Consider the following 115343-nt stretch of genomic DNA (forward strand, 5'->3'; position numbering starts at 1 on the left):
CGCGGATCTGGGCCGAGCTCCTTGGTGTCGAGCGCATCGGGCGCAACGACCACTTCTTCGAACTGGGCGGCCACTCGCTTCTGGCCGTGCAGATGCTCAGTCGAGCATTACATCTTGGGCTGAGTTTTAGCGCCACCGACCTCTTCCGAGCCCCTGTTCTGAAGGAGCTTGCATCGAAGATTCGTTTGCAGGTGCAGCCCAGTAACACGGCGGTGATTCCCGTTCGAGCGACCGGATCGCAGCCACCTCTCTTCTTTGTCCCCACAGGTTTTGGGGATTGTTCGTATGTCCTCGGTTTGGCAGCGGAAATGGATGCAGACTGCCCGGTCTACGCTCTGCCATGGCCCCCTTTCGATGACGTTCGTCCACCGACTCTTAAGGCGATGGCCGCGGAAGGGATTCTTGCGATTAAACAGATCCAGCCACGTGGCCCATACCGCTTTGCTGGATACTCATCAGGTGCAATCCTGGCTTATGCAATTGCCGAGCAATTACTGAGTATTGATGAAGTTGTGTCATTCATGGCGTTCATTGATGTTAGTCTACCTGCGGCTTCTTCAAACAGATCACTGAAGAATTTGGCGCGAGAATTTGTCTTGGATCGTTGTGGAATCTTGCGCGATGAGTATCACGAGGTTTTGGAACGCGACTCCGAACAATATTCCATCTCTGAGTTGCTTGAAAAGGCGCAGAAAATGGGAGCGTTATCTCCAGATCACGATCTTCACAATGACATTTCGATGTATCAAAGGGCCGCGACATTTCACTGCGCGCTACAATCGTATTGCGTTCCGTCGCTTGCGATTGAAATACATCAGTTCTATGCGAGTGAGCCTCTCGTCAGTCGTTGGGTGCCACCTGACAAACTACCCAGTAGCGACTTGCCAAACCAGGGCTGGGACCGGGTCGTGAATGCTGGGGCTATCCGTGCCGTACCGGTTCCAGGCAACCACGCGACAATGGTGAGCAATCCAAAAAACCGCCGAGTTCTAGCTCGAGCCATTTCAACGGCCTTGATCGGGGACTGTTGAATAGATCCAAAGACCTTTCTCAGAAGGGAGCGAACTCATGGCGCTCCTGGATGGCAACAAAATTGGTCGCGTACGCAATGACGCTGCAGCGCCCTGTGGCCGGGCCAGCAACAAGCCCTTCTTCATCAGCCGGTAGACGCGCTTGGCAGTGACGGGATCGTGGCCGGCGGATCAACTCGCTGAGGACGGCTACATGATCGGTGCCGACTGGGTCAGGAGCGCGCGTTTTATCGACGCGGAAGAGCATGATAACTCATATATCAACGGAGCATCGATCAAGCGCGCCGCCGACGAACACCGGCTAGACGTACTGTCCCTGAGCAAGGTTTGTATTCGGGACGACCCGCTTTATTCGACCGTGTTCGTCTGGCTCATGCGTGGAGAGTAATTCGTGAGGCCGCCCGGATTGGGCGCGAGTGACTAGCCCTCGCGCTGGTGCGGCTATTGCGGTGAAGATTTGATGATCCGCAACAAGTTGAGTTGTTTGACCCAGCGGCTACGACGACCTTCTTGAAGTGAAATGACCTGGAGAGGACCGGTCCCGCTCGGCAATGGGGAGCATCTGCCACCAGGAAGGTGCCGTTATCAAACTCGGGCAGAGAAATAATCGCGACGAAACCGTCAACGCCCTGAACGTGGAGATATTTTGCGACGTCGGCACCTTTCAGATCTTGCTCGAGCGGCACCCCTGCTTTGTTCAAAAGGGCAGCCAGATCAACTCCTGAATAGGTCGTATTTTCCCCGGCCGAATCCGTGACGGTGATCGATGTGTGAGGAAGTGCCTGAAAATCGGGTTCAGAGAAGGACAGCGGCGTCGTCACTTGTCCATCTACCCGTCAAATAAGCAGATGACGTTGCAGTCTGCGCCTGCGCGCTTTCCGCAAAGAGGAGAAGCACCGTACGTTTCGTACAGAACACGATCGTGATCCTCCCTTTAAAGGTCAGGCCTACGCCCAAGCTCGACCGAAAGCTTACCGGCGAATCAATTCGGGCTTGCAAAGGCAGGCACCCGCTGTAATTGTATCGAAATAAAATTGTGCGTCATTAGAGGAAAGAGGCTCATGCGCGTTATTCAACTTTTAGGAAGTCGTATATTTCGCAACGCCCTTTTTGCGACCACGATGACATGCCTTGCTCCGACACATGGACATGCCGCAAGCGGTTGTGCTCCCGGATCGACTTGCCTGTCGGTGACAGGGAAGGGCGCTCCGGCTCCTGAGCCGGCACCTTTCATTGCGCAATGCACCGGGGTCTTCCCAGACTTCGTCACGCCATCAGCGATGGTACCGAGCGCTGGTCCGTGGTTCAAACTGTCCCAATCGTACCCTACGGCTGTCCCGGCGAACGACGCACCGTGGTCGAATATCGACTTCAAGGACGGAGTGACGGGCGCCAATGCTTACCTCTATGCTCTGCGAGACTATGCATTTGATGGCATGATCGATGCCGACTTCAAGCCGGAAGCCAACAACGTTCGGCCCTGGTTTCACATGCCGCTGATGAATTTCGGACCCCGTGCACGAGAGCCGATGCGCGGCTTGACGTCAGAACGTTCTGTCACCGGACCGGAGCTCGGTCTCAAGCAAGGAGTGACCATTCACAATTATGCGGTCGGCTTCTACAATGCAGCGGGTGCCGTCACGATCGGACAGGTCTTGGGCGGCGCCTCGCCCGATCTGGCAAAGGCTCAATTCGCCCAAGGAGCAATGACCTTCAAGATCTTGTTCAGCGACGTTACCGCGAATGACTTCCAGGGTTCTGACGTCTTGTCGGGTGCTCCGCAGTGGACGATCCGAACAGCTGCCGGCCCCCAAACCATGCGCCTCATGCAGATGGACGTCGCCGCGGTGGATAGTCGCTCGCCAACCGGGTGGGTCTTCGGGACTTTTGCTTTTGACAGCAATGCAACTGATACGTCCCCGTGGCGGAGGCTCCGGCCCGTAGGCCTTTCATGGGGAAATGACTTCGGCTTCACACCCGCTGATCAGCAAGCAGGCAAGAAGCTGACCGAAACCACGATCTCGGACCAGGCGCCTGCTTACGCAGCCTCCCATTTGGGATGGGCGGGGCGCGCTAACGGGCCGGTCGACAATCCGATTTCGGGGTGCTTGAGCTGTCACAGCACCGCCCAATTGCCGTCGGCGCCCATTACATTTTCGAACGCCTGTACAACGGACGCTCAGAAGATGCTCTGGTTCAGAGACCTGAAGGGTAATCAGCCGTTTGGAGGCGTGGATGCAAGCTGCAATCCCATCACCAGCGCACCTCCGCCGAAGCCTCTCGACTTTTCACTCCAATTATCGGTCGCAGTCCAGAACGTGGTGCAGTTTGGCGATGCCAATCCGTGTTCGCCATCGGCCTCTATCATGAACCTTCGGGTCGACGACCATCCCGGAGAGCACCCGCGCATTGCTCGCTAGCGCCAATTATTCAAGGGATGGAAGAGGCGCTTCCGCAAGATGGTTCTTCTCAACGACGTGCTGCGACATCTTCGTCGCAGCACGGTTGGCATCAAGCTGTCAGGTCTTTGAGGAAGTCCTTCTCGGAATAGGTCTTGGCGTCGAGCCCGAGAAATTTCGAACTCAGTTCGGGATTTCTGGCGATCATCTGCAACTCTTCGATCTGCAGTGGGGTTGCAGGCAGAAATCCAGCAAGCCTATGTGCTCGCTCGACTTCACCCGTATATAATTCCGTGCGCTGAGCCCACTGGAGCTTGAGCTCCTGCTCGAAGCGGGCGTCCACGTGGGGACGTGCAATAATGAGCTCTGCCAGCAAATCGGCATCAAGAAGGGCATCCGTAATTCCCTGGGCGGTGACCGAGTCCTTGTGAGACCAAGCATCGCCAATGAGACACGCCCCGGTGTCTGGCATGGCGCGAATGAACGATGGCTGATTCAACGCCCTTCGGAAGCCCTCACAGAGCGTGGCCTGGGGCGGGAGCGTGACGAAGTTTGCTATTCGAGTTGCCGCTTCGCGCAGAAAACGTTGGGGACCAGCCTTGAAACTGTCGAAGAGGGCCGCCGGTCTCTGAATGACGTAGATCATGTCTCCGTCTGTGGTGGGAACACAGGCTTGGGCACCCCACTCGTCCACAAGGATGTAGCAATCACTCTGGACCGTATTTGGTACATACTTGTAGAGCGTGAAAGTGATCGAACGACGAAACATTGAGTATTGGACCTGGAGTCGCGATGCCACGCTCGACATCATGCCGTCGGCGGCTACAAGAAAACGGGCAGCCACCGTCCGAGTACCTGCCGGCGTGGATGCCGAAACAGTCCATCGGCCGCTCTCGAACTCCATGGCGCGCACGTCATGCTCATAGCGCACCTCGGCATTCGCTTCCATCGCCAGCTCTCCCAGTAAAGTGTCGAACGGACCTCGTTTCACGCATGTACTGGAAAGTTGGGCCGTCGCCGTCCAGGGCAGCCCAGAAATCGATACCCCATGAATGATCATGTGGATTTTCGTCAGAAGTGGAGCGCCGAGCCGCTTGACCTTCGGCAATACGCCCCATCGATCCAATAGCCGAACGCCGGCAAGCTGAATCGTATGGGTTGACCTCATCTCAAACTGAGATGCATGGCGTTCGAATACACAGGCCTTCACCCCCGCCCTAGCAAGGAGCATTGCGAGCGGCGCGCCCGCGCAACGTCCTCCAACGACAACGACATCGTAATCATTTGCCATCGCAGCCAAGCAATTTGCGGGCCTGCGTCCACTGGGATTCCATGTCGCCCTCCACGACGACATGCTGGACGTTCAAGGCCTTCAGCCAATAGAGAGTCTTTTCATGGACGAGGGAGACGTATCGTGGGTCCGTTTCACGTACGCTATCCTGCTTGTGCACATCGGCATGGATCAACACGAACACCTCCGAATATTTGGCGCCGTGACCGTTCGCGAGATAGTTGGCCATGCAATTGAGAGCCAGGTCTGGTCGGGGCGTGCCATTGTAAGCTGCGACAGCATCTACATGGATGATCGGATCATAGACAGTGCGGTCGGCCACGAAGTGGACGAGTTTGGACTCCACCGCGATCTGCGCCAGCATCATCAACAATTGCGTTTCTATGCTGCTGTCAGGGCCAAGAGCTCGGCCACGTGAATGGAAGTCCCGAGCAATTTCAGCAATGAGCGGCACTCCAAGAGCCTCGGACAGACGCACCGTGAGACTCGACTTTCCCATCCCCGGTGCCCCCAGTACGCTGAGCTTAATTGCCCCGCTCGGCGGGCCTGGTCGAAATCGGTCTAGAACATCGTTGAGACTCGTCATACTGGCATTTTTTCTACCACACGTTAGATTAGAAACATGGCATCCAAAAAGCAAATAGTCGCAAGCGCGCTAATCCCGGACTCGTTGGGACGGATCTTCGTGCAGAAGCGCACGATGACCCGTCGACTCTTTCCCGGTTGCTGGGACCTCGTCGGCGGTCATGTTGATGAAGGCGAAGACGTGCTCGCTGCGCTGAACCGAGAAATCGAGGAAGAGACCGGTTGGAAACTCAGAACGATCATAGAAGAGCTCACCGTCAAGCCTTGGTCCATCAACGGAACGGAGTACGAGGAGCGCCAGTTCATCGTGACCGTTGATGGCGAGCTTGAAAGACCGTCTCTTGAGACTGCCAAGGTCTCAGAGGTGCTCTGGGTCGACCGGACAAATATCGAGCGGCTCAAGGAAAATCGCGAGCCAGGCGATCAATTTATCTATGATTCTGTTCTGGAGGCCCTTGATCGTCTGGAAAAGGTCGCTCCTCGATAGGCTAGCCGAGCCCGGCCCCCAGAAGAGCTGGCTGCGCTCGCCCTTCTTTCGAAGTCGCGCCGTTTGCGAAACCGAAATATCGCTTCGGAAAAGTTGGCAGAAACCAGCGTCCGAAACGGACGCTTAGGTGTGCTGTAGCTTTTCAACTCGATATAGTTGTGTCAATATTATGCCGTTTTGAACTAAGGGAAATCTTTTCTTGAAGGTAGTTCTCCGACGATCATCTGAATCACGTGACCGCAACAATGGAGCTCTCAGGCCGGATCCGGCTGTCGATCCAGATATGGCGACGACGGCCGCTTCAGCGCGGCTCGGACGGGTTGCTGACGAGGCTTTCCGTGATGCGTGTCTGAAATTCAGTCAAGGCGCCTATCCGTGGCTTCTCATAGAGAACTTCTTTGATGCCGGCGGACTTCCCGATACCCCGCAAACGATAGCCCCGACGGGCGACGATTGCTGGTGGCCGGGCGCCTATGCCGCCTTGGCGGCGATCGATGCGATCAAGCATAAGCCGGTGGCCTATCGCTGCGAGAACGATGGTCACTTGTTCGTCAATCTGACCGGCTTGCCGGGCCAAGGAAAGCTTGCAGAGAAGTCACGCGCCAAGATGCGCGGCCATACGGATGCTTGCAGTTTCCCTTTCCCGAGTGAATTCAAAGCCGGCGATGTTATTTCGCCGTCACCCGACGTCGTTGTCCTTGTCGGATATCGAAATCCCGATAGTGTTCCTACCTTTCTTGCTCCCATGCATGCCATTACGGACAAAATGGACGCGGCCGACATCAGCGAGCTGCAGAAACCGCATTTTTCGATTGGCACCCAGAACACGTTCAAAATCAATCACACGCTCGTGGATGCGTCGATCACCAGCTTCGATCCTATGAGAGGCTGGTCGATCCGCTTCAGCCATAGCAAGATCGTCGCAGATCCGGACAATCCCGCCGCGGTCAAGGCTCTGGAATCCTTGCGGCAAGCTGCTGCCAATTCGTTCGAAAGCATAGTTGTTTCGCCTGGTAGTGTGCTCTTGGTCAACAATCGGACGGCCCTGCACGGCCGCGGGCTTGTCGGAGGTGAGATTGGCGGCCAAAGCAGGTGGCTGATGCGCACCTACGCCAACAAAGAAGACACGCCAGGTCATGCAATCGATCCAGGCCGACCATTCCTCCTCTCGCCCTGAGACGAGCTCAACTGAGCCGTGCCCGGGACACGCACCCCGTCAATGGTGACGCAGATTCAGGCCTTCTGGCCATCTGAATTCCTGAACTCCCCTGCGCGTATCGCGTCACATACCTTCTTAAGCGCATCAATGTATTTCAGAACCAAACCTTCATCTTCTGGAAAGGCCCATACCGGGAGTTTGATCGCACTCCCCCAATAGTTGCGTGAATTTGGATTGGTCCGGTTCGTTCGTCCTTCCACCGGGGCTAAGTGACGGAGCCGTGGCATTGCCTGTTCTGGAGCGGAGAAAAGCGGCAGATCCGACACAGGTCTCATCGAGTTCGGAATGTCTATTTCCCGAAGACCCTCTGCATAGAGCGCTTTAACAAACAACTCGCGCTCGATGCCCGCAGCTGCCGGATCAAAACGGAACGTATAAGCGTACCAGCTAGGTGAGGTGTTCACTGTCTTCGGGATCGAAATGAATTCGTACTCGCGAAGCGCATTGTCGAAACGCGCAGCGTAGATGGATTTCTGAGCGATCCATCGCTCCAAGTTGCCGAATTGCTCTGCAGCCATCGCAATCGCCAGCGGATGGGCGCGCAGCTTCAGACCGAAGCCCGTCAAAGCATAACCATAGAGCGGATGGTTCTTGTCGATCTCTTCGCGGCACCTTTTATTGTACTGACCCTGCAACTGCGCCCGCACGTAGATCTCGCGGTCATTTGTCGTCAGGATGCCGCCTTCACCTCCCGTAACAAGCTTCTGCGCCTGCAAACTCCAGGCCGACGCGATGCCAAAGGTGCCAACGAGGCGTCCCTTAAACCTTGCCCCATGCGCATGTGAGCAATCCTCAATCAGTGCAATTCCGTTGCGAGCGCAGATCTCACCGATTCTGTCCATCTGGCACGGAACGCCCCACATGTGCGTCGCGATGACGGCCTTGGTTCGAGGCGAGATCAGAAGGGCCAATTCGTCAGGATCAAGATTTCCATTGCCGTCCACATCACAAAAGACCGGCCGCACCCCCAAATAGATCAGGGGGCCAGATGTAGCGAAAAACGAGTAGTCGGCGCAAATGACTTCATCGTCTGGCCCAAGGCTAAGTCCCTCGTAAATCCCGAAGAGGGCAGATGTCCCGGAGTTTGTCACCAGCGCGTATTGCGCGCCTTGGTAATGCGCGAAGTCATCCTCGAATTCCTTGAAGATGCCGCTTCGATCATAGATCGACACAGTTCGATCGAGCTGGCGGTTGATCGCTCGGCGTGTTTGCTCGGTTACAACTGGCCACACGAAATGCGGGCCCGGTTGGTCTAGAACCGCTGAGCCACCGTGAAGCGCAAGCACTGCAACCCCTCGCGATAGAGAGTGATACCTGTTGATATGTGGTTAACGCCAGGCGAGTCAAGGCGTTGGCGCCCACTCAGTCCATGATTGAAAATTGACGTGCATTATCAATGCATTACTCCTTGGTCCGCAAAGAGCTTGCATTGTCGGGAACGAAAATATAAGCGCCGAGTTGGATGGTCTGTAATTGTTGATTGCCTCGTGATTCTCTGCTAGAAGTTGATATGTCTAGTTACGAAAGCGGGGCACCCTCATGTCGGAATTTGTCAGATGAAAGCACGGTTGCAAAAAGAGACGAAGGTTCACGAAACCCGGTTGCAACCACTCCCAACAAAGGTTCACGAAGCTCTACTGGAGTTGCTTTTAAAGCAAGTGAATTACTCGTTTGATCAAAAATCTGGTACGCACATTTTCTACTATTCGATTGCACCTGGTTGGGTCCCTAGAGGGATTGGTGAGTTTCCGGACGGGGCCTACGCTGACTTCCAATTCCACGCGCATGAGCTTGTGAAAGGGCTTTCGGCCCACAAGGCCAAGTCGTTCATCGCTTCGATAGGACAGCAAGGTGACGTTCCGATGGCCTTCGCCAAGGAGGAGCCGCCTCCGCCCGTCGTGCAGGTGGGCTTAAGTACGGCTTCCTCATTGCACCGTGAGGTCGCGAACCGATCCAAGGACAGCGCGCTTAGTCTCAACTCCTTCTGCGTTGAGTTGATCGAGCGAGAATTTCCGCGCCTGGACCAACGGGCGTTCGATATGCCCTCGGTCGAAGTTCGCAAGATGATCGTGGCTGCTAAACCTCCTGCGGCTTCGGAGAAGCATGATTGGGTAATCAGAATGCCGCGCGAATTGAGGGCTCGGTTACTTATATTCGCCAATGAATATAGGGTGACGCTGCCTCAGCTATGCATGTATTTGCTTGGGGAGCCTTCGGCCGTGAAGTCGCAACCGGCTCGCGGCGAGGTCGCTGAGCATTAGACGCTTTGAAGCGGACTCAGACGATCGCATGCCGGTCTCGACACGGGCATCTTCAGCAGATTGAGGCGGCCAAAGGGCCGCCTTTATCTTGCTTCTACACCGGCTTCATTCGGTCGATCGGCTTCAATTTGATTTTCGGCCACTCGCGACACAGTCTCCTTCGCGTGCTGAGTTTCAACAAGATCGAGCCATCTGGCGTTGGAAGTCCGGGTCGGCGTCGTACGGACACTCGAGCACATAGACGTCCAAAATGAATCTCAATGTTTATCCAGCAAAGCCTGGATCTTCGCTTCCCCCTCCCGCCGATCGCAGCGTTTGCCACCTTTTTGACGAGCACGCACAGTGAGCCGGACAAGGCCTCTGCTTCGACGCCTCTCATCTGATCACTTCTTCCCCAGTTGGACGCATCAGGAACGCGAACAGATTCGCGCGGATAAGTCGCTTTTGGGCTACGCGCGTTTGATTTTGTTCCGTTACGCTGTCGGCTGCTGATTCGAGGCTGAGCAATGCAGTAAGGCACAACAAACCAAATGGCGACATCCGCTGCCTATGCGTGGAATGTCGGCTAGGGGGCTTATGGGTCGGCCAACTCTGAAACTGATCTCTGGTGGTTCACGCTCAGCCAGTCGCTTGGATTTGGCCACCGTAGAGCAAGCTCTCCGCGACGGGCGAATTCGACGAGCCTCGAACCGTCAAATTCCAACGACTAGTCCTTAGCCGGCTGTTCGGAATTTCAATTCTCGAGGCGGACCAGTACATCACTGATGGCGGAGACGATTGCGGGATCGACTGTTTCGTACTCGACTACAACCACAACAAGAGTCATCTCGTCTTCGACAATTGATCGAAGGCGTGAAGCTCAATTCAGCACAGTCGCGGCAGCTCGGTTTTGGATTTTGAGGATGCAGGTACTCTCACGTTGCTTGTGAGCATCACCTCAGCCCATTGGCCCCGACTAGCTAAACAGACATCCTCAATACCCGTTCCTTTTGCCGCCTGACTGCGAACCGCGCTGTATCTCCGCCGAAGAACTACACTCTCTGTCGATAGCGGCACGCACAGTGCAGCGAGTCCGAATAATGCTCGAGGTGCGGACCGCTCAAAGCGGTGCAAGCAGGATGCTGCTGCTCTCAACCTTATGGCGCGCCGCAAGTGGAAGTGACTGACCTCCGGGAATTCGAAGAAGCGGTCAAAATCCTCGCAGTAAGACAACTCGAAAGTCTCCTCGTTCACCGCCAGGTCGCGAGTCTCGTCGTGGCGCCGGAGAATGCTTGTTTTCCTGAACGGTGGTTGGGCGCTTCTATGCGACGGACAGCAGAAAATCATCAGCTACCAAAAGTTCAACGGAAAGTCGGTCACCGCGTTGCGCAGTTTTGTACGTTTCGTGCAGAACTTCTTCTTCAAATGCAGCGTCGGTTGAATTACATGTGCTGCGAAGATGGCTCGTCCAGCTTTGATCTTTCGAGATCCGCCGATTTGTCGGCGGTACCTTGCGGTGGTCTCGCTACCGCTGCCCACATGGGCGTTTCCTCCCTTGACTTGGCTGCCGGTCTAAGACCGGCAGCCCTTTATTAGTCTGAGGCTCAAGTTCTCAGTCGTGCTGCGATTTGGTGGAGTGGGCAAGGCAGCCGGTGTGCACCGGCAATCCTCGGCGAGGCCTATGTGTGCTACTCGCCGCAACAAAGCCCGTAGGCAGTCGATGGGTGAATTATCGCACTTTTTCGCGAGAGATTATCCACACGTCATCAGCTCAAAATCGGTTGCGTGATATCAGGGGCTCGGAAATAGAATACTCGTGGAAATTGTACGACGGGAGCCGCTTTGAGCATCAGCATACATAATCCAGACCAATACATGGCCGCGTTGCGGACTATTGTCGCGCAGGGAAGAAAACGCATCGGCCTGTTAGTCGGCGCGGGCGCAGGGGCGGGCACCGCCAAGGATGACGGTAGCTACCCTCTCATTCCCGCCGTCGAAGGGCTCACGAAGCTCGTTCTTGATACGCTGACGCCGAAATATGGCAGCCAAATTAGCTCACTCAAGGCTGAGTTGGACAAGCAAGACATTGAGACGATTCTGTCGCGGATCCGCTCTCTTAGCAAAGTCATCGGAAAGTCAAAGATACATGGCCTCGATGGCGACGGCTTCAAAGCCTTTGGCGAGGACATCTGCGCCGAAATCGGAAAAATCGTGAATGTGCGGCTTCCGACGAACGGAAGCGCCTACAGTGACCTCGTCAACTGGATCACGGGGATTTCTCGTGATCATCCCGTTGAGATATTCACCACGAACTACGATCTGCTTTTCGAGGAGGCCTTTGAGGCTGTTCGTGCCCCTTATTTCGACGGGTTTACGGGTGGACGAGAGCCGTTTTTCGATCCCGTATCTGTCGCCGGGAATGACCTTCCGCCGCGGTGGACAAGACTTTGGAAGCTGCATGGTTCTCTCGGCTGGAAGGCGAGCGGCAAGGACGAAGTGATCCGAACCGGCAGTAACGCGGCGACCCATTTGGTCTTTCCAGAGCATCTCAAGTACGATCAGACTCAAAAAGCGCCTTATGCAGCGTTGTTTGATCGTTTGCGCGCTTTCTTGGCGACCCCCGACACCCTCCTCATTTCAATTGGGTTTTCCTACGCGGATGCGCATGTATCAGCTCGTATAGATGAAGGTCTGGCGGCCAATCCATCGGCAAGCGTCTTCGCCTTTCAGTATAAGTCCCTTGCCGATGAGGTTGCCGCTTGCGACCTAGCAAGGCGCCGTCCCAATCTGAGCGTCTATGCTCCCGACAAGGCGGTGGTAAACGGCATCGAGGGGCCTTGGCAGGTCTCGACCGAACTTCCCAGCAAAGACTGGGGACCGATTAGAGCAACCTATTGGTCGGCTCCGGCCTCGGGTGGGCCGGCTCGCTTTACGTTGGGCGCGATTGAGGCCTTCGGCCGGTTCTTCGCAGCATCACGTTCGATGCAAGCTCTCACTGCCACGCCCGCTGCAATCGTACCTGGCGGCGCTGCTGCTCCGGCAATAGCGAGCGGAGCGACCGCATGATTGCACCGACCCTACTTGGGCATGTTGGCGCGGTCTCGGGCGCGACCATCAGCGTCCGTCAGTTCGAGGGCGTGGCATCCGGCATAGCCATCATTGGTGGACGCAGCTATCGCGTTGGCCAAGTCGGTAGTTTCGTTCGGATCCCGCAAGGCTACCATGATCTCTACGGCATCATCGCAGAGGTCGGTGCGACAGCGACACCGGAGGCCGCGCAGAACTTGAACTCGCGCGGAGAACGATGGACGACGATCCAGCTCGTGGGCGAAATTGTCGATACGGCTTTCGAACGAGGTATCAGCCAGTACCCGGCGATCAACGATGAGGTGCATCTCGTCACCGAGGATGATCTCGCGAAGATCTATGGTGCGGCCGAAATGGGCCAAGTCGTCATCGGTAGGCTCGCAGGAGCTGAGAGCATCCCAGTTCGCATCGACTTAGATCGTCTTGTGACCCGACACAGCGCCGTGCTTGGGTCGACCGGCTCCGGAAAATCGACAACAATCGCGAGTCTTCTGCGTGCCATCGTCAATTCGCCGAGCGGCAAGAGCGGCTTTCCAAGCACGCGGATTCTGCTCCTCGATATTCATGGGGAGTATGCGACTGCGCTGAAAAACGTCGCGCATGTCTTTCGTGTCTCCCCATCCGACGACGAAAAACCGTTACTCATTCCGTACTGGGCCACGGACACGACTGAGTTGCTGGCCTTTATGATGGGAAAGCTCAGTGACCCTGCCTTTACCGCCATTACGGACAAAATTTTTGCGAAAAAACTGCAACTGGCCAAGGATGGAAAGTTTGACGGCATCGACGTCAACTCGCTTACGTTCGATACCCCGGTTCCGTTCAGTTTGAAGCAGCTGTGGTTTGATCTGATAGACCCGGAAATAAAGACGTGGAAGGAGAACACGCAAGTTAACTCTGCAATGCAGAAGGCGGGTGACGCAGAGAAGCTGACCGCTCCGATCTATCCCTTGCCGGGTCCAGGTAATACGACGCCCTTCGCCAACAAAACAGGTGTCCTTTCAATTCGGCGGCAGCTCGATCAAATGAAATCGAGATTGCTCGATCGTCAGTACGACTTCATGCTTCATCCCGGAGACTGGGAGCCCGCTCTTAGCGATCAAGCAAAGAAGGACCTACCAGAGCTACTAGAAAGCTGGCTTGGCGCGGAGAAGCCGATCAGCATTCTTGACCTCTCGGGCATACCAAGCGGTGTCCTTCATCACCTTGTCGGCGGAATTCTCAATATTCTGTATGAAGCGCTATTTTGGGGACGAGAAACCCCTGAAGGCGGCCGTCAGCGACCTTTACTCGTCGTCATGGAGGAGGCGCACCGATATCTCGGCAAGGATGCCGATGGTCCTGCGAAGGCGATGGTTCAGCGTATCGTCAAAGAGGGACGCAAGTTTGGTGTCGGCGCCATGATTGTCAGTCAACGGCCGTCAGAGATCGACGACACCATCCTTTCTCAATGTGGGACCTTTATTGCCCTGCGGCTCTCCAACACAGGCGATCGCAACAAAGTTCAATCCGCCCTGCCTGATAGCCTCAGCGGCCTTATGGATAGCTTGCCCGTTCTGCGAACCGGTGAAGCCATCATTGCCGGAGAGGCGGCGAAGCTACCAATCCGTTGCCGCATAACATTGCCGCCTGAAGATGCCAGGCCAAGCAGCGAAGATCCGCGAGTTGCGCAGGCCTGGGCCAAGCCGAGAGTAAAAGAAGACTACGTGAATCTCAGCGGCCCCTGGCGCGCGCAGAATCCAAAATGGAAGAATGGAAAAAAAGGAAAGTAGATAATGGAGCGCCAACCTGTAAATTCGACCAATCTGATTTCTGTGGGCTATGATGAAGATAGTTCGACCCTTGAGGTCGAGTTCAAGACCGGTGTGTATCGCTACTACAATGTCCCAGCATTTGAATACGAGCGGCTGATGGCGGCGAATTCTCATGGCGTCTACTTTAATGCCAACATTAGGGATAATTATCCGTCCGAGCGCGCATGACTCTCGATGCCACGATAACCTGTCCCAGCTGTCGTACTGAAATCAAGCTTACCGAATCGCTGGCCGCGCCTCTGATCGCAGCAACGAGACGTGAGTATGAGCAGAAAATTGCCGACAAGGACGCCGCGCTGTCTAAGCGCGAGGCGGAACTTCGCGCCGAACAGGCAGCGGTCAAGCAGGCGCAGGAAAGCGTCGACAGCTTGGTTGCAGAAAAGCTGCAGATCCAGCGCCAAGCGATTGTGCAGGACGAGGCGCGCAAGGCCAAACTGGCTTTGACAATGGATATTGAAGCTCAGGCAAAGGAAATAGCAGAGCTCAAAGATGTGCTCGCCCAACGAGATACAAGGTTAGCCGAGGCGCAGGCCGCTCAGGTCGAGTTGTTGCGCAAGCGGCGCGAGCTTGACGACGCCAAGCGCGAACTCGAGCTCTCTGTCGAGAAGCGAGTTCAGGAAGCACTTGGCGCTATTCGCGAGCAAGCCAAAAAAGACGCCGAAGACGGTCTTCGGTTGAAGGTGTCTGAGAAGGAAGAACAGATCCTGTCGATGCAGCGGCAGATTGAGGAGTTGAGGCGCAAAGCCGAGCAGGGGTCACAACAGTTGCAGGGCGAGGTCCTCGAATTGCAGCTAGAGGCTCTCTTAGGAGGGCGATTTCCGCTTGATGTGCTCGAGCCCGTCGCTAAAGGCGAGTTCGGGGGTGACTTGTTACAACGCGTGGTCGGCCCGATGGGGCAGGCCTGCGGCGCAATTTTATGGGAGACAAAACGAACCAAGAATTGGAGTGATTCCTGGCTGCCAAAGCTGCGCGGAGATCGGCGATCCGCGAAGGCGGAGCTGGCGCTACTCATATCTGAGGTCTTGCCGAAGGGAGTTGAGAGCTTCGAATTGATGGAGGGCATTTGGGTTGCGCATCCTCGGTTTGTGCTCCCCGTGGCCGCTGTACTACGTCAATCCTTGATCGAGCTCGCTGCCGCCCGATTGTCTCAGGATGGGCAGCAAACCAAAACGGAGCTCGTGTACCAGTATCTGACTGGCCCCCGGTTCCGCCATCGCGTCGAAGCCATCGTTGAGCGGTTCTCTGAAATGCAAGAGGACCTAAATCGCGAACGGAAGACGACCACGCGTCTTTGGGCTAAGCGTGAAGCGCAGATTCAAGGTGTCATCGACTCGACGGTCGGAATGTATGGCGACCTTCAAGGCATAGCAGGGCGCGCACTGCAGGAAATACCTGCTTTGGAAATGCCTTTGATCGAAAACAAAGACGACTGACACGTATTGCCGGCCATTTTGCTCTCTCTTCCGCTTGCCGGTGTGGCGATTGGCTGTCAGCAGTAGTCAGGCGATCGCCCAGCTGAACTGGAAAACACGCTCGGAAGCCGGTTGCGGCTGAAATGCACCTGTAGTTTCGCACCGGATAATTTGGCGGAATAGGCTGCGCGCGCGCAGGATCGAACCAACGCCCAGGATGATCGCGCGCGCCGCGCGAGTTGCCGAATAATCGGCTACTCGCGGTTAACGATGTGAGTCCCTTATCACCCTAAGCATGCGGGCGCATCATGTAGACTCAGGCTCGGTGAGAGGAGCATTGGAATTTTCGATGCGCTTCCTTCCAAGCGCGGGCGGATTGTTGCGAGCGGCTCGTTGCATTGCGACAAAGATCGCCCCCTTTCGTCCGATGTGAGCAAAGAGGCGTACCGTCTACCTCCACCCATTCAATATATTCGATCTTCGACAGACCAAACTGCTCGGCAGCAAAGCCGTCGGGATCGGTGCGGTACCGCTCTAGATCGGCCTCGTCCAGCGAGATGTTGTTTCCGCCGCCTGGCACACGCACATTCGCAACATAAAAAATCTGAGATGGATCATTCAGGCTCACGCAATCCTCCTTGACGGCATGGACAACTCTTTCCAGCGCTCCCGCTAAGTTCAGCTTGCTTTCCGCGCATGATATTCGGCTTTGCGGCGCGCTTCCTCACCACCGAAATGCTCATCCTCCTGAAGGAACCATCGGATCAGATGGAGGGCCTCGGATTTCTCGTCAATCTCTGCAACGAACATCAGCTCTTCGGCTGCCTCTTCAAGCCCGCGCGCCTCGCCGCCTTCCTTCGCGAAGACCCGGAAGATATGGCGAAGGCGGGACGTGAGGTATCGATGCTTCCAATAAGCATCCCAGGCTGATGCGATGGCTTGATTCGACTGTGCACGGCGCGCGACCTCTTCCCAATCCACTTCATGCGGTAGATGCGCCGTCGCGGTTTGAATGCACGATCGCAGGTCATCCAGCTTTAAGTAAATGTCGGTCAAATCACGACGCCGCGACTTGATCCGCGGGATGATGTCGGCGCAATCCGAGCAGATGTGCACCGATTGGGATCCTTTCATGATGAAGGCATGCGAGAACCCGGGCAGAGTTCGCCGCCGATGTTTTACCGCAATCGCGTCCGTTTCCTCAATGGGTTCGACCAGCTCCCGAATCCCGCCCGCCCATTTTCCACTACCCGATTTTCGAATGAGCGCCCGTTTTCCTCGACCGCAAACGGGGCATGCCCAATCTTCACTAGCCTCACGCCAGCGCCGGGGCGAGACGACATCGCAATAGGCTGCATACTCGTTGTCCGTCGGGGCCGCGCCTGCATGAGCCTCGCGCCGCGGTCGCGGGGGCAGGACGGGCGAGTGTTTTTGAACCGAGCGTGCAACGAATTCGGCCATCGTTCGCGTCAGCTCCCGACCGCGTTCATCACGATCGGCTTCCCGAAGAAAAGCCTTGTAAAGTTGGAATTGCGGTTCGAATTGACGTTGAGACATCCGGAAGGACGATGTGCCTCTTTCCCGGTAGAGCGCGCCGGAATGAATCATGTTCAACGTTTGATCGATCAAAGCGATACGTGCATTTAGCGAGGGCGCGCAGGCTTCCCAGGCCTTCTCAACGCGGTCCTCGAGGACCCGGTGGTCCGCGTTCGCAACCGGCTCGATAAACGTGCGAATTTCGGCGGGCGAAAAGCTGAAATACGCCGGAATGGCGCCCTTCATCATGAGCTTTGCCTTGCCGTCGGCGGCGTTACATTCCGAGCAGACGAGCTCGCGAGGGAAGCTGGATACCAAGTGTTCGACAGTATCGGCTATTTCTCCACATCCTGGCGGAAGATCTACGGTCCAGCGGTCCCCGAACAACGTGCGCCCTCGACGCCCCACGTAGTCCCGCAGGTTGATCGTGATGCTCTTCCAAATTGGCGAGCAGAATACCGCGACTGGAAAGGCGGAAGATATCGACTTTGCTGCGCCGGCAAACGGGACAGAACCAATTCTGTTCGACAAGAGCCCAATTCTGATTGAGGTCGAGACCCTTCGCACCATGTCTGAGAACGGCAGCCTTGGTTTGGCTGCTCCATCTTCCATCTCGGTCCGGAAAGCAGGATTCCATTTCATCGTCGGCCAGCGTTGAAGGGCGCCAGAAGGCGAGTTCGACAAGCCACATGCGGCTCGGTCCCGGTTCGAACTCAGGCTCAATTTCAAAGTCGCCGGATGTGTCTGCCATGAACGTTTTTCAATCGCTTGCGTTCATGCTATGTTCCCGAGGTCGATTCCGCAATCTGCCGCGCTTTTAGATGCGAAATCTCCTGTGGGAAGCTTGGACGAGGCGAGATCTGGGATTAAGGGCGTCCTCGCCAGCTCCTTGATAATTCCCAGTTTCTCTGAAGGACGGTCCATTAATGGACCATAAGGGCCGATCTGATCTTTTTATGCATCAGCCCAGTTGAAACTTTTGCGGCCTTGGTCTATATATGATCCACGAAGGGTGTGACGATCTATTTATGAACCATGGCTAAGATCCATCATCCCATTTCTGCCTATGCAGCCGATGCTGCGGTGCTGCTTGGGCAGCTCCTGCGCAAGGCCCGCATCGAACGGAAGATGAGCACCCTCAACGTCGCGGAGCGGGCAGGGATCTCGCGCGGGCTGCTGCGGCGCATAGAGGCAGGCGACCCGCGATCCACCATCGGCGCTGTCTTTGAGGTCGCTGCGATTGTCGGCGTCAGGCTGTTCGACGTCGAGCAGGCGACAATGTCTCAGGCGATCGAAAGCAATCGCGAAGTCATGACGCTTCTGCCTAAATCCATTCGTGCCCGGCGGGGTGAAGAGGTCAAGGATGACTTCTGATCCCAAATTCACTGAGGCCTATGTCTGGACTTGGCTACCGGGCCAGACGAAACCGGTTGTTGCAGGCCTTCTGTCGGCGCGTGGCGAACAGCTCCTGTTCAACTATGGACGGAGCTATATCGAGCGCAAGGACGCCATTGCGCTTTACCAGCCCGAATTGCCGCTGCGGAGCGGAATCCTTCCGCTTCTTGCGGGTCTGAACATGCCGAACTGTATTCGCGACGGCGCTCCCGACGCCTGGGGCCGGCGCGTGATCCTCAATCGGAAGTTCGGCGCCCGCGGAAAGGAAATTGACGCGGGCAGCCTTGATGAGCTGACCTTTCTCCTCGAGTCAGGGTCGGATCGCATCGGCGCGCTCGATTTTCAACCCTCGCCCTCAGCCTATGTCGCGCGTGAAGGCGAGGGCGCCTCTCTCGATGAGCTCTTCAATGCGGCGGCGCTCGTCGAACAAGGAACGCCGCTGACGCCCGAGCTCGACCGGGCTCTTTTCCACGGTAGCTCCATTGGCGGGGCGCGCCCGAAAGCGACGATTAACTCCGATGACAAGAAATTCATCGCGAAGTTTTCTTCGCAAACCGACCTCTATAGCGTGGTGAAGGCGGAATTCATCGCAATGCGCCTGGCCGCGGCGGCCGGGCTTCGCGTCGCGCCTGTGAGCCTTCAACGCGTGGCGGGCAAGGACATCCTCCTTATCGAGCGCTTCGATCGTGCGAAGGCTACCGGCGGATGGTACCGCAAGGCCATGGTATCCGCCCTAACATTGCTTGAGCTGGACGAAATGATGGCCCGTTACGCCAGCTACGAACAGCTCGCCACGACCATCCGCCACCGTTTTACGGAACCCAAGGAGACGCTACGGGAGTTGTTTTCGCGCATTGTCTTCAACGTGCTCTGCGGCAACACGGATGACCATGCCCGAAATCACGCAGCCTTCTGGGACGGCACGAATCTGACGCTCACACCTGCCTATGATATTTGTCCGCAAAGCCGCACGGGCGGCGAGGCGACGCAAGCGATGCTTATATTGGGCCACGATCGACACAGTCAGATTGCGCTCTGCCTGAAAGGCGCGCCATCGTTTCTTCTCAACGAGGCGGATGCCGTCGCGATTGTCGTGCATCAAATCAAGACCATCAAGGATCGCTGGTCGGCGGTTTGTGACGAAGCCGCGCTTGGACAAGTGGATCGAAACTTGTTTTGGCGCCGCCAGTTCCTCAATCCTTACGCCTTCATTGGCGCGCCGCAGGCCATAACGAGCCTGATCAGCTAGTTCGATCTTGATCTGATCGGAACTCCGGGCCAGAGCGGCATAGAGGTGCAGCATGAACGGATCGGCGTCGGCGCCCAGCTCTGCCACGATAGACGGGGTCTTTTGGGCCATTGTTGTAGCTCCGCCGGTTTAGATAATCTTTGGCGTCACGCCGGTCCTCGGCTCCAAGGGCGCGATTATGGTTTACGAATAATTAATCGTGACAATGCACTGTCCGGCACCCCAGCCATTGGATTGTTCTTGATTTGTTCCTTTTGTAGGTTTAGCTTTTTTACTCTGGCCGTTGTCGTCGTCCTGGCGGCCATGGTCGGATCAACCCTTGCTGAAAGTCCATCGCCGTGAACCCGGGTCTGTCGCTCCAATGGAAGGAGGCGCTGGCGCTTTCGCGCCGGCAGACGCCTGAATTCTACGAACCAGGCGCTGACATCGCGCCGGGTCCGCATGCCGAAGCGATCCGCTTCGCGCTGACCGATCTCAGCCTTGCAGGCGTGTTCTGTATCGAGGGCGTGCCAACCATCGGCTTCTTGCGAGAAGATACCCCAGCTCCGGAGCGGGTCGACCACGTTCACCGTATCCTGTGGAATCAGGGGTTGATGAGTCTTCTACTCGTCGTCCGCGAGGATGAGCTTCTTGCGTTTTCGCTCGTCCACCGTCCCTTCGCGCGCGACCCCAACCAAAAGAGCGATCCGCGCCTGATCGAGACACTGCGGCTAGTAGCCGACGCGCTTAAGCTGCGAGAGCTTGTTGACTCGGCGGAGTCCGGTCGGTTTTGGCTCGCACACGACTCCCATTTCGATCCGGCGCAGCGTGTCGACACGGTTCTACTGAAGAACCTGATTGCGGCGTTTAGCGCGCTCAAGGGCGATCTCGGAGCCGACGGCGCGCAGGCGCTTCTGATGCAGTCAATGTTCGTTGCGTACTTGGAAGACCGCAAAATCGTTCGCGCCGAGCGCTTCGAAGCTATCTCCGACAAGACCTGTTCCAATTTCGAGCAAGTTCTGACCTGCCGCTCCACCGCGCCGTTCGAGGCGCTCTTCGCTTGGTTGAAAGACGCGTTCAACGGCGATGTCTTTCTCGCGCCGTGTGCGTTCGAACTCGGTAAGACGAAGCCGCCGAAGGTGAAGCCCGCGCATCTTCGGGTGCTCGCCGACTTCCGCCATGGCAAGGTGGAGATGGCCACCGGTCAGATGCGTTTTCTTGGCTATGATTTCGAATTCATGCCGATCGCCTTGATCAGCGCGGTTTATGACCGTTTTCTCAACGAGGAGCGCGAACAGAAGAACGCCGATGGCGCCTACTATACGCCGATGTTTCTGGCCGACTTTGCCGTCAACCAAGTATGGGATGAGCTGACGGACCCACAACGGAAGAAAGGTGTATTGTTCGATCCGGCATGTGGTTCGGGAATTTTTCTCGTCCGACTGTTCCAGAGGCTGGTCGCTGCGCATTGTCGCGCGACCGATAAGCGTTTTGCGACATGGAAAGAACTGTCTGCCATCGCGCGGCGACTGCACGGCGCGGATATCAGCGCTGCCGCGGTGCGAGTCGCCACTTTCTCGCTCTATATCGCGCTGCTGGAACACTCCAATCCGCGTGATCTCGATGCGCTGATCGAAAAGGGGAAACTGCTACCGACGCTATTTGGCCACACACTGCGCTGCGAGGACTTTTTCAGCAGCTCGGACGACCGACGTTACGATGCGGTGGTTGGCAATCCTCCTTGGAAGGGGCGTGCAGGGCAGGAGACGACGGCGCAGGCTTGGGCCGACGCACAAAAGCTGCCACATCCAGCGAAAGACATTGCGTGGTGCTTCATTTGGAAGTCCCTGCGCGTGGTCAGGACCGACGGTCTGGTCGCACTGCTGCTGCCCGCCATGGGAACGCTGCACAATGTCGGTAGTCTGAAGGCGCTTGAACTATTTTTTCAGAAGGCCCGGGTGTACCGGATCGTCAACCTCTCCGATTTGTGCTTTCAGCTCTTCGACCGCGCCAACAGGCCGACGGCGCTTGCGCTTTATCGTCCGCAGGCGGAAGAGGAACACCCATACCGCTTCGAATACTGGGTCCCCAAAGCGGACCTCAATTTGCGGCTCAAGCGCACCATGACGCTGAGCCGCGCCGACCGAGCGCACTTACGTTCGGACCAAGTCAAAGGCGATCCTGCGGTGTTCAAGCGCAAGCTTTGGGCGCGGAGCCCGGACGAACGCCTGCTGCAATACGTCAAGACGCTGTCGCCGCTGTCGTCGTTCATCGTCGAAAGTAAGGCTGCCGGCAAGGATTTCAGCCGTACAAAATCCTGGGGCATTGGACAGGGATTTCAGCCCGCACACGATACAACAAAGGGTACCACCACCTCGTCGGCTGCTGTGCGCCAGTTTCCCTATTTTGCAGCAAAGGATTTTCAGCCGATCGCGCTTCCGCGTGTCGATGCGAAGCCGTGGCGGACCAGTACGGTGCGTCGTGCTGGTTTCACTGCGGGCTTTGGCGGCCCGCACATCCTCATTCCGCAAGGCCTTGAGCGATCATCGCCGCGCCTGCGCGCTGCCTACACAGAACAGGGCTTGTGCTTCGAGGACTCGCTCCAAGCGGTCGTCTTTCCGCTCGTCGAGCGCAAGACCGCAAAGCTTCTCACCGCCGTTTTGAACAGCAGTCTCGCAGCGTGGTTCTACTTTCATGAGACGGCGAATTTTGGCACCGATCGCGCGAAAATTCATCAGAACGAATTGCTGAAGCTGCCATTCGCAAAGCCCGAAGCGATGCCCGATCCAGCGCGCGCTACGCAAGCTGCTGAGCGGATCGTCGCATTGATGGACCGCGAAATAAAGGAAGCATCGCGGCTCTTACAAACTCAGAGTAACGCGCTCGACGAGATCGACCCGCTCGTCTGTGATTACTATGGCCTCGATGCCGCCGAAGCTGCTCTGATTCAGGATACAACCCGATATATCCTTCCAGCCATTCAGCCCCGTCGCAATGCTGGCCTTCAGGTCATTTGGGACACAAGCCGGGCAGAGCAGCGGAGCGCTTATGCTGCGACGCTCTGCGAAGCGCTTAAGCCGTGGTTCAATATGCGCCTGTCGGCCGCACTCGCTGCACGCTCCAATGACATCGCTATTCTTAAGCTGACGCTTGGGGCCGCGTCGGGATTATCCTCGGCCTATGCCGAGAGCAACGCCTCCGAGCTTGACCCCTTCCTGGTTAGCATCGCCAACCATTTACCAGTGCGTTTGCCCGGAAACGTGCAGCTTGTCCCTGATCTGCGGTTCGTGATCGGTAGCGACATGTATCTCGTCAAGCCAATGCAGGTCCGTCATTGGCTGCGCGCGACAGCCCTGGCCGACGCCGAACAGATCGCAGCGGAGCTTAGCGCTGCTGTGGCCCGTCAAGCCAGCAAGGTTACCAAGCATGCTCACGGGTGATCCGGAGGATTGGCTTCCTCATTTCATCAGTTTGGAAGATCGCGTGGCTGCGGCGGTGGAAACAGCATGGCCGACCTGCATTACTCCCTTGCAGGCCGCCAAAGGTGCGATGACGCACGAGGATTTCATCACTAACCATCTTGTCAACGCGCTGATCCGCACCAAAGCCTTTCCAGGGCGCATCGTACCGCAATATCCGCTGCTGGCGCAAAACGCCCAGCAATTGTTGCAGGTCGGCAGCAAGATCGACTTCGTGCTAACTATTGGCGATGACGAGGACGTCTATCTTGCCTGCGAGTGCAAACGTCTAAACGTACCATACAAAAAGAAGACACGTGCGCTCGCACATGAATACGTTCGCGATGGCCTGACCCGTTTCGTCACTGGCCAATATTCCAATGGCCTGCCGCTTGCAATGATGATTGGGTATGTAATGGATGCCCAAGTTATATTCGCGCATGAGCGGCTCAAGAAGGCACTTCAGCGCTCCAAGTTCATCAGCCTAAAATCAGCCGACCATCCTCCGGCAAAAGCCGGGAAGCCCATTCGGTTCTTCACAATACATCAGTGCGCGGCGGGGCACGATATCGAAGTGCGGCACACTCTCCTAGGTTGGCCTTGACCGGCCCGCATGTAAATCACGGAGAGTTACATTCCGAGCTAGCCGCTTTATTGTCGTCAGCGAGTATGAGGTTCATGCCGCAGTAATAAAAGGCGCTTGTCACGAGCTGCATGTCGTTCATGTCACGAATGCTTTGCTTGTGAACCTCACTCTCCGTGAGGGCAAGGTATGCTTCGCGTACGATATCGCTCTTTTCCTTTACTAGGGCCTCGTCGAGCGAGTGAACGAGCTCATTGCGAACTTTACAGCACTTCTCAAAGAGGTCCCAAATCTCTTTGCCAACGATAGGCGGTTCAATTTTCTTACATTCCTTGATCTTGTCGGAAGTGTAGTAATAGTGCTTTGGGTCTTTGCCTCGCGCGTCTAAAATCGAAATCATGCAACGCTCGACAGCTATTTGCGCTTTCAGGATTCTTTAGAATCGTGTCGTCGACACGAGCGATATGGTCATCAAATCGCTTGCTTGACTCGTTAACGAAAATATCGCGCTGCTTAGGTTCAGGCTCTTCAATGTTCAATTCCTTGATAGTCACGGCATCCCTCCCTGGTCCCGCACAAACCATGACATAATTCGGTGGGCAGTTCTATTTCCGGCCGGTGGTCCCGCAGAATCATTCCCGTCCGGGCGTGGAGACTATTTCCGGGTACAAGTGCCTTTAACACGTTCCTGCGGAAGACCATGGGCTAGTTGGTGGTCGGGGAATCGTGCTACCTGGGGTTATGGCCACAGACCCATTGGAGAAGTCCACCCGCGACGCCAAGCGCAATTTGCTGCTGGTGTCGGTCGCGATCATTACGATCAAGGCATTCAATGTAACCGTCGAGAAAATTCCCCTCGGCGGTCTGTCAATAAACTTCGATCCGGGCGCGCTGGGCTTTCTACTGGCTGGGGCGCTGTTGTATTTCTTCGTTACATTCCTACTTTATTTCTACATCGACGTTCGAAATCTCGAAGTAACGAAGCACCAGCAAGAACACGCGAAACAAAGTCGTGAGGCGCCTACACGCTATAACTCGAAGCTCAATCACATCGTTGCTGAACGGATTGAGGGCATTCTTGCGACAGGCCAAAGTCTAGCTACGGCGATGTCAGGGCCTCCAGAAGTTACGAAGTCGGTACGTCCGACACAAATTTTTGGAGGCCGACCAAGATTGGTTGTGGTTGAGATCTCTCAGACTAAAGGTAACTCTTACAGCACGCTCGTGCGAGCCGACGATCCGGCCTTATTTGAGAACATTGACGATCTTATTGCCCAGACTACGAGAACGTTTTGGTGGCGTATCAAGGCAAACGAGCTATGGCATCGGGTGTCCAGCCTCCGTGTTGCGTGGACCTATCGCTTTCGTATCTTTTTCGTCGATGGAGTGTTCCCGGCACTACTGGCACTCTATGCGCTCGCTGCGCTGTTCAATTTTGTGTCGCTCGACTGGATACGATCATATTCACCAACGCTGAAAACGACGTCTGTGATCGTCAAATGATGGCCTGATGGTAGCCAAGAAACAGTTTGCTCGCCCGGGAATACCTCAATCGCATCAAAGGACCTTCATCGTCTCGGTTTGCAGGTATTCCATTGATAAAGCCGCTGATTTCTAGGAGGGGTTCGAGCCCGGTACGCCCACGATTTCGGAGCGCCGCGGAACGGGACCGGGAGAGTAGGGAGCGAGATACCCACCGTTGGCAGCGAGCTGCCGGAAATGCTACAGAAACCGGCCTGCGGGTCGAGACTTCTGAGGAATCGCAATGGAATAGACACGAATTCCGGATACAATCAGTTGTCAAAACGTTAAGGTGGACAACGCTGGCAAACGCAACCAGACCGGCGTTGATTGGATTAGACTGAAGACCATGTCGACCGCTCGCCATATTGTCAGTTTGCTGAAGAGCCACATTGCCGGCGATGGTGAGCGTTTCCTCGCCACCGCAATGCAGCTTGCCGCGCATGAGGCACGGCAGGGACATGGCAAGCTGGCGCAGGAACTCAAAGAGCTGATTGACCAGGCCAAGATAGCCGACACTGCAATGACCAAGACGGCACGGCCGGTTCCACTGGTTCAGCCGAAAGGCGAATTGGCCGGGTTGCTGCACGCCGGTTATCCGGACCTGCGTCTGACCGACATGGTTCTCCCGGACGAATTGCGCCAACGACTTGAACGTGTGCTGAGCGAGCAGCGGCAGCAGCAAAGTCTGCGTGAGCACGGTCTGAAACCACGTCGCAAACTGCTGCTGGTGGGGCCGCCTGGCTCGGGCAAGACGATGACGGCGGCCGCCTTGGCCGGCGAGCTCCATCTCCCATTGTTCACCGTCGTCCTGGATGGCCTAATCACGAAATTCATGGGCGAGACGGCTGGAAAGCTACGGCTCGTCTTCGACGCTATGCAGGCAACACGCGGGGTCTACTTTTTCGACGAATTCGACGCCATCGGCGCCCGGCGTGGCGAGCGCCAGGACGTCGGCGAAATTCGCCGTGTCTTGAACTCCTTCCTGCAATTCCTGGAGCAGGATGAAAGCTACGGCCTCGTCGTCGCTGCAACCAACCATCCCGAGCTGTTGGATAGGGCGCTCTTCCGTCGCTTTGACGATGTCATTGAATACGCGTTGCCCGATTCGGTCCTGACTGAAGCCTTGCTGCAGGCGCGCCTCGACCGTTTTGACACGCGCGGCATCGCCTGGAGGCAGCCCGTCGAGCAGGCGCATAATTTATCTCAGGCGGAAATTGTGAGAGCTGCGGACGACGCGGCTAAAGCGATACTCTTGCGGGGCGGGAAACGGATAACATCAGAGGCGCTCATTCAAGCGCTGATGGAACGCCGGCGGGCCTCGCTGTCTGATTAACGACAGTACAGGTTGTAATGGCAGACGATTTTCCTCGGGATAGACCCCACATTCATCTTCGCGCAATGGTGTTAGAGAGCCGTATCGGAGGCCCAAACAGAAGATCGAACCGCCCGCGGTACCTGAACGCGATCGCGCAGGCCATGCCGCGGCGTTGGTCCAGGCTATCGGACATGCCATTCACGCGGCTCGAGTACAGATCGCCGCTCGCGATCTCAACCTAGCCGTAGGGCTTCCAGGGTCTTACCTCGATATCGAACTGCCGGCGCGCGAGCGCATCGCCCTGGATCAATTGGCCGATCGACGGCAAAAGATGGAGGTTGTCGCGGTCCATGAACCGGTAAGAGAAGGTGAGCCGCTACGCGCTTCGGTGTTCGTGCCGCAACAGGCCGAGAACTACTATCTGCGAAAGGTCGAGGCCTATCGCGACTCTGATACCAAGAAGGGAAGGCCGCGGAATGAGCCGTTGGTGTCGCGGATTGACACAATACGGCTGGCTACGGCACGTTCGCTATACACCGACGATGATGGGCTTTTTCCGCAGCAGCCGAATGAACAGGTCTGGTGGGAGATTTGGCTGCGCAAAGGTCGTCGGGAGAATTTCGAGCGCATCGCCCAAGCGCTGAATCTTACGTTGCGCGCACATGCGGTTAAATTTCCCGAGCGAGAGGTCATGCTTGCGCTCGCGACCGTAGCAACGCTGGACCGGCTCGTGGCTCACAGCGACGTTGTGGCCGAGTTGCGGCGCGCGAAGGATACACCATCTTTCTTCATGGGCCTTGGGGGAGCAGAGCAGCGCGATTGGAGTGATGAACTGCTCGACCGCGTGACGCCGCCGGGCAATGATGTCGCTGTCTGTTTTCTCGACAGCGGTGTGCGTCAAACTCACCCCTTGATCGAACCTGCGCTTGCCGTGGAAGATTGCCACACAATCAAGCCCGGCTGGGGCAGCGACGACACCCCGGTGTGGCAAGGTCACGGGACGCGGATGGCCGGTGTCGGGCTCTATGGTGACCTTGTCCCCGTCCTCGTCGGAAACGATCCAATTGCCTTGCCTTACCGCCTCGAGAGCGTTCGCATTTTGCCGCCCGAGGACGAAGCGAACGATCCCGAGCTCTATGGCGCGATCACCGGAGAGGCAATTGCTCGTGCCGAAATTCAGGCGCCAGCTCGCCGCCGAGCCATTGCCATGGCGGTCACCAGCGCAAATCCTGCGCGCGGCCGACCGACATCGTGGTCAGCGGCCGTGGACCAACTTTGTTTTGAAGAGGATCAGCGGCGCCTGATCATTCTGTCGGCGGGAAATCTCGCCGAGGATCTGATGCCGGCTGATCACCTCACACGCAACGATCTAGAGGCGGTCGATGATCCGGCGCAGGCGTGGAATGCACTGACGGTGGGTGCCTACACCGAGAAAGTGGACATCATCGATCCTGACTTCGCTCGCTACGCGCCGATCGCGCCTGCCGGCGAGCTCTCGCCGCGCAGCAGGACTTCTGTCGTCTGGGACCGGCAGTGGCCTGTAAAACCAGACGTCGTGTTCGAAGGAGGCAATCTCGCGCATGACGGTACGCTCCCCGGCGAGCCGATCGACGACCTGCAGATCCTGACGACGTATTTCCGCCCGGAGCTGCGCCACTTTACAACTCTGGGCGACACAAGCGCGGCCACCGCCCACGCCGCACGGCTGGCGGGGCTGATCTTGGTGGCGCGCCCAGGCCTCTGGCCGGAAACGGTCAGGGCTTTGATCGTGCATTCGGCCGAGTGGACCCCGCAGATGCGCGCTCGCATCAACGCATGCAACGGTGCCAAGGGGCAAATACAGGCGCTTGTACGCCGCTATGGCTATGGAGTTCCAGACCTTGGGCGGGCCCTCCTTTCGACCGTGAACGATTTAACGCTCATCGTCGAAGATGAACTCAATCCATTTCAGCGAGAAGGGGGAGCTGCTGCCAAGACCCGTGACATGAAACTCCATCGCCTGCCTTGGCCGAAGGAGCAACTGGCCCCGCTTGGGGCCGCGCAGGTAGAGCTACGAGCGACTTTGTCCTACTTCATCGAACCCAATCCTGGGGAGCGTGGGTGGACGAGACGACATCGGTACGCTTCGCACGGTCTTCGCTTCCGTGTGAAGTCCGCGACTGAGACTGTCGACGAGTTCCGAGGCCGCATCAATCAGGCGGCACGGGATGAAGAGGAAGGGGCGCCTGCCAGCGGCGGCGAGGATTGGCTTCTCGGTATGTTTCGCGACAACGGATCCGTTCATTCCGATTTTTGGTCGGGAAGCGCTGCTGATCTCGCTGAGCGCGATGCCATTGGCGTCTTCCCCGTCGGTGGCTGGTGGAAGGAAAAGCCTTATCTGGAGCGGTTCGATGGCACTGCGCGGTATGCGCTTATCGTGACGATCAGAGCGCCAGGGTCGAATGTGGATATCTTCACGCCAGTTGCGAATGCGGTCGCCATTGCTAGCGCGATCCAAGTTTGATCGGAATCTATCTGCGGCTCGTCTCACTAGCGCGTCTGCAATGTTGGTACTGGTCGCCTCCGAGATGGTCGGTGCGAAAGCGGGTCTCGGCTATCTCATCATCAACAGCCAGTACAGCTTCCTGATCCCGCAGATGTATTTCGGCATTTTGAGCATCACAGTCAACGGGCTGGCGTTCAATGCCGTCCTCGAGGCTCTGGAGGGGCGCTTCATGCGGTGGAAGGCACCGGTGAGGAGAGGAGCATGACGGCCATCATTTCTTCGGTGATGACCAGCGTAGCTGGTTAAGCTCGATATTAGAGCGGTGAATCCTCTCGATAGCAACAACTCTCCACAGCTACGCTGTAACAATTCAGGAGGAATAGCCGCAATAGAGCCAGTTCGCTAGCTGATAAGCTTTGGCTGCAAACGGAGTCAGTCGGCGACTGATAAGGTAATCGGTGAAACGGAGTCAGTTCGGAGACTGATAAGGAAAAACAGCGAATCCTTATCAGTCTAACGAAAGCCTTATCAGTCACCGCAAGCAGCCGGGCCTTGAGATCTGTTCGGCGTTTCGATGCCTGCTCCCCTGAGGTGAAGCGAATGCAGCGAAGAGGAATGCCGACGGTCGGATTGCGTCATTGACAAGGAAGTCCGCGCTTCAGTTAAGCCGACGAAGTAGCCCGTCAGCGCTGAATCGCGCGTGCAATCAGCATCCTCGCTAAGAACAGATTAGACCATTCCGTTGAGGAAATACTGGCTGATGTCTCCCTTAGGCCCGTGCACATAGCGCGCAAGCTAATTGTCGTCTGTATCTATGTGACCGCTGAAAACAGGCTTGCCTTCCAACTTGTTTTTAACTTGCCAGGCAAGATAGCGGTAGTGATCGATAAACATCGAGAATGTGGACCGCGTACGCCTGTGCAAGCGCCTTGTTGCCGCGAATGATGACGAGGTTTTCGTCGTTCTCGTGGGACGCTTTGTAGCCGAGGTTATGGCTGCCTGTTGCGATAACGCAATCTTCCGACAGCGGGTCGATCACAATAATCTTGTCGTGGACGATTGCGGTTCCAAGCTTCAGGATTTCCTCTTCAAAATCACCGAGCGCTGTGCCGGTCCCCAAATTCGACGCCCTAACAATATGCGTGTGCCGCTCGTCATAAACGTAGGGCTTTCGCGCGGCTTCCTCTTCAGGCGTTTCATCATCCTCTTCGCCATCGTCACTGCTTTTTGCGGTATAGCCTGGTATCGCGGTTGGGTCACTAATGGCGCCGACCACAAGCAGGTTAGGGTTAGTCTCGCCTGCTGCGCGCGACTGTTCGATGACGCCGCTTCGCGACGGAAGGAAGGCGAGAAACAGTACGGCTTGTTTGGCGCCGTCGATCAGCTCGAAGAGTTGCTGAAGATCTGGTGGCGCGTGCTTAATGTCGCGGGTCGAATGGCCGGGGCAGCGATCATCGACTCTGATTTTTCTCCACCCCTCGCTTGGCTATGGTCGGATCTGGGAATTCATGGCGGAAGCCATTGGCGATCGGTTTCGGATCTACGCTCCTGATCAGCGCGGGCATGGTCAGACCGACAAGGCCGACGGCGACTATTCGGCGCAGGAATACGTCGAGGACCTCGCACTGTTCATGCAGGAATTGAAGATCGATCGTGCGGTTCTTGTCGGGCATTCACTAGCGGGGCGTGTCGCTCAAGTTTTCGCGGCCCGCTATCCGCAGCACGTGTCGGCCCTTGGGCTGATTGCGGGCCCTCATCTGAGCAATTTCTACGGTGTCCGCGACAGCGCGCGGAGCGTCCTCGAGGGCGCGTACGGCACAATAAACTATCCTGACGAGTTTGGGTCGAAGGAAGAGGCCTATGCGTTCTATGCGACCGAGAAAGCCGTTCACTCACGATCCCGATACGGCGCTCTATCACCGAATTGAGCATAATTACGTGCATATGGATGATGGGCGATTGATCCCCCGGTTTGACAAGATCCGGGTCGCGCAGGGACTCGCGCATTTGAGTTATAATATGCGCCCCTATGCCTCCCGCGTGGAATGCCCTGTCCTGATCTTGCGTGCCAGTCTGGGTGGCGCGCTCACGCGCGAACAGGCCGATGAAGTCGCGCGATTCTGGCAAAATGCACATGTGGTGGACGTCGAGGGGCATTACGCTCTTCAGCTTGAGAACCCCGGTAGCGCGGCAAAAGCATCACTATATTCTTGTCGGACATGGGCGTGACCTGAGATGGCGGTGCTATTCGCCGTAGATTCTAAGGCAAGCGTTGCGTCCCGCGTCCTCCAGGACCTCCGTGAGCTTCGCCCCAGTTTGCGCGCAAGGCCCAGCGCTGTCGTATGGGAGGAGCCCAAAGCTGTGCGAGAAGGGGGGACATCACGGCATCGCAAGGACTAGCACGAGACGCAATGATTCACCTGGATGCAATCCAACGTTGCAACCCGCCGATCGAATGAAAGCCGCCGGTGGCGTAGCAGCGGATCGAGGGAAAGGCGCCCTGCATCATTTCGGCCAGTGCGTGTCCTGGACCGAGGTCCAGCACGCGATCGACGCCTTGCTCCATAAGCGCCTCCAGCGTCGCCGCCCAGTCGATCGGGCGTGCGACCTGGCCAGCGAGTTTTGCGGTCGCATCCAATGCGGAGAAGATGCGCGCGCCGCCATCTCCGGCGAGGAGGATCCGCTGAGACGTGATGGGCGCGCGCGAACTTGCTGCGAGCGCGTGTTGCAGGGGCTCACAGGCCGCCTCTAGTTGTGACGTGTGCGAGGCGATCCTGACGGTGAGAAGACCTGCGCGCGCGGCGCCTTGTGCTGGCGCCTCCTGGCAGAGATTGACGACATCTTGCTCCGCGCCGCCGATTACGAAGAGAAGGTCCGGGTTTCTGATCGCGATCGCGCAGCGATGCTGCTCAAGCAAAGATTCAAGGGTGGTCCGATCGAGCCCGCGGACATAGCCGAGCCGCCCGTCAGGTCCTGCCACGCCGTCCATCAATCGGGCGCGAAGATCGGTCAGTCGCAAGGCTTCGTCGGCCGTCCAGACTCCCGCAACGCTCCAGGCCGCCATCTCGCCCACGCTATAGCCCGTGACGGCAGTCTCAGCAGTCAGCAGGTCGGCGATACAGGCGTGGATCGCGAGCGTCGATGTGACGGTCAGGATCTGGCTGGAATGATTGGCGGAGAGTTTGTCCGCGCCTCGCGTCCTGACAAATTGCCGCGGATCCGCGCCGAGAAGGGCGGTGGCCGCGGCGAAGACCGGCTCGGCGGCGGGCTGCTCCGCGACAAGATCGAAAATCCTGTCCGAGAGCGTACCTTGTCCGCCGCAGAGCAGGGCCAGCATCAGACTTCTAGTCGTTCGACGAAGAGCGCCATCGCGAGCAGGTCCGCGGAACCGCCGGGACTGAGATTGCGGGCAACGAACGCCTGGTGAATGTTGGCCGTGCGCCGGCGCCAATCCGGCGACCCGACGCCGCCGGCCGCGAGGAAGCTCGCGGCGCTCTCTTGCGCGAAGCGCAGTCCCTCGGGCCGGCCACGATGCAGCAGGTTGGTGTCGGTGACCTCGGCGATCAGTCTCATGCAGGTCTCAACGCGCACGGCTTCCTCGTCATGGGGTGCAAGCTTGCGCGCTGCATGCAGCGCGGGCAGGGCGATATCATACACCGACGGAAAGCCGTCGGCAGCCTCAGCCCTGGCGCCGCCGGCGCCGTAGCGCCGCCCGGCCACGGCGCCATGGCTGCGCAGCGAGACCGGGCCCGACAGGATGTCGTCGCCCCAACGCTCCGACACCAGCCGGCCGAGCGACTTGCGGATGCCGACAGCGTTCCGGTAGCCGGCCGCGGCGCAGAGCAGACCCAGCCCGAAGATCGCACCGCGGTGCGTGTTCACGCCACACGTTGCCGCCAGCATCGCGCGCTCCGCGGCAACGCCGATCGCGCGCAGCCGGTTCATGCCCGCGCCCTCGGCGCCCGCGGCGGCGAGCTCGCTGAAGAACGGCATCAGGGTCTCGGCGCTCAGGCAGAGCAGCGCGGCGTCCATGTCGCGATGCGCGCCGTTATCGACATGGCTGACGAGCCCCGGCTTCGGATAGGTCTCGACTTCGAGCTTCAGACAGAGCGACGCAAGATCGCCGAGCTGCGCCGCATCAAGCGCGAGTTCCGGCCGTGATTGCCATTTGAGCGCTGGGGTCATGACAGGAGACCTTCGAGGAAGGCCGCGCGCGTTGTCGTGGTGACGCCTGCTGGCCCCTTCACGAGGACTTCGTCCGCGTCAGTGCCGGTCAGTTCGCGCCATTGAACTCCGCCCGCCGAACCGACGATTTCGCCATCGAGCCGCATCGGCGCTTGCTTTGCGATCCGCGCGATGTCGGACAACAGAGTTTCGGCTTGCTTCACCGACGACGGCTGCCAGAGCAGATCGAGATCCGAGCTGTCGGAAAGATAAGGCAGGCCGGTGAGGTGCTGCCAGGCCAGGCTGCCATAGGTGCGGGTCTCCGGCAGAAGCCGGACGAGCTTCTCGATCGTCGCGCGCCAGGAAGCGGGCGCTGCTGTCGCGGCGTCGGCCAGCAAAGGCGGCGGCGCGGACGCGACGATATCGGCTGCGGCGAGCGAGATCGTGATGCGCCGCTTGCCGTGGCTTGGCGGCAGCGGCAGTCCGAGCGGAACGAGGCCTGCGGTATCGCTGCAAGCGGGCCGACGGACGACGAGGGGACGTCCCGCATGCGCCCAGCCCGCGACGATTGGCTCGCTGGCAAGTTCCGGATAGCGGTTCATCACCGCGCTCCATCCCGCCACGGAGGTCTTCACCATGCTGTGGCGCGCGAGGGCTTCAGCCATGTCGCGCCTCCTGATGCGAGGCCGCGGCGCGTGCAACGCGTTCGGCGAGCTCGGCGGCCTTCCGCCGTCCGCCGCGCTCAGCGCCGAGCCGGCCGCGATCATCCTGTCCGTGCGGCCGCCGCAGCACGGCGGCAAGCTGCGGCGCCAGCGGCGCAGCTTCGTCCCAGACGGCGTGGACACCGCCGGTCTTCACCATGTTGTCGAGCCCGGGCGCGAACACCGGTGTGGTCTCTGCCTTGGCCTTGAGAACGTCGATCGGAAGCTTGGTGACCCGGGCCATCGACGGCAGGTCCATCACCGCGGGATGCGCGCCGGGCAGCGCCACCAGCGTGCCGGTCGCAAGCGCGGTGGCGATGAACGCGCCGGCCGCGCTGCCGCCGTAGAGCAGGCCGACGGTGCGATGTCCCTCGGCTTCCGCCAGCAGCAGCGTCTTGGCGAGATGCGACAGATATTCGCTGAGGCCGAGCAGCTCGTCGCGCTTGCTCATGCGCTGGCTGGCGGAATCGACCAGGAACAGGATCGGAGCCCGATCCCCTGACTTGACGATCTTGATCACGCGCCCTGCGAGCGCGATGGCTTCGTCGACGCCGAGCGGCTGTCCCTGCGTGACGCCGAGCACGTGGATCGACCCGCCGTCGGGCAGCGTCGCCTGTCCCGCGATCATCGCGCCGGTCGTCTCGATCTTGGCACCGTTCGGAAACAGGCCGGCCAGGATGTCATCGAGCGTCATCGGCGTTCTCCCTGTTGTTGGCCGCGCGAAGAAACGCGCCGGTCGGACGTGCGGGAACATCGGTCGGATCGTCGATGCCGAGCGTCTGCCAGATCTCGACGGCGTCCTCGGCCTCGCCGAAACGCTGCAGCCGCCGCTCGAGGCGCGCCTTCTCGGCCTCGAGCACTGTCACGTCGCATCCTCTGCCGGCCTTCAGCGCCGCGATCGCGGCCTCGCGGAACGCCAGCGGCTCGTCGTCGACGAAAACGTCGGCCCCGCCGATCAAATAGCGATGCTTGCCGCCCATGGTGCGCCAGACCAGCGCGCGGTCGCGCGAGTCGAATTCCTCGATGCCCTTGTTGGTCTCGATCACCTCGGGGCCGCTGACGCTGAGTCGCCCCTGTTCGGAGATGACCATGCGCGAGCAGGTGCCGGCGATCAGGCTGCCGCCGCCATAGCAGCCGGCGCGTCCGCCGATCAGGCCGACGACGTTGACGCCCGCGCGCCGCGCCTCGATCACCGCGCGCATGATCTCGGCGATCGCGAGCTCGCCGGCATTGGCTTCCTGAAGCCGCACGCCGCCGGTGTCGAACAGGATCACCACATCCTGCTTGAGCGCGCGGGCCGCGCGCAGCAGTCCGGTGAGCTTTGCGCCGTGGACTTCGCCGAAGGCACCGCCCATGAAGCGTCCCTCCTGCGCGGCGACGAGCACGGGCGCGCCGTCGAGGCGGCCACGTCCGACGACGATGCCGTCATCGAACTGCTCCGGCAGGTCGAAGATCGCCAGGTGCGGGCTGATCTCGCGCAACTCGGGGCCGATGAATTCGGAGAAGCTGCCGGCATCGACCAGCGCGTCGATGCGCTGCCGGGCGCTCGCCTCGTACCAGCTCAGCGACACATCATTGGCTGTGACCGCTGTCATCGTTCCGGCTCCTCGATCTTGCGGACGCCCTGGGCAAGTCGCAGCGCGACCGTGTCCGGCCGGGCGCCGCCGTCATTGATGGAGATGCGCAAGCCCCCGGCAGAACGGCGGGCGACGAAGTCGCGGACCACGGCGTCCCAGACCGCGCCGAAGCCGTGGGCGGCGGTGGCGATGTTGATCGTGCAGGTGTCGGCCGGGACGCTGCGTTCCAGCAGCACTTCGAGATTGCCGGAGGCGACGACGCCGACGATCGCCTGCGCGCGAGTGCCGCCGGCGGATTGGGTTGCAGTCAGTCTGAAGCTGAGCTTTTCCACGCAAAACTCCTCACCAGTTGCGGAAGCGGCTGGGCGGACGGTAGAGGCCGCCGGAGGCCAGCATGAGGTCCTTGATCGAGCGGGCGGCGAGCAGACGGCGATCGGCGTCGAGCGGATCGATTCCGAGATCTTCGGGGCGGCGGATCACGCCGCGCTGCCGGAGCTGCTCGACCAGCTTGGCATCGCGCGCGCGGCCGATGTCGGTGTAGCCGGCAACGCCGCGGACCGCCTGCTCGCGCTCGTCCTTGCTGCGGCACATCAGGAGGTTGGCGATGCCTTCCTCGGTGACGATGTGGGTGACGTCGTCGGAGTAGACCATCACCGGCGCCAGATCGAGGTCGAGCTTGCGTGCCAGCTCCAGCGCATCCAGTTGCTCGACGAAGAGCGGGACGTTGCTGTCACCGAAGGTCTCGCCGATCTGCACCACGAGCTTGCGGCCTCGGCGCAGCGCCGCGCTGGAATCGGGGTCGGCCTCGGCGCCGGCCTTGAGCCAGGGTTCGCTCGGATGGCGACGTCCGCGCGGATCAGAGCCCATGTTGGGCGCGCCGCCGAAGCCGGCGATGCGGCTGGTCGTCACCGTCGAGCTGTGGCCTTCGAGATCGATCTGCAGCGTCGATCCGATGAACATGTCGCAGGCGTAGAGGCCCGCGGTCTGGCAGAAGGCACGGTTCGAGCGCAGCGAGCCATCGGGACCGGTGAAGAAGATGTCGGAGCGCGCCGCGACGTAATCCTCCATGCCGACTTCCGATCCGAAGCAATGGATCTGCTCGACCCAGCCGGACTCGATCGCCGGAATCATCGTCGGATGCGGATTGAGCGCGAAATGGGTGCAGACCTTGCCCTTGAGGCCGAGCTTCTCGCCATAGGTCGGCAGCAGCAGCTCGATCGCGGCGGTGTTGAAGCCGATGCCGTGGTTGAGCCGGCGCACGCCGTAAGGCGCGTAGATGCCCTTGATGGCGAGCATCGCCGTCAGGATCTGCGTTTCGGTGATGGCGGCCGGGTCGCGGGTGAAGAGCGGCTCGACATAGAAGGGCCTGTTAGCCTCGACCACGAAATGCACGAGATCGCCGGGAATGTCGACGCGCGGCACCTTGTCGACGATCTCGGTGACCTGGGCCACGACGAGACCGTTCTTGTAGCTGGTCGCCTCGACGACCGTCGGCGTGTCCTCGGTATTCGGCCCCGTATAGAGGTTGCCGTCCTTGTCGGCGCTGACAGCCGCGATCAGCGCGACGTTCGGCGTGAGGTCGATGAAGTAGCGGGCGAACAGCTCGAGATAGGTATGGACGGCCCCTAACTCGATCTTGCCGCCGAACAGCATGCGCGCGATGCGCGCCGATTGCGGGCCGGAATAGGAGAAGTCGAGCCGCCGCGCGATGCCCTTCTCGAAGATGTCGAGGTGGGAGGGCAGCACCACGCCTGATTGCACCATGTGCAGGTCGTGGACATCCTTCGGCTCGAGGTTCGCGAGCGCCGCGGCGAGGATATCGGCCTGCTTCTGATTGTCGCCCTCCAGGCACACCCGGTCGCCCGACCGGATCACCGCCTTCAGAAATGCGGGGAGGCTGGGGATCGGGACGACCTTAACCCTGGCGTGCTGCCGGCCGGCCGCGAGGCGCTCGCCCAGGGCGGCCTTTTGCATACCCCAATCGCTCATTTCAGCTCCTTGGCATGCGAAGTTGGTCTTCGATGGTCGAATGTATGCGTATTGCCTTCCCCTGTCAATTAGTGTATGCATAAACTAATAAGCGAGGAACTTTCGCATACACAGGAGGGAATTTATGATCCGAATGCATACAGAAGCCCCGTATCCTGGGGCTCGCGCCCCGCTCGCAGAGGGGAGGCGCCCGTGACCATTTCCGGCGTAGCTCTGCTCGCGATCTGCACCCTGCTGGGAGGCCTGCTTGGGCACCTTCTTGGCGTTGCCCTCGGTGTGAAGGCCAATGTCGGCGGCGTCGGCATTGCGATGATGTTCCTGATCGCGGCCCGGCTCTGGCTGGTGCGGAACGGCCTGCTCAGCCGCGGGCTCAATACCGGCGTCGAGTTCTGGGGCAGCTTCTACATTCCGATCGTGGTCGCCATGGCCGCGCAGCAGAACGTCGTCGCCGCGGCGAAGGGCGGCCCGATCGTCGTCATTGCGGGCGCCGGTGCGGTCGCGTTGTGTTTTGCGATGGTGGCCTTGATCGGCCGGCTCAGCGGCCGCGTCGAGACCATGGACGAGATCGAGGCGCGCGAGGCCGAGGCGCTCGCCGCGCCTCACTTCAAGTCCGGGAGGATCGCATGACCATGATCTCTCACGTTCTCGCCGCCAATTCCCTGATCACGGCGTTCGCCGCTGTCGGGATTCTGATGTGGATCTCCGGCACGATCTCGAAATACCTCACCTTCGGGCGTATTCACGGCTCGGCGATCGCGATCATGCTGGGTCTCGCGCTGGCCTTTTTCGGGGGGCTTGCCACCGGCGGCGAAAAGGGCGTCGCCGACCTGCCGGCGCTGACCGGGATCGGCCTGATGGGCGGCGCGATGCTGCGGGATTTCGCCATCGTCGCCACCGCCTTCGAGGTCGATGTCGTCCATGCGCGCAAGGCCGGGTTGATCGGTGCGGTCGCGCTCGGCCTGGGAACGGTCGTTCCGTTCATTCTGGGCGTGTTCGTCGCCGCGGCGTTTGGCTACACTGATGCCGAATCGCTGACGACGATCGGCGCCGGCGCGGTCACCTACATCGTCGGTCCGGTCACGGGGGCAGCGGTCGGCGCGTCATCGCCGGTTATTGCGCTCTCGATCGCGACCGGTGTATTCAAGGCGGTGATCGTGATGATCGGCACGCCCTTCGTCGCGAAGATGATCGGCCTCAACAATCCGCGCAGTGCAATGGTGTTCGGCGGCTTGATGGGAACGGTCAGCGGCGTGTCCGGAGGACTTGCGGCAACCGATCGGCGGTTGGTGCCTTACGGTGCATTGACCGCGACGTTTCATACCGGGCTTGGATGCTTGGCCGCACCGTCCATTCTCTACTTCACGGTGCGCGCAATCATAGGAAGCTGAATGGCAGGTCTGTTCAAAGTCGCAGCCGAAGCAGAAGAAGATGGCGGCCTCCTCTCCGATCGCATCCGCAATGCGCTCACGGACGAGATTGCGTCCGGTGCGCTCGTTGCCGGCTCGGCTTTGGAGGAGCAGCAGCTTGCCGATCGCTTCGGGGCTTCCCGCACGCCGGTGCGGGAAGCTCTCCGGCAGCTCGCCGTCAGCGGACTGGTCGAGGTGCGTGGGCGTCGGGGGGTTGTGGTGGCGCGGATGACACCCGAACGGATTATGGACATGTTCGAGACCAGCGCTGAGGTTGAGGCCCTGTGCGTCAGGCTCGCGACCTATCGCATGACGCCGCTAGAACGCAGCCGCCTAATCGAGCTACACGAAGGCTCGCGGGCAATGGTCGAGGCCAACGACGTCGATGCCTATGATGCCTTCAACCGGGTCTTCCATGAATGCATCTACAGCGCGACGCACAACTCGTTCATGGCCGAGCAGGCGCAGGATGTTCGTGCGCGGCTGAGTGCCTTCCGCCGCACGCAATTGCGGCAGGGCGATCGCATCCGCAAGTCCCGCGACGAGCATGATGCGATCATGCAGGCGATCGCCGAAGGCGACGGCGAAACGGCCTCACGCCGAATGCGTGCGCATATGCTGAACGCCGCCGCAGCGCTGCGGCGCTACATTGATGACCGCCTCCGGCCCGTCGATGGGCCTGAGCCCGACAATCTCTGACAAATAGCGGTCCTGAACCGCTCTTGAAGCCAACCAGGGCAGGTGCGCGATAAGTTGCGTCTGCTTGAAATCACAATTTTAAGGAGAGCAACATGACCGATGGCAATTCTGGGGTGTCTGTCTACGACGTGCCTGCCGAGTGGTCGAAGCGCGCCTGGATCGACGATGCCAAATATGCGAGATGTACGCGCGCTCGCTGTCCGATTCCGACGGCTTCTGGGCCGAGCACGGCAAGCGTATCGACTGGATGAAGCCCTTCTCTGAGGTCAGCAAGTGCTCGTTCGAGCCCGGCAACATTTCGATCAAATGGTTCGAGGACGGCACGACCAAGGTCGCCTGGAACTGCATCGACCGTCATCTTGCGAAGCGCGCCGATCAGGTCGCGATCATCTAGGAGGGCGACGATCCCAACGAATCCAGGAAGATCACCTACGGCGAGTTGGCGCGGGAAGTCGCCACATTCGCAAATGTGCTGAAGGCGCACGGCGTCAAGAAGGGCGATACCGTCACCATCTATTTGCCGATGATCCCCGAGGCGGCTTACGCGATGTTGGCCTGCGCACGGATCGGGGCTGTTCACTCCGTCGTCTTCGGCGGCTTCTCGCCGGATTCGCTTGCGGGTCGTATCGAGGGCTGCGGGTCCAAGGTCGTCATCACGGCAGATGAGGGACTGCGCGGCGGTCGCAAGGTTGCCCTGAAGTCCAACGTGGACGAAGCGATCAGGAAGACCGGCGACACAATCAAGTCGCTGATCGTCGTCAAGCGCACCGGCGGAAACGTGGCCTGGTATGCCGGCCGCGACGTCTGGTACCACGAGGAAACAGCCAAGGTTTCTGAACATTGTCTGCCCGCGGAGATGAAGGCGGAGGATCCGCTGTTCATCCTCTACACGTCGGGCTCGACCGGCGCCCCAAAGGGAGTCGTGCATTCGACGGGCGGCTATCTCGTGTACTGGTGCACCGCCGACGTCGGCTGGGTTACTGGCCACAGCTACATTCTCTACGGACCGTTGGCGAACGGCGCGATCACGCTGATGTTCGAGGGCGTGCCGAACTATCCGGACAATTCGCGCTTCTGGAACGTCATCGACAAGCACAAGGTCAACATCTTCTACACCGCGCCGACCGCAATCCGTGCGCTGATGCAAGGCGGCGACGAGCCCGTGAAGAAGACCTCACGCGCGAGCCTTCGCCTCCTGGGCTCGGTCGGCGAGCCCATCAATGCGGAGGCCTGGGAGTGGTATCACCGCGTCGTCGGCGAGGGACACTGCCCGATCGTCGACACCTGGTGGCAGACCGAGACCGGCGGCATTTTGATCACGCCGCTGCCGGGTGCGACCAAGCTGAAGCCGGGCTCGGCGACGCAACCGTTCTTCGGCGTGGTGCCTGAAATCGTCGACGCCGACGGCAAGGTGCTGGACGGCGAGACGTCAGGCAATCTTTGTCTCACGCGTTCGTGGCCAGGCCAGATGCGCACGGTCTATGGCGACCACGCGCGCTTCGAGCAGACCTATTTCTCGACCTACAACGGCAAGTATTTCACGGGCGACGGCTGCCGCCGCGACGCCGACGGCTATTACTGGATCACCGGCCGCGTCGACGATGGCATCAACGTCTCAGGTCATCGTATGGGCACCGCCGAGGTCGAGAGCTCGCTGGTGGCGCACCAGGCGGTATCCGAAGCGGCGGTGGTCGGCTATCTCCACGACATCAAGGGCCAGGGCATCTACGCCTATGTCACCTTGATGCAGGGCCAGGAGCCGAGCGAAGCGCTGCGCAAAGAACTGGTCGCCTGGGTCCGCAAGGACATCGGCCCGATCGCCTCGCCGGACCTCATCCAGTTTGCGCCCGGTCTGCCGAAAACCCGTTCCGGCAAGATCATGCGCCGCATCCTGCGCAAGATCGCCGAGGACGAACCGGGCAGCCTCGGCGACACCCTCGACGCTTGCCGATCCCGCTGTGGTCGATGATCTCGTCAAGAACCGCCAGAACAGGAAGGGCGGGCCGGCTTAATCGTCGACGAACATCGGTGTGATTGTGATCCGGCATGCGCCACCGACCCGCGCAGCCATTCGAAGCCGACTTTGACGGAGGAACGATATGAGGCTTGTTCTCCTACGACCACCTGGCGCCGGGAAGGGAACGCAGGCGGTCAGGCTATCCCAGACGCTCGGGATCCCGCAGCTCTCGACTGGGTGACATGCTGCGCGCAGCGGTATCTGGGGGAGCCGCGATCGGACGACACGTCGCGGAGATCATGGAGCGCGGCGAACTCGTCCCGGACGGTCTGGTGATCGGGCTGATTGCCGAGCGCATTGCACAGCCTGACGCGGATCGAGGTTTCATCCTAGACGGATTTCCGCGCACGGTTGCCCAAGCTGAAGCCTCGACCATCTCCTAAAGGGCCATGAATTGACCACGTCCTCGAGCAACCACTCCTCTTCCGTCGTAATATTCTGAAGGTTTCCGGAGCTCTCCAGCTCAGCCAGACGCCAGATCTTCTCCTCGTTCCCTCGCTTATAACGGTCATACAACTGAGTGATGCGAATTGGCGAGCCCGGCTTTAAAACTCGGAGCTTTGCGATCAGCCCCGCCAGACTTCGGGCGGTGTAAGCTCCGCGACTGAAGCCAAAGATGAATATCTCATCTCCGTCATTGTAGTTCTCGACGAGCCACTCGTACGCGAGCCGGATGTTCTCATCAAGGCCTTTGCCAAAGACGCCGCCAAGGAAGCCATTCACGCCAACCTCATAATCCAGCGTCGAGCAACGCTGGTTCGTCGGCGCGCACGCCAACGTTGGAGGTGGATACGCGACCGACCTATTGCCTCAGGTGCCGTTGCGCTCGATCATGAAGAAGGCCCAGTCGCAAGGACTCGCATTCCGCAGCGAGGTGGATCTGGACGGTGACGGACTGTCGGCGCCGCTTGCGGATTCCTACAAAGAGTTTGCCTACGGCCTATACTCCAGGGTCACCAAGCCGCTCTATCGGACGATCGGCCAGGAGCCGGACGTCCGCGATGACGGGGCCCATGTGAATGTGAACGAGACGATTGACAAGTCCGTATTCGACCGCTGGCGGGCGGATGCGTCGTACCGTCCCAGGAATCTCGTTCAATGGCCAATCGGAAACGCGTGGACCTTGCCAATCTGACGTCTGTTCGCGCGGACGACCCGGCTGTCGGCGCTCAGGATTGAGTTTATCGATTGCCGCAGTCATGCGTGTTGATGCTGAGCCTTTGAGGGTAGAGGCTATAGTGGAACACGGCCGGTAACGGCGGATCCAGCCGATACCAGTTGGCGTTGCTGCCGGCCGCTGTGTCGCCGGCGCCCTGGGGAGCGCCTCATAGAGCTAAGTTAAGCGGGCTGCTAGGTCCGCCCGTCGTGGAGCCCTGAGCGCGCTCTGTCGCAGAAATTTTGGAGAGCACTTGGAGCCTGCACGTCTCGAGCCCATTCTGCTCGCGACGCTAACCTACGCGATTGGTCGAGAACGCACTCAATTGTGCGACTAAGGAGCGTGGTGCCTTTATGCAGAGATTGGCCTTTGCGATGATAGTGGGACTGCTCGTGTAAGCCCCCACAACAGCCGACAAGCGTCGATGTCAAATCGTGCGCAACCTGAAATTACACCCGATACTCCTCTTCGCCTTGCTGATGCCGCGAAGATCGCGTTTCCTTTGGGAGGAATGACGGTCGCGGGCTTACGTCGCGAGCGCGATCGTAACCGATTGGTCATTGAGAAGATTGCCGGCAAGGAATTTACAACGCTGGCTCATATCGAACGGATGCGAGAGCTATGCCGCGAAGAAGCAAGGGCGCCAGACTTCAGTTTAAGGCCGCCCGCCGAAACAAGAGCGGAAAGATCACCCACCAAGCAACCTGGATCATCAGAGACAACGGCCGGGACGTCGGCACAGGCTGCGCTGCAGATGAGATTGCGGCCGCAGAGGAAAAACTGAAGGATTACATAGCGTCTAAACACACTCCGAAGCGACGAATTCGTCACATAGACGATATCGCCGTTGCCGACGTCCTTTCGATCTATCTGGACGCGCAATTGGACAAGCTTCGCGGCCGTTTCAATGTCGATAGCGAGAACGAAGATACCATCCCCGATATCCGCAAGTTCAAAAGGCGGATCGAGCGGCTGAACGACTGGTGGGGAGCAAAAATGCTGGGCGAGGTGAACGGGGAGGCGTGTCGCTCGTACGCCAGGGAGCGCGCGCGGAGGGGAGGCGCGCGCCGAGACCTTGAGGACCTCCGCGCAGCAATTGGTCACCATGCGGCCGAAGGATTTCATCGGGAAATCGTCAAGATATCACTGCCAGAGAAGGGCCAAGCTCGAGACAAGTGGTTGACGCGCAGCGATGCTGCGAAAGTGATTTGGACATGCTGGCGCCATCGCGAAATGCAGAAGGGCTCGCGTCGGCCGACCGCCGACCTGAAGGTCCCGACAAGCAAGCGTCCGCTGCGCCATCTTGCACGGTTTATTTTATTGGGCATCTATAGCGGAACCCGGGCGGGCGCTATTGCAGCCGCATCTCCCATTCCTGCAATCGGTCGAGCTTATGTCGACCTGGAGCGCGGCCGCTATTACCGTCTAAAACAGGGCAGTGCCCAAACCAACAAGCGGCAGCCGACCGTCCCGATACCGTTGCGCTTGCTTGCTCACCTACGGCGCTGGCACCGGATTAATCCAGAGGCGAAGCATTTCGTCGAGTACAACGGAAGGCCCGTTACCTCGGTCAAAACGGCGTTCAAGAGTGCCGTGAGACTGGCAGGCCTTGGTCCGGGAATCTCCCCTCACACCCTACGACACACCGCAGCGACTTGGCTTATGCAGCGAGGCGCAGATCCTTGGCAGGCAGCGGGCTATCTCGGAATGTCGCTTGAGGTGCTGCTCAACACTTACGGCCATCACCATCCCGACTATTTGTCCGATGCCGTCGACAAAATCGCCAAGCGCGATCCAGCCGGCGAACGAAAAGCGCACGTATCTGGTGCGGTGATTCCGATCCGGGGAAATGGCGCCTGATAAGTTACTCACTATTTCGTGCGGAGCCGTTCCGTCCGCGGAAGGTACGACGCTGATCTTCGAGTCGACCTCGCCAATTACGGACGGTGGCTGCCGCAGCATCTGAGAGAGATTCCCAAGCACTACGAAGAAGGCGTTCCGCTGCGCGTAATCGAAAGCGAAGCAGTCGATCTGGGCCTCTTTGGGCGACCCGAAGTGGGCGGATCTGATCTGCCATTGGATCGTGATGTTGCCTTCGCTGAGGAGGAAACAGGATTGCCTCCGCTTGATCGGCATTCGATGAGGGCGGTAGCGAGGTAAGTGCGAGTTCCGGGTTTCAACAGTTTGGCTCTATTTCGGGTGGAACTGTTGAAACTATTGATTTTAGATGATAAATATCGTTTTAACAGCTGGGTTAGAAATCGGGCCAGATTGTTGAAACCATGGATTTTCAAGAGCTTAACAATGACCAACGCCGCGAGGTGGTCAATAGTCAGCAGCGCTTCCAGGCCCTGAGGGATGCCAAGGCGGCCTACGATACCCATCGGGGGTCCCTGACCTGGGTGGAGTCGAAAGGCCGCGAATACCTCGTCCGGAGCTACTACGACAAGGCCGGCCTCAGGAAGCAAGCCTCGCTTGGCTCGCGTTCGCCCGAAACTGAAAAGATGAAGGCGGACTTCGAAGCTAAACGTGCTGTTGCAGAAGACCGGGTGAAGAACTTGCGCGATACAATGGATCGTCAAGCCGCGGTCAATCGTGCGCTCGGCTTGGGCCGCGTACCGTTGCTTGGAGCCCGGATCATGCGCGCTCTCGACGGATTCGGAATCTTGGGTTCTGGGATCCGGATTCTCGGGACCAACGCGATCTACGGTTATGAGGCCTCTTCCGGCGTCAGACTCGATCCGGGCCTGGCCACGACGGAAGACATCGATCTGCTGTTCGATGCGCGCGGCGGACTAACGTTCGTCGCAGACGACCACGTCTCTGAGTCATCGCTCATGAAGATACTCAAGCGAGTGGACACCAGCTTCGAACGCGCCAAGCAGACGTTCCGCGCTATAAACCGGGACGGCTATCTCGTCGATTTGATTAAGCCAATGCAGAGCCCACCTTGGCGGAAGGGTCCAGATAAGATCGGCTCGGACCCGGAAGATTTGTCCGCTGTGCAAATCGAAGGACTCGATTGGCTGCAGAATGCTCCCGCGTTCGAGGCGGTCGCGATCGACGAAAAGGGCGAACCGGTACGCATCGTGGCTCCGGATCCGCGGGTTTGGGCCGCCCATAAGCTATGGCTGTCCCGTCGTGCGGACAGAGAGGCGCTCAAACGCCAACGAGATGCAGCGCAGGCTGAAGCCGTAGGCGCTCTGGTGGCGAACTATCTTACTCACCTTCCGTTCGACGCAGAGCAATTAAGGATGCTTCCGAAAGAGGTGGTGGACAGCGCGGCGCCTCTTTTCGCCAAGAAAAATAGCGCTGCTCGAGCCTAGCGGGCAGGGTCGGCATAAACGGCTCAGGCATATCCGGCGCCGCCGATCATCAGCGGCACCATGATATAATCAGCATGCTGCTGCTCATCGACATGCCGACGGTCATGATGCCGGCATCATCCCCAGCAGCACCAGCAGCACGACCAGCAGCAGCTTGAGCATCGGCGCCGCTGGGGCTGCCGGCCTCTCATTGGACGAGCGCTCCTCGAGACAAGGGCGCGATGCCGCGGCGTCCCGTTACGAGCATCCTCGGTGCTGGTGCTTGAAGCGCACACGCTACGACACACCGCAGACTTGGCTTATACAGAAAGGGCGCGGATCCTTGGCAGGCAGTGGGCTATCTCGGAATGTAGCTTGAGGTGCCGCTCAACACGTATAGCCATCAGAATCCCGACTATTTGTCCGATACCGTCGACAAAATTGCCAAGTGCGACCCAGCCAGTGAACGAAAAGAGCACGTATCTGGTGCGGTTTCTGGTGCGGTGATTCCGATCCGGCGAACTGGTGCCTGATAAGTCATTGATTTCTTTGGTGGGCCCGGCAGGACTCGAACCTGCAACCAGACCGTTATGAGCGGCCGGCTCTAACCATTGAGCTACAGGCCCCGCCGCGAGACGGCGCGCTTTGGTCGCGGCCGGCAACGGTGCGCGGTTCGTTTACAGGGATGGCGGCGGGGGTGCAATGCTGGCTCTGCTCTCGCGCGATATCGTCAGAGATTGTCGAATATCCGAAAGTGCCGATGGTGTCTTGTTAGTCCTGTTTTGCCCGACAAGTCAAAACGGCCTCGCCAAAGGCCGTTTTCGTGCCCCGCAACCCATTGTAATCATTGGGCCCTTCTACTGTGCATGGGGTTGTTTTCGCGATTCTTATGTTGAGGGGGCATGCCGGCCCCCTCAAACGTCTTGCCGGCGAGTGATGGTCCGGCGGCGTCCCTTATTGTTAGTCCACCGAGACCCCGGCGAACTCCACCACCTTGCGCCACTTCTCGGTCTCGTCGGTAACCAGCTTGCCGAACTCGGCCGGCGTCATCGGCTTGGGGATGCCGCCGGTCTCCGCGAGGCGGGCCACCAGCTTCGGGTCCTTCAGCGCTTCGCCGACGGCCTTGTTGAGGGTCTCGATCACTTCGGGCGGCGTGCCCTTCGGCGCGGAGATGCCGTAGAAGCCGACCGATTCGAAGCCCGGCACGGTCTCGGCGATCGCGGGCACGTCGGGCACGCTCGGCCACCGCTGCGGCGAGGTCACGCCCAGCGCGCGGACATTGCCGCCTTTCACCTGCTCCATGGCCGAAGGCAGATTGTCGAAGATCAGCTGCACCTTGTTGGAGATGATGTCGGGGAAGGCGATGGCGGAGCCGCGATAGGGCACGTGCACCATGTCGCACTTGGTCAGCACCTTGAACAGCTCGGCCGACATGTGCACCGAGGTGCCGTTGCCGGACGAGGCAAAGGAGATCTTGCCGGGATTGGCCTTGCAGTAGTCGACGAACTCCTGAACCGTCTTGGCCGGGAAGGCGTTGGAGACGACCAGCATGTTGGTGAGCTGCATGATGCTCGCCACCGGCACGGTGTCGCGCAAGAAGTCGAACGGCAGCTTCTTGTAGAGCGAGGTCGAGATCGCGTTGTTGGGCGCGACGAACAGCAGCGTGTAGCCGTCGGGCGGCGAGTTGATCGCGGCGGCGGCGGCGATGTTGCCGCCGGAGCCGGTGCGGTTCTCGACGATGAATTGCTGGCCGAGACGGTCCGACAGCCACTGCGCCATGATCCGCGCCACGATGTCGACCGGGCCGCCGGCGGCAAATCCAATCAGCCAGTGCACGGGGCGGTCGGGATAGGCGGCGGAGGCGGGAGGCGTTGCGCTGAAAAGACCTAAAAGGACTGTTAGCCCGAAAAAACCGCACCGCAAAATTCGCAACATGACGCCTCCCATTGTTCTATTGTCGTTGGCGACATGCTTTCACAAAATCCGCTCCCTGCCTACATCGCCGCAAGTCGGTGTTGACGCAGGTCCGTCAGGGACGCCCATGAGATTCGCGATCCTCACCCTTCTCGGCGCGGCGCTGCTCGCAAGCCCCGTTGCTGCTCAAACCGGAGGCACGGCCATTCCGACCACGACGATCAGTTTGGGCACCGCGACGCCCGGCGGCGGCTTTCCGCTCTTTGGCAACGCTTTTGCGGAGGTGATGAACGCGGCCGATCCGCAAATCTCCATCGCGCCACGCAACACCAAGGGCAGCAACGAGAACATTCCGCTGCTGGAGAAGGGCGAGCTCGATCTCGCGCTGGTTGCGGGCGAGCCGGCCTATGAGGCCTTCGCCGGCATCGGACGCGCGCCCGTGCGGCTGAAGATTCTCACCGCGATCTATTCCAACCCCGGCATGTTCGTGGTGCGCGCGGACAGTCCCTACAAGACGATCCGCGATCTCGTCGGCCAGCCCGTTGCGTTCGGCGCCAAGGGCTCGGGCCTGCCGATCCTGGCGCGCTATGTGCTGGATGGGCTCGGCCTGAAGCAGGACGAGGACTTCAAGGCCATCTATCTCGACCGCGCCGGCGACGGCCCCGCGATGGTCGAGGATGGCCGCGTCGCCGCGCTGTGGGGCGCCGGCATCGGCTGGCCCGGCTTTGCCGCGGTCGCCTCCAGCGCGTCAGGCGCGCGCTTCATCGCGCCTGACGTTGAAGAGATGACGCGCATCCGCGCCAAGCATGCCTTCCTGAAGCCGCTGCTGGTGCCGGCCAATAGCTATCCGAAGCAGGACGCGCCGATCGCCTCGCTGGGGTCCTGGAGCTTCGTGCTGACGCGCGAGGACCTGCCGGATGACGTCGCCTATCGCCTGGCGAAGACGCTGCACGGCGTCGAAGCAGAATTCTGCAAGAAACTCACACAGGCCTGCGAGACCACGGCGTCGAACACGGTCGCAGCGGCGCCGAGGCCGGAGCTGATCCATCCCGGCGTGATGAAGTATTTTCGCGAGATCGGGGTGGTGAAGTAGCGAATGGCGAGCTGCGAATAGCGAATGGAAGCATCCCCATTCGCTACTCCCTATTCGCCATTCGCCAACTCACTTCTTCACCATCGGACACGCCTGGTCCGGCGGACCGAACGCCTTGTCGCCGGAGATCGTGGTGAGGATCTTGTAATAGTCCCACGGATATTTGCTCTCCTCCGGCGTCTTGACCTGCACCAGCCAGAGATCGTGCACCATCAGATTGTCCTCACGCAGCTTGCCGTTGCGGGCGAAGAAATCCTCGATCGGCTTCTCGCGCATCTTGGCGGCGACCTTGAGCGGATCGTCGGTGCCGGCTTCCTTGATGGCGTTGAGATAGTGCATCACGGATGAATAGACGCCGGCCTGCCACATCGACGGCATCTTGTTCATCTTGGCGAAATAGCGCTTCGACCATTCGCGGGTCTTGTCATCCATGTCCCAATAGAACGACGTGGTCAGCAGCAGACCTTGCGCTGCCTGCAGGCCGAGGCCGTGGATGTCGGTGATCAGCGCCAGCAGCGCCGCCATCTGCTGGCCGCCCTTGAACACGCCGAACTCCGAGCCGGTCTTGATCTCGTTCATGTTGTTGGGCGGGCCGGCCGCGATGCCGATGATCTTGGCCTTGGAGGCCTGCGCCTGCAGCACGAAGGAGGAGAGATCAGGCGTTGCCAGCGGCGGCCGCACCGAGCCCAGCACCTTGCCGCCATTGGCGGTGACGACCGCGGACGCGTCGCGCTCGAGCGAATGGCCGAAGGCGTAATCGTCGGTGATGAAGAACCAGCTGTCGCCGCCGCGCTTGACCACGGCGTCCGCGGTGCCGACCGCGAGCGCGCGGGTGTCGAAAACCCACTGGATCGCGTAAGGCGAGCAGAACTTGCCGTGGAAATCGGCGGTGCCGGTGGAATGCGTGATGAACAGCCGCTTCTTCTCGTTGGCGACGTTCTGCACCGCGAGCCCGACCGCGGAGACCGGCACGTCGACGATCAGGTCGACCTGGTCGACGTCGTACCAGCGCCGCGCGATCGTGCCGCCGATATCGGCCTTGAGCTGGTGGTCGCCGATCACGATGCTGATCGGCTTGCCGAGCACGGTGCCGCCGAAATCGTCGATCGCCATCTGCGCCGCCGTCACCGAGCCCTGGCCGGTCGGCGCAGAGGCCGGGCCGTTCATGTCGGTAAGCACGCCGATCTTGACGACGTTGTCGGAAACCTGCGCCGATGCCGCACCGGACAGCAACGCCGCCGTCAAGGCGGCCGCGACCGGCAGTCCAAATCTGATTGGATTCACGCTTGTCCTCCCCTGATCCGGCACGTTGGCCGGTGTTGCCCCGGGTATGCCCGGCTGAATTGGTTTCTTTTGCAACTATTTTGGGGCGGGCGTCAATGTCAGGCTGCGAAGCGGATCCGCCCCGCGGGTGAGGGATCGTAGCCGGTCAGCTCATCGGCGCGCTGGCGCAGCCGCCGTTCGTTCAGGAATCCGATCAAGGCCTGCATGGCGGGGCGGAAATAGCTGCGCTGCCGCATCGCAAGGTCAAAATTCTCCCAGACCAGCGGCACGAAATCGAGACCGGCCGAACGCGCGGCGGCGCGCGTCGCGATGCCGCAATCGGCCTGGCCGGCGCGGACCAGTTCCGCAAGATCCGGTCCGGTCAGGGCCGGCGTCTCGACCCTGCGCAAATCCCGCGTCGTGGCGCCCACGCGCTTCAGGAGCACGTCGAGCAGCATCTGCGCGCCTGTGCCCTGTTGCCGCATCGCCATCCGGGCGCCGAGCGCGAGCACGTCGGTCAGGCCGTGCAGGTGCTTGGGATTGCCCTGCGGCAGCACGAGACCCTGTTCGCGGCGCGCGAACGCGACCAGCACCGCATCATGCAAATCCGGCGCGGCGCGCAGCGCCTCGACACTGGCATCCCCCGTGAGATCATCGGAAGCATCCAGGCCGTGGAAATGTATCGCCGCCGCCATCACCTCGTTGCGCTGCAAGCGCTCGAGCCCGCGCACGCTGCCCTCGCTCATCGATCCCAGGCCCGAGCCGGATTCGCGCAAGGCCCAATCCAGCAGCTCGTCCTGGCTGCCGCCGACGACCGGCGGCGGCTCCGCGATCAGCATGCCGGCCGGACGCGCGAGGCCAGAGAGCACCCAGAGATCGAGTTCGTGGCGCGGGAAGAGCCACTTCCCGGTCACCTTGGTGCAGGGGATCGCGCCAGTGGTGACGAGTTCGTAGAGCTTGCGTTCGCCGAGCCGAAGATAGTCGGCGGCTTCGCTGGTCGTCAGGAATTCCATCCTGCATTCCTATGCAAATTCTTGCTTCTTTTTGACGTTCGACGCAGGTGGAATTCTGCATTTCAATTCGTGTCCGCCGGAACCATGCCCGATCATCTCGCTGCTTTGCAACACATCCGCGCGCGCGTCTTTTGCTTTGGTGAATGATCCTGAATCGTTCGGCGCGTTGCCGAAATTTCCCGGGTGACGTGCGCAAAAGGCAAGCGCGTCACGAGTGCGGCGCAATCGATCATCATCATGATCGGGTCGTAGCCAAAGGAACCCCCGATCATGGGCCGCCTGTCCGTTGCATTCGCGCTGTTCTGCGGCCTCACCGCCGCCATTGCGGCGTCATCCGCCGAGGACCGCGGCTTCGTCCTTGCCACGACGACCGCGACGCAGGATTCCGGCCTGCTCGACTATCTGCTGCCGATCTTTCGCGACAAGACCGGTGTCGACGTGACGGTGATCGCGCGGCGCGCCGACGAGGTGCTCGACGGGCCGCGCAGGGGCGAGGCCGACGTCGTGCTGATGCATGCCCGGCCGCAGGAGGAGAAATTCGTCGCGGACGGGTTTGGCGTGAAGCGCTTTGACGTGATGTACAACGACTATGTGCTGATCGGGCCGAAGAACGATCCCGCCGGCGTCAGGGGCAAGGACATCGCGACGGCGCTGAAGGCGATCGAGGCCAAGGGTGCGCCGTTCGTGACGCGCGGCGACCGGTCGGGCACCCATGCTGCGGAGCTTGCGCTCTGGATCGTCGCCGGCATCGACATCGCCGGGGCCAAGGGCGCTTGGTATCGCGAGGCGGCACAGGGCATGGCCTCGGCTCTTGACGCCGCGCGCGCCGCCAATGCCTATGTGCTGTCGGATCGCGGCAGCTGGATCGCCTTCAGGGATCGCGGCGATCTCGACATCGTCGTCGAAGGCGACCGGCGGCTGCTCAATCAGTATGGCGTGATGCTGGTGAACCCCGAGAAGTTTCCGAACGTGAAGAAGGATCTCGCGCAGACCTTCATCGATTGGCTGACTTCGCCGGAGGGACAGACGGCGATCGCAGGCTACAAGGTCGACGGACAGCAGCTGTTCTTCCCCAATGCGGACAGGTCGGGCGGTTGACGTCGGCATCGCCGGTGGTTGCCAAACCGGGCGATGCATGGTCCACCATGGCGCATGACCCAGCGCCTGCCGCCATCGCTGACGCCGCTCGACACCGCGCTCGCCGCGTTGCTGAGCGGGCTTGAGCCGCTTGCACCGGTGGAGTTGCCGCTGAGCGAAGCGGCCGGCTGCATCGCGGCGGGCACGCCGCTGCTTGCGGCCCATCCGCATCACGACATCGCCGCCGCGGACGGCTGGGCGCTTTGCGCCAACGATCTCGTCGGCGCGTCCTCTTATTCGCCGCTGCCTTTGCCACAAGCGCCCGCGTGGGTCGAGGCCGGTGACCCGATGCCCGCCGGCTGCGACTGTGTGCTCGATGCCGATGCGGTCGATGCATCGGGACCGCTCGTGCAGGTGCTGGCGGAGGGCGTGCCGGGGCAGGGCGTCAGGCGTGGCGGCAGCGACATCGCGGAGCGCACGCCGGCCGGCGCCGAGGGCCAACCGGTCGTCGCAGCCGATCTGCTGCTCGCACGCATTGCCGGTTTGGACAAGCTCGGCGTGCGTCGGCCCCGGCTGCGCATCGTCAACGTGCCGGGTGCAACGGCAACGATGCATATGATCGCGGGGATCGCGCGCGCTGCGGGACTGGATGTGAAGACGTGTGAGGCGAGCGCGCGCGATGCGGTGGCGATTGCCGATGCGCTCGATACGTCCTCCTGCGATCTGATCTTCACAGCCGGCGGCAGCGGCGTTGGCCGCGGCGATGCGGCCGTGACGGCGCTGGCTCAGCGTGGTCAGGTGATCGCCCACGGTCTTGCACTTCAGCCCGGGCATACCGCCGCGGTCGCGAAGATTGGAAAGGTTCCCGTCGTCGCCTTGCCGGGCTCGCCGGATCACGCGCTGGCGGCGTGGCTCGCGCTCGTGCTTCCGCTCGTCGACCGGCTATCGGCGCGCCGGCCGCGCCGGCGCGTGACCCTGCCGCTTGCGCGAAAAATCGCGTCCAGCGTCGGCATCGCCGAGATCGCTTTGCTGGCCCGGGAACAGCACGGCTGGATGCCGCTTGCCGTGGGCGAATGGCCGCTCCAGGCTATTGCCGGTGCGGACGCATGGCTGCTCATTCCCGACAGGGACGAGGGATTTGCGGCGGGCGTGCCGGTCGATGCCTATCTGATGCGGGAATGATATGGGTTTTGACATGTCGATGAACCCGCAATCGCAAATCCGCAGCGCGCTCGAACAAGAGCAGTTCCTCAAGATCCTCTCGCGCGAGGAGGCCCTGGCGCGCTTCGAGGCCGCGTTGTTCCCGCGCGCCGTTCCGAGCGAAAAGCGCAAGCTCGGCGATGCGCTCGGCGTGGCGCTCGCCGAAGACATCACCGCGCCGATCGACGTGCCCCCGTTCGATCGTTCCAATGTCGACGGTTTTGCCGTGCGCTCGGCCGACCTTGCGGCGGCCGGCGAAGGCGCTCCCCGGCGCCTCACGCTGAACGGCGAGAGCATCCACTGCGGCACCGCGCCGAGGATGCAAGTGGCGGCGGGAACCGCAACGCCGATCGCCACCGGCGGTCCGTTGCCGCGTGGCGCCGACGCGGTCGTCATGGTCGAGCACACCCAGCCGGTTGGATCCGATGCAATCGACGTCCGCCGTGCCGTCTCGCCCGGGCAATTCGTGTCGTACGCCGGATCCGACATTGCGCGCGGCGAGGCGCTGCTGCGTGCCGGCACGATCATCGGCTCGCGCGAGATCGGCATGCTCGCGGCTTGCGGCATTGCAGAGGTGCTCGTCGCGCGCAGGCCGCGGGTTGCGGTGATCTCCACCGGTGACGAGCTGGTCCAGCCCGGCGGGGCTCTTCCGCCCGCCGCGATCTACGACACCAACGGCGCGATCGTCGCGGCCGCGATCGACGAGAATGGCGGCGAGGCGGTCTTCCTCGGCGCCATTGCCGACGATGAAGCCAGGCTCGAAGCTGCCATGCGCGCCGCACTCGCGGATGCCGACATGCTGGTGCTGTCGGGCGGCACCTCGAAAGGCGCGGGCGACCTGTCCCATCGCATCATCGGCCGGCTCGGCCGGCCCGGCATCATCGCGCATGGCGTTGCGCTCAAGCCTGGCAAGCCGTTGTGCCTTGCGGTGTGCGACGGCAAGCCGGTGGTGATCCTGCCGGGCTTTCCGACCTCGGCGATGTTCACCTTCCACGACATGATCGTGCCGGTGCTGCGCAAGCTGGCCGGCCTGCCGCCGCGCTCGGATGCCAAGGTGAACGCGACCGTGCCGGTGCGCATTGCGTCCGAGCTCGGCCGCACCGAGTTCGTCATGGTAGCGCTGGTCGAGGGCAGGGACGGCCTGATCGCCTATCCCTCCGGCAAGGGGTCTGGCGCGATCACGTCCTTCGCGCAGGCCGACGGCTTTTTGCGCATCGACGCGCTCGCCGACCAGATGCCGGCCGGGACCGAAGCCGAGGTGACGCTGTTCACGCCGCATGTGCGCGTGCCCGATCTCGTCATCGTCGGCAGCCATTGCACCGGCCTCGATCTCGTCACCGCACAGCTCGCGCATGCCGGCCTGGCCGTGCGCTCGATCGCCGTCGGCAGCCTCGGCGGACTCGCGGCCGCAAAGCGCGGCGAATGCGATCTCGCGCCGATCCATCTGTTCGATGACAAGAGCGAGACGTACAATTCGCCCTATCTCGTCGAGGGCCTCGAGCTCGTGCCGGGCTGGCGGCGGATGCAGGGCATCGTCTTCCGCAAGGACGACAGGCGTTTCGAGGGCCTCGGCGCGAAGGAGGCCGTCGCCGCCGCTCTCGCTCACCCCGCCTGCATCATGGTCAACCGTAACCAGGGCGCCGGCACGCGCATCCTGATCGATCGGCTGCTCGGCGGCGCGCGGCCGGAAGGCTACTGGAATCAGCCGCGTTCGCACAATGCGGTCGCGGCAGCTGTTGCGCAGCACCGCGCCGATTGGGGCATGACCATTGCACCGGTCGCCCATGCGGCCGGCCTCGGTTTCATTCCGTTCGCGGAAGAGCATTATGACTTCGCGCTGGTCACGGCGCGCAAGGACCGGCCGGCGGTGCAGGCGTTTCTCGATGCGCTTGGCTCGAATGAGGCCCGTGCCGCGCTGGAGCGCGCCGGATTCCGGCCTGCGTAGCGACGGTGCAGAAGACCTCGCGCATCAAATATCTGGCGGAAGGAGCGGACTGATACCGGCTGGATCTGCAGCTACGATGCCTGGTCGGTGCTGCTGGCGGCTTGATCGGACTGACCGCGTTTGCGCTCCCGTTCCTCGGCTTCCGCGAGCGCACGCTGGGCGGCGGCCGGCAACGGTTTCGGGTCCGGCGGGACTTCGACGGTGTCAGGCTTGCTCAGCTGCTTCGTGCGATCGATTTGCATCCGAAACATCGAACGCGAGATCGACAACGTCGAAAATGACTTCCAAGAGCGAGTCGGCCATGGCTCATCCGGGGCAACGTCCCAATCATTGGTCGTTCGCTTCTCAGGCCCGGTTCATAGCCAGGAGCTCAAGGCCATGAACTCCAGCAATGCCCTAGGATGCATCATCCAGCGCCGCCAGCCGTTCGGCCTCGGCGATATCCTCGACCGTATTGGCGTTGAAGAAAGGATCGAGCGGCTCGGTCGGCCACGTCACCGTCGCGAGTGGATAGCGCGCGGTCCAGCGGTCGATCTTGCGGAGGTCTTCAACGACCAGCGCGTGCCTGAGCTCGTCGCGCAAGGCGACGCGCCACAGGCCGATCACGGGGTGCGACTGTTCGCCTGATGCGGCGACCGCGAGCTGCGCGTTCTCACGCGCGCGCGTGTCATGCAGGCGCGCGACCAGATCGCGCGGCAGGAACGGGCAGTCGCCGGCGGCGCTGAGCACCCATTCGACGCCCGGCCGGTTCGCCGCGGTCCAGTCGAGCGCGGCGAGGATGCCGGCGAGCGGGCCGGGAAAGCCGGGCACGTCGTCGGCGACGACCTGCAGGCCGAACGCGGCGAAACGCGCGGGATCGCCGTTCGCGTTGAGGATCAGCCCGCTGCATTGCGGTGACAGGCGCGCGATCACGCGCTCCAGGATGGTGCGGCCGCCGATGGTGCGCATTGGCTTGTCGCCACCGCCCATGCGCCGCGCGAGGCCGCCGGCGAGCAGCACGCCTTGCGTCGGCAGAATGTCAGTCGTCACCAGCTTCACCCTTGCGCTTGTGCTTGGCCGACTCTTCCTCGACGTAAGCGAGGTCCTGATCGTAGACGATGCGTTCCTCCCCCGCGAGCGCGATGAAGCGCTTGCCGCGCGTGCGTCCGACCAGCGTCAGCCCGACCTGTCTTGCGAGATCGACGCCCCAGGCGGTGAAGCCGGAGCGCGATACCAGGATCGGAATTCCCATGCGGACCGTCTTGATCACCATCTCAGAGGTGAGCCGCCCCGTGGTGTAGAGGATCTTGTCGCTGGCATCGACACCGTGGCGGTACATCCAGCCCGCGATCTTGTCGACGGCGTTGTGGCGGCCGACGTCTTCGGTGTAGCAGAGCGGGGTGCCTTCCTTGCACAGCACACAGCCATGGATCGCGCCGGCCTCGAGATAGAGCGAGGGCATGGTGTTGATGGTCTGCGTCATCTGGTACAGCCAGGACGTGCGCAGCTCGGCCTTCGGCAGCGCGACGCTCTCGACCGCCTCGAGCAGATCGCCGAAGGCGGTGCCCTGCGCGCAGCCCGAGGTCTGCGTGCGCTTCTTCAGCTTGGCCTCGAAATTGGTGTGGTGTGTGGTGCGCACCACGACCACCTGGAGGTCGTCGTCGTATTCGACCTCGGTGACCACGTCATTATATTTCAGCATGTTCTGGTTCAGCAGGTAGCCGAGCGCCAGATATTCGGGGTAATCGCCGATCGTCATCATGGTGACGATCTCCTGGGAGTTCAGGTAGAGCGTCAGCGGCCGCTCCATCGGTACCTTGATCTCGACCCTGGCGCCGGTCTGGTCGGTCCCGGTCACGCTCTGGGTCAGGCGCGGGTCGTCCGGGTTGGGGACGATCAGGGGCACCGGGGCTTTGTCGATCTTCATCATGGCGGCGAGGTTAGCATGACATTCGGGTCAAGCCGATATAAGCATGCTGACGGAAAACGAAATGCTTCCGGTCATCATTGCGAGGAGCGAAGCGAGGAGTTTGGATTGCTTCGCTTCGCTCGCAATGACGGGAAGGGATAGCGGTTCCACCAAAACCAAGTCGCTCGCGGAGACGGAGCTGGAATGAAAGTCATCGGCCTTGCAGGCTGGAGCGGTGCGGGCAAGACCACGCTGTTGACGCGGCTGATCCCGCATTTCAACGCGCAAGGGCTGCGCGTCTCGGTCATCAAGCATGCGCATCACCAGTTCGACGTCGACGTGCCCGGCAAGGATTCCTGGCGCCATCGCGAGGCCGGCGCGGCGGAGGTGCTGGTTGCGTCGTCAAACCGCTGGGCCCTGATGCACGAACTGCGCGGGGCGGCGGAGCCGCGGCTGCCGGAGCTCCTGAACAAGCTTTCCGCGGTCGATCTCGTCGTGGTCGAGGGCTTCAAGCGCGAGCCGCATCGTAAGATCGAGGTGCATCGCGCGGCGAACGGCAAGCCGTTGCTGTTTCCCGACGATCCCGGGATTGCCGGGATCGCGGCCGACACCGCCATTGACACCAAGCTGCCGACTGTCCATCTCGACGATGTCGCGGCAGCTGCGGCGTTGCTGCTGCGCGCCGCGATGCCGGTCGAGGAAGCGGTGGCGAAAAGCGCCGCGATACGCTGACGAGGCACCATGGCGCAACTCTCGGACGATTGCTTTGCCTTCGGCGGCCCGATGATGTCGGTCGACGAGGCCGTTGGTCTCATCACGACGCGCGTCAACGCGATCGCCGATCTGGAGACGGTGGCGCTCATCGACGCAGACGGGCGCGTGCTGGCACGCGATGTCGCAGCGCCCTTGCCGCTGCCGCCCTTTACCAACTCGGCCGTCGACGGCTACGCCGTGCGCAACGGTGACATTCCTGAAGGCGCGGAGCGGGCGTTCCCGCTCGACGGCCGCATCCAGGCCGGCGGCCTCGCACAGGCGCCGATCAAGCCCGGCCATACCGCGCGCATTTTCACGGGCGCGCCGATGCCGCCGGATGCCGAAACCGTCTTCATGCAGGAGGACGTCCGCATCGACGATTCCGGCAGGATCGTGCTGCCGCCGGGGCTGAAGCCCGGTGCCAATGTTCGCCCCGCCGGCGAGGACATCCCGAAAGGGCACGTCGCGCTGCGCGCCGGCCAGCGCTTGCGGCCGCAGCATGTCGCGCTCGCCGCGGCGTTCGGTCTTGTCAGTCTCGACGTCATCAGGCGCATTCGCGTTGCGGTGTTCTCGACCGGCGACGAGTTGGCCTCACCCGGCGAGCCGCGCGCGGCCTCGCAACTGTTCGATTCCAACCGCTTCATGCTGATGGCGATGCTGCGCCGGCTCGGCTGCGAGGTCAGCGATCTCGGCATCTTGCGCGACGAGCGGACTTCGCTCGGCAATGGCTTGAAGCAGGTGGCCGGGGATCATGACCTGATCCTCACCACCGGCGGCGTCTCGACCGGCGAGGAGGACCACGTCAAGGCGGCGGTCGAGAGCATCGGCTCGCTGGTACTGTGGCGGATGGCGATCAAGCCTGGCCGTCCCGTGGCGATGGGTATCATCGACGGCACGCCGCTGATCGGATTGCCGGGCAATCCCGTCGCGAGCTTCGTCACCTTCGTCCATGTAGTGCGGCCGACAGTGCTGGCGCTCGCCGGGGGCCTGCCGGAGCCGCTTCTGCCGATCCAACTGCGGGCGGCTTTCACCTACAAGAAGAAGGCAGGCCGGCGCGAATATGTTCGCGTCTCCTTGCGGCGGGCGGAGGACGGTACGCTGGAGGCGGTGAAGTTTCCGCGCGAAGGGGCCGGGCTGTTGTCCTCGCTGGTTGAGACCGACGGCCTCGTCGAGCTCGGTGAGAGCATCACGGGCGTCGAGCCGGGGCAGGCCGTAGGTTTTTTGTCCTACGCCGATCTGCTCTAGCGGCGTCGCGTTGACGCCATCGATCGGTCCCGCCATGTTGCGCCCATGACCAGAACGACGCTCGATCTCACCGGACTGAAATGCCCGCTGCCCGCCCTGAAGACGCGCAAGGCGCTCAAGCCATTGCAGCCGGGCGATCAGCTCGAGGTCCACTGCACCGATCCCTTGTCGGTGATTGACATTCCGAACCTGATCCGCGAGACCGGCGACAAGGTCGAGATCACCGAACGCAACGAGGCGCGCATCGTGTTCCTGGTCGAAAAGAGCGACGCCCCGTAGAAAGGCGAATATTCACGGCGGCAACGTTTGACTATGTTGCCTGCGCGGGACACGGCCGGAACTTCGCTGCAATGCGAAAGGCGCCGATTGGTGCCGTGGATGAGCTCAAACCCAAGACTCTCAATCCCAAGACCCTCAATCCCAAGACCCCTCAAACCCAAGACCCCTCAAACCCAAGACCCCTCAAACCCAACACTCTCAAAGACGTCGGGCATGACTTTCTCAACATCGAGGGCAAGCGCTGCCGCAGGTCCCGCGGCGGGCCGCGAGCCTGCCGTCAAGCCCGGCAAGACGGCTGCAGGGCCGGAGTTCGGCGCGCTGGCACAGGCCTCCATCCTGATCGTCGACGACGAGCCGGGCATGCGCAATTTCCTGGTGCGTACGCTTGCGCCGCGCTGCAAGCTGGTGGACGAGGCGGCCGATACCGACCAGGCCTCGCGCAAGCTCGATTCCAACCGCTACGACGTCGTCATTCTCGACAACATCATGCCCGGCAAGAACGGCGTCGATTGGCTCGCCGAGCAGCGCGCCGTCGGCTTTTTCGCCGACGCCATCCTGATCACCGCCTATGCCGACCTCGACACCGCGATCCAGGCCCTGCGCGCCGGTGCGGCCGATTTCGTGCTCAAGCCGTTCCGCTCCAACCAGATCCTCAACGCGGTGGCACGATGCCTCGACCGTGTCCGCCTCCAGCGCGAGAACTATGTCCTGCGCTACGCCCTGCGCGCCTCGTCCGACCGCACCTTTCTGCGCGACAATCTGATCGGCCAATCGGCAGCGACGCTGCGCGTGCGTGAGACCATCGCTCGCGTCGCGCGCCTGCCGACCTCGGTCCTCCTCACCGGCGCATCCGGCACCGGCAAGGAAGTGGCAGCGCGCTCGATCCACTCGCTGTCCGATCGCGCCGACAAGCCCTTCGTGCCCGTGAATTGTGCGGCGATCCCGCCCGAGATGATCGAGGCGGAGCTGTTCGGGCACATCAAGGGCGCCTTCACCGGTGCCGATTCGGGGCGTGAGGGCTTGTTCCTGTATGCGCATGGCGGCACGCTGTTCCTCGACGAGATCGGGGAGCTGCCGCTGCCGATGCAGAGCAAGCTGCTTCGCGTGCTCGAAGACCGCCGCGTCCGTCCGGTCGGCTCCGAGCGTGAAGTTCCGGTCGACCTGCGCTTCATCTTCGCAACCAATGCCGAGCTTCAGAAAGAGGTCGAGAAGGGCCGTTTCCGAGCCGATCTGTTCTACCGGCTCAACGTGATGCAGATCCACCTGCCGCTGCTGAAGGATCGGGGCGACGACGTGCAGGAGCTTGCCGCCATCTTCATGAGCAAGCTGTCGACCCAGCTCGGCATGCCGCCGGTGACGATCGACGCCTCGGTGCGAGCGGCGCTCGCAAGCTATGACTGGCCGGGCAATGTGCGCGAGCTGCGCAATTTGATCGAGCGCACGCTGATCCTCGGCGCCTTCCCCGACGATTTCGCCGGTCCCCGCAACGACGGCCAGTCGGTACCTGCGGACAGTCTCGCCGAGCTCGAGCGCCGTCACATCCTCGGTGTGCTGAAGGAGGTCAATGGCAATCGCGAGGAGGCGGCGCGGCGTCTCGGTATCTCGCGCAAGACCATCGACCGCAAATGCGCGTTATGGGATGTCTGATGGTGCCCGCCGCAGCGGTGAGCTCGTGCGGGGACGCTCCGTCCGCTTCCGGTTGCTCGCGATCGCTCTGCTGCCGATGCTGGTCATCCTGCCGCTCCTGCTCGGCGTCGCAATCTATCGCTGGAACGCAAAATTCGACGCGGCCCTGATTTCCAAGGTGAACGGCGATCTCACCATCGCCCATCAATATCTCGCCCGCATCCTGGAAAAGACCGGCGTCCAGATCCGGGCGCTCGGCCTGTCGGCCCGCTTCCAGGAGGTGCTGGCGCCGGATGCGCGCGGCTCGCTGCGGGACCTGCTCGACGAGACCCGCAAGGAGATCGGTCTCGATTTCCTGTACCTGACCAACGATCGCGGCGACGTCCTGGCCTCATCGCCCCCGCTGCAGCGTCAACCGAGAGGCGACTGGCCGATCATCATGTCGGCGCTGTCGGGCCAGGTCCCTGCGACCGGCGTCGACATTTTCGGCAATGACGAGCTCGCCGCAATTTCGCCGGCCCTGGCCGAGCGCGCGCGATTGGACCTGGTGCCGACCCCGAACGCGGTGCCGACCGACCGCAGCACGGAGACGCGCGGCATGGTCGTGCACGCGGCGAGCCGGGCGATGCTGCCTGACGGGGGCGCCGCTGCGCTGGTCGGTGGCACGCTGCTCAACCAGAACCTCGAATTCATCGACACGATCAACGATCTCGTCTACCGCGCGGCGAGCCTGCCGGAGGGCAGCCAGGGAACCGCGACGCTGTTCCTGGACGACGTGCGGATCTCGACCAACGTCCGTCTTTTCGAGGGACGGCGCGCGCTCGGCACGCGCGTGTCGGCGGCGGTGCGCTCGGCCGTGCTGGGCGAGGGGCACACCTGGCTCGACAGCGCTTTCGTGGTCAATGACTGGTACATCTCCGCCTACGAGCCGCTGGTCGACAGTTATGGCAAGCGGGTCGGCATGCTCTATGTCGGCTTTCTGGAGAAGCCGTTCAGCGAAGCCAAATACCAGACGTTGGTGATCATCATCGCTGCGTTCATTGCGATCACCGCCGCGACCGTACCGATCTTCCTGCGCTGGGCGACCTCCATCTTCATGCCGCTGGAGCGCGTCACGGCGACGATCGGCGAGGTGGAGCGCGGGAACCTCTCCGCCCGCACCAAGATGCCGGTGTTGGGTGACGAGATCGGCCGCGTCGCGGTTCATCTCGACAGCCTGCTCGACCAGATCCAGGAACGCGACCGGCAGCTCCGGGAGTGGAATGAGGAACTGAACGTCCGCGTGCTGGAGCGCACCCGCGACCTCGAGCACGCCAATCTCAAGCTCGAGGCAACCACCAAGCAGCTCATCATGTCCGAAAAGCTGGCTGCGATCGGCGAGATCACCGCCGGCGTTGCGCACGAGATCAACAATCCGATCGCGGTGATGCAGGGCAATCTCGACGTCATCCGCAGCGTGTTCGGGGCCGATGCCGACAAGGCGAAGGTCGAGTTTCGCCTGCTCGACGAGCAGATTCACCGCATCAGCCAGATCGTGACCAAGCTGCTGCAGTTTGCAAGGCCGGAGGAATATGCCGGCTATGTCGAGCGCCATGCGCCGACGAGCGTCATCTCCGATTGTCTGCCGCTGGTGCAGCATCTTCTGAACAAGACCGAGATCGCCGTGGTCAGGGACGACCGCGCCAGCCGGCTCGTGCTGATGAACCGGAACGAGCTGCAGCAGGTCCTGGTCAATCTCATCGTCAACGCGATCCACGCCATGCCGGACGGCGGGACCCTGACGCTCCGCTCCTTCGATGCCGAGCGCGACGGCCATCAAGGCGTCGCCATCGAGGTCACTGATACCGGAATCGGCATGAGCGCAGACGTGATCGAAAAGATTTTCGACCCCTTCTACACCACCAAACGGCGGCAAGGCACCGGACTGGGCCTCTCCATCAGCCAGACGCTGATCAAGCGCCAGGGCGGACAGATCACGGCGGAAAGCCACCTCGGTTCCGGGAGCACCTTCACGATGTGGCTGCCCGAGGCGACCTGATTGGACATTTTGTCCTTGGAGTCGGGACATTCTGTCCGGCGCGGCACGCTGCGCTGCGGGAAGTCGTTGAATCGTCACGATGCGACTTCTGGCACGCGCGTTGCTCTTCTCAAGACAGGGTGTTGAGGGGGATGAGGGCGCGATAGCCGTCAAGGCAACGCTGCTTGCGAGGCGAAGGGACATCGCCCGCGATCAGTTGCTTGCTCGGCGCACAAGACGGATGCGCACCAGACGATTCCACTTCGGCATGAATGAAGTCCGACCTGTCATGCGCGGCTGAAAGCACGCACACGACCGGTCTCAAACCGATGTGCCGGCAAGGCCGCGCTTGGGAGGGAATGCTTATGACAACTGCCGATACCGTTCTTGCACCGGTTGGTGCTTCCGGCTTCCTCGATCGTGAACGCACGATCGCGAAGGCCGGGTTCAATCGCTGGCTGGTGCCGCCGGCCGCGCTGTGCATCCATCTCTGCATCGGCATGGCCTACGGCTTCTCGGTGTTCTGGCTGCCGCTGTCGCGCTCGATCGGCATCACGCAGAGCAAGGCTTGCCCCGACATCTCGCTGTGGCAGGAGCTGTTCACCACGACCTGCGATTGGAAGGTCGCGAGCCTCGGCTGGATGTACACGCTGTTCTTCGTCCTGCTCGGCGTCTCTGCCGCGATTTGGGGCGGTTGGCTCGAGCGTGCCGGCCCCCGCAAGGCAGGTTTCGTTGCCGCGCTTTGCTGGGGCGGCGGCCTCTTGATCGGCGCGTTCGGCGTCTACGTCCATCAACTCTGGATCATGTGGCTCGGGGCCGGCGTCATCGGCGGCGTCGGCCTCGGCCTCGGCTATATCTCGCCGGTGTCGACGCTGATCAAATGGTTTCCCGATCGCCGCGGCATGGCGACGGGCATGGCCATCATGGGTTTTGGCGGTGGTGCGATGATCGGTGCGCCGCTCGCCAATCTGCTGATCAACTACTTCAAGACCGCAACGGATGTCGGCGTCTGGCAGACCTTCGTCGTGATGGGCGTGATCTATTTCATCTTCATGACGATCGGTGCCTTTTCGTATCGGGTGACGCCGCCCGGCTGGCAGCCTGATGGCTGGACGCCGCCAAGCGAGAAGAAGTCGATGATCACCGAGCACCATGTGCACCTCAACAACGCGCACAAGACGCCGCAATTCTGGCTGATCTGGTGGGTGCTCTGCTTGAACGTCTCGGCGGGTATCGGTGTGATCGGCATGGCCTCGCCCATGCTCCAGGAAATCTTCGCCGGCAAGTTGATCGGGCATCCGGAACTGACGTTCAGCCAGCTTTCGGTCGAACAGAAGGCATCGATCGCGGCGATCGCCGCCGGCTTCGCCGGCCTGCTGTCGCTGTTCAATATCGGCGGCCGGTTCTTCTGGGCGTCGATGTCGGACCTCATGGGGCGCAAGAACACCTACTACACGTTCTTCATCCTCGGCATCGTGCTCTACGCGCTGGCGCCCACCTTCGCGGCGATGGGCTCGAAACTGCTGTTCGTGCTCGGATTCGGCATCATCCTGTCGATGTATGGCGGCGGCTTCGCGACGGTGCCGGCCTATCTTGCCGACATGTTCGGCACCCAGTTCGTCGGCGCCATCCACGGCCGGTTGCTGACGGCATGGTCGACTGCCGGCATCATCGGTCCGGTCGTGGTCAACTACATCCGCGAGTTCCAGCTCGCGGCCGGCGTGCCGCGTGATCAGCTCTACAACACGACGATGTACATCCTGTGTGCCATGCTGATCGCCGGTTTGATCTGCAACTACCTGATCAAGCCGGTCGATCCGAAGTGGAACATGAGCCACGAGGAGGTGGCCCGCCTGCAGGCGGCCAGTGCGAAGAGCGAAGCGTCGGTCCAGCACGGCTCGTTCGGCATCGGCAAGGGCGGTCTGGATGCCAATGCGGCGCTGTTCTGGGCCTTTGTCGGCGTGCCGCTGGCCTGGGGTGTCTGGAAGACGCTGGAGAGCGCGGTCAAGATCTTCTGATCGCACGTTCATTCGCGGCGGGAGCGCACCATGCGCGCTCCCGCCGCTCATTTCGATTGTTTCAAAACTTCCCTGGGGGAATTCGATGGTTCGTAAGCTCGTTTGTGCAGCCGCCGTGCTGCTCGTCGCCGGCGCCCTGCAATCCGCATCGGCACAAACCGCCGCGGCACCGGCTGTAACGCCGCCCGCCGCGACCGAGGCCAAGCCCGGCAAGATCAAGCTGACCGCGCAGAAGCTCAAGGACATGAAGGCCAAGTGGAGCGCCAACAAGTCAAAGCTTAGGGAGTGCCGCAAGGACGTGAAGGCCAAGGGCCTCGCGGGCGACGATCGCTGGTTCTATATCGAGGAGTGCATGGGCAAGAGCTGACCCGTCAGCATTGGGGCACGGAGAGGTCACCTGCAGCCTCGGAGCGGAGCTCGATACGATTTCGCTATCGCAGCATAGGAAGCCTTTATTGATCTCCAGACCAATTCAGGCTTCGTTCTATCGATTGGCGCGTTGGACGAACGCAAGGCCGTGTCCGGGCAGCGATCCTGGGTTGCCCTTGGGCTGCGCTTAACTGCTTCCGTGAGCATGATAATTTGCTTGGCATCTGGCATGCCAGGAGCTAGAACTGGAGTCGTTCTAAAAGACGAGATCGAGACGAATCGATGAGCCACGACGACGTGCACAAGGTCCGCCCGTTCGAGCATCCCGGTGAGGGACGCAAGCGCGCCAAGGCCACGCCCAAGGGGCGGCAGGTCGATCCCACCGCCGCGCACGAGATCGAGCAGCTGCTCGGCGACAGGCCGCGGCGGCGTGATCTCCTGATCGAATATCTGCACCTGATCCAGGACAGATATCATCAGATCTCGGCCGCGCATCTGGCCGCGCTCGCCGACGAGATGAAGCTCGCCTTCGCCGAGGTGTTCGAGACCGCGACGTTCTACGCGCATTTCGACGTGGTGAAGGAGGGCGAGCCGGATATCGCCCCGCTGACGATCCGCGTCTGTGACTCCCTGACCTGTGCGATGCTCGGCGGTGAGAAGCTGCTCGAGGATCTGCAAAGCGCAAGCGGCCCTGGCATCCGTGTGGTGCGCGCGCCCTGCGTCGGTCGTTGTGATACTGCGCCGGCAGCCGAGGTCGGGCACAATTTCGTCGATCATGCGACCGTCGCCAATGTGATGGCGGCGGCGAAGGTCGGCGACACTCACGCGCATCTGCCCAACTATATCGGCTACGAGGCCTACGTCGCGGGCGGCGGCTACAAGCTGCTGGGCCGCCTGCGCTCGGGCGAACTGTCGACCGACAATCTTTTGAAATCGCTCGACGATGCTTCGCTGCGCGGCCTTGGCGGCGCCGGCTTCCCGACGGGACGGAAATGGCGCGCCGTGCTCGGCGAGCCCGGTCCGCGGCTGATGGCGATCAACGGCGACGAGGGCGAGCCCGGCACCTTCAAGGACCGCGTCTATCTCGAAAGCGATCCGCATCGCTTCATCGAGGGCATGCTGATCGGCGCGCATGTGGTGCAGGCCTCCGATGTCTACATCTACCTGCGCGACGAATATCCGGCCTCGCGCGAGATCCTGGAGCGCGAGATCGCAAAGCTCCCGCCGGGCGGCCCGACGCTGCACATGCGCCGCGGCGCCGGCGCCTATATCTGCGGCGAGGAATCCTCACTGCTGGAAAGCATCGAGGGCAAGCGTGGCCTGCCCCGGCACAAGCCGCCTTATCCGTTCCAGGTCGGCCTTTTCGGCCTGCCGACGTTGATCAACAACATCGAGACGCTGTGGTGGGTCCGCGACATCGTCGAGAAGGGCGCTGATTGGTGGAAGGGCAATGGCCGCCACGAGCGTCATGGCCTGCGCAGCTTCTCTGTCTCGGGCCGAGTCAAGAATCCCGGCATGAAGCTCGCACCCGCGGGCATCACCGTGCGCGAGCTGATCGACGAATATTGCGGCGGCATGGCCGACGGCCATCAGTTCTATGCGTACCTGCCGGGCGGCGCATCCGGCGGTATCCTGCCGGCGTCGATGGACGACATCCCGCTCGATTTCGGCACGCTGGAAAAATACGGCTGCTTCATCGGCTCTGCCGCGATCGTGATCCTGTCGCAAAAGGACAGCGTGCGCGCGGCGGCGTTGAACCTGATGAAATTCTTCGAGGACGAAAGCTGCGGCCAGTGCACGCCGTGCCGTGTCGGAACCCAGAAGGCGGCGCTGCTGATGCAGAAGCCGGTCTGGAACCGCGCTCTTCTGGAAGAATTGAGCCAGGCGATGCGCGATGCCTCGATTTGCGGGCTTGGACAGGCGGCATCGAATCCGCTGGCCACCGTGATCAAATATTTCCCTGACGAGTTCAAGGAAGCGGCCGAATGACCAAGATTACCTTCGAGCTCGACGGCAAGCAGGTCGAAGCCAATCCCGGCGAGACGATCTGGCAAGTCGCAAAACGCCAGGGCCGCGAGATCCCGCATCTGTGCTACTCGCCCGCGCCCGATTATCGGCCCGACGGCAATTGCCGCGCCTGCATGGTCGAGATCGAGGGCGAGCGCGTGCTGGCTGCGTCCTGCAAGCGCACGCCGTCGGTCGGCATGAAGGTGAAGTCGGAGTCCGCGCGCGCGGTGTCGGCGCAGAAGATGGTGATGGAGCTGCTCGTCGCCGACCAGCCGGCGCGCGAGACCAGCCACGATCCGGATTCGAAATTCTGGCACTGGGCCGAGACGACAGGCGTCACCGAGAGCCGCTTCCCCGCCGCCGAGCGCTGGGCAACCGACGCCAGCCATCCGGCGATGCGCGTCAACCTCGACGCCTGCATCCAGTGCGGCTTGTGCGTACGCGCCTGCCGCGAGGTCCAGGTCAACGACGTCATCGGCATGGCCTACCGCAACCATGGCTCGAAGATCGTGTTCGACTTCGACGATCCCATGGGCGAGTCCACCTGCGTCGCCTGCGGCGAATGCGTGCAGGCCTGCCCGACCGGCGCGTTGATGCCGGCCGTGATGCTCGACGAGAAGCAGACCCGTGTCACCTACGCCGACAAGAAGGTGGATTCGCTCTGCCCGTTCTGCGGCGTCGGCTGTCAGGTGACCTATGAGGTCAAGGACGAGAAGGTGATCTATGCCGAGGGCCGCGACGGCCCCGCCAATCGCAACCGTCTCTGTGTGAAGGGCCGTTTCGGCTTCGACTACATCCACCATCCGCATCGCCTGACCAAGCCGCTGGTGCGGCTGCCGAACGCGAAGAAGGATGCCAACGACCAGGTCGATCCCGCCAATCCCTTCACCCATTTCCGTGAAGCGAGCTGGGAGGAAGCGCTCGACATCGCCGCCAAGGGCCTCGTCAAGATCCGCGACGAGAAGGGCGTGAAGGCGCTGGCGGGCTTCGGCTCGGCCAAGGGCTCGAACGAAGAGGCCTATCTGTTCCAGAAGCTGGTGCGTACCGGCTTCGGCTCCAACAACGTCGACCATTGCACCCGACTGTGCCACGCCTCGTCGGTGGCGGCGCTGTTCGAAGGCTTGAGCTCGGGCGCGGTATCGGCGCCATTCTCGGCTGCGATGGATGCCGAAGTGATCATCGTGATCGGCGCCAACCCGACCGTGAACCATCCGGTCGCCGCAACCTTCATCAAGAATGCGGTCAAGCAGAACGGCGCAAAGCTGTTCGTGATGGATCCGCGCCGGCAGACGCTGTCGCGCCACGCGACCAAACACCTGCAGTTCAAGCCCGGCTCCGACGTCGCGATGCTGAACGCGATGATCCACACGATCATCACCGAAGGCCTGACCGACGACCAGTACATCGCCGGCTACACCGAAGGCTTCGAGGACCTCAAGGAGAAGATCAAGGAATTCGCGCCGGAGAAGATGGAAGCGATCTGCGGCATCCCGGCGCAAACCTTGCGCGAGGTTGCCCGGACATATGCCCGCGCAAAATCGTCGATCATCTTCTGGGGCATGGGCATCAGCCAGCATGTCCACGGCACCGACAATGCGCGCTGCCTGATTGCGCTGGCGCTGATCACCGGCCAGGTCGGCCGTCCCGGCACCGGCCTGCATCCGCTGCGCGGCCAGAACAACGTGCAGGGCGCCTCCGACGCCGGCCTGATCCCGATGTTCCTGCCGGACTATCAGCCGGTTGGTCGCGACGATCTGCGCGGCAGCTTCGAAAAGCTTTGGCAGCAGGATCTTGATCCCGTCCGCGGCCTGACCGTGGTCGAGATCATGAATGCGATCCACGCCGGCGAGATCACGGGCATGTATATCGAGGGTGAGAACCCCGCGATGTCCGATCCGGATCTGCAGCATGCGCGCCATGCGCTCGCCATGCTCGATCATCTCGTGGTGCAGGATCTCTTCGTCACCGAGACCGCATTCCATGCCGACGTCATCCTGCCGGCCTCGGCCTTCGCGGAGAAGGACGGCTCCTTCACCAATACCGATCGCCGCGTGCAGCTCGCCCGCCAGGTGATCAAGCCTCCGGGCGATGCGCGGCAGGATCTCTGGATCATCCAGGAGATCGGCAAGCGCATGGGCCTGCCCTGGAATTACGCCGGCCCGGGCGACGTCTTCACCGAGATGGCAGAGTTGATGCCGTCGCTGAAGAACATCACCTGGGAGCGGCTGGTGCGCGAAGGCGCGGTGACCTATCCGGTCGACGATCCCAACAAGCCCGGCAATGAGATCATCTTCACCACAGGCTTCCCGACCGCCAGCGGCCGCGGCAAGATCGTGCCGGCCAAGGTCATCCCGCCGGACGAGATCCCCGACGCCGAGTATCCGATGGTGCTGTCGACCGGTCGCGTGCTGGAGCACTGGCACACCGGTTCGATGACCCGCCGCGCCCAGGTGCTCGACCAGATCGAGCCGGAGGCGGTCGCCTTCATGTCGCCGAAGGACATGCGCAAGAAGAACCTCACACCGGGCGATTTCATTCGTCTGGAGACCCGCCGCGGCGCGGTCGAGGTCAAGGTCCGCTCGGACCGCGACGTGCCGGAGAACATGGTGTTCATGCCGTTCTGCTATGCGGAGGCGGCGGCAAACCTGCTGACCAATCCGGCGCTCGATCCGTTCGGCAAGATCCCGGAGTTCAAGTTCTGCGCGGCCCGGGCCGAGCGCGTGGAAATGCGGGACGCGGCGGAGTAGGGCTCCGGCGTTAGTTGGCGGCTCAGTGCCGCCAATTTACCGGTGTCGTCCTGGCGAAAGCCAGGACCCATACCGCGTGATCCATCGATTGCAGACGGTCGCAGTACCGGACTGCGAGCCTTAGCCAAACTCTTCCCTGGGATTATGGGTCCCCGCGTACGCGGGGACGACAACGGAGAGCGTGGCGGGGAATTGTACCCCTACATCGTCATCGCTTCGTTCCTCGCAATGACGGTGCTAAACGTGGCCCATGTCCAAGGTCACCCCCGCCACCCGGGCCCTCACGGCCGCCGGTGTTGCCTTCACCGTCCATGCCTACGACTATGATCCTGACGCCGAGAGCATCGGGCTGCAGGCGGCCGCCGCGCTCGGTGAAGACCCGGCACGTGTCCTCAAGACGCTGATGGCGCTGGTGGACGGCAAGCCGGTCTGTGTGGTCGTGCCGTCCGACCAGGAGGTCTCGATGAAGAAGCTCGCCGCAGCCGCGGGCGGCAAGTCGGCGCAGATGATGAAGCCGCCGGAGGCCGAGCGCGTCACCGGCTACAAGGTTGGCGGCATCAGCCCGTTCGGGCAGCGCAAGCCCATTCGCGCCGTGATCGAGCAGAGCGCGCTCGCGCATGATCTCGTCTATCTCAATGGCGGCCAGCGCGGGTTGCAGGTGCGGCTCAAGCCGGGTGATGTGAGGGACGTCGTGAAAGCGGTCGTCGCGGATGTGCTGGCGTGACGGCAATGGAGCGCGATCATGAGGCGGCCACTGCTACTGTGGTTCGCGATCCTGCTTGTGGTCTACCCGCCGGCTGAGGCGCATCAGATCAATCTTGTGACCGCGCGCGTGGCCCTCACCGCCGGTCGCACTGTGAACGTCGAGATGGGATTGAAGGGCAGCGATGTCGATCGCCTGATCGGCACGAAGATCCATGATGCAGGGCAGGACGCGGTCGACCCGGTCGCGGTCGAAGCGGCCAAATCCGCAATCATCGATTATCTCGGCCGGCACCTGGCCGTGACAGGCGGCGGTACGGCTTGTTCGGCGGGTGATGCCGCGATCCTGCCTGACGGTGACGGCATCGTCTATCGCAACAGCTTTGCTTGCGCGGACGCGGCCGGCGACATCATCTATCGCTCCACCGTGCTGACGGCGAAAGACAAGACCGCGCGACAGGTGGTGCTGATCGCGCAGGGCAGGTCCGAGGCGCAGGCCTTGCTCGATGCCGACAATACGACGGTGACGCTCTCGACGGCGCCGCCATCGCCGTTCTCGATCATGCAACGCTATCTGCTCACCGGCATCGAGCACATCTTTCTCGGTTACGATCACATCGCATTTCTGGTCGCGATCGTCTTGTGGGCGCGACGGCTCTTGCCGGTCGTCAAGATCGTGACCGCTTTCACCATCGCCCACTCCCTGACATTGTCGCTCGCGGCGCTGAATGTCCTGGTCATCCCGAGCCGCATCGTGGAGCCGGCGATCGCGGCCTCGATCGTGTTCGTGGCGGCCGAGAACTTCTTCTCGCGGGACGTCGACAAGCGCTGGCGCGTGGCTCTTCTGTTTGGTCTGATCCACGGCTTTGGCTTCGCCGGCGCTCTTCACGAGATCGGCCTGCCGCCGGATGCGATCGTCCCGGCGCTGGCCGCCTTCAACATCGGCGTCGAGATCGGGCAGATCGCGATCGTCGCGCTGATGGTGCCGATACTTGGCCTGTTCGACCGTGTGACTATGGTCGGGCCGGATGAGCCGGCACGCGCGACGAGACTGGTCTACTCGGTGTCCGCGGCGATTGGGCTGCTCGGTGGATATTGGCTGCTGACGCGCGTGCTCGAGGCGTGATCGGGCCGGCCTACTGCTTCTGTAACAGCTTCAGCCGGCAGCGCAGCGCCTCGCGGATGTGTGCGCGGGCAAGCTGCTCTGCTTTGTCGCCGTTGCGCGCGGCGATGGCGTTGATGATGGCCTGGTGCTCGCCATGGCTGGACGAGGGGCGGCCCGATACGGAGAAGGTGGTCGGGCCGAGCAGGGCGATCCAGTCCTGCAATTCCCGCGAAGCGTTGTCGAGATAGCGGTTGCGCGCTGCCCGGCATATGGCCTCGTGGAAGCTGCGATTGAGTCTTGCCATCTCGGCCGCGTCCGCTGCGGGAGCTTCGACAAAAGCCTGCTCGATATCCCGGAGCGCATCGACCTCGGGCGCCGAAGCGTGCTCGGCGGCAAGGCGCGCCGCGGCGCCTTCCATGATCTCGCGCATGGCGTAAAGCTCGAGGACCTCGGAGATGTCGAGATTGCGCACGATCAGCCCGCGGCCGCCGGCGGGCTCGACGAAGCCGCGCGCGGCGAGCCGGCCGAGCGCTTCGCGCACCGGGGTGCGGCTGACCTTGAGCCGCTGTGCGACCTCTTCCTCGCGCAGGCGATCTCCGGCGCGGTAGTTGCCGGCCCGGAGTGCTTCACAGAGCGAGCGGAACACGGCCTCGCCGAGCGCAACGCCGCCGCCGCGCGCGATTGATCCGCCTGTCTTTGCCGGGCGCCTCGCCATGTTCCCTCGACGCAAGGCGCATCCTGCCCATGCAGAGATGTCGCTTGCACAGCTTATGTATATCTTTGTATACAAAGGTACGCAATGGCGATGCGGGTGACCGGTGCCGCCGGTGGATAGAATGTCTCCACTTCGTCGTATCGGACGGACGGCATGAGCAGCAAATACGACGTGCTAGTGATCGGCGGCGGCAACGCGGCGCTGTGCGCGGCGATCGCGGCACGGCGCGGTGGTGCGTCGGTGCTGGTGCTCGAAGGTGCGCCGAAGTTCTATCGCGGCGGCAATACCCGCCACACCCGCAACATGCGTTGCGCCCATGACGCCGCAACCGAAATCCTGACCGGTCCCTACACTGAGGACGAGTTCTGGGAGGACCTGCTGCGCGTCACCGGCGGGCAGACCGACGAGGTGCTCGCGCGCCACATGATCCGCGAATCCAAGGACATCTTGAACTGGATCGTGGAGCAGGGCGTGCGCTGGCAGCCCTCGCTCGGCGGCACGCTAAGCCTCGGCCGCACCAATTCCTTCTTCCTCGGCGGCGGCCGGGCGATGCTGAATGCGCTCTATCTCACCGCCGAGCGGCTCGGCGTCGAGGTCGAATACGACGCCGAGGTCACCGACCTCTTGATCGAAGACGGCATGTTCCTCGCAGCGCGCCTGAAACGGCCGATCAAGGGCGAGACCGAGATCCGCGCGACCTCGCTGGTTGCCGCGGCCGGCGGGTTCGAGGCCAACATCGAATGGCTCAAGCAATATTGGGGCGAGGCCGCCGACAATTTCCTGATCCGCGGCACGCCCTATAATCGCGGTTCGATCCTGAAGATGTTGCTCGACAAGGGCGTGCAGGAAGTCGGCGATCCCACCCAGTGCCATGCGGTCGCGATCGACGCCCGCGCGCCGAAATTCGACGGCGGCATCATCACACGTCACGACTCCGTGGTGTTCGGCATCGTCGTCAACAAGCACGCCCAGCGCTTCTACGACGAGGGCGAGGACCTCTGGCCGAAGCGCTACGCGATCTGGGGCCGGTTGGTCGCGGCGCAGCCCGACCAGATCGCCTACATCATCTTCGACTCCACCGTGGTCACGAGCTTCATGCCGACGCTGTTTCCGCCGATCGCCGGACAGACCGTGGCCGAGCTCGCCGGCAAACTGGAGCTCGACCCGGCAGCGCTGGAAAAGACGACCGCCGAGTTCAACGCCGCGGTGCTATCAGGCACCTTCGACCACACGATTCTGGATGATTGCCGCACCGAAGGCATCACGCCGCCCAAGACGCACTGGGCGCGCAAGATCGAAACGCCGCCTTATCTCGCCTATCCGGTGCGGCCCGGCATCACCTTCACCTATCTCGGCACGCGCGTGACCAAGGAGGCGCGGATGCTGATGGCTGACGGCAAGCCGTCAGGCAACATGTTCGCCGCCGGCGAGATCATGGCCGGCAACGTGCTCGGCAAAGGCTACGCAGCTGGCATGGGCATGACGATCGGCAGCGTGTTCGGGCGGATCGCGGGACGGGAAGCGGCAAAACATGCACGGAACTAGGATCCTGAACGAAGCCGACCGCCTGATGACGGTCTGCAATTCCTGCCGCTACTGCGAGGGGCTGTGCGCGGTATTTCCGGCCATGGAAATGCGCCGCGCCTTCTCGGACGGCGACCTCAACTATCTCGCCAATCTCTGCCATGGCTGCGGTGCCTGCTATGTCGATTGCCAGTTCTCGCCGCCGCACGAGTTCAACGTCAACGTTCCCCAGACGCTAGCGATTGCGCGCGCGGAATCCTATGCCGCTTATGCCTGGCCGAGGGCGCTGTCCGGCGCCTTCGCGCGCAACGGTCTGGTCATCAGCATCGTCGCTGCGCTCAGCATGGCAGTTTTCATCCTCGGCTTTGCCGCTTTGAATGACCGCAGCGTTCTGTTCGGCGTGCACAGCGGTCCTGGTGCGTTCTACAAGCTGATGCCGCACAACGCGATGGCCGCGCTGTTCAGCGCCGCATTCCTCTTTGCGATCCTCGCACTGATCATGAGCGTGCGCGCCTTCTGGCGCGACATCGGGCCGCCGATCGGCGGTCGCGCCGATGGGAGATCGATCTTCCGGGCGATCCGCGATGCCGGCGAGCTGCGCTATCTCCACGGCGGCGGCATCGGCTGCTACAACGAGGACGACAAGCCGACCGACCGGCGCAAGCTGTACCATCATCTGACGTTCTACGGCTTCATCCTGTGCTTTGCGGCGACATCGGTGGCCACACTCTATCACTACTTGCTTGCGCGCGAGGCGCCGTATCCTTGGTGGGATCTGCCCGTCGTGCTCGGCTCGCTCGGCGGCATCGGCCTTGTCGTCGGGCCAGTCGGGCTGTTCGTCGCGAAGCTGCGCAGGGCGCCGGAACTGCTCGACGAGAACCGTTACGGCATGGATGTCGGCTTCATCGCCATGCTGTTCCTGACCGGGCTCACTGGCATGGCGCTTCTGGTCCTGCGTGAGACCGCCGCAATGGGGCCATTGCTGGCGCTGCATCTCGGCGCGGTGTTCGCGCTGTTCGTCACCATGCCCTATGGCAAGTTCGTGCACGGCATCTACCGTTTCGCCGCGCTGGTGCGCTATGCGCAGGAGCGGCGGACTGCAGCGTGACCCGCTATCTCGGTTGAAAGCGGCCCTCGCGCAGGAAGGCGATGGTCTGCGCGATCGCGGCGGCGTGGCGCGGAAGCCCGGTATGCGACGTCTTCACGACGATATGGTCGGCCATGCCGGCCAGCCCCGCGCTTTGCACAGAGACCCGTCCGTCATTTGGCTTCGGCAGAACGAGCATGCCGGCGACGGGATCGATGAAGCGGCTTCCGGCGATCACGCCGACCGGATAGTCGATGGCGGGGAGGGCATTCGGCGCGGTCGCAGGCGTGGTGGTGAGCTCGAGCCCGGCTGGCCCGTAGAATTTGCGATAGGGCAAAGATCCCCGCAGGAGATCGGCGACCTCGCTGCCGCTGTTCGGCGTGCCCAGCATCACGACGCGGCCAAGCCGGGCCGGCCGGTGTTTCGCGATATATGCGCGCGCGACGAGCCCGCCCATCGAATGCGCGACGAAATGCAGCGGTGCGTCGCGCTCGGCGAAACGGGTGATCGCCGGGTGGATATCCTCCGCAAGCGCGGCGATCGGCTTGCTGCGGCTGGGATAGTCGATGTTGAGCGTTGCGAAGCCGGCCGCACGAAGCGCCCGTTCCAGCTTCATCAGGGATGCCGAGGTCCGCGCGATGCCGTGAAGCAGAACCACTCCCGGGCATCGCGCGTCGCCTGAATGAGGCGCCTCGTGCATCTGCCTTACGCCACTTCGCGCTCCGGCGCGGACGCCTGCTCGCGCGCCATCGTCGTCGCGGTGACGTAGTCGGTCTTGCCGGTGCCGAGCAGCGGCACCTTGTCGACCACCAAGATCGCCGCTGGAACGGTCAGTTCGGACGCGCCGATCGTTTTGGCCTGGCCCTGCATTGCGCTGCGCTCGGCATTCTTCTCCGTCGTCAGCAGCACGATGCGCTCGCCCTTGCGCGGGTCGGGGATCGAGACGGCGACCGATGCGGCCTGCGGCCACAACGTCGCGGCGATGCTCTCGACCGCGGACAGCGAGACCATTTCGCCGGCAATCTTGGCAAAGCGCTTGGCACGGCCCTTGATGGTGATGAAGCCGGCTGCGTCGATCGCGACGATGTCGCCGGTGTCGTGCCAGCCCTCGGGAAGCTTTTCGAGCACGCCCGGATTTTCGGCCCTGAGGTAACCGAGCATCACGTTCGGTCCGCGCACCGAGAGGCGCCCACCTTCCTCGATGCCGGGGACCGGATCGAGGCGGCTTTCCATCAGCGGCGAGAGGCGGCCGACGGTGCCGGGGCGGTTGGCCATCGGCGTGTTCATCGCCAGCACCGGCGCCGTCTCGGTGACGCCGTAGCCTTCGAGGATGCGGATGCCATAGCGCTCCATGAACACCTGCCGCGTGCGGTCCTTGACCGCCTCGGCGCCGGCGATCACGAGGCGCAGGGTGCGGAAGTCGTAGGCGTGCGCCGAGCGGGCGTAGCCGGTGAGGAACGTATCGGTGCCGAACAGGATCGTGGCGCCGGTCTGGTAGATCAGCTCGGGCACGATCCGGTAGTGCAGCGGCGAGGGGTACATGTAGATTGGAATGCCCCCGAGCAGCGGCATCATCATCCCGCCGGTCAGCCCGAACGAATGGAACACCGGCAGCACGTTGAACACCTTGTCATTGGCGTTGGCATCGACCCGCGCCAGCGCCTGCGCCGCGTTGGCGAGGATGTTGCGGTGGGACAGCACCACGCCCTTGGGCGTGCCTTCCGAACCCGACGTGAACAGCACGACGGCGGGGTCGCTGGCCTGGCGGGCGACGCGCGGCGCGGTGCCTGCGAGCAGGCCCTTGATCTTGTCGGCCGTCCCGATCGAGGCGCGGACGTCCTCGAGATAGACGACCCGGGCTTCCGCGGAGATCGTAGCCATCAGCTTGTCGAGCTTGCCCTTCTCGATGAAGGCCTTCGATGTCAGCACGGTCTTGACCTCTGCGGCCTTCATGGCCGCGAGGACGTTGACGGGGCCGGCCGAGAAGTTGAGCATCGCCGGTACCCGGCCGATGTTCTGCAGCGCCATGAAGACCACGGCGACGCCTGCGGAATTCGGCAACAGCACGCCGACATTCTCGCCCACGGCGGTGCCGGTCTCGAGTTTCCGACTCAAGACCTGCGCGCCAAGGATCAGCTTGCGATAGGTCAGCTTGGTACCGAGCGCGTCCTCGATGATGACCTTGCCGGTGTCACGGTCGCGATAGGCGTGTCCGAGCGCCTCGAACAGGGTGTGATCGAGCATGGCGTTCTTGACCATCGCATCGATCATCACGTCCTGGAGTGCGGCGCCGGCGGCGTTGCGGCGCGCCTTGCCCTTCAGCGCCGGGTCGACCGGCAGCTTGATCGGCGGCAGGATGGTGACCGTCACACGCGGGAACCACGAGCGCTTGATCTGGCTGGAGTTGAGGTAGCTGAGATGCGAGCGCTGCGCGCCTTCGATGCGAACGGGTACGACCACCGCATCGGCCTTGTCCGCGATCATCGCGGTGCCGTCATAGACCTTCATCAGCGAGCCCGAGACGGTGATGCGTCCTTCCGGAAAGATCACCACCGGCTCGCCGGCGGCGACCAGCTTGATCAGGTCCCGCGCAGCCAGCGGCTTGCTCGGATCCATGGTGTAGTGCTTGACGACGCGCAAGAACGGCTTGGCCCACCAGGCCTTGGCGATGCCGGTGTCGACCGCGAAGCTCGCGTCGATCGGCAGCACGGCATGGAGCAGCGGGCCATCGATCAGGCTGACATGGTTGGGCGCGATCAGCATGCGCGTGCCGGCAGGCGGCAGGTTCTCGAGGCCGCGAACCTCGGTGCGGAACAGTGCGCGGAACAGCAGTCCGCCGAAATCGCGCACGCCTTCCTTGCCCCATTTCGTCAGCACGAACCAGACTGCGCCGAAGCTGGCGACGCCGAGCCCGAAGAAGATCCAGCCGATGTGAAGGCCGGCCGCCTGCAGCAGCGCGACGAACAGCGAGCCGACCACCATGAAGGCGGCCTGCAGCACGTTGCCGGCGGCGATGATGCGGGCGCGCTCGGATGGTGCCGACCAGGCCTGGACCGCGGCAAAGGAGGGAACGACGAACAGGCCGCCGCCGAATGCGAAGGCGACGAAGTCGACGAGCATACGCAGGCCTGCGAACGAGGTCGCGAAACCGGCCGCGGTGATGTCCTGCCCCTTGGCGGTGACGCCGATGGCCCAGGCGAGATCGAGGCCGGCAAATCCCATGATGATGGCGCCGATCGGCACCAGCGCGAGATTCGGGCGAACGTGGCTGAGGCTCGCGGCAAACAGCGAGCCGATGGCGATGCCGATTGCGAAGATCGCAAGGCACAGCGTCACCACGCCCTCGGTGCCGCCAACGACATCCTTGACCAGCGCCGGCAGCAGCGACAGCACGATCGCGCCGACCAGCCAGAACCAGGAGACGATCACGGTGCCGTCCCACAGCCGGTGGTCGGCATGCAGGGTCTTGAGAAGGCTCACCGTCGAGGTCCAGGGATTGGCGTCGACGGGCAGATCGGGCGCCGACGGCGTCGTCTGCGGAATGCGGGAGGCGAAGGCCCATGACAGCAAGGCCAGCACGACCACGGCCGATGCGACCCAGCCCATATGCGCGGATCCCGCCACGAACTGGCCGCCGGCGACGGTGCCGAGCAGGATCGCCATGAAGGTCGCGCCTTCGACGAGCGCGTTGCCGGTCGCGAGCTCGCCGAGCTCGAGCTGATCCGGCAGCATGGCGTATTTCACGGGCCCGAACAGCGCGGCGATGGTGCCGAACAGGGCGAGCGCTGCGAACAGGAGCGGCACCGAGTGCAGGAAGAAGCCGGCGGCGGCAAAGCAAGCAGCGAAGATCTCGGCGAACTTGAGCCGCCTTGCGACGACGGATTTGACGTATTTGTCGGCGAGCTGGCCGCCGAGCCCGGACAGGATGAAATAGGGGAAGATGAAGACCGCGCCTGCCACCGTCACCAGCGCATCGCCGTGGCCGGTTGCGGCGCTGTAAAGCAGGATGATGACGAGCGCGTTCTTGAGCACGTTGTCATTGAGCGCCGAGAAGAATTGCGCCCAGAACAGTGGGGCAAAGCGGCGTGACGACATCAATTCCCTGATCATGACTAGTCCTGTTTTGGAAAGGCAGAATGAGGTTCGTTACGTTGTCTTTGAAGCGTCACGACCGGAAGGGGAGGGGACGAACGATTGCGGGCGCTGATGGCCGGCCTGCCTTGTCCCCTCGATCCCTCTGATCCTGTTGGTCTCCAAGCGGCGTCGTTAGGTTCGCAAAATATCTGGGCGCGCCTTACCGGGTATGCGCCGAGCGATGAGGAAAAGCTGAACCGCGTCACTGAAGTCTGGCGAGATCGGCCGCGAACATCGGGACATGGTAAGTCCTTCCTTGCAACCAGTTCTTGCATTCGAGACGACCTGCGTGTGCAGGTCGGGTGCGCCTCAGGTGAGATGGGCGAGGTGACGAAAGGGCGAGAGGCGGCGGAGCAGGCTGATCCGGCGGCCGTCCTGACGGGCACGCGCGCGGCTCGCCCGCCACATCCGCAAGGTCGCCCGGCGTTCAGTCAGCACGCCGGCAATGTCGCAGGCATTTGCGATGCGATCGATCGGCGTCATGGCGAACCGCAGCAGGGCGCGGCCAAGGCCGGTCACCAGGGCGGTGGCGTCGTCGACGAAGGTAGCGGCGATATCAACAGCGAGGGTTTGCATTTTGGTCGTCTCCAGGTTAATTTGAACAATGTTCACATGAGTAGCTCGAAAATGAACAATGTTCAAGAAGAATCGTTGCGGGATCGGAAAAAAAATCGGCGACGGCTCCAGATCCTGGAGATCGCGCGGGGGGTTATCGCGACTAAAGGATTGAGATCGTTGAAGGTTCGGGACGTTGCCGAGGCCGCCGGCTGCTCCGTTGGCAGCGTCTACAACGAGTTCGGCGACTTCGACGGGGTCATCCTGACCGTCAATCGGGAGACCGTTCAGGCGCTCACGGCCCGGCTTCGCGGGGTTCCGGCCGAAGATCCCGTTCGCCAGCTCTACGGGCTTGCCGAGACCTATCTCGAATTCTTCGCGGAGCACGCCAATCTGCTGCGCTCGCTGTTCGAGCATCGAATGGAGGACGACCGTCCCTATCCCGACGACATCCTGCAGATGGTGATGGATGCATTTGCGCTGATGCATCCGCCCCTGGTGCGGCTGCTACCGGATGCGGATGACGTGAAGATCGCGCTGTTGTCGCGCACCTTGTTTTCTGCCGTGCACGGAATCATCTCGCTCGGTCTCGAGGAGCGCATGGTGGCCGTGCCGCCGCAGATGCTGCGTCAGCAGATCGAACAGTTCGTCGACGCCCATCTCGCCGGCCTCGGCATTCTGCCGGTCGGCGCGCGGAAGTCTTGATCGGGCGCCGGTGCTACCAGGCGTATCGCAGGCTCGCGGTGCCGGAATAGGTGGTGCTGCGGGCCGCGAACTCGCCGTCGAGCTTGGCTGACAGGGCAACGCCGCTCGAAAACTTCAGCTCGGCCCCGGCGGTTGCGAGCGCGGCGTCCCTTGCCGGCGTCGCGCCGTTGACGATGAAGCTCGCGCCGGGCAGCGCCTGGAAGGCGGCGACCAGCGTCGGATCGCTCACCCAATCATGGGCCCAGGCTGCACGACCGCGCAAGGTGAGGACCGACGTTGGCGTGAGCAGAATCGCGCGATCGAAGCGCGTGCCGACCTCGCCCCGCGTGGCGCTGGCCGTACGCCCCCGATAGGTCAGGCCGAAGCCGCCGGCGCCGAGGTCGGTCTCGGTGTAGGTCGGCGTGCGGAAGACCTGTGCCTGCGCCGCTGCGTATGGCGTGATGCCGCCGAGCGGCGTTGCGAAGCGGTAGCCGCCCTCGATGCGGCCGCCGACGGTTTGTGCGTCGAACTTCGCGGTCAGCCGGTTGCCAAAGGGGGCGAAGCGATCCGTCGACATCCAGTGATTGGCCACGGCGAGGGATGCGGCGAAATAGGCTGGCCCCGTACGCGCGGCGGTGTAGACACCGGCCTGCATGGCATCACTCCTGCCGCCGCCGATTGCCTGCGCGAGGTCCCATTTGGTAGCGCCGCCCGAAAGCGCGAAGCCGACCAGTGCATCGCGGCTGACATGATAATCGGCGCCGGCAGCAAAGCCGCCCGCGCGCGCGCCCAAATCATGGCTGCCGATCACGACCGGGTCGCCGCTGGTCCGGTTGGTGCCGCCGAATGCCGTGCCCCAGGCCGTCCAGCGCTCCGCAAAGGGCACTGCTTTCGCAGACGGCGCACCCAAAAGCTTGTTGTAGGCGAGGGCGACATCCGCAGGCAGCGCGGCACGTTCGGGGCTGAAGCCGAATGCCGTATCGCCTGCGCCCGTAGCCGGGCCGCCGCGTCCGCTCACGAACGGATCGAGCATGAGGCCGAGGAATTGGCCCGTGAACTGGAAGGCGCCCTGTTGCGCGCCGGTCGCAGCCTCGCCCGAGAGCTGATCCAGATTGTAACGGAGCTGTGCATCGCTCTGGCCCGCGAACGAGGACAGGAAAGGCAAATTGGCGCCGAACGAGCTCAGCGCGCCGGCCACGGCCTTCTGGTTCTGCGTCTGGGCGACGGTAGAGAAGGCTGCCGCGTTGTAGTTGAGTGTCAGGAAGACAGAGAATCCGTCATAGCCAAGGGCAGAGGAGAAGAACTGCGGATTGTATCCGCTAATCGTCACACCGGAAAACGTCCCGGTCAGGCCGTTCGGCGCGCTGAGGATGGTATATTTCGTCGAGGGGCCGTAGGCGCCCGCAAGCGTGGTGACAGCGACGGTGCCGCCGTTCAGCGTCGCGGTCGAGGCAGCAATCTTGTCGGATTGTCCGGCCCCGTTGACGGAGATCGCGTAGGTCGAGCCCGCGTTGAACGTGGTATTGCCGTAGCTCGTGAGAGAACCGAGATTGCCGGGTGCGACCGTGCCGCCCGAGAGCACGGTGAGATCGCCGATGGCGCCGTTTCCGGCGAGGGTGCCGCCGCTGATCGTCATCGCAACGTTGGGCATCCCGCCATCGACGACGAGGCTGCCGGCCTGGACATTCATGGTCGCTGCGTCCGTCGTCGAACCCGTCAGCGTCCAGGTGGAGCTGCCGGTTTTCTGCATCATCTCGAAGTCCTTGAACTGGCCGGCCGCACCGAATGTGCCGAGGTCGAACGCCGCGTTGGCGGTTCCGCCCAGGCGCAACGTGTCCATTCCGCTACCACCCACGACCCAGCCCGTGATGTTCGATCCCGCGCGGAGCTCGAAGACGTCGTTGCCGCCCTTGAGGTCGACGGCCGTGCTGACGATGTTGTGGACGATCGTGCCGGCGTTGATGATGATGTCCTGACTGTTCGAGCCGATGATCGCGGTGCCCGAGGCATTCGATATCGTGCCGGCGTTGTTGATGGTGTTGCCGTCTGCCGCGCCGTTGAGCTCGAAGGCCGCCGGGCCGTTGCCCTGGACGAGGCCGCTCGACAGGATGGTCACCTGATTGCTCGCCGAGCCGGCGAATATGCCGATGCCGGCGCTTCCGGCAGTCCCGCTTCCAACCGTCCCTCCGATCACGATGGTGTTGTTGCTCGAACCGGACAGACTGAGCGCCGTCGAGCCGAGGACCGGTGACCCAACTGCGGCACCCGCATCCACGGTGATTGCATTGTTGGCTCCGCCCGACACGATGATGCCGTCGCTGTTGGCTGACCCGACCGAGGCGTTGTTGAAGACCCTGATCGAGCTGTTGGATGCTGTTTGAAGCACAATGCTCGCAAAAGTGGGGTCGTTCACCGTGGTCGCGGTGGTGCCGTCGCCGATGTTGATGGTGACGCCGTTGACTACGGGGAATGTCTTGATCTGGGTGTTATTCCCGACGCAGGTGATTGAATCACCCGACTGAAGCGTCGTCAGCGTGCCGGCTCCGGTCACCACACACACCGCTTGCGCCGGCGTGATGAACCACGGTAGCGGACCGCTTGCGGCGAGGGCACCGATCGCGGTGCCCAGAAGTAGCATGCGCCGCCGGGGCGTGTTCGAGCGGACGATATTGCGCGGGGCTAGCAAACGATTCCAAGGCACTTCCAAACTCCTCCTGCGGCGCAACCCGTGGAATCGCGCCGCAAATATTGGGCAGTGCCATGCTTAGAGAAGGAGGCGCCGGCCATCGTGGCCCGGCGCGCAATGTGATGTGTCCGAATGCGAAGAGCGCCGCTTTTTCAAAGCCATGTGGCCGCGGCGTCACAACTGCGCCGTGTCATCGGGTTGTCCGGCGCGCCGGGATGGACCGGGGCGTCATCGGGTCGGTCTGAGGCGAACTCAACCCGATCGCAATGTCGGCCGACCGTCGAATTGAAATGATGCGCGGGCGGCAATCAGCCTTGCGCGGCGGCGGCTTCGCGGTGCCAAGGCGCGACCACGACGACGTCCGGTCGCCCGCCATCGACCTGAACGCGGTTGCGTCCCTTTTCTTTGGCGCGGTAGCAGGCCGCATCGGCGCGCCGCATTGCATCCTCGAGCGTGATGTTGCGATGCACGATGCAGGCGACGCCGACGCTGGCGGTCACCGCAAAGCAGCGATCGTCCCAGGCGAAGTTGAACAGCTCGAGCGATCGCCGCAGCCGTTCGGCGATGTCGACCGCGTTCGCAGGCGAGCACTGCGGCAGGATCAGGCCGAATTCGTCGCCGCCGAGCCGGGCCACCAGGTCATGCGGCCGCCGATCCCGTTGCAGCAGGTTCGAGATCTGGCAGAGCAGGCGGTCGCCGGCGAGATGACCGCAGCCGTCGTTGACGCTCTTGAACTGGTCGAGGTCGAGCAGGATCAGTCCGAGCGGACCGGCCGCAACGTTGTCCAGCTCGCTTTGCAGGCGTGCCTCGAAGGCGCGCCGGTTGGCGAGGCCCGTCAGCCAGTCGTGCGATGCCTGCCACGCCAGGCGTTCCTTCTCGGCATGCAGAGCGTCTTCGAAGGACTGTCGCTGCAGCACCAAGCGCCTGGTGTGCCAGATCAGGAGCAGGATCAGCGCCGCGGCGGTGGCGATGTTGATGCCGGTCAGCGTCAGCTTGATGGCGCGGGAGCCTTCGCCGAGCACCGTGGAGAACCGTTTGGCATGCACCGTGAATTGGGCGTTGAGCTCGGAGAGCCGCGATGACAGGACTTGCAGGCGGTCCTCGTCCTGAATGGGTCCCTTCGCGAGCTCGGACCGGATGACCTCGCCGAACACGCTCAGCTCCAGCAGCATCGGATCGGTGGCAGCCCACTCGCGGATCGCGTCCTGAAGGAAGCTGACGCGGTTGAAGTAGCGGAACAGCCAGATCAGTCCCGGCACGTCGTCGGGATGGTTGCCGCCTTGCAGGAAGCCGATGCGGGCGGCCTCGACGTCGACCGGATCACGCTCGAGTGCCCAGCGCGCGAACTCGTCACCGATGGGAACGGCAAGCGAGGCCTGGTATTGCGTGAACTGGCTGGCATCGCCCGAATGCAAATAGAGATTGAGGAAATAGACGGCGTTCTTCTGCGAGCGCGACCACATCGCCTCGCCCGCGACATAGGCGCGGACCGACGACATCACCTCGAGACTGAATCCCGCGATCGTCGCCTGGAGCACGACGACCATCACGAAAGGCGAGACGAGCTTGATGACATGAAGGAAGCTGTGTCCCTTCGTCGACGTCGCTGTTCTGCGAAACACCCTGCGTTCCCCAAATCGCGCAATGACCCCCAGCGGAGCGCTGCGCCTGCAACGCCAAGTAGAGGATATGGTTGCTTAACTCGGCCTGAAAGGCGCGGGAGACTGCATCGCAGGGTGAAAGCGCTGTGAAGCCGATATGCGCAGATCGCTTCAAATGCCGGTAAATAGGACAAGGCGCCGCATCGACGAACGAATGCCTCGCATTCGTCGTGCGCGGTTTACCCGATCGAGAGAGTTTCGTCGGTGCCGTTAGACCAGCACCGGCTTGCGGACGCGGCCGGCGTCGCCGAACACGCGCAAATAACGCTCGATCTCCGAGGGCATGCCGGTCGCCTTCTCCGGATTGTCGGAGAGCTTGACGGCCGGATGGCCATCGACCGACGACACCTTGCAGACCAGCGAGATCGGATCGAGATTGAACGAGCCGTCCGGCGGGCAGCCGACGAAGTCGTTGGTGAGGTTGGTGCCCCAGCCGAAGGAGAGCCGCACCCGGCCGGCGAAGTGGTGATAGGTCTCCTCGATCGAGCCGACATCCATGGCATCCGAAAAGACGAGCAGCTTGTCCTTGGGATTGCGCCCCTTCCTTTCCCACCAGGCGACGATCTCCTCGCCGGCCTGGATCGGCGGCGCGCTGTCGGGGCGGAAGCCGGTCCAGTCCGCGACCCATTCCGGCGCATCGCGCAGGAAGGCCTTGGTGCCGAAGGCGTCGGGCAGCGCGATCAGCAAATTGCCGCCGTAAGTCTGGCGCCACTGGTCGAGAATGCGATAGGGCGCCCAGCGCAACTCCTCGTCGTCCCTGGCGAGTGCCGCGGCGACCATCGGCAGCTCATGCGCATTGGTGCCGATGGCTTCGAGATCGTTGTCCATCGCGAGCAGCACGTTGGAGGTGCCGATGAAGGACGGACCCAGGCCTTCCTTCACCGCCTCCACGCACCAGCGCTGCCAGAGGAAGCCGTGACGCCGACGTGTGCCGAAGTCGGACAGGCGCAGATTCTCCAGCTTGCGCAGCCGCTCCACCTTGGTCCACAGCTTGGCCTTGGCGCGGGCATAGAGCACGTCCAGCTCGAAGCGGCCGCGGCCCTTCGTCGCCGCGCGCGAGCGCAGCTCGTTGAGGATCGCGAGCGCCGGGATCTCCCACATCGTGGTGTGGGTCCACGGTCCGTGGAAATGCAATTCGTACTGGCCCTCGACCTTGCGCAGCTCATACTCGGGGAGGCGGAATTCGGCCAGCCAGCGGATGAAGTCCGCCGAGAACATGTGGGTCTTGCCGTAGAAGGTGTTACCTGCCAGCCAGATCAGCTCCTTCTTGGTGAAGCGGATGGTGCGGGCATGGTCGAGCTGGGCGCGCAGCTCGCCTTCGTCGATGATCTCGGCAAGCCGGACATGGCGCGAGCGGTTGATGACCGAGAAGGTCACCTGCTGATCCGGGTAGTCTTCCCGAATCATTTGCAACATCAATAGCTTGTAGAAGTCGGTATCAAGCAGGCTGCGGATGATGGGGTCCAGCCGCCAGCTGTGATTGTAGGTCCGGCTCGCAATATCGGTCACTGTCATGGGGGGATTTTAGCGCGGCGGCCTGCGCGCAACCAGTGGGTTTGGCGAAGGGTGGTCTTCCGAAAGGCGGTATCGGCGATCAGGCCTTATCAAGCCTTGGCGGCCGTCGCTGCGACCGTCTCGAGCTGGCTCCTGACCCAACGATGAGCCGGATCTTTCTGATAGCGCTGGTGCCAGACCATGAACATCGGCAGCTCGGCCAGCGTCCGCGTGCGGGACGCCAGCGGTATCCGCGTTTGCGCGAAGCCGCGCATCACGCCGGATGCGAGCAGGCTCGGCATGCTCGCCAGCATTTGCGAGCCACGCAGGAAGGACGGCACGCCGGAAAAGCTCGGGACCGAGATCGCGATGTCGCGGTGAAGACCGTTGGCCGCCAGCCGGCGGTCGAAATCGAGCCTCTCATTGTCGGTATAGACGACGGTGATGTGGCGCGCGGCGAGATAGGTGCTGCGGCTGGCCGGCGCAGTACGCGCCTTGGCATCGAAATAACAGACGTAATGATCCCTCAGCAGGCGCTTCTGCACGATGTCGATGCCGGACGGCGGCAGCGGCGTGATCAGGAGATCGCAGCGGTTCTCACGCAGCATCGCGGGGGAGGGCGACTGCGAGGGGATCACGCGCAAATTCAGGCTCTTCACCTGGCCGGCGACATGATCGAAGAACCGGGGCAGCAGCAGATCGCGCTGGAAGTCATTGGCCGCGATCGTCAACGAAAGCTGCGCGCGCGGCGGCTCGAAGCTGACGCCGCCGGCAAAGCTTCGCATCTCGTCGATCAGTGCGCGCGCCTTTGCGGCCAACGCTTGCGCATGCGCGGTTGCGACGATGCCGCGGCCGGACTTGGCGAACAGGGGATCGCCCGCGATCCGCCGCAGCTTGTTCAGGGCGTGGCTGACGGCGGACTGCGTCAGGCCGAGCCGGGTGGCGGCCGCCGTGACCGAGCCTTCCTCCAGCACCGCAAGGAACAGCTCGAGGGCGTGGCCGTCGAGGGCCAAATGATCGATTTCTTTCATGCAATATATTATAATCAATCTATTTATCTGCGGAATAGACCAGCCCATGATCTCCCGATAAGCCGCGCGTCCGGACCCCGGGCGCCCCAGGGAGAGACACGATGAATGCCCAGGCGCCAGCCTTGCGGGATCCCCGCCTCAACCGCCCCGAGCCCCTGACGCCGCCGCTCGGCGATGGCGGCTTCTTCCAGCGCGATCGTTCGATCCATCCGCCCGCGCATGCGCCCGGTTACAAATCCTCGGTGCTTCGCTCGCCGCGGCAGTCGCTGCTGTCGCTGGAGGGCTCGGTCTCGGAGATCACGGGGCCGGTGTTCGGCCAAAACGATCTCGGTCCGCTCGACAATGATCTGATCCGTAACTACGCCAAGGACGGCGATCCCGTCGGCGAGCGCATCATCGTCCACGGCCGCGTGCTGGACGAGACCGGCCGCGGCGTTCCGAACACCCTGGTCGAGTTCTGGCAGGCCAACGCCGGCGGCCGCTACCGGCACAAGAAGGACACCTATCTGGCGCCGGTCGACCCGAATTTCGGCGGCTGCGGCCGCGCGCTCACCGACGACACCGGTTACTATTATTTCCGCACCGTGAAGCCGGGGCCCTATCCCTGGCGCAACTACGTCAATAGCTGGCGTCCCGCCCACATCCATTTCTCGGTATTCGGTTCGGGCTTTGCGCAGCGGCTGATCACGCAGATGTATTTCGAGGGCGATCCGCTGATCCCGGTCTGTCCGATCCTGACGACGATTCCGGACCAGGATGCGCTCGACCGCCTCGTGGCGCCGCTCGACCTCAACGCCTCGGCGCCGTTCGACTCGCTGGCCTACCGCTTCGACATCGTCCTGCGCGGCCAGCGCTCCACCTATTTTGAAAACCGCACCGCGGGGAACTGAGCCATGCCGCAGCCGCTCAACTATCTCAAGGAAACCGCCTCGCAGACGGCCGGGCCCTACGTCCATATCGGCTTGATCCCGGCGATGGCCGGCTTCGACATCTTCGAGAAGAACTTCTCGAATGTCCTGACAACGCCGAATACAGAGGGCGAGCGCATCACGCTGGAAGGTAAGGTGCTCGACGGCACCGGTACGCCGCTGCGCGACGTGCTGCTGGAGATCTGGCAGGCCAATGCGAACGGCCGCTACAACCATCCGGCCGATCGCTCGGCCGGCGCGCTGGAGCAGGAGTTTCGCGGCTGGGGCCGCGCCGGCTCCGACTTCGAGAGCGGCCTCGTGACCTTCGAGACCATCAAGCCGGGCGCGATCGTCGACAAGGCGGGCCGGAAATGCGCGCCGCACATCAATGTCTGGATCGTCGCGCGCGGCATCAATATCGGCCTCAACACGCGGCTCTATTTCTCGGACGAAGAGGCCGCCAACGCCGCCGACCCCGTGCTCAACCTGATCGAACAGCCGTCCCGGCGCTCGACGCTGGTCGCCAAGCGCAGCGAGCGCGGCGGCAAGGTCGTATATTGCTTCACGATCAATCTGCAGGGGCCGGAGGAGACGGTGTTCTTCGACGTGTGAGGATTGGGCCGCCGTCCGGCAGGATCACTCCACCGGATCGCCGCGATTGATCGCTCCGCGCGCGAGGAATTGCGGCGACTGACGCATTTCGCGCGATCCCGGCCGGTCGACCGGATCGCGCCCCACTTTCTGTCTCAGTTCTGCCAGGTCAATGAATACATCGGCCTGCCGGCGCAGGTCGTCGGCGACCATGGGTGGCTGAGTGGAGAGTGTGGAGACGACCGTCACGCGGACGCCGCGGCGTTGCAGGGCTTCCACCAGCGAACGAAAATCCCCGTCGCCCGAGAACAGCACGATCTGATCGACGTGCTTGGCGAGCTCCATCGCACTTACGGCGAGATCGACATCCATGCTGCCCTTCACCTTGCGGCGGCCCGTGGTGGCGTCGACGAACTCCTTGGTGAGCTTGGTGACGACGGTGTATCCGTTATAGTCGAGCCAATCGATCAACGGGCGGATCGACGAATACTCCTGATTCTCGATGAGGGTCGTGTAGTAGAAGGCCCGCAACAGCACACCCCGGCTTTGGAATTCGCCGAGCAGACGCCTGTAGTCGATGTCGAAGCCGAGCGCCTTGGAGGTGGCATGGAGATTGGAGCCATCGATAAAGAGTGCGATCTTCTCAATCGAAGACATTGTGCTCAAATCTCCAGTCCACACGAAAGCTGGCCGATCAGCTGTCAGGGTACGGTATGTCGGCCGGAAAATACTGAAGGCGCCGATGGCTTGCTGAAAAAGCGGCGCAGACGACCGGACAGGGGTGGCCGTCTTGCGCCAAGGTAAGGGAGGTTCCATGCCACCAGCGCCAGGGCGCCGAATGCAGCCACGCTAAGGCGCGAGCAGGTCCTGCTCAATTGTACTGAGGTAAGGGGCTTCTATGCAAAGGATAGGACCCGATATACGAAGGTAAGTGGCTGCACCGGCAGCAAAGGCGGCCATTGCGGCAATGTCGCCTTCATCCATGGGCGCGCTCGGTCTTTCGTCCGACGTGTCAACCTTCATCGCCATGCAGCTGCGCGCGGAAGGCGCGCGGCGACACTCCCGTGGCTGCGGCATAGACCCGGCTGAAATAGGCGGGATCCTCGAAGCCGAGCGTGTAGGCAATCGTCGAGATCGGCAAATTGGTATAGACGAGGTTGCGCCGCGCCTCGCGGATCAGCCGGTTGAGGATGAGGTGCGAGGCGGTATCGCCGGTCGCCGCCCGTGTGATCCGGTTGAGATGTGTCGGCGTCACCGCCAGCGCCTCGGCATAGTCCGCGACGCTCCAGCGTTCCAGGTGATGCTGCTCCAGCAGCGCCTCGAAGCGGCGGAACAGGCTGGATTCGACCGTGCCGTTGCCGCCGCTCTCGCTGGTCAGCGCGCGGGCCACCAGCCCGATCATGGCGGACGACAACGCCCGCAGCACATGCGCGCGGCCGAAATCGCGCGCGGCGTGTTCGGCGAAGATCTGCTTCATGGTGGCGCGGATCTGCGGCGTTCCGCGCACCACGGCTGAGCGCGACAGCGGACTGCGCAGGCCCTCGGCGGCAAGCAGCGCCTCGTCCAGAATTTCCGCGGCGATGGTCAGCACCCACCCTTGCGTATCAGGCACGAAGCGGAAGCCGTGGACGTGACCGACCGGCACGTTGACGATCTGCATCGGCTTCAGCTGCACCACGCGCCCGTCAAGCGTCGCCTCGCCGCCGCCGCGCTCGATCAGCAGCACCTGGTGCAGCCGGGCATGGCGGTGCACGGCGAGGGTCCAGTCGTGCAGCACCGAGCGGGACGCGATGGTCTCGCAATGCACGACGTCGGGCAGATCGCCGGACTCGCCGAACAAATTGTAGACCCGGATCGCCGGGGCAGGGAGCGCGCTTCTCATGTTCGAATAGTACAAGACAATGGCGAAACCCTCCATCGGTCTGCGCCGCCAAATCTGCAAAAAAGTGCCGACGGGAGGACGCGAAAATGAAGGTTCAGGTCTGTATCATCGGCGGCGGGCCGTCCGGGCTGTTGTTATCCCAGCTGCTGCACCTCAAGGGCATCGACGCGGTCGTGCTCGAGAAATACAGCCGCGACCATGTGCTCGCCCGCATCCGCGCCGGCGTGCTCGAACATGGCTTCGCCGAGCTGATGCGCGAGGCGCAGTGCGGCGAGCGGATGGATCGCGAGGGTGAGATCCACACCGGTTTCGAGATCGCCCATGACGGCGTGCTGTCCAAGATCGATCTGCACAAGCATTCCGGCGGCAGTTCGGTGCTGGTCTACGGCCAGACCGAGCTGACGCGCGATCTCTACGAGGCGCGGGACCGCCTCGGCGGCAAGGTCGTGCACAATGCGCAGGACGTGACGCCGCATGATCTGACCTCGGACCGCCCCTACGTGACCTATCGATCGAACGGTGAGACCGTCCGCGTCGAGTGCGACTACATCGTCGGCGCCGACGGCTTTCACGGCGTCAGCCGCAAGTCGATCCCGAAGGATGTGCTGCGCGAATATGAGAAGGTCTATCCGTTCGGCTGGCTGGGGGTGCTGTCGCGCACCAAGCCGGTGTCGCCCGAGCTGATCTATGTGAAGCACGAGCGCGGCTTTGCGCTCTGTTCGCTCCGCTCGCAGGTGCTGAGCCGCTACTACGTCCAGGTGCCGCTGACCGATAAGGTCGAGGATTGGAGTGACGACGCGTTCTGGGCCGAGCTGAAGCGCCGCTTGCCGGAGGAGGTCGCCGGCAAGCTGATCACGGGGCCGTCGATCGAGAAGAGCATCGCGCCCTTGCGCAGCTTCGTCGCCGAGCCGATGAGCTATGGCCGCCTGTTCCTCGCCGGCGATGCCGCTCACATCGTGCCGCCGACGGGCGCGCGCGGGCTGAATAGCGCGGCGTCCGACATCTACTATCTCTATCACGCCCTGCTCGCGCATTATCAGCGCGGCGATGATTCCGGGCTTGCCGGCTATTCCGCCAAGGCGCTCGCGCGGATCTGGAAGGCGCAGCGCTTCTCCTGGTGGATGACGATGCTCTTGCACCGCTTCCCCGACCGGCTCGAATACGAGGACCGGCTTCAGCAGACGGAATTGGACTATCTACTCTCGTCCGAGACGGCGCAGCGCCTGCTCGCGGAGAATTACGTGGGACTGCCGTTTTAGGCGCGGCGCGTCTGGGTTGACGTCGCTATTTCCCTTCCAGCGTATTGACCGGGGTCCAATCTGGCGGCGGTGGATTCGCGGTGAATGCCGTCGCGCGCTTCGCAAACAGCGCTGACGCCGGATCAGTCTCCGCCATCTGCCCGAAGGCGTCAGCCGCCTTCGCGAAGTCCCGCGCGCGCCAGCGCGCCAGTCCTTCAGCATAAGCTGCGGCGACCTTCGCCTGCTCGGCGCCTTCCGCGCCTTTCTCCGCCAGCGGCTCGAACACCCTGATGGCTTCGCCGCGCCCCAGCACCCTGATCGCATCCAGCTCGCGCCAGGCAAAGGCGTCGCCGCTCTGCGTCATGGTCGTCTCCGAGGCCATGATCGCGGTACCGTAATATTTGTTGGCGCCCTCGAGCCGCGAGGCGACGTTCACGGTGTCGCTCATCACGGTGTAGTTGAAGCGGCGGCGCGAGCCGATATTGCCGACCACGGCTTCGCCGCTGTTGAGCCCGATGCGATGCGACAGGCCGTGACCGGCGAAGACGGGATTGCCCGCATTGAGCTCCGCCAGCTTCTCATGGCACTTCAGCGCGGCGCGAACGGCGTTGGCGGCGTGTGCGGGATCGTCGGCCGGCGCACCGAACATCGCGACGATGGAATCGCCGATATATTTGTCGACGTAACCGCCATGGCCTTCGATGATATCCGTCATGGCGGACAGATATTCGTTCATCAGCGTCACCAGTTCTCCCGGCGTCATGGTCTCGGCAATGGACGAGAAACCGCTGAGGTCGGAGAAGAACATGGTGACGTTGCGCATCTCGCCGCCGAGCGCCGGCATCTTGCCGGAGGTGACCATGGTCTCGATGACCTCGGGCGCGAGGTAGAAGGCAAAGCTCTTGCGCAGGAAGCGTTCGTCGCGATCGGCCAGCATGAATCGGTAGCCGATCATGATCGCGAGCGCGGCAAGGCTGGCGAGTGCCGGCTCCGTCAGCGGCAGCGCCAAGGCATGGACGAACGCGCTGACGGCTATGGCTGCATAAACGACGGTGAGAGCGGACCACGTGAGCAGCGCGCCACTCGGTGCGAGCAGGCAGGCCGCACAGGCGATGATCGCCGCGAACGCGATCGTGAGAATGGTCCGCATTGGGAAGCCGAGCTCGGTCACGGCATCGCGCTCGATCAGATTTCGGACCGCGGTGGCGTGCACGAACACACCGGCGACGTCGCTGCGAGACTTTTGCACAATGCCTGCCGGCGTGGGCAGGGCACATCGTGCCGCCGGCGTGCCGTCATACCCGCCGGAGAGGCGCATCGAGGTGAGCTTGCGGTCCTCGAAATTCAGGACCGTACCGAGCAGCACGACCTTGCCGCCGAAAGCGCGGCGAAAAAAGTCGCGGTCACCCTTTTCGACGCAGGCGCGCAGATCGACGAAGGAGAAGGTCGGGATGTCGCGTCCCAGCCCTCGGAAGTTGAGCGTCAATGTATTCGGCACGGCACTTGGGATCGCATAGCCGGACAATTCGGTCGCGCCAGAGGGCGCAATCTCGGGCTTTGCGCCCGTCGCGCGCGCAGTGAGCTCGACCGCCATCGCGGGGACCGGCCGGCCCTCGATGGCAAAGCTCAGCGGCATCCGTCGGATGACGTCGTCGTGGTCGGTGTGGACATTGAGCGCCCGCACGGTGTTGCGCACGGCGACTTGCTGGGCGCGATAGGGCACTTCCGGATGGTCATTGCTCAGGATTTCGCCGAGCACCAATTTGCCGCTGTCGGAGATTTGCCGGAGCGCGATCAAGTAATCCCGATCGAATCCCTTCATGCGGCCGCCAACGGCGGTGTCGCCAAAAGGAATCTCCGATTGCTCGATCGAGCTCGGAAAGATGACGTCGAAGCCGATCACCTTGGCGCCGCCTTCGGTGACGCTGCCGAGCACCCGGCCGATCTCGCGCGTCCAGGTCTGCGTCGGCGATCCCTTGAACGGTGGCGTGTCGTAGGTTTCACTGTCGATCGCCACGACGACGACCGGCGATGTCGCGATGTCGCGGCTGTCGCCGAGAAGCCTCCCGCGCATCGCCGTGAGGATGTCGAGCGAAAGGCCTTGCAGGGTCTGAAGCGGCGGCGACGTGAAGATCGCGCCCGTCACGAGCGCAATCAGGGTCGCCGCAACGATGTCCCGTCCCCCGATCCGCCGCATCGCCCGGTCGCTAGGTCTGCTTATTCGAGCCGCAGCAGGCGGCCGATGATCGGGGTCGGCGAGGCGGTCGCGCTGGCATCGACCTGGAAGGTGTAACGCTTGGCCCCGAGGCTTGCGAGATAGCTGCCGCCTGGGGTCAGCGACTTCCCGGCCTTGGCAAAGTCATAGAATTTGCCGCGGATCATGATGTCGTTCTTGAGCGGCACGCTGATCGTGGGTTCCTTGCCGTCGGTGCGCTCGATCACCAGCGTGCTGCCGCTCTTGGCCTGGATCAGGGGCGCTACGCCGTAAATCGTCGGCAGCTTGGACGGTGCGCTCTTGGCATCGGACCGCATGGTCCGGAACGTGGTCGCCGCACTCTGGTTCGCCTCGCGTTCGGAGAGCTGCGCCGCCTTGGTGTCACAGGGCACCTTGGCACGCTGCACGTCGCCGAGCTGCACGGTGCTCTGCTCGGCGCCGACCAGCACGACGCCCTCGCTGATGGTCTCGCGCAGGCAGGATTTGAGATAGCTGAGCGTAATGCTGGCCTTGGGCCCGAGCTTGATGATCTTGCCCGCGGCGACATAGTCCATGAACTCGACGCCATCGACCTTGCCTTGCACATCCTCGACGATCGCGGCCGGCGTCTCTGCCAAGGCAGGGGCCGCAGTACAGAACGCGCCGACAACAGCGCCGATCAGGCTTCTCATGACTATTCTCATTCAATTCGACCGATACTTTGCTGGTCCCCGTCCCGGCGCGATTTTTAGCATCGGGGCGCCCAGGCAAGTGTGACCAGAATCACTCTTTGATTATTGGTGCACTCTAGCAGGAAGTGGTTCAAGCCGGCCATCGCCGACGAAGGAAGATGCCAAGCTGTTGGCCGGACGGCGAAATCAGCTGGCCGGGACAACCTCAGGCGAACGGCCCTCGGCAGGTGCCTCCATGGCCGGAGTGAGCGGAGCCTCGGCCTTGTGAAATGGCGTTGCCCGCTCACCGGCGGCGATCTCGACCACCTCGTCCCAGCGCGACAAGAAAGCCTCGACGCAGGCCGGATCGAACTGGCGGCCCTGGTTCTCGACCAAATAGCCGCGAGCCAGCTCGATCGGCATCGGCTCTTTATATGGTCGTCGCGTCGTCAGCGCGTCGAAGACGTCGGCGACCGCGACCACGCGCGCGGCGACCGGGATCTCGTCTGCCCTCAGACCGTTTGGATAGCCTGCACCGTCCCAGCGTTCGTGATGGCCTGCGGCAATTTGCGCACCGAGCTGGATCAGCTCGCAGCCGGAGTTCGCCAGGATCCGCTCGCCGATCGTTGCATGGGTGCGGATCACCGCCATCTCATCGTCGGTCAGCCTGCCGGGCTTGAGCAGAATGTTGTCGGGAATGGCGACCTTGCCGACGTCATGCAGGGGCGCGGCCAGATAAATGTCGCGACAAAGCCGGGCCGGCAGTCCGAGCTGCTCGGCGATGATGCGGCTGTACCGGGCAACCCGCAGCGTGTGCTCGCCGGTGTCGTTGTCACGGTATTCGACCGCGAGTGCGAGCCGCAGGATGATCTCCTCCTCGCGTTCGCCGAGCTTTTGCGTCGCGGCTGCGACTTCGCTGGCCAGATGCGCCGCACGGTCGTTGAGCTTGCGTACGGCTGCACCAAGCTGAATCAAATTCCGCAGGCGCACCGTCATCTCGACGCTTTGCGGCTGCTTGGGCAGGAAGTCGGTTGCACCGGCCTGCAGCGCTTCCATCTTGACGTCATCTGTCTGCCGCGACGTGATCATCGCGATCGGGATGTCGGCACAGCCGGGCAGGGCACGGAAGGTGCGGATGAAGCTGATGCCGTCCATGTGCGGCATCTCGTAGTCGACCAGCACGAGATCGAAGCCGCGTTCGCGCGCGCAAGTCAACGCTTCCACGGGATCGAGGAAGGTGGTGGCCTCGACCAGGCCTTCGGCCTCGATGTGACGTTTCAGGAAGTTGAGGACGGAACGGCTGTCGTCAACCAGAAGCGCTTGGGTCAGCATCGGCGGCCGGGGCTCTCTTCGCTGGCAAAGACACGAACCCAAGCCATAGCCCGAGCGAATTTAACGCGAAGCAAATGCGCCGTACGGGAGCACCCGCGCCGCGGATATGCGCGCCGCGCATGAAAGATTTCAGGAGGTTGTACACGTCTGCATACAGTTGCGCGAATTCCGCGAGAATGTGACCCGTAGTTGTACGGATGCCCGCGTTAGGAGTTTGCTCACCGGATTCGCGTCAAACGAGTAGTGGAATTTTAGCAAAGGCGGGGCAGCGATGGCGCTCAATCCCACGGAGCCAAAGTGGTCGTTGCGGTTGCCCGCCGATTGCAGCATCGCGGCCATTCGCAATGTCTATGAGCTCATTCGCGAGGCGTTCGGCCGCCAGGAGCGGCTCGAGATCGACTGTTCGAGCGTCGACAAGGCCGACGTGACCTCGATCCAGCTTCTGTTGTCGACAGCCAAGACGGGCCAGGCTCAGGGCCGCCCGGTGGTGCTGACCTCATTCTCACAGTCTCTTCGCAACACCCTTCGCCGCGCCGGATTCACCAGCGAGGCGATGATCGATCAGCATTTCCCGCAAAAGAAAGATGGCACCTAATGGCCACGATTCTGACCGTCGACGATTCCCCCAGCATCCGGCAAATGATCAAGGTGGTGCTCGAGCCGGCCGGTCACAGCGTGATCGAGGCCGGCGACGGTGCGCAAGGCCTCGCCAAGGCGCAGGCCGGCAAGCTCGATCTCGTGATCACCGACCTCAACATGCCCGTCATGAACGGGCTGGAGCTGATCCGGGCGCTGCGCAAGCTGCCGAGTGCGGTCGGCATGCCCATCGTGTTCCTGACGACCGAATCCAACGACACGGTGAAGCAGGAAGCCAAGAGCGCCGGCGCCACCGGCTGGATCACCAAACCGTTCAAGCCTGAGCAGTTGCTCGCCGTGGTCGGCAAGCTGGTGCGCGCATGAGCGCAATGGACCCGACCGAGGTCTTTCGTCAGGAAGCCAGCGAGCTCTTCGAAGTCCTTGAAGGGGCCTTGCTCGATCTCGGCCAGCGTCCCGATGACCGCGAACTGGTCGATTCCGCCTTCCGCGCCCTGCATACGATCAAGGGCTCGGGCGCCATGTTCGGCTTCGACAAGGTCGCCTCCTTCACCCACGAATTCGAGACCGCCTTCGACCGCGTCCGCAAGGGCGAGATCAAGCCGACCCAGGAGCTGATCTCGGTCGCGCTCGCGGCCAAGGACTACATCCGCGCGTTGATCGAAGATCCCCAGTCGACCGACGACATCATTGGCGAGGCCATTCTCGACGACCTCAAGCGCTTCGTCTCGGCCGACCAGCCTGTTGCAGCGGTGATGGAGATTGCCGAAGCGCCGCCGCTGGCTCCCGCCGGGACCAAGCAGGCCGGCTGGCACCTCTATCTGGAATTCGAAACCCATATCCTGCGCAACGGTTCGAACCCGCTCGACCTGCTGGAAGACCTCTGCAAGCTCGGCCCCTGCTTCGTCGTGCCCGTTACCGACGGCGTCCCGTTCCTCGACGAGATGGAGCCGGAAGACTGCTATCTGAAGTGGGACGTCAAGCTGCACGCGGCCTGCGACAAGGATGCGATCGACGACGTCTTCATGTTCGTCCAGGACGAGATGAAGCTGACGCTGTCGCCTTTGGAGCATGTCGAAGCGCCTGCGCCGGCACCGCTGTTCCAGCTCCTCGACGAGGAGCTGGCCCCGGTGGCCGAAATGCCTGCGCCGCCGGTCGAGGCTGCTGCGGCGCCCGTCGCAGAGCAGGCGGTCGCAAAGGCAGAGCCGAAATCCGAATCCAAGCCTGAACCGAAGCTCGAGGCCAAGCGCGACGATCGCGGCATTGCCACCGTCCGCGTCCAGGCCGAGCGTCTCGACGAGCTGATGGACCGCGTTGGCGAGCTCGTCATCGCCCAGGCGCGGCTGACCCAGCTCGCCGCCTCCGGCTCCGACCTCTCGATCAAGATGATCGCCGAGGAGATCGAGCGCCTCGCCTCCTCCTTGCGCGATACCACGATGGGTGCGCGCATGGTGCCGATCGGATCGCTGTTCGGCCGCTTCCGCCGCCTCGTGCATGATCTGTCGCGGGATCTGTCCAAGCCCGTCGAATTCGTCACCTCGGGCGAAGATACCGAGCTCGACAAGACCATGATCGAGTGCCTGGCGGATCCGCTGGTGCATCTGATCCGCAACGCCATCGATCACGGCATCGAGGATACCGCGACCCGCTCGGCCAATGGCAAGTCCGAGCAGGGCCGTATCGAGCTCGCCGCCGTCCATTCCGGTGCGCAGGTGCTCGTCACCGTGAAGGACAATGGCGGTGGCCTCAACACCGCGCGCATCCGTGCGAAAGCCGAAGAGCAGGGGCTGATCGCGACTGGCGCCGTGCTCACCGATCACGAGGTCCATCAGTTCCTGTTCCATCCCGGCTTCTCGACTGCGCAGACCATCTCGGCGCTATCAGGCCGCGGCGTCGGCATGGACGTGGTCAAGCGTACCATCGAGAACATGCGTGGCTCGATCGACCTGTCGACCCGGCCGGGCCAGGGCACCACGGTGACGCTGCGCCTGCCGCTGACTCTGGCGATCATCGAAGGTCTTCTGATCCGCGTCGGCGAGGGTCGCTACATCATTCCGCTGTCCGCGGTCGAGGAATGCATCGAGCTGACCGCCGAGGACGAGCGCTCGCGCGGTCGCAATTTCCTCAACGTGCGCGGCAATCTGGTGCCCTTCCTCCGGCTGCGCGAGATCATGACGGCATCGGGCACGCCCGACCGTCATCAGAAGACGATCATCATCTCGACCGGCGAGACTCACGTCGGTCTCGTCGCCGACCAGATCATCGGCAACCACCAGACCGTGATCAAGTCGCTCTCAAAGCTGCATTCGGATGTCACGATGTTCTCGGGCGCGACCATCCTGGGCGATGGCACGGCGGCATTGATCCTCGACGTCGCGCAGCTCGTCGCGTTGGCGCAGTCGAAGGTCGAGAAGCAGCATATCAGCGAGGCGGCGTGATGAACGATAGTTTGGCCGGCGAACGGCAGGCTGACGCGATGCAGGTCGTGATGATCGGCCTTGGCGAGGAGAAGTTCGCGCTCGACGCCGGCCTCGTGCGCGAGATCATCGATCCCGTCCCCGTCACCAAGGTGGCAGGCGCGCGCGCCTTCGTTCCCAGCGTGATCAACGTGCGCGGAAACGTCATTCCGCTCGCCGACCTGCGCATCCGCTTCGGCATGCCGCAGCTCGAGGATTCGGCCGATACGCGCATCGTGGTGATCGAGCTCGAGCTCGATGGCGAGCCGGTTCTGGTCGGCGTCACCGCCGACAAGGTCTACGAGGTCACGGAGATTTCCCAGACCGACGTGCAGCAGACGCCGCGCGTCGGCATGCACTGGAAGCCGGAGTTCATCCGCTTCATCGCGAAGTGGCGCGAAGAGTTCGTCATCGTTCCGAACATGGAACGCATTCTGAATTGAGATGAGGTCTCGGGCGAGACCGGGGTAGGGGCTGGAAATGAGATTTACCGTCAAGGCAAAGCTTGCCAGTGCGTTCGGCGTGATCATCGTCCTGTCCGGGATTGCGGGCGGCGTGGCTTACATGAAGCTCGGCGACATGATGGCGACCGCTGACAGCATGGTTCTGCGCGCAAACCGCATGGAAAAGGCGACGCAGATCGAAAAGGACATCCTGCTTCAGCTGCGCGCCGAGAAGAATTCGGTGCTCGGTACGGAGGCTCAGGCCGAACAGTTTGCCGCCGATGCCGCCAGGCTTCGCGAGGAAGCGATGAAGACCAGGGATGAGGTCTACGCGCTGGCGAGCGAGAACGGCAGGAAGCTGCTCGACAGCTTTGCAGCCACATACGCCAAGATGAATACCTACCAGGAAGAAACGATCCGGCTGGCGAAGACCGATAAGCCGAAGGCCATGGAGCGCTCGATGGGTGACGGCCGCAAGGTCGTCGCAGACGCGATGGAATCCATGGGCGCCTATGTCGCCAATACGAAGAAGCAGATGGCCGAGCAGGCCGTCCAGTCCAAGGCAGAGGGGCACCAGGCCCAGTTCCTGCTGATGACGCTGATCGGCATCTCGCTGGCGGTTGCAATCGGGGCTGCGCTCTGGATTTCCATCTCGATCAGCCGCTCGCTCGGAAGAGCCGTTGGCCTTGCAGGTGCGGTCGCGGAGGGCGATCTCAGCCAGACCATTCCCTCGGCGAGCAACGACGAGATCGGAGACCTCGTCAGGTCGCTGAACGGAATGGTCGAAAAGCTCCGGCAAATCGTTGCCGAGGCGATCACTGCGGCCCAGAACGTCTCCGCCGGAAGCCAGGAGCTGTCCGCCAGCGCCGAGCAGCTCTCGCAAGGCGCGACCGAGCAGGCTTCGTCCGCCGAGGAAGCCTCCTCCTCGATGGAGGAGATGGCCTCGAACGTGAAACAGAATGCCGACAACGCCAACCAGACCGAGAAGATTGCGGGGCAGTCGGCCAAGGACGCTGAAGCCAGCGGTGTCGCCGTGGGCCGTGCCGTCGAGGCGATGCAGACCATCGCCGAGAAGATCACGATCGTGCAGGAGATCGCACGCCAGACCGACCTGCTCGCCCTCAATGCGGCCGTGGAAGCCGCTCGCGCAGGCGAGCACGGCAAGGGCTTTGCGGTGGTCGCCTCCGAAGTGCGCAAGCTTGCCGAGCGCAGCCAGGCCGCCGCGGCCGACATCGGGACGCTGTCCACGGAGAGCGTGAAGGTCGCCCAGGAGGCCGGCCAGATGCTGTCCAAGCTCGTGCCCGACATCAAGAAGACCGCCGAGCTGGTGCAGGAGATCACCGCGGCCTGCCGTGAGCAGGACGTCGGCTCGGCCCAGATCAACCAGGCGATCCAGCAGCTCGACAAGGTCGGCCAGCAGAACGCCAGCGCCTCCGAGCAGGTGTCCTCGACCTCGGAGGAGCTCGCTTCGCAAGCCGAGCAGCTGCAGTCCACCATCTCGTTCTTCCGGATCGAGCATGCCACGCGCAAGGAGAAGGCCGCGGCCGAGCCGATCGACCGCGCCGTCGGTCAGCTCCGGGCCAAGGCAGCGCACATGGCGGCCGCCGATCGCGGCATGAAGAAGCCGGCGCCTGTCCGCAAGCCGGCACGTGCGATGAAGGTCGCCGGTGGCGGCGGCTTCGCCTTCGACATGAATGACGGCGAAGACGACCGCGACGCCGAGTTCCAACGCTGATCAACCGGTCCGGCCTTGTGCCGGACCGTACCCATTTCCAACCGGGAATCCTGGACTGCATCATGGCCGCAACCTCGCAATATCTGACGCTCGGGCTCGCCGGCGAGACGTTCGGCATCAGCATCCGCAACGTCCGGGAAATTCTCGACATGCGGCCGATCTCGCGGCTTCCGCACGCGCCGAACTTTCTGCTCGGCATGATCGACGTGCGCGGCAGCGGCTATCCGATCGTCGATCTCAGGAACAAGCTCGGCCTGCCCAGCGTGGCCGCCACCGAGGCGACCCGCATCATCATCCTCGATGTGCCGATGAAGGACCGTCTGGTCGGCGTCGGCTTCGTCGCCGACTGCGTGTTCGAGGTCACGGACATCGACGAGCAGGCGATCGAGCCCGTGCCAGAGGTCGGCGGGAAATGGCAATCGGACTATGCCGCCGGCATCGGCCGCAAGGGCGAGAAGTTTGTCGTGATCTTCGATCTCGCCAAGCTGATGGCCAATGACGAAGTTCCGGAAGGCCGCGACACGGCTACAGATGCGCCGCGCGCCGCCTGAGTTTGCGAGAGTGAAGCGTGGTCACGCGTAAGCCCCCCAATTCGAACCAACGAGACTGAAAATGAGATTCACCGTCAAAGCCAAGCTCGCCAGCGCGTTTGGCGTCGTCATTCTTCTGTTCATGGTAGCAGGCGCCGTGAGCTACATGAAGCTGTCCGACATGGCCGCGACAGCAGATTCCATGGTGCTTCGCGCCAAGCGGATGGAGAAAGCAGCCGAGGTCGAAAAGATCATCTGGCAGCAGGTCAGGGCGGAAAAGAACGCAATTCTTGGAACGGCAAGCGAGGCCGAGGAATTCGCGGTGAACGCGGCCAAGCTCCGCGATGAGGCCATGAAGATCAGGGACGAGGTCTATGCGATGGCCAGCGAAGGCGGCAAGAAGCTGCTCGACAACTTCGCCAGCGCCTACGCCAGAATGAACGTCTATCAGGAAGAGACGATCAGGCTGGCAAAGACCGATAAGACCAAGGCCACCGAGCGCTCGATGGGCGACGGGCGCAAGGTGGTTGCGGATGCGACGGAGGCGATGGGAGCCTATGTCGCCAATACGAAGAGGCAGATGGCCGAGCAGGCTGTGCAGTCCAACGAAGACAGCCGCCGTGCCCAGTTGGTTCTGATCGTCCTCGTCATCGTCTCGCTCATCGTTGCCGCGATTGGCGCAGTCTGGATCTCGATCAATATCAGCCGGTCCCTCGCCAAGGCGGTCGGGCTGGCGGATGCCGTCGCGATCGGTGATCTCAGCCACAAGATCGATGCTTCCAGCAACGACGAGATCGGCGATCTCGTGAAATCCCTGAACGCGATGACCGCCAATCTGAACGCCACCGCGGCCGTCGCCAACGAGATCGCGCAGGGCAACCTCACGATCGAAGCCAAGCCGCTGTCGGACAAGGACACGCTGGGCCTCGCGCTCGAGCGCATGGTGGAGAAGCTTCGCCAGATCGTGTCCGAAGCGCTGACGGCGGCGCAGAACGTCTCGGCCGGCAGCCAGGAGCTCTCCGCGAGCGCCGAGCAGCTGTCGCAGGGCGCGACCGAGCAGGCCTCGTCCGCGGAGGAAGCCTCCTCCTCGATGGAGGAGATGGCCTCCAACGTGAAGCAGAACGCCGATAACGCCAACCAGACTGAGAAGATCGCCGCGCAGTCGGCAAAGGACGCCGAAGCCAGCGGTGCCGCGGTCGGCCGCGCCGTCAACGCGATGCAGACCATCGCCGAGAAGATCACGATCGTGCAGGAGATCGCACGCCAGACCGATCTGCTCGCGCTCAACGCCGCGGTCGAGGCCGCGCGTGCCGGCGAGCACGGCAAGGGCTTTGCGGTGGTCGCCTCCGAAGTGCGCAAGCTCGCCGAGCGCAGCCAGGCTGCCGCGGCCGAGATCGGCACGCTCTCGGCCGACACCGTCAAGGTGGCACAGGAGGCCGGCGCGATGCTCTCCAAGCTCGTCCCTGACATCAAGAGGACCGCCGAGCTCGTCGAGGAGATCACCGCGGCCTGCCGCGAGCAGGACGTCGGCTCGGCCCAGATCAACCAGGCGATCCAGCAGCTCGACAAGGTCGGTCAGCAGAACGCCAGCGCGTCCGAGCAGGTGTCCTCGACCTCGGAGGAGCTCGCTTCGCAGGCCGAACAGCTTCAATCCACCATCGCCTATTTCCGCATCGAGCACGGCGCCAAGAGCCAGGCGTCGGCGCCGATCGACCGGGCGGTGAGCCAGTTGCGCGCCAAGGCGGCCACCATGGCGGCTGCCGAGCGTCCGGCGAAAAAGGTCGTGCAGGCCAGGCCGGCGCGCGCCGTGAAGGTTGCTGGTGGCGGCGGCTTTGCGTTCGACATGCATGACGGCGAGGATGATCGGGACGCCGATTTTCAGCGCTAGGATTTTTGCGGGCCGGTCTGCCATGGACGGTGGACCGGTCTTCTTTCATCGGTTGTTTAAACGCGTAGGATTCGAGATGGCCCATACGGCCCGACATTCAGTGCAGGTGGCCGTCGCGGACCGGGGCCGGCGGCCATGATGCCCGCCGTACAGGATACGGCCGTGCATCTGTCGGACCGCCATTTCCGCACCATCGCCGAACTGATCGAGGGCCAGGTCGGCATCAAGCTGCCGCAGGGCAAGCGGCTGATGCTGGAGGGGCGGCTGCACAAGCGCGTGCGCGCGCTCAACTTTACCGGTCTCAACGAATATGTCGAGAACCTGTTCGAGGCGGATCATTTCGATACCGAGCTCACCCATCTCATCGATGTGGTGACGACCAACAAGACCGACTTCTTCCGCGAGCCGCAGCACTTCACCTTCATGCGCGACGTCGCGATCCCCGGCCTGCTCAAGTCGCATGGACGCAAGAACGCGAACCTGAAGATCTGGAGCTCGGCGAGCTCCACCGGCATGGAGGCCTACACCACCGCGATGGTGCTGGACGACATGACGCGGAACGGCTCGCGCTTCCAGTACCGCATCCTCGGGACCGACATCTCGACCGCGGTGCTGCGCCTCGCCAAGACGGCGATCTACACGCGCGACGTGCTCGGCCCGGTGCCCGAGCATTTCGTGAAACGATATTTCTCGACGTCGCGGGACAAGTCGCGCGGTGAGGTGCGGGTCGTACCCGAGCTGCGGCGCGCGACACATTTCATGAGGATGAACCTCATGGACAAGTCCTATCCGGTCGATCGCGACGTCGACATCATCTTCTGCCGCAACGTCCTGATCTATTTCGAGCGCGAGACCCAGCGCAAGGTGGTCGAGCAATTGTGCAGCCATTTGCGTCCGGGCGGCTATTTGCTGGTCGGACATTCGGAATCGATGATTCACAGTGCCGTGCCCGGGCTGAAGCAGGTTCAGCCAACCATTTTCCAGGTCTAGCCGGAGCGCAACCAAGATGCCGAGGGAGAAGGTTCGCGTGCTGATCGTGGACGATTCGGCGTCGGTGCGCCAAATCCTGCAGACGATCCTCAACGACGATCCTGATATCGAGGTGATGGCAACGGCCTCCGATCCGTTCGTGGCTGCAAAGCGTCTTCAGGACGAGATCCCCGATGTCATGATCCTCGACCTGGAAATGCCGCGGATGGACGGCATGACGTTCCTGCGCAAGATCATGGCGCAACGCCCGATCCCGGTGATCATCTGCTCCTCGCTGACCGAAGAGGGCTCGAACGTGATGTTCGAGGCGTTCGAGGCGGGCGCGGTCGACATCGTGCCGAAGCCGAAGATCGACACGCGCCTGGCGCTGCTCGAATGCTCGACGCGGCTGCGCGAGGCGGTGAAGTCGGCTGCGCGCGCGCGGGTGCGGCCGCGTGCGGAACGCCGGGCTATCGAGAAGAAGCTGACCGCCGACGCCATCATCCCGCCGCCGGTGCAGGGCAGGGTCCGTCCGACGACGGAGCGCATCGTCTGCATCGGAGCATCGACCGGTGGGACCGAAGCGCTCAACGACGTCCTCGAGATGCTGCCGCCGCACTGTCCGCCGATCGTCATCGTCCAGCACATGCCGGCAGGCTTCACCGCGGCCTTTGCCAAGCGTCTCGACGGCGTCTGCCAGATCAGGGTCAAGGAGGCCGAGGACGGCGAGCCGGTGCTGCCGGGCTGCGCCTATATCGCGCCCGGCGCCCGCCACATGCTGCTCCAGCGCATCGGCCTGCGCTACCAGATCGCGATCAAGGACGGACCGCCGGTGTCGCGGCATCGCCCCTCAGTCGACGTGTTGTTTCGCTCGGCGGCCCAGCATGCCGGCGCCAACGCGCTCGGCGTCATCATGACCGGCATGGGCGACGACGGCGCGCGCGGAATGCTGGAGATGCGCAAGCTCGGCGCCTCGACGCGGGCGCAGGACGAAGAGAGCTGCGTGGTGTTCGGCATGCCCAAGGAAGCCATCGCCCATGGCGGTGTCGAGAAGGTCGTTTCGCTGCATCACATCCCGCGCGAGATCATGCTCTGGTATCAGGCCGGGCACGCCGCGGTGGCGGGTTGATGGCCATGTCGCCTGTTCCGGCCAACACGCTCGCCGAGGCAACCACCGCGATCGAGGACGTCTCCTCGCGCATCGAGGACGTGTTCGCGCGCGTCGGTCACGAGCTCGGCTGCGGCCACCTCATCTTCAAGGAGCTGAACCAGGGCTTAGCTGCGCTCTCGGGCGAGCTCTCCGGCGCCGAGATCGAGGGCGCGGCAACGGCGCTGCAGGAGATCGCCGCGCAGCTGAGCGAGCTGGCGCAGGCGCTGCCGGCGGAGAGCGCCCTGCTGGAGACGATCGGCAAGAGCACGGCGGAGGCGTCTTCGCTGCTCAAGCCGCTGTTCAAGCACATCCAGATGATCACCATCATCGCGCGCAGCGCCCGGATCGAGGCGGCCTCGCTCGACGGCGACCGCGAGGGCTTTCTCGCCTTCACCCAGGAAGCCTACGATCTCGGCAGGGCCGTGCAGCGCTCGATCGAAGGCTGCGCGCGCGACCAGCAGCGGCTGTCCGAGGCGGTTGCCACGGCCTTCGGCCGGCAGAAGGAATTCGAGAGCCGCTACCGGGCCCAGCTGATGTCGGAGAGCGCCGAACTCGGCGCGGCCTATTCCGGATTACGCGACCAGCGCAGCAAGAGCAGCCATCTGGCCGACCGCGCCAGTTCCAGCACCAGGAAGATCGCTGAGGCGGTCGGCAGCGCGATCATCTCGCTGCAGGCGGGCGACAGCACGCGTCAGCGTCTCGAGCACGTGTCCCATGGCCTCGGCCTTGTGTCGGAATCGGCGCCGAGCCTCGTTCCTGAAACGGTGCCGAGCGATGACGGCGTGCGTGCGATTTGCCGGCTGCAGGCGGCCCAGCTCAGGGATGCCCAGCGCGAGTTCGGCGGCGACGTCGGCCAAATCGTCGGCGCGCTGACGGCTATCCTGCACGATGCGGGCAGCGTCGTCGGCCACGGCCGCACGCTGTTCGGCGGCGAGGAGGGCGGCTCGTCGTCGTTCCTGACGCGCATCAAGCAGACGCTGGCGCACGCATCGACCCTGATCGCTACCTGCGAGAGTGCCGGCCGCTCGGTCGACGAGGCGCTCGCGATCGTCGAGGACACGCTGGCAAAATTTCGTCAGGCGATCGCAGGGCTTGCCGAAGCGACTATCGACATCACGCTGATCGGAATGAATGCCGGCCTCAAGGCGAGCCATCTCGGCAGCCGCGGCAGCGCCTTTGTCGTCATCGCCAACGAGCTCAAGGCGACCGCCGACCAGGTCTCCGCGGGGGCCGCGCGCCTGAGGCCCGTGCTCGACGGGATCGAGCGCTCGGCCAATGAGCTGAAGGAGCTCCGCGTGCAGGGTGATCCCACCCAGCTTGCCAAGCTCGAGCCGCAAATCCTTCAGGCGTTGCGCGAGGTCGAGGACGGCAATGAACGGCTCGGCAAGCTGATGAGCCGGCTCGTCGACGAAGGCGCGGAATTCGAGCGGCTGATGAATTCGGCCCAGGGTCAGATGACCAGGCTCGGCGAAAGCTCCGCAGCCTTGCCTGCGGTCGCCACGCGGCTCGAGACTGCGAGCGCAAGCGTGCAGCGGCTACAGCCGGAGCTGCAGGATCAGGCGATCCTCGACGATCTCTTCGCGCGCTACACGATGGAGCGCGAGCGGGACGTTCATCGCGAGTTCCTGCAAGCACTCGGACTGGCATCGATCGCCGCCATGCGCCGGGTCGAGGCGGTCGAGACTGCGGATGACGGCATAGAATTGTTTTGATTGCGTCGCCACGTGATGCGGCGGCAATTTGACGAGTCGGCTTTGCAGGGCGTTAACCGTCGCGGAATACTCGCCGCGTCGGTCATTGTCGCGCCCCAGAGTTGGTTGCAAATATCAGTGAATTTTACGGCGGACATTTCCATGATGCGAGACGGCAAATACGCGGCCTGGTTCAGGACGCCGCGCGGCCAGGGCACGGGTATCGTGCATCTGGCGGACGGACGGATCTCCGGCAGCGACAGCTTCTTCACCTATGGCGGCTCCTATCAGTTCGATGACGATCAGCGCTTCACGGCCGTGCTGACCACGCGGCGCTATGCCGAGGGGCCGCCGACCGTGTTCGGTCTGGACGAGGTCGAGGTCAGCCTCGCCGGCGTGTGCAGCGGTGCGATGGCGACCTGCTCCGGAACGGCCAGGGAAGCGCCCGACGTGATGTTCGAGGTGACGCTGATCTACAGCCAGGAAGATGCGCCGGCTGTGGAGGCGCGAGGCGCCGTCGTGAAGCTCAATGACAAATTGCCCAAGGGCCTCGACAGCCGTTCGCGGCCGCGCCAATTTCCTGCGCCTTCCAGGCCTCCCGCATCTTAGTCTTGCGTTGACGCTATCGCAGCGAAGCGGGCTGCGACCGCGCTGCGGCAACGATGCATTCAGGCGCAGAAAGTTAGGAATGAGGCGGCAATAAAGGACGGACGAGACCATGCCTCAGATCTGGATGACATACGACGAACTGGCGACACTCAGCGGCTGTTCGCCGGCAGAAGCCAGAATGCGCGCCGTCCATCTGTCGCTCGACCGTCGCAAGAGCCGCGACGGCGCAACGCGCGTCAAGCTCGACCTGGCGCTGACGGCCAAGTTCTTCGCCTCAATCCGCGAAGCGGATTTCGATCTCGACGGCGCGATCGAGGCGCTGCAGAGCACGCACAGGCAGATGGCCGAACTCCTGGCCCCGACCGGGTTCCGCGAGCGCGGGGCAGCCTAGCTCGCTTGGCGTCAGGCCCCGCAGATCGTTCCACGTGCCACCGGTGGATCGCCGCCAGCTTTTCGCGAATCAGGCATAGACTCGTCTCCGGAATTTCGAGCCAGGGCCGGGTTTCAACCGCATCGGGCCGTAGAGCCTGTAGGAGAATGCCATGAGGAAAGCCAAGTATCGGGTCGGCCTGACGCTGTTGGGAACGGTGATGTTCGGTGGGCTGCTGATCGTCACAACCGCGTCGTCACGTGCGGAGGTCGTCAAGCTGCAGGCCGACCTCAAGGGCAGCAATGAAGTGCCTCCGAACGGCTCGTCCGGTTCAGGCAAGGCGGAGGCCGCGTTCGACACCCAGACCAAAGTGCTGACCTATACGATTACGTTTGCCAATCTGACTGGTCCGGCGATGGGGGCGCATTTTCATGGCCCCAGTGATGCGGGCAAGAACGCCGGCATCGCTCTGCCCTTCAAGACGGTCCAGAGTCCTATCCAGGGCAGCGCCACGCTCACGGATGCCCAGGCGGCGGATCTATTGGCCGGCAAATGGTACGCGAACATCCATACGGCCGCGAACCCAGGCGGCGAATTGCGCGGGCAGATGATGAAGTAGGGGGATGTCGCCGTGGCGCTGAAGAATGTGTCAGCGCCGTGGGCCTCAGGCTGGCGGCCGAGGCAAGAAGGCCAGGATCGTCTGGGCGAGGATGACACCGACGGTGCCTCCTGCCGCCTTTTGCAGCACGTCCAGGAAACCCGGATCACGATCGGGGGTCAGCGTTTGCAGGACTTCCAGCCCCATCGCAACTGCGATGACGAGCGAGCAGGCCAAAGCGAGTCGGCCGGGCAACAGGAAAGCGAGCAGGAAGCCCAACAGGCCATAGGCGCTGAAGCGCTCGATGACGACGATCCAGTAAGCCTCGTGATGCCCCATCAGCGCCGGCCGCCCCGCCAGCCTTGCCAGGGTGGCATAGGCGATGAGGGCGAGGCAGATTCCCGCGGCTGCGATGAGGTGATTTCGACGCATGGCCTACCATAACCGCTCGAGGGCCATTCCGCTTCGAAAGACGAGAACATCGTTAAAGCGCCTCGTCGCTCTTCGGGCGGCGCGGGCTGCCTAAAACCTGGCCGCTATCGCCGGCCGGGAGGCGGTCCGGCGAAGATGGTCAGGCCACCAGGACGTCGCCGGCCGGCGCTGCGGATGCGGAGTGGCGGCGTGAATCGACGAGCTCGCTGAATTTCGCAAAGGGCAGCGGTGCGGCGACGAGATAGCCCTGCCCTTCCTCGACGCCGGAGGCGATCAGGGCGCGGCGCTGCTCCTCGGTCTCGATTCCTTCGGCGACCACCGTCATGCGGAAGTCCTTGGCGAGCGCGACCAACATCTCGACGATCGTCGTGGTCGATGCATCCACGGTGATGGTGTCGACGAAGAACTTGTCGATCTTGATCGTGTTGGCGCCAAGTCCCTTCAGTCGCGACAGACCGCTGTGACCCACGCCGACGTCGTCGATTGCGACGCGGAAGCCGTGGTCGCGTAACTCGGCCACGACGGTCGCGGCGTGCGCGAGATCGTCGAGCTCGTCGCGTTCGGTGACCTCGACCACGATCTGGCGTGCGGAGATTCTCGCCGCCAGGACCGTGCGACGCAGCGTCTCGACGAAGCCGGCACTCAGCAGGTGTTTGGGCACGACATTCACGGACATCTTGAAGGTCTTGTCCGCCTTCAGCACGCCCTGCAGGTCGGCGAGCGCCGATTTCAGGATCTGCCAGGTCATCACCTGGATGCGCCCGCTGGATTCGGCCAGCGGAATGAAGTTCATCGGCGGCACCACCGAGCCGTCCCGACGAACCCAGCGCGCCAGAATCTCGCAGCCGGTGATCTGGCCCGTCCTGAGCTCGAAGATGGGTTGGTAGTACGGCTTGAACTCGCCGGCTGCGAGGCCGCGATCGAGATCGGCGACCGGCCCTTCCATCCGGCGGCTGCGTGCCAGCAGGATGCCGAACAGTGCACCAAGCCCAAGGGCGACTGCGAGCGCCGGCCAATACGCCTCGCTGTTCCAGCTCGAAAGCACGGCGTGCTCGAGCCGGATCGTGGCGTGAAGCGGGAAGCGCGTGGAATGCCTGTCGAAGCTGATCGGCCCTGGCAGGGGCCTGTCGGCATCGAGCCGGAATTCGCCGAGCTTCTCGCCATTGCTCAAGGCGAGGATCACTTCGCTGTGCGCGCGCAGCTCGGCGGGCATGAGATCGAACAGGCCGGCGTTGATGCCGACGATGGCGACCAGCGCGGAGCTGCGATTGACGTCCCTGAGCACGCCCAATGCGTCGCCGCCGAACTGCTCCACGCGGAACAGCGAGAGCCTCTTGTCGTGTGAGGGCAGCATGTCGCGCCGATCCGCCCATCCCTTGTCGAACTCGAGCGTCTCGGAATAGGCCGAGCAGATCACCGATCCGTCCGGGTTGACGAGACGGACGTCCTTGATCGCCGAGCGCTGGTAGACGTGGAGCCGGATGGCTTGCAACGCTGCCGGTGCGCAGCTGGCAAGATCACGCTTGGCGAGTTCGTCGAGGCTGGCCGCGGCGAAATCGACCGCAAATTCGGAGCGGCGCAGAACGACCTCGGTCAGCTCGTTCAGCTGGTGCGCCTGCTGGTGGCGAATGACGCCGTCTGCCGCAAAATGGCCCGCCAGCCCGAACGCCATCGTGCTCGCAATAACGAGCGCCGCAAACGAGAGGTTCGGCCGCTGTAATCTCATCCGGTCCAGGCGAAATTCAAGAGAGGCTTGGTGACTGATCTCGGAACTGATTTTGGGAATTGATTCTAGCCAGCGGGGGCTAAGATAGGGTTTAACGAGCGGACCGGTCCGGAAGGGCTACCCAGGGGTTGCCTGACTGATGGTCGTGCGGCCCGAGCATGGAAAGTTGAGCAGTATGATCAGGACGTTAAGCCTCCTCCTCCTGTCGTTCGTCGTCGGAAGCTCCGCGGCTTGGGCGCAGGGAACCAAAGACCAGCCATCGGGCACTCAGCCCACCTCCCGCAGCGGCACGGCGACGAATTCCGGTTCGGACAGCATGGGCGGAGCCTTCAAGGGGACGGGGACACCCAACTATGGAACGAGTCCTGGGATGGGGTCCCAGAAGAAGACGCGCAACTAGGTCAGGTCAGCTTGGTCGCGCTCATCGGGGGCGCGGGGCGACGGCCTCTGGATAAGCTCTGCCTGACCTGTCGGTGTGGGGCGCTGCGGGATCACGGGCGGCCCGCAGCCGAAGCACCACGAAGGCGATGTTGATCGCCAGCCAAACCAAAACCGCGGAAATGGCAAAGTGGAGCACTGCCAGACCTCGCTGTGAGATTCGAACTAACACCCAAATGTCGGTCTGGTTCCGTCCCGGCGAGGCAAAGCCATGATTACTTCGAAAGAATGTCTGTTTCGAAAGACTGTAGGCTGACGCCCGCATCTGCAGAGCGTGACCTCTGAGCCTTTTGCAGTGGCCTGCTGGCCCCGTCAGTGAGGTCGGTCGTCATTCACCGCACGCGGGAGGTCGTGCTGCGGGGCTCAAGGCGAGCACCGTCGCCTTTCCGAGGCTAGCTCTTTTTGCCCGTCTTCGGCTTCAGCGAAAGACCAAGCCGCAAGGCCATGCGCTTGATCGCATCAGGCGAGCGTCCGAGAACTTTCGCGGCCTCTTCCAGCGAAGCCGAAGACTTGGCCAGCTCCATGAGCCGGCGGTCTTCTTTGAACGACCAGGGCTTGCGCGCCATAACCGAAATCATCCTCTTGTCGACACAACGACAAAGCCGCCAAGCGACCCATGTTCGCTCGACGGCTTTGCTTGGGTGGGGCCGGGCTTGGGGGAGCCCGGTGCGAGATGGATATGCGATCGGTGAGACTTCGCAACAAACAACGCGGATTAAGCTAACTGCTCAACCTTACCGCGATGAAATCGATGCGCGACGCTCCGTATAACCACGGTGTTTCGCTGGCGAATCCGATGTGCGCCCTCCGACGGCGGTCTCATCCGTGCCGGTCGACGTTTGAAGCGCCAGGATGAACGAGGGTTCATGGTGTCGGCGTGGCGAGTTCTGGTAAAAAGAACTGGAGCCTCTTCTCCGCGCTCTGTGTCCTCGCGTGCCGACCAATCTTCAAGCATCACGTTGCACAAACTTCATCTTCGTCTGACAAAAGTTTCAGCGGTGACGATCTTGAAGTCGACACAACGAAAAGATGAAAATGAGCGCGAGAGGAACGTTCCGGCAAACGTGGGAATATTCCAATGTTAGCTGCTTTGGTTTTGATTTCGATTTTCGCAGCGGGTTTTGGCTGCGGCTATGCCGTACGGGCGTGGCGCTCGCGGAAGCGATCGGCACGATATCGTCTTTATGCACCCTATACGCCTGCCTCGATGCAAGCCGGTCGCACCCAGGGGCCATCGTAACCGCGGGGCCGCGCGCGTGCTGCCCCATGGTCGTGGCGAAGTCGAAATAACCATGTGCGGTTAGGTTAATCTGTCGCCGTCCTTGAGCGCCCAGGAAAGGCAACTTAAGACGGATCAGTTCATTGCGAGTTCGGGCCCTCTCTTTCCGGAGGGCACGCGGGTAGGCGTAGATGACGTGGCTGATTGCGTTGCTGGGCGCGACGACTTGCGCTCTTATTTTGATTGCGTTTGTTTGTAGCTATGGCCGGCATCTGAGAGATCTTCCAGGTCCTTGGATCATGAGCGAGGGTCATTCGAATGATTGATCAACGGCAGAACGCGCCGCGCAGGTATTTTGTTGACGCGCAAGGGCATCGTGTTCTGATAGGCCTTTCGCTGGAGGAGACGGCGGAATTCGAGGCGCTGGATCTTGCACCGAAGGAGACGGTGCAAATCGTGGTCGAAACCCGCGCAGGCACGGGAGCGGCCGCGGCTGACGACGTTCGGTGGCTTGAGCTCTATTCCAAGCACGAAGGAGCCTGGCGGGCCTGGATCGCACAAAGCCAGGCGGGGCGGACGCAGGATTTAGGCTTTGTTAACTATGCCTGACCGATGGTAGCGGCTTAGATCTCGAAAATGGGGATGGCCCACATGTTTCAGCTGTTCCTGAGAGCACGCGCGCACAACCTCCTCGGCTCGCGCCGCGAGGACAAGGGTTTCAAAGCCCGCTCCGCCGAGCGTGATGCGGAGACAGACCGCGCGAGGGTCGACGCCGTCATGGTCGCCATCGACACGGCGCTACGAGATGCGGAGAAGGAGCAGGTCGGGCTCAGTCGACGTGTCGATGACGCGCTTGCGCGTGCATCCGTCACCTTTGGAAACGGCACCGACGAGTACCTCGAGCGGGAGGCGCTCGACAATCATCACCAGGATCTCTTCGCGGCGGACATCTCCAATGGCCAGCGGCGGCTCAAGGAGCTGGCAAGCACCATTGCTCACTTGAAGTTCGTCAAGACCGCAATGCTCACGCGTTTTCCGAAGTTCAAGCCGCCGCAGCTCAACAGCTAGTATTGGAGCTCTTGCTGCGCGCTCGGCCATCCTTCGAGACGCACAGGGCAGACCGCGTGACAATTCGAAGCCGTTTGCCGTTTGGCGCGTCGATCCTTTTTGCTATGGTTCCGGCAAGCATTCACGCTTCGAGGGAGCAGCAAGGTGCCGGTCAGGAATATGCGAAGGTTGGTTGGATTGGTATGCGTGTTGACATTGGCTGCGCCGGCGACGGCGTCGGCCATTACCGCCGAAGTGGCGCGCGCATGCGAAGCGGCGGTGGCTAAGGCGTTTCCGCCCAGGCAAATCGGCAACCCGGCGGCCGGGAGTGCCAAGGGAACGGCCAAGGATCAGCGCGCATACTTCCAAAAGTGCGTCGCGAACAACGGTAAGGTCGACGACGCGCCGGCGGAGGCGGCCAAGGACGGCAAGCCTGGTAAGTAGCGGCCGTTGATCTAACGCGGCGGCGGGCAGGGAGAATAGAACGCGCCGTTCGCCGCGTTGATGCGTTCGACGCATTGGTTGGGATCGGTGATCGTCCCTGCCACCGTGAAATCGTAGCCGATGCCTTTGACGACGACGATGTAGCGGCCCGGCGAAAGCGTGAAGCCGTCCTGCTCCGGTTGCAGCAACAGCATCCTCTGCTGATCCTCGACCGGCCCCACTTTGTAGGGGTAGGACATGCTGCGAATGACCC

The 115343-nt window shown here is 62.3% G+C and carries 102 protein-coding genes, 1 tRNA gene and 3 pseudogenes (1 of these 106 running past the window's edge); 66 read left to right on the forward strand and 40 right to left on the reverse strand.

The features are described 5' to 3' along the window. A partial coding sequence (locus tag GGD67_RS26025) for a thioesterase domain-containing protein (protein WP_246790855.1) occupies positions 1-1031 on the forward strand: 1031 nt, incomplete at its 5' end. Positions 1032-1224: 193 nt separating this feature from the next. Then, positions 1225-1419, forward strand: a complete 195-nt coding sequence (locus GGD67_RS26030; protein WP_179736809.1) for a hypothetical protein — start codon at positions 1225-1227, stop codon at positions 1417-1419. Here the strand turns inward: GGD67_RS26030 and GGD67_RS26035 are convergent. Continuing rightward, entirely contained in the window at positions 1403-1852 is a 450-nt protein-coding gene (locus GGD67_RS26035; RefSeq protein WP_179736811.1) for a hypothetical protein, read from the reverse strand. The genes GGD67_RS26030 and GGD67_RS26035 overlap by 17 nt on opposite strands. 615 nt (positions 1853-2467) lie before the next feature. Here GGD67_RS26035 and GGD67_RS26040 point away from each other — a divergent pair. Next, positions 2468-3451, forward strand: a complete 984-nt coding sequence (locus GGD67_RS26040) for a hypothetical protein (protein WP_179736813.1) — start codon at positions 2468-2470, stop codon at positions 3449-3451. A gap of 91 nt (positions 3452-3542) precedes the next feature. Here GGD67_RS26040 and GGD67_RS26045 read toward each other — a convergent pair whose 3' ends face one another. Both GGD67_RS26045 and GGD67_RS26050 read right to left on the reverse strand, forming a co-directional pair. Then, positions 3543-4784 (reverse strand): FAD-dependent monooxygenase, encoded by a 1242-nt coding sequence (locus tag GGD67_RS26045; RefSeq protein WP_312013779.1) that lies wholly within the window; start codon positions 4782-4784, stop codon positions 3543-3545. Continuing rightward, a complete protein-coding gene (locus GGD67_RS26050) occupies positions 4711-5307 on the reverse strand; it encodes an AAA family ATPase (RefSeq protein WP_283814145.1) in 597 nt (198 codons plus the stop codon). The genes GGD67_RS26045 and GGD67_RS26050 overlap by 74 nt, the downstream gene beginning before the upstream one ends. A gap of 36 nt (positions 5308-5343) precedes the next feature. Between GGD67_RS26050 and GGD67_RS26055 the strand changes: the two genes are divergently transcribed. Further along, positions 5344-5793 (forward strand): NUDIX domain-containing protein, encoded by a 450-nt coding sequence (locus GGD67_RS26055; RefSeq protein WP_179736819.1) that lies wholly within the window; start codon positions 5344-5346, stop codon positions 5791-5793. A 283-nt stretch (positions 5794-6076) separates the two neighbouring features. Then, entirely contained in the window at positions 6077-6970 is an 894-nt protein-coding gene (locus GGD67_RS26060) for a hypothetical protein (protein WP_179736821.1), read from the forward strand. A gap of 56 nt (positions 6971-7026) precedes the next feature. On the opposite strand, the gene GGD67_RS26065 is transcribed toward GGD67_RS26060, so the two are convergent. After that, positions 7027-8298: a DegT/DnrJ/EryC1/StrS family aminotransferase gene (locus GGD67_RS26065; protein WP_409411370.1), complete on the reverse strand. Its 1272-nt coding sequence runs from the start codon at positions 8296-8298 to the stop codon at positions 7027-7029. Positions 8299-8568: 270 nt separating this feature from the next. Between GGD67_RS26065 and GGD67_RS26070 the strand changes: the two genes are divergently transcribed. The 6 genes from GGD67_RS26070 to GGD67_RS26095 all read left to right on the forward strand — a co-directional run bounded on the left by GGD67_RS26070 (position 8569) and on the right by GGD67_RS26095 (position 15586). Next, complete coding sequence (locus tag GGD67_RS26070) at positions 8569-9273, forward strand: hypothetical protein (protein ID WP_179736825.1); 705 nt, start codon at positions 8569-8571, stop codon at positions 9271-9273. Positions 9274-10540: 1267 nt separating this feature from the next. Further along, positions 10541-10693 carry a hypothetical protein gene (locus GGD67_RS26075; protein ID WP_179736827.1) on the forward strand — a complete coding sequence of 51 codons (153 nt, stop codon included), beginning with the start codon at positions 10541-10543 and terminating at the stop codon, positions 10691-10693. A 401-nt stretch (positions 10694-11094) separates the two neighbouring features. Then, entirely contained in the window at positions 11095-12318 is a 1224-nt protein-coding gene (locus GGD67_RS26080; protein WP_210286643.1) for an SIR2 family protein, read from the forward strand. After that, positions 12315-14111 carry an ATP-binding protein gene (locus GGD67_RS26085; protein WP_179736829.1) on the forward strand — a complete coding sequence of 599 codons (1797 nt, stop codon included), beginning with the start codon at positions 12315-12317 and terminating at the stop codon, positions 14109-14111. The genes GGD67_RS26080 and GGD67_RS26085 overlap by 4 nt, the downstream gene beginning before the upstream one ends. 3 nt (positions 14112-14114) lie before the next feature. Next, positions 14115-14321 carry a KTSC domain-containing protein gene (locus tag GGD67_RS26090; RefSeq protein ID WP_179736831.1) on the forward strand — a complete coding sequence of 69 codons (207 nt, stop codon included), beginning with the start codon at positions 14115-14117 and terminating at the stop codon, positions 14319-14321. Continuing rightward, entirely contained in the window at positions 14318-15586 is a 1269-nt protein-coding gene (locus tag GGD67_RS26095; protein ID WP_179736833.1) for a DUF2130 domain-containing protein, read from the forward strand. Before GGD67_RS26090 ends, GGD67_RS26095 begins: the two co-directional genes overlap by 4 nt. A 295-nt stretch (positions 15587-15881) precedes the next feature. Here the strand turns inward: GGD67_RS26095 and GGD67_RS26100 are convergent, their stop codons facing one another. Further along, positions 15882-16193, reverse strand: coding sequence for a hypothetical protein (locus tag GGD67_RS26100; protein WP_179736835.1), 312 nt, complete (start codon positions 16191-16193; stop codon positions 15882-15884). Between the two features lie 50 nt (positions 16194-16243). Then, a complete protein-coding gene (locus GGD67_RS26105) occupies positions 16244-17350 on the reverse strand; it encodes a hypothetical protein (protein ID WP_179736837.1) in 1107 nt (368 codons plus the stop codon). A gap of 178 nt (positions 17351-17528) precedes the next feature. Here GGD67_RS26105 and GGD67_RS26110 point away from each other — a divergent pair, with 178 nt between their 5' ends. The 5 genes from GGD67_RS26110 to GGD67_RS26130 all read left to right on the forward strand — a co-directional run bounded on the left by GGD67_RS26110 (position 17529) and on the right by GGD67_RS26130 (position 23786). Beyond that, positions 17529-17759, forward strand: coding sequence for a hypothetical protein (locus GGD67_RS26110; protein ID WP_179736839.1), 231 nt, complete (start codon positions 17529-17531; stop codon positions 17757-17759). 377 nt (positions 17760-18136) lie between these two features. Continuing rightward, on the forward strand, positions 18137-18475 hold the full coding sequence (locus GGD67_RS26115; protein WP_027562245.1) for a helix-turn-helix transcriptional regulator: 339 nt from the start codon (positions 18137-18139) through the stop codon (positions 18473-18475). Beyond that, positions 18465-19745, forward strand: coding sequence for a type II toxin-antitoxin system HipA family toxin (locus GGD67_RS26120; RefSeq protein WP_179736841.1), 1281 nt, complete (start codon positions 18465-18467; stop codon positions 19743-19745). The genes GGD67_RS26115 and GGD67_RS26120 overlap by 11 nt, the downstream gene beginning before the upstream one ends. A 338-nt stretch (positions 19746-20083) precedes the next feature. After that, complete coding sequence (locus GGD67_RS26125; protein ID WP_179736844.1) at positions 20084-23164, forward strand: N-6 DNA methylase; 3081 nt, start codon at positions 20084-20086, stop codon at positions 23162-23164. Beyond that, positions 23151-23786 carry a hypothetical protein gene (locus tag GGD67_RS26130; protein ID WP_179736846.1) on the forward strand — a complete coding sequence of 212 codons (636 nt, stop codon included), beginning with the start codon at positions 23151-23153 and terminating at the stop codon, positions 23784-23786. The genes GGD67_RS26125 and GGD67_RS26130 overlap by 14 nt, the downstream gene beginning before the upstream one ends. A gap of 16 nt (positions 23787-23802) precedes the next feature. Here GGD67_RS26130 and GGD67_RS26135 read toward each other — a convergent pair whose 3' ends face one another. Continuing rightward, positions 23803-24165 carry a hypothetical protein gene (locus tag GGD67_RS26135; protein ID WP_179736848.1) on the reverse strand — a complete coding sequence of 121 codons (363 nt, stop codon included), beginning with the start codon at positions 24163-24165 and terminating at the stop codon, positions 23803-23805. A 356-nt stretch (positions 24166-24521) separates the two neighbouring features. Between GGD67_RS26135 and GGD67_RS26140 the strand changes: the two genes are divergently transcribed. The 4 genes and pseudogenes from GGD67_RS26140 (at position 24522) to GGD67_RS26155 (ending at position 29354) form a co-directional block, all read left to right on the forward strand. After that, the gene (locus GGD67_RS26140; protein ID WP_179736850.1) at positions 24522-25268 is read left to right on the forward strand and encodes a hypothetical protein; all 747 of its coding nucleotides are present in this window, start codon (positions 24522-24524) and stop codon (positions 25266-25268) included. Between the two features lie 367 nt (positions 25269-25635). Continuing rightward, positions 25636-26622 carry an AAA family ATPase gene (locus GGD67_RS26145; RefSeq protein WP_179737167.1) on the forward strand — a complete coding sequence of 329 codons (987 nt, stop codon included), beginning with the start codon at positions 25636-25638 and terminating at the stop codon, positions 26620-26622. 17 nt (positions 26623-26639) lie between these two features. Then, positions 26640-29107, forward strand: a pseudogene (locus GGD67_RS26150) (S8 family peptidase). A 40-nt stretch (positions 29108-29147) separates the two neighbouring features. Beyond that, positions 29148-29354 (forward strand): hypothetical protein, encoded by a 207-nt coding sequence (locus GGD67_RS26155; RefSeq protein ID WP_246783437.1) that lies wholly within the window; start codon positions 29148-29150, stop codon positions 29352-29354. A gap of 588 nt (positions 29355-29942) precedes the next feature. Here GGD67_RS26155 and GGD67_RS39975 read toward each other — a convergent pair. Next, on the reverse strand, positions 29943-30365 hold the full coding sequence (locus GGD67_RS39975) for a phospholipase D-like domain-containing protein (protein ID WP_179736852.1): 423 nt from the start codon (positions 30363-30365) through the stop codon (positions 29943-29945). A 145-nt stretch (positions 30366-30510) separates the two neighbouring features. Between GGD67_RS39975 and GGD67_RS39105 the strand changes: the two genes are divergently transcribed. Further along, positions 30511-31017, forward strand: a complete 507-nt coding sequence (locus GGD67_RS39105; RefSeq protein ID WP_210286644.1) for an alpha/beta fold hydrolase — start codon at positions 30511-30513, stop codon at positions 31015-31017. Positions 31018-31505: 488 nt separating this feature from the next. Here GGD67_RS39105 and GGD67_RS26170 read toward each other — a convergent pair whose 3' ends face one another. From GGD67_RS26170 to mdcA, 7 genes are read right to left on the reverse strand one after another with little or no spacing between them, the layout of a single operon-like run. Continuing rightward, positions 31506-32426: an acyltransferase domain-containing protein gene (locus GGD67_RS26170; protein WP_179736854.1), complete on the reverse strand. Its 921-nt coding sequence runs from the start codon at positions 32424-32426 to the stop codon at positions 31506-31508. After that, positions 32426-33274: a triphosphoribosyl-dephospho-CoA synthase MdcB gene (gene mdcB, locus GGD67_RS26175; protein WP_179736856.1), complete on the reverse strand. Its 849-nt coding sequence runs from the start codon at positions 33272-33274 to the stop codon at positions 32426-32428. The genes GGD67_RS26170 and mdcB overlap by 1 nt, the downstream gene beginning before the upstream one ends. Then, positions 33271-33918: a malonate decarboxylase holo-[acyl-carrier-protein] synthase gene (gene mdcG / locus GGD67_RS26180; RefSeq protein WP_179736858.1), complete on the reverse strand. Its 648-nt coding sequence runs from the start codon at positions 33916-33918 to the stop codon at positions 33271-33273. Before mdcG ends, mdcB begins: the two co-directional genes overlap by 4 nt. Then, positions 33911-34648, reverse strand: coding sequence for a biotin-independent malonate decarboxylase subunit gamma (gene mdcE / locus GGD67_RS26185; RefSeq protein ID WP_179736860.1), 738 nt, complete (start codon positions 34646-34648; stop codon positions 33911-33913). The genes mdcG and mdcE overlap by 8 nt, the downstream gene beginning before the upstream one ends. Beyond that, positions 34635-35549: a biotin-independent malonate decarboxylase subunit beta gene (locus GGD67_RS26190; protein ID WP_179736862.1), complete on the reverse strand. Its 915-nt coding sequence runs from the start codon at positions 35547-35549 to the stop codon at positions 34635-34637. Before GGD67_RS26190 ends, mdcE begins: the two co-directional genes overlap by 14 nt. Continuing rightward, entirely contained in the window at positions 35546-35863 is a 318-nt protein-coding gene (gene mdcC, locus GGD67_RS26195; protein WP_179736864.1) for a malonate decarboxylase acyl carrier protein, read from the reverse strand. The genes GGD67_RS26190 and mdcC overlap by 4 nt, the downstream gene beginning before the upstream one ends. Before the next feature lie 10 nt (positions 35864-35873). Then, complete coding sequence (mdcA, locus tag GGD67_RS26200) at positions 35874-37520, reverse strand: malonate decarboxylase subunit alpha (protein WP_179736866.1); 1647 nt, start codon at positions 37518-37520, stop codon at positions 35874-35876. A gap of 192 nt (positions 37521-37712) precedes the next feature. On the opposite strand from mdcA, the gene madL reads away from it, so the two are divergent. The 5 genes and pseudogenes from madL to GGD67_RS26225 form a co-directional block, all read left to right on the forward strand. Further along, a complete protein-coding gene (gene madL, locus GGD67_RS26205; RefSeq protein ID WP_179736868.1) occupies positions 37713-38147 on the forward strand; it encodes a malonate transporter subunit MadL in 435 nt (144 codons plus the stop codon). Then, a complete protein-coding gene (gene madM / locus GGD67_RS26210) occupies positions 38144-38908 on the forward strand; it encodes a malonate transporter subunit MadM (protein ID WP_179736870.1) in 765 nt (254 codons plus the stop codon). The genes madL and madM overlap by 4 nt, the downstream gene beginning before the upstream one ends. After that, the gene (locus tag GGD67_RS26215) at positions 38909-39625 is read left to right on the forward strand and encodes a GntR family transcriptional regulator (RefSeq protein ID WP_179736872.1); all 717 of its coding nucleotides are present in this window, start codon (positions 38909-38911) and stop codon (positions 39623-39625) included. A 92-nt stretch (positions 39626-39717) separates the two neighbouring features. Next, positions 39718-41637 (forward strand): annotated as a pseudogene (acs, locus tag GGD67_RS26220) (acetate--CoA ligase). Positions 41638-41724: 87 nt separating this feature from the next. Then, positions 41725-42010 (forward strand): annotated as a pseudogene (locus GGD67_RS26225) (adenylate kinase family protein); the annotation flags it as partial. Here GGD67_RS26225 and GGD67_RS26230 read toward each other — a convergent pair. Then, on the reverse strand, positions 41967-42365 hold the full coding sequence (locus tag GGD67_RS26230) for a DUF2235 domain-containing protein (protein ID WP_312013785.1): 399 nt from the start codon (positions 42363-42365) through the stop codon (positions 41967-41969). The pseudogene GGD67_RS26225 and the gene GGD67_RS26230 sit on opposite strands and share 44 nt — an antisense overlap. 109 nt (positions 42366-42474) lie before the next feature. On the opposite strand from GGD67_RS26230, the gene GGD67_RS26235 reads away from it, so the two are divergent. The 3 genes from GGD67_RS26235 to GGD67_RS26245 all read left to right on the forward strand — a co-directional run bounded on the left by GGD67_RS26235 (position 42475) and on the right by GGD67_RS26245 (position 46124). Beyond that, positions 42475-42777 carry a hypothetical protein gene (locus tag GGD67_RS26235; RefSeq protein ID WP_179736876.1) on the forward strand — a complete coding sequence of 101 codons (303 nt, stop codon included), beginning with the start codon at positions 42475-42477 and terminating at the stop codon, positions 42775-42777. 642 nt (positions 42778-43419) lie between these two features. Further along, positions 43420-44658, forward strand: a complete 1239-nt coding sequence (locus GGD67_RS26240; protein ID WP_179736878.1) for a tyrosine-type recombinase/integrase — start codon at positions 43420-43422, stop codon at positions 44656-44658. A gap of 422 nt (positions 44659-45080) precedes the next feature. Further along, positions 45081-46124: a nucleotidyltransferase domain-containing protein gene (locus GGD67_RS26245; RefSeq protein WP_179736880.1), complete on the forward strand. Its 1044-nt coding sequence runs from the start codon at positions 45081-45083 to the stop codon at positions 46122-46124. Between the two features lie 529 nt (positions 46125-46653). Here the strand turns inward: GGD67_RS26245 and GGD67_RS26250 are convergent. Continuing rightward, a tRNA-Ile gene (locus tag GGD67_RS26250) sits at positions 46654-46729 on the reverse strand. Between the two features lie 334 nt (positions 46730-47063). Further along, entirely contained in the window at positions 47064-48038 is a 975-nt protein-coding gene (locus GGD67_RS26255) for a tripartite tricarboxylate transporter substrate binding protein (RefSeq protein ID WP_179736882.1), read from the reverse strand. 106 nt (positions 48039-48144) lie between these two features. Here GGD67_RS26255 and GGD67_RS26260 point away from each other — a divergent pair, with 106 nt between their 5' ends. After that, complete coding sequence (locus GGD67_RS26260) at positions 48145-49110, forward strand: TAXI family TRAP transporter solute-binding subunit (RefSeq protein ID WP_179736884.1); 966 nt, start codon at positions 48145-48147, stop codon at positions 49108-49110. 69 nt (positions 49111-49179) lie between these two features. On the opposite strand, the gene GGD67_RS26265 is transcribed toward GGD67_RS26260, so the two are convergent. From GGD67_RS26265 to GGD67_RS26275, 3 genes are all read right to left on the reverse strand, one after another. Continuing rightward, entirely contained in the window at positions 49180-50394 is a 1215-nt protein-coding gene (locus GGD67_RS26265) for an ABC transporter substrate-binding protein (RefSeq protein WP_018317005.1), read from the reverse strand. Between the two features lie 98 nt (positions 50395-50492). Beyond that, a complete protein-coding gene (locus GGD67_RS26270) occupies positions 50493-51386 on the reverse strand; it encodes a helix-turn-helix transcriptional regulator (protein WP_179736886.1) in 894 nt (297 codons plus the stop codon). A 9-nt stretch (positions 51387-51395) separates the two neighbouring features. Then, the gene (locus GGD67_RS26275; RefSeq protein WP_143109122.1) at positions 51396-51611 is read right to left on the reverse strand and encodes a hypothetical protein; all 216 of its coding nucleotides are present in this window, start codon (positions 51609-51611) and stop codon (positions 51396-51398) included. A gap of 45 nt (positions 51612-51656) precedes the next feature. Here GGD67_RS26275 and GGD67_RS26280 point away from each other — a divergent pair, with 45 nt between their 5' ends. From GGD67_RS26280 to GGD67_RS26290, 3 genes are read left to right on the forward strand one after another with little or no spacing between them, the layout of a single operon-like run. Then, complete coding sequence (locus tag GGD67_RS26280; protein ID WP_179736888.1) at positions 51657-52484, forward strand: substrate-binding domain-containing protein; 828 nt, start codon at positions 51657-51659, stop codon at positions 52482-52484. A 54-nt stretch (positions 52485-52538) separates the two neighbouring features. Then, the gene (locus GGD67_RS26285; RefSeq protein WP_179736890.1) at positions 52539-53645 is read left to right on the forward strand and encodes a molybdopterin-binding protein; all 1107 of its coding nucleotides are present in this window, start codon (positions 52539-52541) and stop codon (positions 53643-53645) included. A gap of 1 nt (position 53646) precedes the next feature. Beyond that, the gene (locus GGD67_RS26290; protein WP_179736892.1) at positions 53647-55608 is read left to right on the forward strand and encodes a molybdopterin biosynthesis protein; all 1962 of its coding nucleotides are present in this window, start codon (positions 53647-53649) and stop codon (positions 55606-55608) included. A gap of 71 nt (positions 55609-55679) precedes the next feature. Here the strand turns inward: GGD67_RS26290 and GGD67_RS26295 are convergent, their stop codons facing one another. From GGD67_RS26295 to fdhD, 3 genes are all read right to left on the reverse strand, one after another. Beyond that, a complete protein-coding gene (locus tag GGD67_RS26295) occupies positions 55680-55850 on the reverse strand; it encodes a hypothetical protein (RefSeq protein ID WP_246784377.1) in 171 nt (56 codons plus the stop codon). Between the two features lie 154 nt (positions 55851-56004). Then, a complete protein-coding gene (mobA, locus tag GGD67_RS26300) occupies positions 56005-56646 on the reverse strand; it encodes a molybdenum cofactor guanylyltransferase MobA (RefSeq protein WP_179736894.1) in 642 nt (213 codons plus the stop codon). Then, on the reverse strand, positions 56627-57517 hold the full coding sequence (gene fdhD, locus GGD67_RS26305) for a formate dehydrogenase accessory sulfurtransferase FdhD (protein WP_018317011.1): 891 nt from the start codon (positions 57515-57517) through the stop codon (positions 56627-56629). The genes mobA and fdhD overlap by 20 nt, the downstream gene beginning before the upstream one ends. Before the next feature lie 183 nt (positions 57518-57700). Here fdhD and mobB point away from each other — a divergent pair, with 183 nt between their 5' ends. The 11 genes from mobB (at position 57701) to GGD67_RS26360 (ending at position 72385) form a co-directional block, all read left to right on the forward strand. Next, a complete protein-coding gene (gene mobB, locus GGD67_RS26310; protein ID WP_092261702.1) occupies positions 57701-58228 on the forward strand; it encodes a molybdopterin-guanine dinucleotide biosynthesis protein B in 528 nt (175 codons plus the stop codon). A 9-nt stretch (positions 58229-58237) separates the two neighbouring features. Further along, positions 58238-59494 carry a gephyrin-like molybdotransferase Glp gene (gene glp, locus GGD67_RS26315; protein ID WP_179736897.1) on the forward strand — a complete coding sequence of 419 codons (1257 nt, stop codon included), beginning with the start codon at positions 58238-58240 and terminating at the stop codon, positions 59492-59494. Positions 59495-59539: 45 nt separating this feature from the next. Continuing rightward, on the forward strand, positions 59540-59773 hold the full coding sequence (locus GGD67_RS26320; protein ID WP_028142272.1) for a sulfurtransferase TusA family protein: 234 nt from the start codon (positions 59540-59542) through the stop codon (positions 59771-59773). Between the two features lie 213 nt (positions 59774-59986). Then, positions 59987-61420 (forward strand): sigma-54 dependent transcriptional regulator, encoded by a 1434-nt coding sequence (locus GGD67_RS26325; protein WP_179736899.1) that lies wholly within the window; start codon positions 59987-59989, stop codon positions 61418-61420. After that, complete coding sequence (locus tag GGD67_RS26330; RefSeq protein WP_092261699.1) at positions 61413-63437, forward strand: cache domain-containing protein; 2025 nt, start codon at positions 61413-61415, stop codon at positions 63435-63437. The genes GGD67_RS26325 and GGD67_RS26330 overlap by 8 nt, the downstream gene beginning before the upstream one ends. A 344-nt stretch (positions 63438-63781) precedes the next feature. Then, positions 63782-65434, forward strand: coding sequence for an OFA family MFS transporter (locus tag GGD67_RS26335; RefSeq protein WP_028142275.1), 1653 nt, complete (start codon positions 63782-63784; stop codon positions 65432-65434). An 85-nt stretch (positions 65435-65519) separates the two neighbouring features. Continuing rightward, positions 65520-65801, forward strand: coding sequence for a hypothetical protein (locus GGD67_RS26340; RefSeq protein WP_018317018.1), 282 nt, complete (start codon positions 65520-65522; stop codon positions 65799-65801). Positions 65802-66085: 284 nt separating this feature from the next. After that, a complete protein-coding gene (locus GGD67_RS26345) occupies positions 66086-67792 on the forward strand; it encodes an NADH-ubiquinone oxidoreductase-F iron-sulfur binding region domain-containing protein (protein ID WP_179736901.1) in 1707 nt (568 codons plus the stop codon). Beyond that, positions 67789-70557 (forward strand): formate dehydrogenase subunit alpha, encoded by a 2769-nt coding sequence (gene fdhF, locus GGD67_RS26350; protein WP_018317020.1) that lies wholly within the window; start codon positions 67789-67791, stop codon positions 70555-70557. The genes GGD67_RS26345 and fdhF overlap by 4 nt, the downstream gene beginning before the upstream one ends. 250 nt (positions 70558-70807) lie before the next feature. Then, positions 70808-71281, forward strand: coding sequence for a Cys-tRNA(Pro) deacylase (ybaK, locus tag GGD67_RS26355; RefSeq protein WP_018317021.1), 474 nt, complete (start codon positions 70808-70810; stop codon positions 71279-71281). An 18-nt stretch (positions 71282-71299) separates the two neighbouring features. Continuing rightward, positions 71300-72385: a HupE/UreJ family protein gene (locus GGD67_RS26360; protein ID WP_179736903.1), complete on the forward strand. Its 1086-nt coding sequence runs from the start codon at positions 71300-71302 to the stop codon at positions 72383-72385. Between the two features lie 10 nt (positions 72386-72395). Here the strand turns inward: GGD67_RS26360 and GGD67_RS26365 are convergent, their stop codons facing one another. Further along, positions 72396-73079 (reverse strand): GntR family transcriptional regulator, encoded by a 684-nt coding sequence (locus tag GGD67_RS26365; protein WP_179736905.1) that lies wholly within the window; start codon positions 73077-73079, stop codon positions 72396-72398. 153 nt (positions 73080-73232) lie between these two features. On the opposite strand from GGD67_RS26365, the gene tcuA reads away from it, so the two are divergent. Together tcuA and tcuB are read left to right on the forward strand one after the other, a co-directional pair. Further along, positions 73233-74624: an FAD-dependent tricarballylate dehydrogenase TcuA gene (gene tcuA / locus GGD67_RS26370; RefSeq protein WP_179736907.1), complete on the forward strand. Its 1392-nt coding sequence runs from the start codon at positions 73233-73235 to the stop codon at positions 74622-74624. Then, positions 74611-75711, forward strand: coding sequence for a tricarballylate utilization 4Fe-4S protein TcuB (gene tcuB, locus GGD67_RS26375; protein WP_179736916.1), 1101 nt, complete (start codon positions 74611-74613; stop codon positions 75709-75711). Before tcuA ends, tcuB begins: the two co-directional genes overlap by 14 nt. Positions 75712-75715: 4 nt before the next feature. Here tcuB and GGD67_RS26380 read toward each other — a convergent pair whose 3' ends face one another. Together GGD67_RS26380 and GGD67_RS26385 are read right to left on the reverse strand one after the other, a co-directional pair. Beyond that, positions 75716-76390: a triacylglycerol lipase gene (locus GGD67_RS26380; protein WP_179736918.1), complete on the reverse strand. Its 675-nt coding sequence runs from the start codon at positions 76388-76390 to the stop codon at positions 75716-75718. A gap of 5 nt (positions 76391-76395) precedes the next feature. Continuing rightward, the gene (locus tag GGD67_RS26385; protein ID WP_179736920.1) at positions 76396-79800 is read right to left on the reverse strand and encodes an acyl-[ACP]--phospholipid O-acyltransferase; all 3405 of its coding nucleotides are present in this window, start codon (positions 79798-79800) and stop codon (positions 76396-76398) included. Positions 79801-80451: 651 nt separating this feature from the next. On the opposite strand from GGD67_RS26385, the gene GGD67_RS26390 reads away from it, so the two are divergent. Then, positions 80452-81084, forward strand: a complete 633-nt coding sequence (locus GGD67_RS26390; protein WP_179737170.1) for a TetR/AcrR family transcriptional regulator — start codon at positions 80452-80454, stop codon at positions 81082-81084. Positions 81085-81097: 13 nt separating this feature from the next. Here the strand turns inward: GGD67_RS26390 and GGD67_RS26395 are convergent, their stop codons facing one another. The 4 genes from GGD67_RS26395 to GGD67_RS26410 all read right to left on the reverse strand — a co-directional run bounded on the left by GGD67_RS26395 (position 81098) and on the right by GGD67_RS26410 (position 87935). Then, complete coding sequence (locus tag GGD67_RS26395) at positions 81098-83701, reverse strand: autotransporter domain-containing protein (RefSeq protein ID WP_246784378.1); 2604 nt, start codon at positions 83699-83701, stop codon at positions 81098-81100. Positions 83702-84057: 356 nt separating this feature from the next. Continuing rightward, complete coding sequence (locus tag GGD67_RS26400) at positions 84058-85371, reverse strand: GGDEF domain-containing protein (RefSeq protein ID WP_179736922.1); 1314 nt, start codon at positions 85369-85371, stop codon at positions 84058-84060. Positions 85372-85620: 249 nt separating this feature from the next. Further along, positions 85621-86925: a nicotinate phosphoribosyltransferase gene (gene pncB, locus GGD67_RS26405; protein WP_018317032.1), complete on the reverse strand. Its 1305-nt coding sequence runs from the start codon at positions 86923-86925 to the stop codon at positions 85621-85623. Between the two features lie 89 nt (positions 86926-87014). Then, positions 87015-87935: a LysR family transcriptional regulator gene (locus GGD67_RS26410; protein ID WP_018317033.1), complete on the reverse strand. Its 921-nt coding sequence runs from the start codon at positions 87933-87935 to the stop codon at positions 87015-87017. Between the two features lie 101 nt (positions 87936-88036). Here GGD67_RS26410 and pcaH point away from each other — a divergent pair, with 101 nt between their 5' ends. Both pcaH and pcaG read left to right on the forward strand, forming a co-directional pair. Then, complete coding sequence (gene pcaH, locus GGD67_RS26415) at positions 88037-88825, forward strand: protocatechuate 3,4-dioxygenase subunit beta (protein WP_179736924.1); 789 nt, start codon at positions 88037-88039, stop codon at positions 88823-88825. Positions 88826-88828: 3 nt separating this feature from the next. After that, a complete protein-coding gene (gene pcaG, locus GGD67_RS26420; RefSeq protein ID WP_179736926.1) occupies positions 88829-89455 on the forward strand; it encodes a protocatechuate 3,4-dioxygenase subunit alpha in 627 nt (208 codons plus the stop codon). Positions 89456-89479: 24 nt separating this feature from the next. Here the strand turns inward: pcaG and GGD67_RS26425 are convergent, their stop codons facing one another. Both GGD67_RS26425 and GGD67_RS26430 read right to left on the reverse strand, forming a co-directional pair. Next, complete coding sequence (locus tag GGD67_RS26425; RefSeq protein ID WP_018317036.1) at positions 89480-90091, reverse strand: NYN domain-containing protein; 612 nt, start codon at positions 90089-90091, stop codon at positions 89480-89482. Between the two features lie 355 nt (positions 90092-90446). Beyond that, positions 90447-91352 carry a helix-turn-helix domain-containing protein gene (locus GGD67_RS26430; RefSeq protein WP_179736928.1) on the reverse strand — a complete coding sequence of 302 codons (906 nt, stop codon included), beginning with the start codon at positions 91350-91352 and terminating at the stop codon, positions 90447-90449. Positions 91353-91402: 50 nt separating this feature from the next. On the opposite strand from GGD67_RS26430, the gene pobA reads away from it, so the two are divergent. Then, the gene (pobA, locus tag GGD67_RS26435; protein WP_179736930.1) at positions 91403-92575 is read left to right on the forward strand and encodes a 4-hydroxybenzoate 3-monooxygenase; all 1173 of its coding nucleotides are present in this window, start codon (positions 91403-91405) and stop codon (positions 92573-92575) included. 25 nt (positions 92576-92600) lie between these two features. Here the strand turns inward: pobA and GGD67_RS26440 are convergent, their stop codons facing one another. From GGD67_RS26440 to GGD67_RS26450, 3 genes are all read right to left on the reverse strand, one after another. Beyond that, a complete protein-coding gene (locus tag GGD67_RS26440; protein ID WP_179736932.1) occupies positions 92601-94751 on the reverse strand; it encodes an adenylate/guanylate cyclase domain-containing protein in 2151 nt (716 codons plus the stop codon). Positions 94752-94771: 20 nt separating this feature from the next. Next, positions 94772-95440 (reverse strand): hypothetical protein, encoded by a 669-nt coding sequence (locus tag GGD67_RS26445; protein WP_179736934.1) that lies wholly within the window; start codon positions 95438-95440, stop codon positions 94772-94774. 186 nt (positions 95441-95626) lie between these two features. Then, positions 95627-96751, reverse strand: a complete 1125-nt coding sequence (locus tag GGD67_RS26450; RefSeq protein ID WP_092261682.1) for an HD domain-containing phosphohydrolase — start codon at positions 96749-96751, stop codon at positions 95627-95629. Positions 96752-97022: 271 nt separating this feature from the next. Here GGD67_RS26450 and GGD67_RS26455 point away from each other — a divergent pair, with 271 nt between their 5' ends. The 13 genes from GGD67_RS26455 (at position 97023) to GGD67_RS26515 (ending at position 109805) form a co-directional block, all read left to right on the forward strand. Further along, the gene (locus GGD67_RS26455) at positions 97023-97346 is read left to right on the forward strand and encodes a lipid asymmetry maintenance protein MlaB (RefSeq protein WP_018317042.1); all 324 of its coding nucleotides are present in this window, start codon (positions 97023-97025) and stop codon (positions 97344-97346) included. Beyond that, on the forward strand, positions 97346-97711 hold the full coding sequence (locus GGD67_RS26460; RefSeq protein ID WP_018317043.1) for a response regulator: 366 nt from the start codon (positions 97346-97348) through the stop codon (positions 97709-97711). Before GGD67_RS26455 ends, GGD67_RS26460 begins: the two co-directional genes overlap by 1 nt. Then, complete coding sequence (locus GGD67_RS26465; RefSeq protein WP_179736936.1) at positions 97708-99783, forward strand: chemotaxis protein CheA; 2076 nt, start codon at positions 97708-97710, stop codon at positions 99781-99783. Before GGD67_RS26460 ends, GGD67_RS26465 begins: the two co-directional genes overlap by 4 nt. Then, positions 99783-100244, forward strand: coding sequence for a chemotaxis protein CheW (locus tag GGD67_RS26470; protein WP_177237422.1), 462 nt, complete (start codon positions 99783-99785; stop codon positions 100242-100244). Before GGD67_RS26465 ends, GGD67_RS26470 begins: the two co-directional genes overlap by 1 nt. A gap of 37 nt (positions 100245-100281) precedes the next feature. Continuing rightward, a complete protein-coding gene (locus GGD67_RS26475) occupies positions 100282-101979 on the forward strand; it encodes a methyl-accepting chemotaxis protein (RefSeq protein WP_179736938.1) in 1698 nt (565 codons plus the stop codon). Positions 101980-102041: 62 nt separating this feature from the next. Next, entirely contained in the window at positions 102042-102530 is a 489-nt protein-coding gene (locus GGD67_RS26480) for a chemotaxis protein CheW (RefSeq protein ID WP_038949575.1), read from the forward strand. Between the two features lie 61 nt (positions 102531-102591). Continuing rightward, the gene (locus GGD67_RS26485; protein ID WP_179736940.1) at positions 102592-104397 is read left to right on the forward strand and encodes a methyl-accepting chemotaxis protein; all 1806 of its coding nucleotides are present in this window, start codon (positions 102592-102594) and stop codon (positions 104395-104397) included. Positions 104398-104532: 135 nt separating this feature from the next. Beyond that, positions 104533-105387 carry a protein-glutamate O-methyltransferase CheR gene (locus GGD67_RS26490; protein WP_018317049.1) on the forward strand — a complete coding sequence of 285 codons (855 nt, stop codon included), beginning with the start codon at positions 104533-104535 and terminating at the stop codon, positions 105385-105387. 16 nt (positions 105388-105403) lie between these two features. Further along, a complete protein-coding gene (locus tag GGD67_RS26495; protein ID WP_179736942.1) occupies positions 105404-106495 on the forward strand; it encodes a chemotaxis response regulator protein-glutamate methylesterase in 1092 nt (363 codons plus the stop codon). A gap of 5 nt (positions 106496-106500) precedes the next feature. Next, positions 106501-108228, forward strand: a complete 1728-nt coding sequence (locus GGD67_RS26500) for a chemotaxis protein (protein WP_179736944.1) — start codon at positions 106501-106503, stop codon at positions 108226-108228. Positions 108229-108369: 141 nt separating this feature from the next. After that, complete coding sequence (locus GGD67_RS26505; protein ID WP_179736946.1) at positions 108370-108816, forward strand: hypothetical protein; 447 nt, start codon at positions 108370-108372, stop codon at positions 108814-108816. A gap of 109 nt (positions 108817-108925) precedes the next feature. Then, positions 108926-109207 (forward strand): hypothetical protein, encoded by a 282-nt coding sequence (locus GGD67_RS26510; RefSeq protein WP_179736948.1) that lies wholly within the window; start codon positions 108926-108928, stop codon positions 109205-109207. 151 nt (positions 109208-109358) lie between these two features. Continuing rightward, the gene (locus GGD67_RS26515) at positions 109359-109805 is read left to right on the forward strand and encodes a CHRD domain-containing protein (protein ID WP_210286646.1); all 447 of its coding nucleotides are present in this window, start codon (positions 109359-109361) and stop codon (positions 109803-109805) included. A 45-nt stretch (positions 109806-109850) separates the two neighbouring features. Here the strand turns inward: GGD67_RS26515 and GGD67_RS26520 are convergent, their stop codons facing one another. The 3 genes from GGD67_RS26520 to GGD67_RS26530 all read right to left on the reverse strand — a co-directional run bounded on the left by GGD67_RS26520 (position 109851) and on the right by GGD67_RS26530 (position 112946). Further along, positions 109851-110216, reverse strand: coding sequence for an antibiotic resistance protein VanZ (locus tag GGD67_RS26520; RefSeq protein WP_018317055.1), 366 nt, complete (start codon positions 110214-110216; stop codon positions 109851-109853). Between the two features lie 139 nt (positions 110217-110355). Then, complete coding sequence (locus GGD67_RS26525; protein ID WP_179736950.1) at positions 110356-111942, reverse strand: EAL domain-containing protein; 1587 nt, start codon at positions 111940-111942, stop codon at positions 110356-110358. An 830-nt stretch (positions 111943-112772) separates the two neighbouring features. Then, on the reverse strand, positions 112773-112946 hold the full coding sequence (locus GGD67_RS26530) for a hypothetical protein (protein WP_018317058.1): 174 nt from the start codon (positions 112944-112946) through the stop codon (positions 112773-112775). Positions 112947-113917: 971 nt separating this feature from the next. On the opposite strand from GGD67_RS26530, the gene GGD67_RS26535 reads away from it, so the two are divergent. The 3 genes from GGD67_RS26535 (at position 113918) to GGD67_RS26545 (ending at position 115090) form a co-directional block, all read left to right on the forward strand. Then, positions 113918-114208: a hypothetical protein gene (locus GGD67_RS26535; protein WP_179736952.1), complete on the forward strand. Its 291-nt coding sequence runs from the start codon at positions 113918-113920 to the stop codon at positions 114206-114208. Positions 114209-114250: 42 nt separating this feature from the next. Beyond that, on the forward strand, positions 114251-114667 hold the full coding sequence (locus tag GGD67_RS26540) for a hypothetical protein (protein WP_104463425.1): 417 nt from the start codon (positions 114251-114253) through the stop codon (positions 114665-114667). A 186-nt stretch (positions 114668-114853) separates the two neighbouring features. Further along, positions 114854-115090: a hypothetical protein gene (locus GGD67_RS26545; RefSeq protein WP_312013789.1), complete on the forward strand. Its 237-nt coding sequence runs from the start codon at positions 114854-114856 to the stop codon at positions 115088-115090. Positions 115091-115101: 11 nt separating this feature from the next. On the opposite strand, the gene GGD67_RS26550 is transcribed toward GGD67_RS26545, so the two are convergent. Further along, positions 115102-115343, reverse strand: partial view of a hypothetical protein gene (locus GGD67_RS26550; RefSeq protein ID WP_179736954.1) — the end only. 976 nt of this gene lie beyond the right edge of the window; 242 of the gene's 1218 nt are visible here — the last part of the coding sequence; its start codon lies beyond the right edge, outside the window — the gene reads right to left on this strand; its stop codon occupies positions 115102-115104.

The sequence above is a fragment of the Bradyrhizobium sp. IAR9 genome, assembly GCF_013408065.1.
GTDB lineage: Bacteria > Pseudomonadota > Alphaproteobacteria > Rhizobiales > Xanthobacteraceae > Bradyrhizobium.

Excerpts from the sequence above, each read along its gene's own strand:
- glp (WP_179736897.1), top strand. The coding sequence starts at position 58,238 with ATGGCGCAACTCTCGGACGATTGCTTTGCCTTCGGCGGCCCGATGATG.
- GGD67_RS26490 (WP_018317049.1), top strand. The coding sequence starts at position 104,533 with ATGATGCCCGCCGTACAGGATACGGCCGTGCATCTGTCGGACCGCCAT.
- tcuA (WP_179736907.1), top strand. The coding sequence starts at position 73,233 with ATGAGCAGCAAATACGACGTGCTAGTGATCGGCGGCGGCAACGCGGCG.
- mdcG (WP_179736858.1), bottom strand. The coding sequence starts at position 33,918 with ATGGCTGAAGCCCTCGCGCGCCACAGCATGGTGAAGACCTCCGTGGCG.
- GGD67_RS26145 (WP_179737167.1), top strand. The coding sequence starts at position 25,636 with ATGTCGACCGCTCGCCATATTGTCAGTTTGCTGAAGAGCCACATTGCC.
- GGD67_RS26050 (WP_283814145.1), bottom strand. The coding sequence starts at position 5,307 with ATGACGAGTCTCAACGATGTTCTAGACCGATTTCGACCAGGCCCGCCG.
- GGD67_RS26330 (WP_092261699.1), top strand. The coding sequence starts at position 61,413 with ATGTCTGATGGTGCCCGCCGCAGCGGTGAGCTCGTGCGGGGACGCTCC.
- GGD67_RS26130 (WP_179736846.1), top strand. The coding sequence starts at position 23,151 with ATGCTCACGGGTGATCCGGAGGATTGGCTTCCTCATTTCATCAGTTTG.
- GGD67_RS26340 (WP_018317018.1), top strand. The coding sequence starts at position 65,520 with ATGGTTCGTAAGCTCGTTTGTGCAGCCGCCGTGCTGCTCGTCGCCGGC.
- GGD67_RS26155 (WP_246783437.1), top strand. The coding sequence starts at position 29,148 with ATGTTGGTACTGGTCGCCTCCGAGATGGTCGGTGCGAAAGCGGGTCTC.
- GGD67_RS26335 (WP_028142275.1), top strand. The coding sequence starts at position 63,782 with ATGACAACTGCCGATACCGTTCTTGCACCGGTTGGTGCTTCCGGCTTC.
- GGD67_RS26190 (WP_179736862.1), bottom strand. The coding sequence starts at position 35,549 with ATGACAGCGGTCACAGCCAATGATGTGTCGCTGAGCTGGTACGAGGCG.
- GGD67_RS26255 (WP_179736882.1), bottom strand. The coding sequence starts at position 48,038 with ATGTTGCGAATTTTGCGGTGCGGTTTTTTCGGGCTAACAGTCCTTTTA.
- GGD67_RS26170 (WP_179736854.1), bottom strand. The coding sequence starts at position 32,426 with ATGCTGGCCCTGCTCTGCGGCGGACAAGGTACGCTCTCGGACAGGATT.
- GGD67_RS26215 (WP_179736872.1), top strand. The coding sequence starts at position 38,909 with ATGGCAGGTCTGTTCAAAGTCGCAGCCGAAGCAGAAGAAGATGGCGGC.
- GGD67_RS26485 (WP_179736940.1), top strand. The coding sequence starts at position 102,592 with ATGAGATTCACCGTCAAAGCCAAGCTCGCCAGCGCGTTTGGCGTCGTC.
- GGD67_RS26105 (WP_179736837.1), bottom strand. The coding sequence starts at position 17,350 with ATGATGAAGGGCGCCATTCCGGCGTATTTCAGCTTTTCGCCCGCCGAA.
- GGD67_RS26290 (WP_179736892.1), top strand. The coding sequence starts at position 53,647 with ATGGGTTTTGACATGTCGATGAACCCGCAATCGCAAATCCGCAGCGCG.
- GGD67_RS26360 (WP_179736903.1), top strand. The coding sequence starts at position 71,300 with ATGAGGCGGCCACTGCTACTGTGGTTCGCGATCCTGCTTGTGGTCTAC.
- GGD67_RS26280 (WP_179736888.1), top strand. The coding sequence starts at position 51,657 with ATGGGCCGCCTGTCCGTTGCATTCGCGCTGTTCTGCGGCCTCACCGCC.
- GGD67_RS26270 (WP_179736886.1), bottom strand. The coding sequence starts at position 51,386 with ATGGAATTCCTGACGACCAGCGAAGCCGCCGACTATCTTCGGCTCGGC.
- GGD67_RS26320 (WP_028142272.1), top strand. The coding sequence starts at position 59,540 with ATGACCAGAACGACGCTCGATCTCACCGGACTGAAATGCCCGCTGCCC.
- pobA (WP_179736930.1), top strand. The coding sequence starts at position 91,403 with ATGAAGGTTCAGGTCTGTATCATCGGCGGCGGGCCGTCCGGGCTGTTG.
- GGD67_RS26510 (WP_179736948.1), top strand. The coding sequence starts at position 108,926 with ATGCCTCAGATCTGGATGACATACGACGAACTGGCGACACTCAGCGGC.
- GGD67_RS26445 (WP_179736934.1), bottom strand. The coding sequence starts at position 95,440 with ATGAGAAGCCTGATCGGCGCTGTTGTCGGCGCGTTCTGTACTGCGGCC.
- GGD67_RS26030 (WP_179736809.1), top strand. The coding sequence starts at position 1,225 with ATGATCGGTGCCGACTGGGTCAGGAGCGCGCGTTTTATCGACGCGGAA.
- GGD67_RS26285 (WP_179736890.1), top strand. The coding sequence starts at position 52,539 with ATGACCCAGCGCCTGCCGCCATCGCTGACGCCGCTCGACACCGCGCTC.
- GGD67_RS26390 (WP_179737170.1), top strand. The coding sequence starts at position 80,452 with ATGAACAATGTTCAAGAAGAATCGTTGCGGGATCGGAAAAAAAATCGG.
- GGD67_RS26395 (WP_246784378.1), bottom strand. The coding sequence starts at position 83,701 with ATGCTACTTCTGGGCACCGCGATCGGTGCCCTCGCCGCAAGCGGTCCG.
- GGD67_RS26245 (WP_179736880.1), top strand. The coding sequence starts at position 45,081 with ATGGATTTTCAAGAGCTTAACAATGACCAACGCCGCGAGGTGGTCAAT.
- GGD67_RS26090 (WP_179736831.1), top strand. The coding sequence starts at position 14,115 with ATGGAGCGCCAACCTGTAAATTCGACCAATCTGATTTCTGTGGGCTAT.
- GGD67_RS26495 (WP_179736942.1), top strand. The coding sequence starts at position 105,404 with ATGCCGAGGGAGAAGGTTCGCGTGCTGATCGTGGACGATTCGGCGTCG.
- GGD67_RS26075 (WP_179736827.1), top strand. The coding sequence starts at position 10,541 with ATGCTTGTTTTCCTGAACGGTGGTTGGGCGCTTCTATGCGACGGACAG.
- GGD67_RS26365 (WP_179736905.1), bottom strand. The coding sequence starts at position 73,079 with ATGGCGAGGCGCCCGGCAAAGACAGGCGGATCAATCGCGCGCGGCGGC.
- pcaH (WP_179736924.1), top strand. The coding sequence starts at position 88,037 with ATGAATGCCCAGGCGCCAGCCTTGCGGGATCCCCGCCTCAACCGCCCC.
- GGD67_RS26520 (WP_018317055.1), bottom strand. The coding sequence starts at position 110,216 with ATGCGTCGAAATCACCTCATCGCAGCCGCGGGAATCTGCCTCGCCCTC.
- fdhD (WP_018317011.1), bottom strand. The coding sequence starts at position 57,517 with ATGATGAAGATCGACAAAGCCCCGGTGCCCCTGATCGTCCCCAACCCG.
- GGD67_RS26430 (WP_179736928.1), bottom strand. The coding sequence starts at position 91,352 with ATGGAGGGTTTCGCCATTGTCTTGTACTATTCGAACATGAGAAGCGCG.
- GGD67_RS26480 (WP_038949575.1), top strand. The coding sequence starts at position 102,042 with ATGGCCGCAACCTCGCAATATCTGACGCTCGGGCTCGCCGGCGAGACG.
- GGD67_RS26540 (WP_104463425.1), top strand. The coding sequence starts at position 114,251 with ATGTTTCAGCTGTTCCTGAGAGCACGCGCGCACAACCTCCTCGGCTCG.
- GGD67_RS26450 (WP_092261682.1), bottom strand. The coding sequence starts at position 96,751 with ATGCTGACCCAAGCGCTTCTGGTTGACGACAGCCGTTCCGTCCTCAAC.
- GGD67_RS39105 (WP_210286644.1), top strand. The coding sequence starts at position 30,511 with ATGTCGCGGGTCGAATGGCCGGGGCAGCGATCATCGACTCTGATTTTT.
- mdcE (WP_179736860.1), bottom strand. The coding sequence starts at position 34,648 with ATGACGCTCGATGACATCCTGGCCGGCCTGTTTCCGAACGGTGCCAAG.
- mdcB (WP_179736856.1), bottom strand. The coding sequence starts at position 33,274 with ATGACCCCAGCGCTCAAATGGCAATCACGGCCGGAACTCGCGCTTGAT.
- pcaG (WP_179736926.1), top strand. The coding sequence starts at position 88,829 with ATGCCGCAGCCGCTCAACTATCTCAAGGAAACCGCCTCGCAGACGGCC.
- GGD67_RS26455 (WP_018317042.1), top strand. The coding sequence starts at position 97,023 with ATGGCGCTCAATCCCACGGAGCCAAAGTGGTCGTTGCGGTTGCCCGCC.
- GGD67_RS26095 (WP_179736833.1), top strand. The coding sequence starts at position 14,318 with ATGACTCTCGATGCCACGATAACCTGTCCCAGCTGTCGTACTGAAATC.
- GGD67_RS26515 (WP_210286646.1), top strand. The coding sequence starts at position 109,359 with ATGAGGAAAGCCAAGTATCGGGTCGGCCTGACGCTGTTGGGAACGGTG.
- GGD67_RS26385 (WP_179736920.1), bottom strand. The coding sequence starts at position 79,800 with ATGATCAGGGAATTGATGTCGTCACGCCGCTTTGCCCCACTGTTCTGG.
- GGD67_RS26070 (WP_179736825.1), top strand. The coding sequence starts at position 8,569 with ATGAAAGCACGGTTGCAAAAAGAGACGAAGGTTCACGAAACCCGGTTG.
- fdhF (WP_018317020.1), top strand. The coding sequence starts at position 67,789 with ATGACCAAGATTACCTTCGAGCTCGACGGCAAGCAGGTCGAAGCCAAT.
- mdcA (WP_179736866.1), bottom strand. The coding sequence starts at position 37,520 with ATGAGCGATTGGGGTATGCAAAAGGCCGCCCTGGGCGAGCGCCTCGCG.
- GGD67_RS26425 (WP_018317036.1), bottom strand. The coding sequence starts at position 90,091 with ATGTCTTCGATTGAGAAGATCGCACTCTTTATCGATGGCTCCAATCTC.
- GGD67_RS26235 (WP_179736876.1), top strand. The coding sequence starts at position 42,475 with ATGAAGAAGGCCCAGTCGCAAGGACTCGCATTCCGCAGCGAGGTGGAT.
- GGD67_RS26470 (WP_177237422.1), top strand. The coding sequence starts at position 99,783 with ATGAACGATAGTTTGGCCGGCGAACGGCAGGCTGACGCGATGCAGGTC.
- GGD67_RS26530 (WP_018317058.1), bottom strand. The coding sequence starts at position 112,946 with ATGGCGCGCAAGCCCTGGTCGTTCAAAGAAGACCGCCGGCTCATGGAG.
- pncB (WP_018317032.1), bottom strand. The coding sequence starts at position 86,925 with ATGACAGTGACCGATATTGCGAGCCGGACCTACAATCACAGCTGGCGG.
- GGD67_RS26115 (WP_027562245.1), top strand. The coding sequence starts at position 18,137 with ATGGCTAAGATCCATCATCCCATTTCTGCCTATGCAGCCGATGCTGCG.
- GGD67_RS26295 (WP_246784377.1), bottom strand. The coding sequence starts at position 55,850 with ATGCAAATCGATCGCACGAAGCAGCTGAGCAAGCCTGACACCGTCGAA.
- GGD67_RS26475 (WP_179736938.1), top strand. The coding sequence starts at position 100,282 with ATGAGATTTACCGTCAAGGCAAAGCTTGCCAGTGCGTTCGGCGTGATC.
- GGD67_RS26410 (WP_018317033.1), bottom strand. The coding sequence starts at position 87,935 with ATGAAAGAAATCGATCATTTGGCCCTCGACGGCCACGCCCTCGAGCTG.
- madM (WP_179736870.1), top strand. The coding sequence starts at position 38,144 with ATGACCATGATCTCTCACGTTCTCGCCGCCAATTCCCTGATCACGGCG.
- mobB (WP_092261702.1), top strand. The coding sequence starts at position 57,701 with ATGAAAGTCATCGGCCTTGCAGGCTGGAGCGGTGCGGGCAAGACCACG.
- GGD67_RS26535 (WP_179736952.1), top strand. The coding sequence starts at position 113,918 with ATGATTGATCAACGGCAGAACGCGCCGCGCAGGTATTTTGTTGACGCG.
- GGD67_RS26505 (WP_179736946.1), top strand. The coding sequence starts at position 108,370 with ATGATGCGAGACGGCAAATACGCGGCCTGGTTCAGGACGCCGCGCGGC.
- GGD67_RS26120 (WP_179736841.1), top strand. The coding sequence starts at position 18,465 with ATGACTTCTGATCCCAAATTCACTGAGGCCTATGTCTGGACTTGGCTA.
- GGD67_RS26525 (WP_179736950.1), bottom strand. The coding sequence starts at position 111,942 with ATGAGATTACAGCGGCCGAACCTCTCGTTTGCGGCGCTCGTTATTGCG.
- GGD67_RS26440 (WP_179736932.1), bottom strand. The coding sequence starts at position 94,751 with ATGCGGCGGATCGGGGGACGGGACATCGTTGCGGCGACCCTGATTGCG.
- ybaK (WP_018317021.1), top strand. The coding sequence starts at position 70,808 with ATGTCCAAGGTCACCCCCGCCACCCGGGCCCTCACGGCCGCCGGTGTT.
- GGD67_RS26380 (WP_179736918.1), bottom strand. The coding sequence starts at position 76,390 with ATGCACGAGGCGCCTCATTCAGGCGACGCGCGATGCCCGGGAGTGGTT.
- GGD67_RS26325 (WP_179736899.1), top strand. The coding sequence starts at position 59,987 with ATGACTTTCTCAACATCGAGGGCAAGCGCTGCCGCAGGTCCCGCGGCG.
- GGD67_RS26500 (WP_179736944.1), top strand. The coding sequence starts at position 106,501 with ATGTCGCCTGTTCCGGCCAACACGCTCGCCGAGGCAACCACCGCGATC.
- GGD67_RS26345 (WP_179736901.1), top strand. The coding sequence starts at position 66,086 with ATGAGCCACGACGACGTGCACAAGGTCCGCCCGTTCGAGCATCCCGGT.
- GGD67_RS26135 (WP_179736848.1), bottom strand. The coding sequence starts at position 24,165 with ATGATTTCGATTTTAGACGCGCGAGGCAAAGACCCAAAGCACTATTAC.
- GGD67_RS26040 (WP_179736813.1), top strand. The coding sequence starts at position 2,468 with ATGATCGATGCCGACTTCAAGCCGGAAGCCAACAACGTTCGGCCCTGG.
- GGD67_RS26060 (WP_179736821.1), top strand. The coding sequence starts at position 6,077 with ATGGCGACGACGGCCGCTTCAGCGCGGCTCGGACGGGTTGCTGACGAG.
- GGD67_RS26055 (WP_179736819.1), top strand. The coding sequence starts at position 5,344 with ATGGCATCCAAAAAGCAAATAGTCGCAAGCGCGCTAATCCCGGACTCG.
- GGD67_RS26085 (WP_179736829.1), top strand. The coding sequence starts at position 12,315 with ATGATTGCACCGACCCTACTTGGGCATGTTGGCGCGGTCTCGGGCGCG.
- GGD67_RS26045 (WP_312013779.1), bottom strand. The coding sequence starts at position 4,784 with ATGTCGTCGTGGAGGGCGACATGGAATCCCAGTGGACGCAGGCCCGCA.
- GGD67_RS26260 (WP_179736884.1), top strand. The coding sequence starts at position 48,145 with ATGAGATTCGCGATCCTCACCCTTCTCGGCGCGGCGCTGCTCGCAAGC.
- GGD67_RS26460 (WP_018317043.1), top strand. The coding sequence starts at position 97,346 with ATGGCCACGATTCTGACCGTCGACGATTCCCCCAGCATCCGGCAAATG.
- tcuB (WP_179736916.1), top strand. The coding sequence starts at position 74,611 with ATGCACGGAACTAGGATCCTGAACGAAGCCGACCGCCTGATGACGGTC.
- GGD67_RS26240 (WP_179736878.1), top strand. The coding sequence starts at position 43,420 with ATGCCGCGAAGAAGCAAGGGCGCCAGACTTCAGTTTAAGGCCGCCCGC.
- GGD67_RS26465 (WP_179736936.1), top strand. The coding sequence starts at position 97,708 with ATGAGCGCAATGGACCCGACCGAGGTCTTTCGTCAGGAAGCCAGCGAG.